Annotated in this window: 113 protein-coding genes, 1 tRNA gene and 1 pseudogene (2 of these 115 cut by a window edge); 59 read left to right on the top strand and 56 right to left on the bottom strand. The window is 65.1% G+C overall.

Translation table 11 applies throughout. From position 1 onward, the window contains the following. Positions 1-153, top strand: the final stretch of a protein-coding gene (locus MYCSM_RS26225; RefSeq protein WP_015309202.1) for an adenylate/guanylate cyclase domain-containing protein. It extends 2,988 nt beyond the left edge of the window; only the last 153 of its 3,141 coding nucleotides appear in the window; its start codon lies off the left edge, out of view; the stop codon is at positions 151-153. Here the strand turns inward: MYCSM_RS26225 and MYCSM_RS26220 are convergent. Beyond that, positions 150-1,718 carry a phytoene desaturase family protein gene (locus MYCSM_RS26220; RefSeq protein ID WP_015309201.1) on the bottom strand — a complete coding sequence of 523 codons (1,569 nt, stop codon included), beginning with the start codon at positions 1,716-1,718 and terminating at the stop codon, positions 150-152. The genes MYCSM_RS26225 and MYCSM_RS26220 overlap by 4 nt on opposite strands. After that, positions 1,715-1,963, bottom strand: coding sequence for a DUF2630 family protein (locus tag MYCSM_RS26215; protein ID WP_015309200.1), 249 nt, complete (start codon positions 1,961-1,963; stop codon positions 1,715-1,717). The genes MYCSM_RS26220 and MYCSM_RS26215 overlap by 4 nt, the downstream gene beginning before the upstream one ends. Positions 1,964-1,986: 23 nt before the next feature. Here MYCSM_RS26215 and MYCSM_RS26210 point away from each other — a divergent pair, with 23 nt between their 5' ends. Then, the gene (locus MYCSM_RS26210) at positions 1,987-2,349 is read left to right on the top strand and encodes an FKBP-type peptidyl-prolyl cis-trans isomerase (protein WP_015309199.1); all 363 of its coding nucleotides are present in this window, start codon (positions 1,987-1,989) and stop codon (positions 2,347-2,349) included. Positions 2,350-2,429: 80 nt separating this feature from the next. Here MYCSM_RS26210 and MYCSM_RS26205 read toward each other — a convergent pair whose 3' ends face one another. Both MYCSM_RS26205 and prrA read right to left on the bottom strand, forming a co-directional pair. Beyond that, positions 2,430-3,770, bottom strand: a complete 1,341-nt coding sequence (locus MYCSM_RS26205; RefSeq protein WP_015309198.1) for a sensor histidine kinase — start codon at positions 3,768-3,770, stop codon at positions 2,430-2,432. Between the two features lie 3 nt (positions 3,771-3,773). Then, positions 3,774-4,484 (bottom strand): two-component system response regulator PrrA, encoded by a 711-nt coding sequence (prrA, locus tag MYCSM_RS26200; RefSeq protein ID WP_198345124.1) that lies wholly within the window; start codon positions 4,482-4,484, stop codon positions 3,774-3,776. A 151-nt stretch (positions 4,485-4,635) separates the two neighbouring features. Between prrA and MYCSM_RS26195 the strand changes: the two genes are divergently transcribed. The 5 genes from MYCSM_RS26195 to MYCSM_RS26175 all read left to right on the top strand — a co-directional run bounded on the left by MYCSM_RS26195 (position 4,636) and on the right by MYCSM_RS26175 (position 10,692). Further along, a complete protein-coding gene (locus tag MYCSM_RS26195) occupies positions 4,636-5,625 on the top strand; it encodes a phospholipase D-like domain-containing protein (protein ID WP_015309196.1) in 990 nt (329 codons plus the stop codon). Then, a complete protein-coding gene (locus MYCSM_RS26190) occupies positions 5,618-6,181 on the top strand; it encodes a chromate transporter (protein WP_015309195.1) in 564 nt (187 codons plus the stop codon). Before MYCSM_RS26195 ends, MYCSM_RS26190 begins: the two co-directional genes overlap by 8 nt. Further along, positions 6,178-6,726: a chromate transporter gene (locus tag MYCSM_RS26185; protein WP_015309194.1), complete on the top strand. Its 549-nt coding sequence runs from the start codon at positions 6,178-6,180 to the stop codon at positions 6,724-6,726. The genes MYCSM_RS26190 and MYCSM_RS26185 overlap by 4 nt, the downstream gene beginning before the upstream one ends. 226 nt (positions 6,727-6,952) lie before the next feature. Further along, positions 6,953-8,872 carry an ABC transporter ATP-binding protein gene (locus MYCSM_RS26180; protein ID WP_015309193.1) on the top strand — a complete coding sequence of 640 codons (1,920 nt, stop codon included), beginning with the start codon at positions 6,953-6,955 and terminating at the stop codon, positions 8,870-8,872. Continuing rightward, the gene (locus MYCSM_RS26175) at positions 8,869-10,692 is read left to right on the top strand and encodes an ABC transporter ATP-binding protein (RefSeq protein WP_015309192.1); all 1,824 of its coding nucleotides are present in this window, start codon (positions 8,869-8,871) and stop codon (positions 10,690-10,692) included. The genes MYCSM_RS26180 and MYCSM_RS26175 overlap by 4 nt, the downstream gene beginning before the upstream one ends. A 129-nt stretch (positions 10,693-10,821) precedes the next feature. On the opposite strand, the gene MYCSM_RS26170 is transcribed toward MYCSM_RS26175, so the two are convergent. The 5 genes from MYCSM_RS26170 to MYCSM_RS26150 form a co-directional block, all read right to left on the bottom strand. Beyond that, positions 10,822-12,195 carry an NAD(P)-binding protein gene (locus MYCSM_RS26170; protein WP_015309191.1) on the bottom strand — a complete coding sequence of 458 codons (1,374 nt, stop codon included), beginning with the start codon at positions 12,193-12,195 and terminating at the stop codon, positions 10,822-10,824. Beyond that, positions 12,196-13,305 (bottom strand): epoxide hydrolase family protein, encoded by a 1,110-nt coding sequence (locus MYCSM_RS26165; protein ID WP_015309190.1) that lies wholly within the window; start codon positions 13,303-13,305, stop codon positions 12,196-12,198. 3 nt (positions 13,306-13,308) lie between these two features. After that, a complete protein-coding gene (locus tag MYCSM_RS26160) occupies positions 13,309-13,977 on the bottom strand; it encodes a hypothetical protein (RefSeq protein ID WP_232425660.1) in 669 nt (222 codons plus the stop codon). A 240-nt stretch (positions 13,978-14,217) separates the two neighbouring features. Then, complete coding sequence (locus MYCSM_RS26155) at positions 14,218-14,643, bottom strand: Hsp20/alpha crystallin family protein (RefSeq protein ID WP_041312702.1); 426 nt, start codon at positions 14,641-14,643, stop codon at positions 14,218-14,220. 111 nt (positions 14,644-14,754) lie between these two features. After that, positions 14,755-15,591, bottom strand: a complete 837-nt coding sequence (locus tag MYCSM_RS26150) for a LuxR C-terminal-related transcriptional regulator (protein ID WP_015309187.1) — start codon at positions 15,589-15,591, stop codon at positions 14,755-14,757. Positions 15,592-15,649: 58 nt separating this feature from the next. On the opposite strand from MYCSM_RS26150, the gene MYCSM_RS26145 reads away from it, so the two are divergent. The 3 genes from MYCSM_RS26145 (at position 15,650) to MYCSM_RS26135 (ending at position 19,925) form a co-directional block, all read left to right on the top strand. Beyond that, complete coding sequence (locus MYCSM_RS26145) at positions 15,650-17,341, top strand: AMP-binding protein (protein WP_015309186.1); 1,692 nt, start codon at positions 15,650-15,652, stop codon at positions 17,339-17,341. Further along, entirely contained in the window at positions 17,338-18,951 is a 1,614-nt protein-coding gene (locus tag MYCSM_RS26140) for an AMP-binding protein (RefSeq protein WP_015309185.1), read from the top strand. Before MYCSM_RS26145 ends, MYCSM_RS26140 begins: the two co-directional genes overlap by 4 nt. A 122-nt stretch (positions 18,952-19,073) precedes the next feature. Then, complete coding sequence (locus MYCSM_RS26135; protein ID WP_041312700.1) at positions 19,074-19,925, top strand: hypothetical protein; 852 nt, start codon at positions 19,074-19,076, stop codon at positions 19,923-19,925. Positions 19,926-19,995: 70 nt separating this feature from the next. Here MYCSM_RS26135 and MYCSM_RS26130 read toward each other — a convergent pair whose 3' ends face one another. Further along, positions 19,996-20,712: an IclR family transcriptional regulator gene (locus tag MYCSM_RS26130; protein WP_015309183.1), complete on the bottom strand. Its 717-nt coding sequence runs from the start codon at positions 20,710-20,712 to the stop codon at positions 19,996-19,998. Further along, positions 20,709-22,166, bottom strand: coding sequence for an APC family permease (locus MYCSM_RS26125; protein WP_041312698.1), 1,458 nt, complete (start codon positions 22,164-22,166; stop codon positions 20,709-20,711). The genes MYCSM_RS26130 and MYCSM_RS26125 overlap by 4 nt, the downstream gene beginning before the upstream one ends. 222 nt (positions 22,167-22,388) lie before the next feature. On the opposite strand from MYCSM_RS26125, the gene MYCSM_RS26120 reads away from it, so the two are divergent. From MYCSM_RS26120 to MYCSM_RS26105, 4 genes are all read left to right on the top strand, one after another. Further along, positions 22,389-23,891 (top strand): aldehyde dehydrogenase family protein, encoded by a 1,503-nt coding sequence (locus MYCSM_RS26120; RefSeq protein WP_015309181.1) that lies wholly within the window; start codon positions 22,389-22,391, stop codon positions 23,889-23,891. Positions 23,892-24,002: 111 nt separating this feature from the next. After that, positions 24,003-25,454: an APC family permease gene (locus MYCSM_RS26115; RefSeq protein ID WP_015309180.1), complete on the top strand. Its 1,452-nt coding sequence runs from the start codon at positions 24,003-24,005 to the stop codon at positions 25,452-25,454. Continuing rightward, on the top strand, positions 25,451-27,385 hold the full coding sequence (locus tag MYCSM_RS26110; RefSeq protein WP_015309179.1) for a primary-amine oxidase: 1,935 nt from the start codon (positions 25,451-25,453) through the stop codon (positions 27,383-27,385). The genes MYCSM_RS26115 and MYCSM_RS26110 overlap by 4 nt, the downstream gene beginning before the upstream one ends. A 127-nt stretch (positions 27,386-27,512) precedes the next feature. Then, positions 27,513-27,920 (top strand): hypothetical protein, encoded by a 408-nt coding sequence (locus MYCSM_RS26105; protein WP_015309178.1) that lies wholly within the window; start codon positions 27,513-27,515, stop codon positions 27,918-27,920. Here the strand turns inward: MYCSM_RS26105 and MYCSM_RS26100 are convergent. After that, entirely contained in the window at positions 27,898-29,037 is a 1,140-nt protein-coding gene (locus MYCSM_RS26100; RefSeq protein ID WP_015309177.1) for an FAD-dependent monooxygenase, read from the bottom strand. The genes MYCSM_RS26105 and MYCSM_RS26100 overlap by 23 nt on opposite strands. Before the next feature lie 94 nt (positions 29,038-29,131). Between MYCSM_RS26100 and MYCSM_RS26095 the strand changes: the two genes are divergently transcribed. Beyond that, complete coding sequence (locus MYCSM_RS26095) at positions 29,132-29,677, top strand: TetR/AcrR family transcriptional regulator (RefSeq protein ID WP_015309176.1); 546 nt, start codon at positions 29,132-29,134, stop codon at positions 29,675-29,677. Between the two features lie 9 nt (positions 29,678-29,686). After that, positions 29,687-30,130 carry a hypothetical protein gene (locus MYCSM_RS26090; RefSeq protein WP_041312696.1) on the top strand — a complete coding sequence of 148 codons (444 nt, stop codon included), beginning with the start codon at positions 29,687-29,689 and terminating at the stop codon, positions 30,128-30,130. Positions 30,131-30,136: 6 nt separating this feature from the next. Here the strand turns inward: MYCSM_RS26090 and MYCSM_RS26085 are convergent, their stop codons facing one another. The 5 genes from MYCSM_RS26085 to MYCSM_RS26065 all read right to left on the bottom strand — a co-directional run bounded on the left by MYCSM_RS26085 (position 30,137) and on the right by MYCSM_RS26065 (position 34,941). Next, positions 30,137-31,012, bottom strand: coding sequence for an SMP-30/gluconolactonase/LRE family protein (locus MYCSM_RS26085; RefSeq protein WP_015309174.1), 876 nt, complete (start codon positions 31,010-31,012; stop codon positions 30,137-30,139). A 56-nt stretch (positions 31,013-31,068) separates the two neighbouring features. Then, positions 31,069-31,707, bottom strand: coding sequence for a hypothetical protein (locus MYCSM_RS26080; protein ID WP_051073947.1), 639 nt, complete (start codon positions 31,705-31,707; stop codon positions 31,069-31,071). 69 nt (positions 31,708-31,776) lie between these two features. After that, positions 31,777-32,475: an alpha/beta fold hydrolase gene (locus MYCSM_RS26075; RefSeq protein WP_015309172.1), complete on the bottom strand. Its 699-nt coding sequence runs from the start codon at positions 32,473-32,475 to the stop codon at positions 31,777-31,779. Further along, a complete protein-coding gene (locus tag MYCSM_RS26070; RefSeq protein ID WP_015309171.1) occupies positions 32,472-33,941 on the bottom strand; it encodes a carboxyl transferase domain-containing protein in 1,470 nt (489 codons plus the stop codon). Before MYCSM_RS26070 ends, MYCSM_RS26075 begins: the two co-directional genes overlap by 4 nt. Positions 33,942-33,969: 28 nt before the next feature. Then, positions 33,970-34,941: an esterase family protein gene (locus MYCSM_RS26065; protein WP_015309170.1), complete on the bottom strand. Its 972-nt coding sequence runs from the start codon at positions 34,939-34,941 to the stop codon at positions 33,970-33,972. A 173-nt stretch (positions 34,942-35,114) separates the two neighbouring features. Here MYCSM_RS26065 and MYCSM_RS26060 point away from each other — a divergent pair, with 173 nt between their 5' ends. The 6 genes from MYCSM_RS26060 to MYCSM_RS26035 all read left to right on the top strand — a co-directional run bounded on the left by MYCSM_RS26060 (position 35,115) and on the right by MYCSM_RS26035 (position 41,815). Further along, positions 35,115-35,849 (top strand): enoyl-CoA hydratase, encoded by a 735-nt coding sequence (locus tag MYCSM_RS26060; protein WP_015309169.1) that lies wholly within the window; start codon positions 35,115-35,117, stop codon positions 35,847-35,849. After that, a complete protein-coding gene (locus MYCSM_RS26055) occupies positions 35,849-36,961 on the top strand; it encodes an MBL fold metallo-hydrolase (RefSeq protein WP_015309168.1) in 1,113 nt (370 codons plus the stop codon). The genes MYCSM_RS26060 and MYCSM_RS26055 overlap by 1 nt, the downstream gene beginning before the upstream one ends. Positions 36,962-37,215: 254 nt before the next feature. Continuing rightward, positions 37,216-38,793, top strand: coding sequence for a serine hydrolase (locus tag MYCSM_RS26050; RefSeq protein WP_015309167.1), 1,578 nt, complete (start codon positions 37,216-37,218; stop codon positions 38,791-38,793). Between the two features lie 5 nt (positions 38,794-38,798). Further along, positions 38,799-41,180: a cation-translocating P-type ATPase gene (locus MYCSM_RS26045; RefSeq protein WP_085976639.1), complete on the top strand. Its 2,382-nt coding sequence runs from the start codon at positions 38,799-38,801 to the stop codon at positions 41,178-41,180. Between the two features lie 9 nt (positions 41,181-41,189). Next, a complete protein-coding gene (locus tag MYCSM_RS26040) occupies positions 41,190-41,369 on the top strand; it encodes an antitoxin (protein ID WP_015309165.1) in 180 nt (59 codons plus the stop codon). A 5-nt stretch (positions 41,370-41,374) separates the two neighbouring features. Continuing rightward, entirely contained in the window at positions 41,375-41,815 is a 441-nt protein-coding gene (locus MYCSM_RS26035) for a type II toxin-antitoxin system Rv0910 family toxin (RefSeq protein WP_015309164.1), read from the top strand. Between the two features lie 26 nt (positions 41,816-41,841). On the opposite strand, the gene MYCSM_RS26030 is transcribed toward MYCSM_RS26035, so the two are convergent. The 14 genes from MYCSM_RS26030 to MYCSM_RS25965 all read right to left on the bottom strand — a co-directional run bounded on the left by MYCSM_RS26030 (position 41,842) and on the right by MYCSM_RS25965 (position 54,448). Beyond that, complete coding sequence (locus MYCSM_RS26030) at positions 41,842-42,258, bottom strand: hypothetical protein (protein WP_015309163.1); 417 nt, start codon at positions 42,256-42,258, stop codon at positions 41,842-41,844. A gap of 20 nt (positions 42,259-42,278) precedes the next feature. Further along, entirely contained in the window at positions 42,279-42,884 is a 606-nt protein-coding gene (locus MYCSM_RS26025; RefSeq protein WP_442928543.1) for a hypothetical protein, read from the bottom strand. An 86-nt stretch (positions 42,885-42,970) separates the two neighbouring features. Further along, the gene (locus MYCSM_RS38760) at positions 42,971-43,099 is read right to left on the bottom strand and encodes a hypothetical protein (protein ID WP_015309161.1); all 129 of its coding nucleotides are present in this window, start codon (positions 43,097-43,099) and stop codon (positions 42,971-42,973) included. A 14-nt stretch (positions 43,100-43,113) separates the two neighbouring features. Next, positions 43,114-43,899: a CbbQ/NirQ/NorQ/GpvN family protein gene (locus MYCSM_RS26015; protein ID WP_015309160.1), complete on the bottom strand. Its 786-nt coding sequence runs from the start codon at positions 43,897-43,899 to the stop codon at positions 43,114-43,116. Further along, positions 43,896-45,428 carry a nitric oxide reductase activation protein NorD gene (locus MYCSM_RS26010; protein WP_015309159.1) on the bottom strand — a complete coding sequence of 511 codons (1,533 nt, stop codon included), beginning with the start codon at positions 45,426-45,428 and terminating at the stop codon, positions 43,896-43,898. Before MYCSM_RS26010 ends, MYCSM_RS26015 begins: the two co-directional genes overlap by 4 nt. Before the next feature lie 135 nt (positions 45,429-45,563). Further along, a complete protein-coding gene (locus MYCSM_RS26005; protein WP_015309157.1) occupies positions 45,564-46,163 on the bottom strand; it encodes a TetR/AcrR family transcriptional regulator in 600 nt (199 codons plus the stop codon). Positions 46,164-46,210: 47 nt separating this feature from the next. Beyond that, positions 46,211-46,912 (bottom strand): hypothetical protein, encoded by a 702-nt coding sequence (locus MYCSM_RS26000; RefSeq protein ID WP_015309156.1) that lies wholly within the window; start codon positions 46,910-46,912, stop codon positions 46,211-46,213. A 27-nt stretch (positions 46,913-46,939) separates the two neighbouring features. Then, complete coding sequence (locus MYCSM_RS25995; protein WP_041312693.1) at positions 46,940-47,539, bottom strand: TetR/AcrR family transcriptional regulator; 600 nt, start codon at positions 47,537-47,539, stop codon at positions 46,940-46,942. Continuing rightward, positions 47,536-48,189 (bottom strand): NAD(P)H-binding protein, encoded by a 654-nt coding sequence (locus MYCSM_RS25990; RefSeq protein ID WP_015309154.1) that lies wholly within the window; start codon positions 48,187-48,189, stop codon positions 47,536-47,538. Before MYCSM_RS25990 ends, MYCSM_RS25995 begins: the two co-directional genes overlap by 4 nt. A 21-nt stretch (positions 48,190-48,210) precedes the next feature. Then, positions 48,211-49,686 carry an acyl-CoA synthetase gene (locus MYCSM_RS25985; protein ID WP_041314999.1) on the bottom strand — a complete coding sequence of 492 codons (1,476 nt, stop codon included), beginning with the start codon at positions 49,684-49,686 and terminating at the stop codon, positions 48,211-48,213. After that, positions 49,683-50,456, bottom strand: coding sequence for an SDR family NAD(P)-dependent oxidoreductase (locus tag MYCSM_RS25980; protein ID WP_015309152.1), 774 nt, complete (start codon positions 50,454-50,456; stop codon positions 49,683-49,685). Before MYCSM_RS25980 ends, MYCSM_RS25985 begins: the two co-directional genes overlap by 4 nt. Continuing rightward, positions 50,447-52,099: an AMP-binding protein gene (locus MYCSM_RS25975; RefSeq protein ID WP_015309151.1), complete on the bottom strand. Its 1,653-nt coding sequence runs from the start codon at positions 52,097-52,099 to the stop codon at positions 50,447-50,449. The genes MYCSM_RS25980 and MYCSM_RS25975 overlap by 10 nt, the downstream gene beginning before the upstream one ends. A 10-nt stretch (positions 52,100-52,109) precedes the next feature. Then, a complete protein-coding gene (locus MYCSM_RS25970) occupies positions 52,110-52,847 on the bottom strand; it encodes a GntR family transcriptional regulator (RefSeq protein ID WP_015309150.1) in 738 nt (245 codons plus the stop codon). After that, positions 52,844-54,448, bottom strand: a complete 1,605-nt coding sequence (locus MYCSM_RS25965) for an SMP-30/gluconolactonase/LRE family protein (RefSeq protein WP_015309149.1) — start codon at positions 54,446-54,448, stop codon at positions 52,844-52,846. The genes MYCSM_RS25970 and MYCSM_RS25965 overlap by 4 nt, the downstream gene beginning before the upstream one ends. Before the next feature lie 137 nt (positions 54,449-54,585). Here MYCSM_RS25965 and MYCSM_RS25960 point away from each other — a divergent pair, with 137 nt between their 5' ends. From MYCSM_RS25960 to MYCSM_RS25900, 13 genes are all read left to right on the top strand, one after another. After that, positions 54,586-55,440, top strand: a complete 855-nt coding sequence (locus tag MYCSM_RS25960; RefSeq protein WP_015309148.1) for an SDR family NAD(P)-dependent oxidoreductase — start codon at positions 54,586-54,588, stop codon at positions 55,438-55,440. After that, positions 55,437-56,789, top strand: coding sequence for an aromatic ring-hydroxylating oxygenase subunit alpha (locus MYCSM_RS25955; RefSeq protein WP_015309147.1), 1,353 nt, complete (start codon positions 55,437-55,439; stop codon positions 56,787-56,789). The genes MYCSM_RS25960 and MYCSM_RS25955 overlap by 4 nt, the downstream gene beginning before the upstream one ends. Then, on the top strand, positions 56,786-58,633 hold the full coding sequence (locus MYCSM_RS25950; RefSeq protein WP_015309146.1) for a flavin-containing monooxygenase: 1,848 nt from the start codon (positions 56,786-56,788) through the stop codon (positions 58,631-58,633). Before MYCSM_RS25955 ends, MYCSM_RS25950 begins: the two co-directional genes overlap by 4 nt. After that, entirely contained in the window at positions 58,634-59,557 is a 924-nt protein-coding gene (locus tag MYCSM_RS25945) for an SDR family NAD(P)-dependent oxidoreductase (RefSeq protein ID WP_015309145.1), read from the top strand. Beyond that, positions 59,550-60,794 carry a CaiB/BaiF CoA transferase family protein gene (locus MYCSM_RS25940; protein ID WP_015309144.1) on the top strand — a complete coding sequence of 415 codons (1,245 nt, stop codon included), beginning with the start codon at positions 59,550-59,552 and terminating at the stop codon, positions 60,792-60,794. The genes MYCSM_RS25945 and MYCSM_RS25940 overlap by 8 nt, the downstream gene beginning before the upstream one ends. 3 nt (positions 60,795-60,797) lie before the next feature. Then, entirely contained in the window at positions 60,798-61,949 is a 1,152-nt protein-coding gene (locus tag MYCSM_RS25935) for an acyl-CoA dehydrogenase family protein (RefSeq protein ID WP_041312691.1), read from the top strand. Next, positions 61,946-62,863: an acyl-CoA dehydrogenase family protein gene (locus MYCSM_RS25930; protein WP_015309142.1), complete on the top strand. Its 918-nt coding sequence runs from the start codon at positions 61,946-61,948 to the stop codon at positions 62,861-62,863. The genes MYCSM_RS25935 and MYCSM_RS25930 overlap by 4 nt, the downstream gene beginning before the upstream one ends. 23 nt (positions 62,864-62,886) lie before the next feature. Beyond that, entirely contained in the window at positions 62,887-64,083 is a 1,197-nt protein-coding gene (locus tag MYCSM_RS25925; protein WP_051073946.1) for an acyl-CoA dehydrogenase family protein, read from the top strand. Next, entirely contained in the window at positions 64,083-65,033 is a 951-nt protein-coding gene (locus MYCSM_RS25920; protein ID WP_015309140.1) for an acyl-CoA dehydrogenase family protein, read from the top strand. Before MYCSM_RS25925 ends, MYCSM_RS25920 begins: the two co-directional genes overlap by 1 nt. Positions 65,034-65,049: 16 nt before the next feature. Further along, on the top strand, positions 65,050-66,756 hold the full coding sequence (locus MYCSM_RS25915; protein ID WP_015309139.1) for a thiamine pyrophosphate-binding protein: 1,707 nt from the start codon (positions 65,050-65,052) through the stop codon (positions 66,754-66,756). A 14-nt stretch (positions 66,757-66,770) separates the two neighbouring features. Beyond that, positions 66,771-68,195, top strand: a complete 1,425-nt coding sequence (locus MYCSM_RS25910; RefSeq protein ID WP_015309138.1) for an aldehyde dehydrogenase family protein — start codon at positions 66,771-66,773, stop codon at positions 68,193-68,195. A gap of 18 nt (positions 68,196-68,213) precedes the next feature. Beyond that, positions 68,214-69,110, top strand: a complete 897-nt coding sequence (locus MYCSM_RS25905) for a 4-hydroxyphenyl-beta-ketoacyl-CoA hydrolase (RefSeq protein ID WP_015309137.1) — start codon at positions 68,214-68,216, stop codon at positions 69,108-69,110. A gap of 137 nt (positions 69,111-69,247) precedes the next feature. Beyond that, positions 69,248-70,033 (top strand): VOC family protein, encoded by a 786-nt coding sequence (locus tag MYCSM_RS25900; protein ID WP_015309136.1) that lies wholly within the window; start codon positions 69,248-69,250, stop codon positions 70,031-70,033. Here MYCSM_RS25900 and MYCSM_RS25895 read toward each other — a convergent pair. Further along, positions 70,005-71,726: an NAD-binding protein gene (locus MYCSM_RS25895; protein ID WP_015309135.1), complete on the bottom strand. Its 1,722-nt coding sequence runs from the start codon at positions 71,724-71,726 to the stop codon at positions 70,005-70,007. The two genes, MYCSM_RS25900 and MYCSM_RS25895, sit on opposite strands and share 29 nt — an antisense overlap. 77 nt (positions 71,727-71,803) lie before the next feature. Here MYCSM_RS25895 and MYCSM_RS25890 point away from each other — a divergent pair, with 77 nt between their 5' ends. Further along, entirely contained in the window at positions 71,804-72,526 is a 723-nt protein-coding gene (locus MYCSM_RS25890) for a 3-keto-5-aminohexanoate cleavage protein (protein ID WP_015309134.1), read from the top strand. On the opposite strand, the gene MYCSM_RS25885 is transcribed toward MYCSM_RS25890, so the two are convergent. Then, positions 72,516-72,962 (bottom strand): cupin domain-containing protein, encoded by a 447-nt coding sequence (locus MYCSM_RS25885; protein WP_015309133.1) that lies wholly within the window; start codon positions 72,960-72,962, stop codon positions 72,516-72,518. The two genes, MYCSM_RS25890 and MYCSM_RS25885, sit on opposite strands and share 11 nt — an antisense overlap. 43 nt (positions 72,963-73,005) lie before the next feature. On the opposite strand from MYCSM_RS25885, the gene MYCSM_RS25880 reads away from it, so the two are divergent. From MYCSM_RS25880 to MYCSM_RS25870, 3 genes are read left to right on the top strand one after another with little or no spacing between them, the layout of a single operon-like run. Beyond that, entirely contained in the window at positions 73,006-73,809 is an 804-nt protein-coding gene (locus MYCSM_RS25880; RefSeq protein ID WP_015309132.1) for an alpha/beta hydrolase, read from the top strand. A 9-nt stretch (positions 73,810-73,818) separates the two neighbouring features. Beyond that, positions 73,819-74,247: a hypothetical protein gene (locus tag MYCSM_RS25875; RefSeq protein ID WP_015309131.1), complete on the top strand. Its 429-nt coding sequence runs from the start codon at positions 73,819-73,821 to the stop codon at positions 74,245-74,247. Continuing rightward, complete coding sequence (locus MYCSM_RS25870; protein ID WP_015309130.1) at positions 74,244-74,840, top strand: GNAT family N-acetyltransferase; 597 nt, start codon at positions 74,244-74,246, stop codon at positions 74,838-74,840. The genes MYCSM_RS25875 and MYCSM_RS25870 overlap by 4 nt, the downstream gene beginning before the upstream one ends. Positions 74,841-74,916: 76 nt before the next feature. Here the strand turns inward: MYCSM_RS25870 and MYCSM_RS25865 are convergent, their stop codons facing one another. Next, on the bottom strand, positions 74,917-75,357 hold the full coding sequence (locus MYCSM_RS25865) for an Hsp20/alpha crystallin family protein (protein WP_015309129.1): 441 nt from the start codon (positions 75,355-75,357) through the stop codon (positions 74,917-74,919). Positions 75,358-75,490: 133 nt separating this feature from the next. Here MYCSM_RS25865 and MYCSM_RS25860 point away from each other — a divergent pair, with 133 nt between their 5' ends. Continuing rightward, the gene (locus MYCSM_RS25860; protein WP_051073818.1) at positions 75,491-75,754 is read left to right on the top strand and encodes a hypothetical protein; all 264 of its coding nucleotides are present in this window, start codon (positions 75,491-75,493) and stop codon (positions 75,752-75,754) included. Here the strand turns inward: MYCSM_RS25860 and MYCSM_RS25855 are convergent. The 3 genes from MYCSM_RS25855 to MYCSM_RS25845 are packed head-to-tail and all read right to left on the bottom strand — an operon-like array spanning position 75,726 to position 79,339. After that, positions 75,726-76,583, bottom strand: coding sequence for a winged helix-turn-helix transcriptional regulator (locus MYCSM_RS25855; RefSeq protein ID WP_041314991.1), 858 nt, complete (start codon positions 76,581-76,583; stop codon positions 75,726-75,728). The genes MYCSM_RS25860 and MYCSM_RS25855 overlap by 29 nt on opposite strands. Positions 76,584-76,615: 32 nt before the next feature. Further along, positions 76,616-78,127 carry a carotenoid oxygenase family protein gene (locus MYCSM_RS25850; RefSeq protein ID WP_015309127.1) on the bottom strand — a complete coding sequence of 504 codons (1,512 nt, stop codon included), beginning with the start codon at positions 78,125-78,127 and terminating at the stop codon, positions 76,616-76,618. Beyond that, entirely contained in the window at positions 78,128-79,339 is a 1,212-nt protein-coding gene (locus MYCSM_RS25845) for an acetyl-CoA acetyltransferase (RefSeq protein ID WP_015309126.1), read from the bottom strand. Positions 79,340-79,544: 205 nt separating this feature from the next. Here MYCSM_RS25845 and MYCSM_RS25840 point away from each other — a divergent pair, with 205 nt between their 5' ends. Beyond that, positions 79,545-80,234: a GAF and ANTAR domain-containing protein gene (locus tag MYCSM_RS25840; protein WP_015309125.1), complete on the top strand. Its 690-nt coding sequence runs from the start codon at positions 79,545-79,547 to the stop codon at positions 80,232-80,234. Between the two features lie 70 nt (positions 80,235-80,304). Continuing rightward, positions 80,305-80,739 carry a hypothetical protein gene (locus tag MYCSM_RS25835; RefSeq protein ID WP_015309124.1) on the top strand — a complete coding sequence of 145 codons (435 nt, stop codon included), beginning with the start codon at positions 80,305-80,307 and terminating at the stop codon, positions 80,737-80,739. On the opposite strand, the gene MYCSM_RS25830 is transcribed toward MYCSM_RS25835, so the two are convergent. Beyond that, positions 80,736-81,644 (bottom strand): alpha/beta hydrolase, encoded by a 909-nt coding sequence (locus MYCSM_RS25830; protein ID WP_083906431.1) that lies wholly within the window; start codon positions 81,642-81,644, stop codon positions 80,736-80,738. The two genes, MYCSM_RS25835 and MYCSM_RS25830, sit on opposite strands and share 4 nt — an antisense overlap. A 605-nt stretch (positions 81,645-82,249) precedes the next feature. Here MYCSM_RS25830 and MYCSM_RS25825 point away from each other — a divergent pair. Next, a complete protein-coding gene (locus tag MYCSM_RS25825; RefSeq protein ID WP_442928542.1) occupies positions 82,250-83,683 on the top strand; it encodes a HAMP domain-containing sensor histidine kinase in 1,434 nt (477 codons plus the stop codon). Here MYCSM_RS25825 and MYCSM_RS25820 read toward each other — a convergent pair. After that, on the bottom strand, positions 83,644-84,333 hold the full coding sequence (locus MYCSM_RS25820; protein WP_015309121.1) for a response regulator transcription factor: 690 nt from the start codon (positions 84,331-84,333) through the stop codon (positions 83,644-83,646). The genes MYCSM_RS25825 and MYCSM_RS25820 overlap by 40 nt on opposite strands. 465 nt (positions 84,334-84,798) lie before the next feature. On the opposite strand from MYCSM_RS25820, the gene MYCSM_RS25815 reads away from it, so the two are divergent. Then, positions 84,799-85,458 carry an MspA family porin gene (locus MYCSM_RS25815; RefSeq protein ID WP_015309120.1) on the top strand — a complete coding sequence of 220 codons (660 nt, stop codon included), beginning with the start codon at positions 84,799-84,801 and terminating at the stop codon, positions 85,456-85,458. A 164-nt stretch (positions 85,459-85,622) separates the two neighbouring features. On the opposite strand, the gene MYCSM_RS25810 is transcribed toward MYCSM_RS25815, so the two are convergent. Further along, the gene (locus tag MYCSM_RS25810) at positions 85,623-86,879 is read right to left on the bottom strand and encodes a COG4705 family protein (protein ID WP_015309119.1); all 1,257 of its coding nucleotides are present in this window, start codon (positions 86,877-86,879) and stop codon (positions 85,623-85,625) included. Positions 86,880-87,354: 475 nt separating this feature from the next. Here MYCSM_RS25810 and MYCSM_RS39145 point away from each other — a divergent pair, with 475 nt between their 5' ends. From MYCSM_RS39145 to MYCSM_RS25790, 5 genes and pseudogenes are all read left to right on the top strand, one after another. Further along, positions 87,355-87,765, top strand: a complete 411-nt coding sequence (locus MYCSM_RS39145; RefSeq protein WP_015309118.1) for a zinc finger domain-containing protein — start codon at positions 87,355-87,357, stop codon at positions 87,763-87,765. After that, positions 87,758-87,955 carry a hypothetical protein gene (locus MYCSM_RS25800; protein ID WP_015309117.1) on the top strand — a complete coding sequence of 66 codons (198 nt, stop codon included), beginning with the start codon at positions 87,758-87,760 and terminating at the stop codon, positions 87,953-87,955. Before MYCSM_RS39145 ends, MYCSM_RS25800 begins: the two co-directional genes overlap by 8 nt. Positions 87,956-88,740: 785 nt before the next feature. Then, complete coding sequence (locus MYCSM_RS37365) at positions 88,741-88,890, top strand: hypothetical protein (protein ID WP_015309116.1); 150 nt, start codon at positions 88,741-88,743, stop codon at positions 88,888-88,890. Between the two features lie 151 nt (positions 88,891-89,041). After that, positions 89,042-89,248: a hypothetical protein gene (locus MYCSM_RS25795; RefSeq protein ID WP_157681398.1), complete on the top strand. Its 207-nt coding sequence runs from the start codon at positions 89,042-89,044 to the stop codon at positions 89,246-89,248. 222 nt (positions 89,249-89,470) lie between these two features. Continuing rightward, positions 89,471-89,845, top strand: a pseudogene (locus MYCSM_RS25790) (site-specific integrase); the annotation flags it as partial. Positions 89,846-89,915: 70 nt separating this feature from the next. Here MYCSM_RS25790 and MYCSM_RS25785 read toward each other — a convergent pair. The 3 genes from MYCSM_RS25785 to MYCSM_RS25780 form a co-directional block, all read right to left on the bottom strand. Next, positions 89,916-89,988, bottom strand: a tRNA-Arg gene (locus MYCSM_RS25785). Further along, a complete protein-coding gene (locus MYCSM_RS35355; protein WP_051073945.1) occupies positions 89,979-90,239 on the bottom strand; it encodes an ANTAR domain-containing protein in 261 nt (86 codons plus the stop codon). The genes MYCSM_RS25785 and MYCSM_RS35355 overlap by 10 nt, the downstream gene beginning before the upstream one ends. Positions 90,240-90,283: 44 nt before the next feature. Further along, positions 90,284-91,105 carry a TIGR03621 family F420-dependent LLM class oxidoreductase gene (locus MYCSM_RS25780; RefSeq protein WP_015309114.1) on the bottom strand — a complete coding sequence of 274 codons (822 nt, stop codon included), beginning with the start codon at positions 91,103-91,105 and terminating at the stop codon, positions 90,284-90,286. A gap of 160 nt (positions 91,106-91,265) precedes the next feature. On the opposite strand from MYCSM_RS25780, the gene MYCSM_RS25775 reads away from it, so the two are divergent. Then, a complete protein-coding gene (locus MYCSM_RS25775; RefSeq protein WP_015309113.1) occupies positions 91,266-92,357 on the top strand; it encodes a glutamate--cysteine ligase 2 in 1,092 nt (363 codons plus the stop codon). On the opposite strand, the gene MYCSM_RS25770 is transcribed toward MYCSM_RS25775, so the two are convergent. Beyond that, positions 92,354-93,067, bottom strand: coding sequence for an anti-sigma factor (locus tag MYCSM_RS25770; protein WP_015309112.1), 714 nt, complete (start codon positions 93,065-93,067; stop codon positions 92,354-92,356). The genes MYCSM_RS25775 and MYCSM_RS25770 overlap by 4 nt on opposite strands. Continuing rightward, positions 93,064-93,645 (bottom strand): sigma-70 family RNA polymerase sigma factor, encoded by a 582-nt coding sequence (locus MYCSM_RS25765; protein ID WP_015309111.1) that lies wholly within the window; start codon positions 93,643-93,645, stop codon positions 93,064-93,066. The genes MYCSM_RS25770 and MYCSM_RS25765 overlap by 4 nt, the downstream gene beginning before the upstream one ends. A 204-nt stretch (positions 93,646-93,849) precedes the next feature. Between MYCSM_RS25765 and MYCSM_RS25760 the strand changes: the two genes are divergently transcribed. Further along, positions 93,850-95,448 carry an amidohydrolase gene (locus tag MYCSM_RS25760; protein ID WP_041314982.1) on the top strand — a complete coding sequence of 533 codons (1,599 nt, stop codon included), beginning with the start codon at positions 93,850-93,852 and terminating at the stop codon, positions 95,446-95,448. A gap of 11 nt (positions 95,449-95,459) precedes the next feature. Beyond that, on the top strand, positions 95,460-96,833 hold the full coding sequence (locus tag MYCSM_RS25755; protein ID WP_015309109.1) for an APC family permease: 1,374 nt from the start codon (positions 95,460-95,462) through the stop codon (positions 96,831-96,833). 9 nt (positions 96,834-96,842) lie between these two features. On the opposite strand, the gene MYCSM_RS25750 is transcribed toward MYCSM_RS25755, so the two are convergent. Beyond that, entirely contained in the window at positions 96,843-97,094 is a 252-nt protein-coding gene (locus MYCSM_RS25750) for a hypothetical protein (protein WP_041312683.1), read from the bottom strand. An 18-nt stretch (positions 97,095-97,112) separates the two neighbouring features. After that, positions 97,113-98,183 carry a poly-gamma-glutamate hydrolase family protein gene (locus MYCSM_RS25745; protein ID WP_015309108.1) on the bottom strand — a complete coding sequence of 357 codons (1,071 nt, stop codon included), beginning with the start codon at positions 98,181-98,183 and terminating at the stop codon, positions 97,113-97,115. A 218-nt stretch (positions 98,184-98,401) separates the two neighbouring features. Between MYCSM_RS25745 and MYCSM_RS36250 the strand changes: the two genes are divergently transcribed. Beyond that, positions 98,402-98,638, top strand: coding sequence for a PaaI family thioesterase (locus MYCSM_RS36250; protein ID WP_257720764.1), 237 nt, complete (start codon positions 98,402-98,404; stop codon positions 98,636-98,638). Here the strand turns inward: MYCSM_RS36250 and MYCSM_RS25740 are convergent. The 5 genes from MYCSM_RS25740 to MYCSM_RS25720 form a co-directional block, all read right to left on the bottom strand. After that, positions 98,622-99,848, bottom strand: coding sequence for an Nramp family divalent metal transporter (locus MYCSM_RS25740; protein WP_015309107.1), 1,227 nt, complete (start codon positions 99,846-99,848; stop codon positions 98,622-98,624). The genes MYCSM_RS36250 and MYCSM_RS25740 overlap by 17 nt on opposite strands. An 82-nt stretch (positions 99,849-99,930) precedes the next feature. Next, positions 99,931-100,176 (bottom strand): hypothetical protein, encoded by a 246-nt coding sequence (locus tag MYCSM_RS25735; protein ID WP_015309106.1) that lies wholly within the window; start codon positions 100,174-100,176, stop codon positions 99,931-99,933. A gap of 36 nt (positions 100,177-100,212) precedes the next feature. Next, on the bottom strand, positions 100,213-100,503 hold the full coding sequence (locus tag MYCSM_RS25730) for a hypothetical protein (protein ID WP_015309105.1): 291 nt from the start codon (positions 100,501-100,503) through the stop codon (positions 100,213-100,215). Between the two features lie 32 nt (positions 100,504-100,535). Continuing rightward, complete coding sequence (locus tag MYCSM_RS25725) at positions 100,536-101,612, bottom strand: NAD(P)H-dependent amine dehydrogenase family protein (RefSeq protein ID WP_015309104.1); 1,077 nt, start codon at positions 101,610-101,612, stop codon at positions 100,536-100,538. A 10-nt stretch (positions 101,613-101,622) separates the two neighbouring features. After that, positions 101,623-102,414, bottom strand: coding sequence for an SDR family oxidoreductase (locus MYCSM_RS25720; RefSeq protein WP_015309103.1), 792 nt, complete (start codon positions 102,412-102,414; stop codon positions 101,623-101,625). Positions 102,415-102,586: 172 nt separating this feature from the next. Between MYCSM_RS25720 and MYCSM_RS25715 the strand changes: the two genes are divergently transcribed. Beyond that, complete coding sequence (locus MYCSM_RS25715) at positions 102,587-103,054, top strand: glucose-6-phosphate 1-dehydrogenase (protein WP_015309102.1); 468 nt, start codon at positions 102,587-102,589, stop codon at positions 103,052-103,054. Here MYCSM_RS25715 and ku read toward each other — a convergent pair whose 3' ends face one another. Genes ku through MYCSM_RS25695 form a run of 4 tightly spaced genes read right to left on the bottom strand, consistent with a single transcriptional unit; the run spans position 103,055 to position 107,372 of the window. Further along, positions 103,055-103,981 carry a non-homologous end joining protein Ku gene (gene ku / locus MYCSM_RS25710; protein WP_015309101.1) on the bottom strand — a complete coding sequence of 309 codons (927 nt, stop codon included), beginning with the start codon at positions 103,979-103,981 and terminating at the stop codon, positions 103,055-103,057. 9 nt (positions 103,982-103,990) lie between these two features. Continuing rightward, a complete protein-coding gene (locus tag MYCSM_RS25705) occupies positions 103,991-104,959 on the bottom strand; it encodes a carbohydrate kinase family protein (RefSeq protein ID WP_015309100.1) in 969 nt (322 codons plus the stop codon). Continuing rightward, a complete protein-coding gene (locus MYCSM_RS25700) occupies positions 104,956-106,374 on the bottom strand; it encodes a mannitol dehydrogenase family protein (RefSeq protein WP_015309099.1) in 1,419 nt (472 codons plus the stop codon). The genes MYCSM_RS25705 and MYCSM_RS25700 overlap by 4 nt, the downstream gene beginning before the upstream one ends. Continuing rightward, complete coding sequence (locus tag MYCSM_RS25695) at positions 106,371-107,372, bottom strand: NAD(P)-dependent alcohol dehydrogenase (protein ID WP_041312679.1); 1,002 nt, start codon at positions 107,370-107,372, stop codon at positions 106,371-106,373. Before MYCSM_RS25695 ends, MYCSM_RS25700 begins: the two co-directional genes overlap by 4 nt. A 141-nt stretch (positions 107,373-107,513) precedes the next feature. Between MYCSM_RS25695 and MYCSM_RS25690 the strand changes: the two genes are divergently transcribed. The 5 genes in view from MYCSM_RS25690 to MYCSM_RS25670 are tightly spaced (at most 31 nt apart) and all read left to right on the top strand, a layout consistent with a single transcriptional unit that may run on beyond the window. Then, positions 107,514-108,515, top strand: coding sequence for a sugar-binding transcriptional regulator (locus tag MYCSM_RS25690; RefSeq protein ID WP_051073944.1), 1,002 nt, complete (start codon positions 107,514-107,516; stop codon positions 108,513-108,515). A 14-nt stretch (positions 108,516-108,529) separates the two neighbouring features. Next, complete coding sequence (locus tag MYCSM_RS25685) at positions 108,530-109,894, top strand: ABC transporter substrate-binding protein (RefSeq protein WP_015309096.1); 1,365 nt, start codon at positions 108,530-108,532, stop codon at positions 109,892-109,894. Further along, positions 109,894-110,868 carry a carbohydrate ABC transporter permease gene (locus tag MYCSM_RS25680; protein WP_015309095.1) on the top strand — a complete coding sequence of 325 codons (975 nt, stop codon included), beginning with the start codon at positions 109,894-109,896 and terminating at the stop codon, positions 110,866-110,868. The genes MYCSM_RS25685 and MYCSM_RS25680 overlap by 1 nt, the downstream gene beginning before the upstream one ends. 1 nt (position 110,869) lies before the next feature. Continuing rightward, positions 110,870-111,751 (top strand): carbohydrate ABC transporter permease, encoded by an 882-nt coding sequence (locus MYCSM_RS25675; RefSeq protein ID WP_015309094.1) that lies wholly within the window; start codon positions 110,870-110,872, stop codon positions 111,749-111,751. 31 nt (positions 111,752-111,782) lie between these two features. Next, positions 111,783-111,855: the 5' portion of an ABC transporter ATP-binding protein gene (locus MYCSM_RS25670; protein ID WP_015309093.1), read on the top strand. Its footprint extends 1,007 nt past the window's final position; only the first 73 of its 1,080 coding nucleotides appear in the window; its start codon is at positions 111,783-111,785; its stop codon lies off the right edge, out of view.

The following is a 111,855-nucleotide window of genomic DNA, read 5'->3' as shown; positions in this document are numbered from 1 at the left end:
GTCCGAGACGTCACGATGCTGCGGCTAGGCGCGCTGCTTGCCCGAGCCCGCGGTGACGATTCGACCTATCGCGACTTCAGGGACCGCTACCGCGCCATGGCCAACGACCTCGGCTTCGAGGGCCATATTGCGTTGGCCGCGCAGATGCCCTAGCTCTCGAGCACCGCCATCGCGGCGTTGTGACCGCCGATGCCCGACACCGCCCCGCCGCGACGAGATCCCGAGCCGCACAGCATGATTCGGTCGTGCGCCGTCGCCACGCCCCAGCGCTGCGCGGGTGTGTCCAACGGTTCGTCGTCCTCGGCGAACGGCCACTGCAACGCACCGTGAAAAATGTTGCCGCCGGTCATCGCCAGCGTCTGCTCCAGATCCACCGTCGTCTTCGCCTCGATGCACAGCCGACCGGCCGCATCCTCCAGCAGAACGTCTTGAATCGGCTCGGCGAGAACGGAATTCAGCGAGTTCAGCACTGCGGATGTCAACGCGTCCCGCGCGCGATCCGGGTCGCCGCCGGCGATCAGGCTGTGCGGCGTGTGCAGGCCGAAGACGGTCAACGTCTGCGCACCCGACTCCCGCAGCCGGTCCGACAGGATGCTCGGGTCCGTCAGCGAGTGGCAGTAGATCTCGCACGGCAGCGGATCGGGCACCACGCCGTGCTCGGCGCGCGTGTACGCGAGCTCGAGTTGGCTGAATGTCTCGTTGATGTGAAAGGTGCCGCCGAATGCCTGCTCGGGCGTGACGCGGTTGTCGCGCAGCCGTGGCAGCCGGCGAAGCATCAGGTTGACCTTGACCTGAGCGCCGGGCGTCAACGTCGGCTCGGGGTCGCCCAGTAGACGCGCCAGCACCGTCGGCGTCACGTTGGCCAACACGACATCGGCGTGCGCTTGATGCTCTTGGCCATCGCGGCGATAGCTCACCTCGCCGTCGGGCGTGATCGCGTAAACGTCTGCGCCCGTGAGGATTTCAGCGCCATAACCGGCGGCCGCCGCGGCCAGCGCGCCGGTGACTGCGCCCATGCCGCCGACCGGGACGTCCCAGTCGCCGGTGCCGCCGCCCAACAGGTGGTACAGGAAGCACACGTTCTGCCTCAGGGTCGGGTCGTCGGCGCGTGCGAACGTACCGATCAACGCATCGGTCGCCATCACGCCGCGTACCAGATCGTTGGATACCGCGGCGGTGATCGCCTCACCGATGGGCTCGTCGACCATGAACCGCCACGCGTCGTCGTCGCCGACATGGCGGCGCGCACTATCGCGACTGCCCAGCGGCTGCAACAACGTCGGCCACAACCGCGACGTGACACCGCGGCATCGCTGATAGAACTCGGCGAACCCGGCCTCGTCGTCGGAAGCCCCGACCGCTCCGAACGTCGATGGCGGACCGATCAACAGGCCGGTGCGGCCGGCCGTCGACGGATCGGGTGTGTAGGACGAGTAGCGCCGGCGGATCAGTCGGACGCGGGCGCCGAGCTCGTCGACTATGCGCCGCGGCAGCAGGCTGACCAGATACGAGTAGCGCGACAGCCGCGCGTCGACACCGTCGAACGCAAGCGCGGAGACCGCCGCACCGCCGACGTGGTCGAGCCTCTCGAGCACCTGCACGCTGCGGCCCGCGCGGGCCAGATACGCGGCGGCGACCAGGCCGTTGTGCCCGCCGCCGACGATGACGACATCGAATGCCGCCGGGCCGGCGGCTCCGGAGTGGTGGCGCTGGTTCAGTTGAGGTAGCCCTCGACCTCATCGGCCGGGCGCACCTGGGCTTCGCGCGGGTCGCCGCCGGTCTCGCGCAGTGCCCTGCGCTGCCGCAGCAGGTCCCAGCACTGGTCGAGCGCCACCTCTACCGAACGCAGCCGCTGATGCTCCTCGGACTCGTCGATCTCGCGGCTCTGCAGCTTGGCCCGCAGCTCTTGTTCCTCGGCGACGAGCTTGTTGACCTGAGCAAGAATGTCTTCATCTTTGGCCACGAACCCAGACTACGGTGAGTGCGATGAGTACCAAGCCAGAGATCGAGTTTCCCAACGGACCCGCGCCGACGGACCTCGTCATCAAGGACATCGTCGTCGGCGACGGCGCAGAGGCCGTTCCCGGCGGCACCGTCGAGGTGCACTACGTCGGCGTCGAGTACGACACGGGCGAAGAGTTCGACAGCTCGTGGAATCGCGGCGAGTCGATCGAGTTTCCGCTGCGCGGCCTGATCCAGGGCTGGCAGGACGGCATTCCCGGCATGAAGGTCGGCGGCCGTCGCCAGCTGACCATCCCGCCGGAGCAGGCCTACGGTCCGGACGGCGGTGGGCATCGCCTCTCCGGCAAGACGCTGATCTTCGTCATCGACCTGCTGGCCACCCGCTAGCTGCCGGCGAACGTTCCTTACCGCTCGAAATCTGCCGCCAAAATTTCGAGCGGTAAGGAACGTTCGAGCCCGGCGGGCGACTAGCTTGGGCCGGGCAGTCGCAGCAGCAGTCGCACCCCGCCAAGCGGACTGTTCTCCAATGAGGCTGTGCCACCGTGCAATTCGGCCTGTTGCGCCACCAGCGCAAGGCCGAGCCCTGAGCCTGAAACCGACGCAGTCGACCCTCGCGAGAACCGCTCGAACACCAGCTGGCGCTCTTCGGAGGGGATGCCGACGCCATCGTCGTCGATCGCGATTTCCACACCCTCGCGTGAGCTGACCGCCGACAACTGCACGCGCGTCGCGCCGCCGTGTTTGACGGCGTTGGCGATCGCGTTGTCGACGGCGAGCCGCAGCCCCGCGGGCAGCCCGACGATGATGATCGTCGGCGCCGGGACCAGGGAGACGTCCAGGTCGGGGTACACCCGCATCGCGTCGTGGGCGGCGCGGTCGAGCAGTTCGGTGATGTCGACGGGCACGTGGTCGTCGGCTGTCGACAGCTCGCCCTGCGCCAGCCGCTCCAACGCGCCGAGCGTGGCCTCGATGCGCGACTGCGTGCGGATGACGTCGTTGACCACCTCTTTGCGCTGCTCCTCCGGCAGCGCCAGGGTGGACAGCACCTCGAGGTTGGTGCGCATGGCGGTCAGCGGCGTGCGCAACTCGTGAGCGGACACCGCGGAGAAGTCGCGGGCCGACGCGAGCGCGGCCTTGGTGCGGTCCTGCTCTTCCCAGATCCGGTCGAGCATGCCCTTGACGGCGTCGGCGATCTCGACGGCCTCGGTTGCGCCGCGCACTTCGATCTTGGGCGGTTCGTCACCCGCGTCGATCTGACTGGTCTGTTGAGCCAGCCGTTTGAACGGACGCACCGCGAAGGTGGCCAGCATCCAACCGAACACCGTCGACGCGACGATGGCGAAGAAGCAGATGATGATCACCCGCCGGTGCAGATTGTTGGTGTCGGCGATGGTCGCGTCGTAGGTGTCCCCGACGGCAACCGCCATCGGCTCTGGTGCCCGGATCTCTACTGTGCGAACGCGATACCGCACGCCGTCGACATTGGTGTCTTCGTAGCCGGCGGGCAGCTCCGGCAACACCACGTCCGAGTTGGACGACACCTGTCCGTTCTTGCGCACCGTGATGACGGCGTCCTGGTCGTTCGGCGACTTGGGGATCTCGTCGAGGCCGCGGGGCAGGAACGGGATCGCGAAGCCCGCCGCCTCGTCGAGCCTGCGGTCGAGCCGCTCCTTACGGTCGTTCGTGATGCCGACCCACACCACCGTCCCGACGATGAGGACGGGAATCGCGGCGCCGATGGCTGTCGCGACCACCACCCGGGTTCGAAGCGAAGGCGTGCTGCGGAAGATCCGCGACAGCAGGTTCACGACCTATTGCGTCCTCAGGACAAACCCCACGCCGCGGACGGTGTGCAGTAGCCGTGGCGCACCTCCGGCCTCCAGCTTGCGACGCAAGTAGCCGATGAACACGTCGACGACATTGGTGTCGGCCGCGAAGTCATAACCCCACACCAGCTCCAGCAGCTGCGCGCGGGAAAGCACCGCGGTCTTGTGCTCGGCGAGCACGGCGAGCAGGTCGAACTCGCGCTTGGTCAGGTCGACGTCGGCGCCGTTGACGCGCGCACGCCTGCCGGGGATGTCGACCTCAAGGGGGCCGACCGTGATGGTCTCTGACGAGAACGTCGCCGTCGCACCGCGGCGCCGCAGCAGCGCCTTGACCCGCGCGACCAGCTCGGCCAGCACAAACGGTTTGACCAGATAGTCGTCGGCGCCCGCCTCCAGCCCGGCCACCCTGTCGTCGACAGAGCTGCGCGCCGAGAGCACGCAGACCGGCACGTCGTTGTCCATCGCTCGCAGCGCGGTCACCACGCTGACGCCGTCGAGCACCGGCATGTTGATGTCCAGCACGATCGCGTCGGGCCGGGTCTCGGTGGCGCTGCGCAGCGCCTCAGCACCGTCGACGGCCGTGGCCACATCGAATCCGGACAGCCGCAGGCCACGCTCGAGCGACGCCAACACGTCAGGGTCGTCGTCCACTACGAGCACGCGGGGCGAAGCCGCTCCACCGTCCATGCCCGCAATCTTGCCTGAAGTCGCCCCGCCGATGTGACAGGTACCCAAGCGACTCGGTATCACCGTTGCGGCGGTCTTATCACCGCCGTGTCACGGCCAGCTGAACGTTCGTTCGATAGCAAAGCGACGCTATTGCCCCGGTGCTAACATCTGCGAAATCATGCTCCCCCTGTCTCCGCGTCTCATTGTCGAGCCCGATGACGGCTTGGATCCGGTCCGCGAATTCATCAATTCCGCACAAAATTCGCTGTTGATCAAGCAATTCACGTTCACCGAGCCGAGTTTGGTCGCTGCCGTCATTGACCGGAAGAACGCCGGTGTCGATGTGCGCGTCATGCTCAACGCGGCCCGATCCGGTGGTGATCGCGCCAACGACGAGACCTTCGAGCAACTTCAGAGCGCAGGCGTCGCGGTCAAGTGGTCCAGTTCGAAGTTTTACGTGACGCACGAGAAATCGATTGTGGTCGACGAAAAAGCCGCACTGGTCGCGACGTTCAATCTGATGGAGAAGTATTTCACGCTGACCCGCGACTACGGCATCATCACCGACAATCCATACCATGTCGCGCAGATCGTCGAAGTATTCAACGCCGATTGGGACGAGCGCGATTGGGATTGCTCGGCTTATGAGGGCCTGCTGTGGAGCAACTCCAATTCGCGGTACCACATGGCGCAATTCATCGATACGGCCACCGAACGCCTCGACGTGCAGCACCCCAAATACGTCGATGCGGTCATTCTCGAGCGCCTAGCCGCGGCCGCCGATCGCGGTGTCAAAGTGCATGTGTTGTGCGGCGGTAAACACGGCATCAGTGAATGGGACATTCTGGACACCTTCGCGTCGCTGCGCACGCTGAGGCGTTTCGGCGTCAAGGTGCACAAGCAGAAGAACCTGCGCGTGCACGCCAAATTGATCATCGTCGACAACCAGCGCGCGCTGGTGGGGTCGATGAACATCGACCGCAGCGCGTTCGATCTGCGCCGCGAGCTGGGCATCATGACCGAGGACCCGGCAATCGTCGGGCGCCTGAAAGAGGTATTCGACAGCGACTGGGAGATGTCGCACCACTACGAGGCGCCGGACCCACTCGATCCGTCCCAACACCACGAGGACGACTTCCCGCACGACCATGACCTCATGCATGAGTGAGGTCGACGCGGGACCGGTCAAGGTCTCGCTCTTCGAGCTCGCCTGGACGTTCAACCACATCGCGCTCGCGTCGTTCGGCGGCGGTTTGTCCGCGTGGTCACGCGAAGTGCTCGTCGTCGAAAAAGAATGGATGGGCGAGGCGGAGTTTCTCTCCGCGATGACGATGTGCCGGATCCTGCCCGGCGCCAATCAGGTCAACATGGCGGTGTTCGCCGGATCGAAGATGCGCGGCCTGCCGGGCGCGGTCGCGGCGGTGTTCGGACTCTGCCTGGTGCCGGTCGTCTTGATCACGGTGGCGGGCTTCTTCTACTTCCGGTTCAAGGAGATACCCGCAGTCAAGGGTGTGCTGCACGGCGCCTCGGCGGCAGCGGTGGCGCTGACGCTGGCGATGGTGATCCAAACCGGCAAGAAGTGCCTCACGGGGTTGGTGCCGGTGCTGCTTTTCGCGGCGGCGTTTGTGCTGAACGGCATTCTGCGGTGGCCACTTCCGGTGGTGCTGGCCATCCTTGCGCCGATCAGTCTGTTCTGGGCGTGGCCGAGGCAGCGGCCCGCATGATTCACACCTACCTACAACTGGCGGGCTTGTTCGCATCGCTGTCGCTGCTGTCGATCGGTGGCGGCAACGCGGTGCTTCCCGAAATGCATTTGCAGGCCGTCAGGGGTCACCACTGGATGACCGACTCGCAGTTCGCCGACATCTTCTCGATCTCGCAGACGGCGCCGGGACCGAGCATTCTGATCGTGACGCTGGTCGGGTACGGGGCGGGACTGACGGTCGGGGGTGTACCGGGAGCCATCATCGGCGGGGTGATCGCCACCGCCGCGATGCTGCTGCCCGCCGCGTCGTTGATGTATGCCGTGACGCTGTTTTGGAAGAAGGCGCAGCAATCGAAGTGGCGGATCGCGGTCGAGAAGGGCTTCGCGCCGTTGACCGTCGGCCTGATCATGGCGACGTCGCTGGTGATGAGCCGGGCTGCCGACCACGACTGGCGGGCCTACACGCTGACGGCGGCCTGCACGGCGATCTTCATCTTCACCAAGGCCAACCCGCTACTCGTGGTTTTCGCCGCGGGCGTACTTGGGTACTTCGGCGTGGTCTGACGCCGTGGCCCGCGGCCCGGATGGCGATGTACAAAATGCCCAGCTCTGGGCGACTTTGTCGTTGCGCGAGGTGGGCAATTCGACTGGTGGTCCTGCCGGGAGGTGATGGTTGACGCTCCGGGAAGCAGTTGACCTCATCCATTGTTGAGGTTTTACGTTGAAACGGTGAGTTGTCACAGCGGCATGAGACTCTGGAGGCCGTTATTGATTTGCCGCTCAGCGGATAATGGGAATTGCTTTGACTGAACCTGTGGATACGTTGCGCTCGGCGCCGGCGATCGCGCGACCGCCGGCCCGCCAACGTACCGGCTCGGATCTGTGGCGCCTGATGCCGTATCTGCTGCCGTACCGCGGACGGTGGATCGCGATGGTGCTCATCGCGATCAGCAGCCTCGTTGCCACCGTGGCCATTCCGCTGATGACCAAGGCCGTCATCGACGGCCCGGTGCGCCATCAGGACCAGCACGGCCTGTGGGTGCTTGGCGCCGCCGCGATGGGCGTCGGCGTTTCGGAGGCGGTGTTGTGGTTCATCCGCCGGTGGTTGGTGGCGCGCGCCACCATGGGCGTCGAGGCCGATATTCGCAAAGACCTCTATGCGCGGCTGCAGATCCTGCCGATGTCGTTTCATGGGCGCTGGCAGTCCGGCCAGCTGCTGTCGCGAATCATGAACGACCTCAGCACCATTCGTCGCTTCATGTCATTCGGCATGCTGTTCCTGCTGCTGAACACCATCCAGATCGCGGTGGTGACCGCGATCCTGCTGGCGATGTACTGGCCGCTCGGAGTTGTCGTAGTCGTGTCGATCGTGCCAATCACGTTGACAGTGCTGCACTTTCAGCAGACATACACTCAGCTGTCGCGGCTGGCGCAGGACCAGTCCGGCCACGTCGCAACGCATGTCGAGGAGTCCGCGCTCGGGGTACGGGTGGTGAAGTCGTTCGGCCGCGAGGACTACGCGTACGACCGATTCGACCGACAGTTGACCAACCTCTACGACACTCAGGTCGGCAGGGTGGCGGTGTCCGCGAAGTTCTGGACATTGCTGGAGGTCATTCCCAACCTGACGCTCATCGTGGTGCTTGGCTTCGGCGCGTATGCCGCGGGCCACGGCTACGTGACGATGGGCACGTTGGTCGCGTTCATCACGATGATGCTGTCGCTGGTGTGGCCCATCGCGTCGCTGGGCTTCCTGCTGTCGATGACGCAGGAGTCGTTCACCGCCGCCAATCGGATCGCCGAGATCTTCGACGCGCCACGAGAAATCACCGACGGCCCGTCGAGTCAGACGCCACGCGGCGGGCGGCTGGAGCTGATCGACGTCGGCTTCCGCTTCCCCGACGCCGCACCCGACGACTGGGCGCTGCGTCATGTCAACGCCACCGTCGAGCCGGGCGAGACGCTCGCGCTGGTCGGTTCGACGGGGTCGGGCAAGTCGGTGCTCGCCTCGTTGCTGTCCCGGCTGTACGACGTCACCGAGGGTGAGATCCGCATCGACGGCCGCGACATCCGCGAGCTGAGCCTGTCCGCGCTGCGGCAGGCGGTGGCCACCGCGTTCGAGGACCCAACGCTGTTCTCGATGTCGGTGGCGGAGAACCTGCGGCTCGGCCGGCCGGATGCGACGAACGAACAGATGGCGCAGGCCATCGAGGTAGCCGCGGCAGACTTCGTGTACGACCTTCCGTACGGGCTCGACACCCGCATCGGCGAGCAGGGCATGAGCCTGTCCGGCGGCCAGCGGCAACGGCTCTCGCTGGCGCGGGCCATCCTCGCCGCGCCTAAAATCCTCGTGCTCGACGACACGCTGTCCGCGCTCGACGTGCACACCGAGGCCATCGTCGAGGAAGCACTGCGCCGGGTGCTGCACTCGGTCACCGGCATCGTGGTCGCGCACCGGGCGTCGACGGTGCTGCTCGCCGACAAGGTCGCGCTGCTGACCGACGGCACCATCACGCACATCGGCACCCACGCGCAGCTGCTGGCCACCGTGCCGCAGTACCGCTACCTGCTGGCCGCCGACGACGAACTCGACGATGGCGCTGAACGCAGTTGCGCATGGGAAGAAGACGAAGATCGCAGTCGGCTAGACCATTTCGTCGAAGAGCACGAGCCGCGCGATTACGTGTCCTCGGAGGCTGAGCGCCGATGACGACCACCGAATGGCGCGGCCGCCTCGACGAGGACCAAGACGACAACCTGCCCATCGACGAAAGCGTGCCGCGCCGCCGCGAAGCCCGTGCTCTGCTAGGGTCGCTGCTGCGCCCGTACCAGACGACGGTTGCGTTGCTTGCGCTCGTCGTCGTGGTGGAAAACCTTGCGCGCCTTTCGGTTCCGATCCTCGTGCAACGCGGTATCGACCACGGCATCCCGCCGATCCTTTCCGGCGGCTCGGCGCACACGCTGATGGTCGTCGTTGCCGTGCTGTGTGTGGTGGTGGTGGTTCAGGCGACCAGCCGGATGTTCTTCCTTCAGCGCTCCGGCCGGATCGGCCAGAAGGTGCTGCTGGAATTGCGCCGTCGGATCTACCGGCACTTCCAGCGCTTGGACATCGCTTTCCACGAGCGGTACACGTCTGGCCGCGTGGTCAGCCGCTCCACCAATGACGTCGAGGCAATCCAGGACATGCTGGAGACGGGCTTCGACAGCCTGATCACCGCGGCGCTCACGTTGATCGGCACGGCCATTCTCCTTGTCACACTGGATGTTCGGCTCGGCCTGATGTGCCTGACCGCCTTCCCGATTCTGGTGGCGTTGGTGTGGTGGTTCCGCAACGAGTCCGCCAAGACGTACCGCAGGGTCCGCGAGAGCGCAGCGCTGGTGATCGTGCAGTTCGTCGAAACGATGACCGGCATCAAGGCGGTGCAGGCCTACCGGCGTGAGCCGCGCAACCAGGAGATCTTCGAAGACATCGCCGATCGTTACAAGGCGGACAACGAGCGAACCTTCCGGTTGCTCGCAATCTTCATGCCCGGCGTGAAACTGGTCGGCAACCTGACCACCGGTGTGGTGTTGCTCTACGGCGGATACCGCGTGCTGCACGGCCAAATGACCATCGGCACGCTGGCGGCGTTCCTGCTGTATCTGCGGATGTTCTTCGAACCGATGCAAGAGATTTCGCAATTCTTCAACACGTTTCAGTCCGCATCGTCGGCGCTGGAGAAGCTGGCCGGTGTGCTCGCCGAGCGGCCCGGCATCATGGATCCAGCGCATGCCGTCCCGCTCGGCAGGGTGCGCGGCGACGTGACCTTCAACGATGTGCAGTTCTCCTACGTGCAGGGCCGGCCGGTGCTGCCCGACCTCAGTTTCTCGGTGCCCGCGGGCCAAACCGTCGCGTTGGTGGGCACCACCGGTGCGGGCAAGACCACGATCGCCAAGCTGATCGCTCGGTTCTACGACCCGACGTCGGGTGCCGTGACGCTGGACGGCATTGACCTGAGGGATATTTCGCAGAGCGAGCTGCGGCGCCACGTCGTGATGGTCACGCAGGAGAACTTCATGTTCGACGGCACGGTCGCCGATAACATTCGGTTCGGCAGGCCCGACGCCACCGACGCGGAAGTGGCGGCGGCCGCCGCAGCCGTCGGCGCGGACCGATTCATCGACGCGCTGCCTGACGGCTACGACACCGACGTCGCCAAGCGCGGCAGCCGGTTGTCTGCGGGGCAGCGGCAGCTGGTCGCGTTCGCGCGTGCTTTCCTCGCCGACCCGGCGGTGCTGATCCTCGACGAAGCCACCTCGTCGCTGGACATCCCGAGTGAGCGCATGGTGCAGCGGGCATTGGAAACCGTGCTGTCCGACCGCACCGCTTTGGTTATCGCGCACCGGTTGTCGACGGTGCAGGTCGCGGATCGGGTACTGGTGCTCGACCATGGCCGCATCGTCGAAGACGGCGCGCCCGACGAGCTGATCGGCCGCACGGGCGGTCGGTATGCCGCGCTGCATCGCGCGTGGGTGGAATCGCTGGCTTAGTCCGCGAAACTGCGGAGAGATCGCAAGTTCGCATGATTTCGCGATCTCACCGCAGTCTCGGCGATTGACTCTGCATCTATGACGCAAAAGTGCGAGAGCGTCTCGCCATCAACGGAGAATCAACAGAAGTCACGCCTGAGCCAACAGCGTTTCCAGCTTGTCGTTGATCGCGGGCATCTGCGAGGTCAACACGGAGATGATCTTCTCGCGGGCCCGCTCACTGACCCCCGCCGAAACATGGTGCAACACATTGAGCCGCGACGCGTCGACCCACGCCATCATCTCAGGGTCGGTGAACCACTGAAGCTGGTTCTTGTTGAAGGCCAGCATCATTCGCAGCCAGTCAATCGGTTCACGCGGATACGGCACCGGGCCGCAGAAGGCGTTCCTGGTCTCGTCGTCGGAATAGGTCGCTTCGACGTGGCCGATGACGGCCGCGCTGAACGCGGGCTGGCAGGTGCGCACCGCTTGTAGCGATATGTGACCGTCGCTGAACACCGGTGTGGGCTCCCGATGAGCGAAACCGTCTGCGGTGCAGTCGATGTAAAGCGCCGACTCGTCGATCTCGCGGACGCCGCCGTCGAGCATGATGCGACCCGGCTCTATCGCCTGCACATGGCCCATCCGAACGACGTCCTCGATGCGACGCAGCTCCGTGAGTTCAGCCTGCGACAAGATGGCGCAGCGGTACATCGTCGGGTCGACGGATTGGTCGATACGCGTCAAGCAACCCTTGGCCTCCAACCGGACGAACAAATCGGCAAGCGATTCCGCCTCGACCACCGCGGCGAGCTGGCTCGAGAAGTCGCGCAGCACGCGCTTGGCGAACTGCGAGCCAGGCTGAACCGTCGCACGATCCAAGATCCACGAGTCGCGTGGCTTGATCCACGTCAACCGCTCCGCGGCGACACCGTGGCGTAGCAGCCACAGACACGCGTCCATCGCCGTCTTGCCCGCGCCGACAATCACATAGCGGTCGCGCGCCTCGCGGATTCGCGGCAGCTGGTTGGGCGGCACGCAGTCCGCATCGACGGCATACGACGGCGCGCGCATCGAGGGCACCACGATCTCGACGTGGCTGGTCACGACGCGTCGGGGAGCAACGGAGATGTCCTCGCCGCCGAGCGTGCGGACTCGGCCGTCGCCGAGATATTCGCTCATCGGCAGATAGGTCACCCGGCCGGTCGGTAACAATCCCTGCCGCATCACCGCATCGAAATAAGCGCATACCTCGGCGCCGCTTGCCAGCTCGTAGTAGCCGGCGTTGAACCCATCTTCGTCGATGGTGTCGCTGCCTAGGTCCCGCGAGTTGACGCCGTAATACGCCGACGGCTGATGCAGCCGCACGAACGGATAGGCGCACGTCCAGTGCCCGCCGGGCTGGTCGTTGCGGTCGACGACGACGACCGTCGCGTCAGACTCGCTGACGAGGGTGTCGGTGAACGCCAGCCCCATCGCGCCCGCGCCGACCACAAGGTAGTCGGCCTCGATCGTCCTCCCCATCTAGCGCACCGTATCGAAGAACTTCCGCACGTCGTCCACGAACAGCTCAGGCTGCTCGAATGCGGCGAAGTGACCGCCGCGCGGCATGTTCGTCCAATGGGTGATGTTGTAGCCCGCCTCGCACCAACTGCGCGGCGCGCGAAGAATCTCCTTGGGAAACGAGGCGACACCCGTGGGCAGCTCGACACGTTGGCGTTCACCCCCGCCGAAAATCCGGAAGCTTTCCCAGTACAGCCGCGCCGACGACGCCGCCGATGCGGTCAGCCAGTACAGCATCACGTTGTCGAGCAACTCGTCTTTCGTCAACACGTTCTCGGGATGGCCGTCGCAGTCCGTCCACGCCCAGAACTTCTCGACGATCCACGCCAGCTGGCCGACGGGCGAGTCCGTTAACCCGTAGCCGAGGGTCTGCGGCCGGGTCGACTGCTGTTTGGAGTAGCCGGTGCCCCACTTACGGTGATCGCCGACGCGCTCCAGCGCCTCCTTCTCCTCGTCGGTCGGGTTCTGCAGGACGCCGGGCGGTCGGCCCATCGGCATATTGAGATGGATCCCCACGCAACGACCGGCGTTGCGGCCGATCTGCGTGGTGACGGCGGCTCCCCAATCACCGCCCTGCGCGCCGTAGCGCTCGTAGCCAAGGCGGCCCATCAACGTCTCCCACGCCTGCGCGATCTTTTCGACGCCCCAGCCCGTGCCCAGCGGCTTCCCGGAAAAGCCGTAGCCCGGCAGCGACGGACATACGACATCGAACCCCGCCGCGGTCAGCGGCTCGATCACCTTGTGGAACTCGACGATCGACCCGGGCCAGCCGTGAGTGATCAGCAGCGGAAACGCGCCATCGGCAGCCGACCGCTGGTGGATGAAATGGATGTCGAGGCCGTCGATCTCTGTGGTGAATTGGTCGAAGCGGTTCAGCGCGGCTTCGCTTGCGCGCCAGTCGTATTCGTTAGCCCAGTAGTCGGCGAGTTCACGGGTGTAGCTCAGCGGGATGCCCTGCGTCCAGTCATCGACGCACTCGGCCTCCGGCCATCGCGTGCGGGCCAGCCTCTCTTTCAGGTCAGCGAGATCGGCGTCGGGAACCGCAATGCGAAATGGATTGACTTGGGCCATGGATTACATCCTTGCGCGGTACCAGTCGACAAGGCTGCCGTACCCGCAAGATTCGGCCAGTGCCAGTTCTCCTTCGCGGTCGACTTCTTCGAGGTGGTGCATCCATTCGTCGAGCAGGCTCGCCGCCTTTTGGTGAAGCGCATCGTCACGGCGGCCGGTCAAATGCGCCAAACGGCGAATGTAGCGGTCGGCCAACGTCAGTCGATGCACCGCGGCCACCACGTCGATAGCTTCACCCGCCCACAGTCGAACCAGGCGACGGTAGGCGGTCAGTTCGTCAGCGGGTAAGCCGACGGCGTGTAGGGCCGTGCGCGCTTCGGCCAACTTACCGAGCAGGTTCGCACGCTCTGCCTTCAGAGTTTCGCGCGCCGTCAACAGCGCGGCATCGAGCGCGTCGTGCCGTGGCCCGTCCGGTGCCGCGCCAAGCACCGGGGGCTGCATGTGGTGTGCGAGATCGACCTCTGCCCAGATGCCGAAACTCTCTACCCACAGCGCTAATTCGCCGATGGCGACGTTCAGCTCGGCGCGGTGGTTGTCCAGATGTGCGGCGTATTGACCGTAACCGCCTGCGGCCATCCGCCGGGCGGTCTGTGTGACGGCTGTGGTCAATGCGCCATGCGCGGCGACCACTTCCATCAGGCGATCCCGCGGCGATGGTGTGGCGGCGGTCAAAGCGCCTCCATTTGATAACCGTTGCTGCGATCCAGTAGCGGACTCGACGTTGTGCTGTAGCGGCGCAGGGCGATCAACACTCTCTCCGCGATGTCCAGTATTCGGTCGGCACTTCGACGCGGGCTTCGACGATGCCTGATTCCTATGCACCATCTTCTACTCCCCGGTGGTCAGGATCGGGGCCGCCCTCGGACAACCTGGGCGGCCCCGGGGAAGGCCTGACCCGAACCCCTCACCGGGTCAGGCGCTGATGGCCTGCTGTGTGCCCGGCCCGACGGCGATCTTGCGGGGCTTGGCCGCCTCCGCGACGGGGATCGTGAGCCGCAGCACGCCATCGGTGAACTCAGCGCTGATTCCGTCGACGTCCACCTTGTTGCCCAGCGTCAGATGCCGGGTGAACTCGCCATGCGGACGTTCGGCCAGTAGCCAGTCGCCCTCAGTGGGTTCTGGTCGTTCGGCCGTGACGGTCAGCACGTCATGGTCCGCCGTGATATCGATCGAATCGGGAGTGACCCCCGGCAGATCCAGCTCGACGAGGACCTTGTCACCGTCGCGCCACGCGTCCATCGGCGCCATGGCTCGTCGGCCGACTTCGCCGCCCCACAGCTGTTGGGTCAGCCGATCAAAATCACGGAAGAACGGGTCGAACTTCAGCATGTTGATCACCTCCCAATGAAACCTGGATCTGTAGTTGCGGTATAGATAACCTGTCTCTGCTGCCATATATTTCCTGGCAAGAGCGCGATAAGGTATGAGTCGCCACTACGGGGGCTGCGGTTAGGGCAGCAGCCGCGCCCGGCGTGCCTTGGCTACCGCCTCGTGACGGGTGTGGGCACCGAGTTTGGCTGCCGCACTGCGCAGATAGCTCTTCACGGTCTCCGGCTTCAGCGACAGACGTTTAGCCGCTTCGGCGTTCGTGCATCCCAGTGCGACTTGAGCCAGCACGTCGAGCTCACGGGCCGACAGTGGCGTAGCGGGTCCACCCGATCTGCCTCGGGCCAGCCGTTCGGCGAGCAGCCGCAACTGCGCCCGTAACGCCGGCGGCGCCGACGGATCCGCGGCCAGGCGGCGCAGCTGTGCGTGGACTTCGCGGATTTCCTCGGTGGCCGCGCCGGCGGCCTGGTGCGCGTCACGCAACCGCAGTCGGCGGTCGACCTCATCGCGGATGCTCAGTTCGCGGCTCAGCCGTCGCGCCGACGCGATCATCAGGTCCGCGGTGCGATCCCCGATCGGCGCCGCGGCGCGGTATGCGCCGTACAGCACGGCGCGCGCGCTTCCGTCGACCACCACGGGAACGGCGAGGATCGACCTGATGCCCTCCTGCAGCACGGGGCCGTCGTAGTGGTGGGTGATCGACGAGGCCCTGCGGTAGTCAGGGACGGACAACGGCCGCCGGGACACGACGGTCGCCCCGCCGAGGCCCGCGCTTGGCAGCACGGCCAATCCGCGCATGCCTGCGGTCCGGGCGCCGACAAACTCTGTCAGCAGCAGGGTGTCGTCGTGCACCTCGCCGCCGAACGTCAGTGGCATACCCGTTTGCTCGGCGACGCGCCTCAGCTCGGCACGCAACGCGTCCGCGTCCCGCGGACGGAGCAGCGACGAGCCGGAATGCATCTGAGCACCCTCTTTCGGGGGTAGCGTTGGGCCAACTGTGACGTAGATCCTATCCGCCATGACGACCAACACCGATTTGTATCGCGCCGCGCGCGATCAGCTAGTCGACCTGATCGGCGACTATGACAAGGCCGTCGAGGCGTTCGCATGGCCTCAGCTCACCGGCACTTTCAACTGGGCCACCGATTGGTTCGACGTGATCGCCCGCGCCCCCTCGTCCGCTGACCGGCTCGCGCTGTGGATCGTCGAGGAGGGCGGCGACGAGCAGAAGGTCACCTTCGGTGAGATGGCGGACCGCTCGGACCGCGTCGCGATCTGGCTGCGGGGGCTGGGCGTCGGCAAGGGCGACCGCGTCATCCTGATGCTCGGCAACCAGGTGGAGCTCTGGGAAGCGATGCTCGCTGTGGCCAAGCTCGGTGCAGTGATCATGCCGACGACCGGGGCCCTGGGGCCGGCCGATCTGGCCGATCGCATCACCCGCGGCGGCGCCCGGTTCGTCATCGCCAACGACGTGGACACCACCAAGTTCGACGACGTCGCCGGTGAGTACACCCGCATCGTGGTCGGGGAGGCAGTCGAGGGTTGGCAGCGTTACGCCGATGCTTATGACGTCGAGTCGGCTGCGCCGTTCGCGGCTGGAACAACCGTCGACGATTCGATGCTCATCTACTTCACCTCAGGGACAACCAGTAAGCCGAAGCTGGTGGAACACTCGCAGATCAGCTACCCGGTCGGGCATTTGTCGACGATGGCGTGGATCGGCGTGCGACCCGGCGACGTGCACCTGGCGATCAGCTCACCGGGATGGGCCAAGCACGCGTGGAGTTGCTTCTTCGCCCCGTGGATCGCCGAGGCGACCATCTTCGTCTACAACTACAGCCGGTTCGACGCCGCCGCGCTGCTAAACCAGCTGCGGCGTGCGGGCGTCAACACGTTCTGCGCGCCACCGACGGTGTGGCGCATGCTGATTCAATCCGACCTTGGTGCGAAACCCGAAGGTCTGCGCGAGATTCTCGGGGCAGGCGAGCCGCTCAACCCCGACGTCATCGCCCGGGTCGAACAGGCGTGGGGGTTGACGATTCGCGACGGGTTCGGTCAGACGGAGACGACGCTGCAGGTCGGCAATACACCAGGACAACCCGTCAAGCCGGGCTCGATGGGCAGGCCGATGCCGGGTGTGCCGGTCGTTTTGATCGATCCGGTCACCGGTGAACTGGCCGACGAGGGGGAGATTTGCCTTGATCTGCAACGTAATCCGGTCAACCTGATGACGGGTTACCTCGGCGATACGCAGCGCAACGCCACCGTGATGGCTGGCGGCTACTACCACACCGGTGACGTCGCACAACGCGACGCTGAGGGCTACATCACATACATCGGTCGAACCGATGACGTCTTCAAATCGTCGGACTACAAAGTGTCGCCCTTCGAATTGGAGAGTGTGTTGATCGAGCATCCCGCGGTGGTGGAAGCGGCCGTCGTGCCGCAGCCCGACGAGACCCGGCTCTGCGTGCCGAAGGCGTACGTCTCGCTGGCCGAAGGCTGGCAGCCGACTGCCGAAACAGCAAGGCAGATCATGGAATACGCACGCGATCACTTGGCACCGTATTTGAAGGTCCGCCGCGTCGAGTTCTACGACCTGCCCAAGACGATCTCGGGTAAGATCCGCCGGGTCGAGCTACGCCGTCGCGAGGAAACAAGCCACCCGATCGAGACGGAATACCGCTACGAGGATCTGGTCGATAGATGAAGTCCTACGACGCGGGCCCGACCGACATTCCGATTCTCGAGGAGACGATCGGGGACAACTTCGAGCGCACCGTTGCCGCGCACCCCGATGTGGAGGCACTCGTCGAGGTCGCATCGGGCCGCCGGTGGACATATAGCGAGCTCAACGACGAAATCAACGTGGTAGCAAGAGCTCTCATGGCCCTGGGCATCGAGCCGGGCGAGAGGGTGGGAATCTGGTCGCCCAACTGCGCGGAGTGGACCATCGTCCAATACGCGACGGCGAAGATCGGTGCGATCTTGGTCAACATCAATCCTGCCTACCGCACGCATGAACTGGCCTATGTGCTGAATCAGTCGGGTGTGCGCACGCTGATCTCCGCGACGGCGTTCAAGACTTCGGATTACATGGCCATGGTTGACGAGGTGCGCGCCGACTCCCATGTCCTCAGAGAGGTCCTCTTTCTGGGCACCCCCGACTGGGAGAAGCTGCGCAGCGGTGCCGAGCGCGTGACCGCGACAGAGCTGCGTACCCGTTCCGCCTGCCTGGACAACCACGAGCCAATCAATATCCAGTACACTTCGGGCACAACGGGTTTCCCGAAGGGTGCGACGCTGTCGCACCGCAATATTCTGAACAATGGATACTTCACCACCGAGCTGATCGGGCTGGGGCCGGGCGATCGTCTCTGTATTCCGGTGCCGTTCTACCACTGCTTCGGCATGGTGATGGGAAACCTGGGCTGCACGAGTCACGGTGCCACCATGGTGATTCCCGCACCGGGGTTCGACCCGGCGGTAACGCTTGCGACGATCGAAAAGGAGTGCTGCACAGGCGTTTACGGGGTGCCGACGATGTTCATCGCCATGCAGAATTACCCCGACTTCGCGAACACCGATCTGTCGTCGTTGCGCACCGGAATCATGGCGGGATCGGTGTGCCCGATCGAGGTGATGAAGCACTGTGTCAACGACATGAACATGTCGGAGGTTGCCATCGCCTACGGCATGACGGAGACGTCGCCGGTGAGTTGCCAGACCCGCATCGAGGACGACCTGGAGCGGCGGACCGCATCCGTGGGCCGCGCACATCCCCATATCGAGGTCAAGGTCGTGGATCCGGACACGGGCGACATTGTCGAGCGTGGTCAGCCGGGCGAGTTCTGCACGCGGGGCTACTCGCTGATGCTGGGCTACTGGAACGACAATGAGAAGACGCGTGAGGCGATCGACGCCGAGGGCTGGATGCACACCGGCGACCTCGCGGTGATGCGAGAAGACGGCTACTGCAACATCGTTGGCCGCATCAAGGACATGGTGATCCGCGGCGGCGAGAACGTCTACCCCCGTGAAATCGAGGAGTTCCTCTACACGCACCCCGACATCGAAGATGCTCAGGTGATCGGTGTTCCCGACGAGAAGTACGGCGAGGAGCTTTGTGCGTGGATCCGGATGAAGCCGGGCCGGCCCGCACTGGACGCCGACGCCATCAAGGCCTTTGCGAACGGCAAGCTGGCTCACTACAAGATTCCGCGCTACGTACACGTCGTCGACGACTTCCCGATGACCGTCACCGGCAAGGTGCGCAAGGTCGAGATGCGCGAGGAGAGCGTTAGGATCCTCGGCCTCTAGATTCCGCCGAAACGGCATTCCAGCACGGAAAGTGCGAGAAGAGGCGTGCCGGAATGCCGTTTCGGCGGCTTGTCGGTGGCTCGCTTCTCCGGCTTGTCGGTGGCTGCGGACAGTATGCGGCCATGGGGGAGAACTTTATCGGTAGTGAGGCCGTCGCCAGCCGGGTCGTGACGCGACGTGAACTTCGTCGTTGGTACCGACCGATGTATCCGAACGTGCATCGTCAGCGGGGAAGCGAACCGTCGCTTGCGGACAGGACGGTCGGTGCGTGGTTGTGGTCGAAACGCAACGGCATTGTCACCGGTGCTGCCGCCTCCGCGTTGCATGGCGCGGAATGGGTCGACGACGATGTCCCGATTGAGCTCCTGTGGAACAACACGCACCCGCCGGGAGGGATCATCGTTCGCAATGAACGCGTCACCGATGACGAGTGGACATGGCTGGGGCAACTGCCGGTCACGACACCCGCGCGGACGGCGTTCGATTTGGGCCGCTACCTCGAGCGAGGCCAGGCCGTCGCGCGCCTTGACGCCCTCTTGCGCGCCGCGCCGTTCTCCATCGAGGACGTCCTGCTGCTCACTAAGCGCTACAAGGGCGCGCGCGGCGTCGCGAAACTCAAGGCTGTGCTGCCGCTCGTCGACGGCGGCGCGGCATCACCGCAGGAGACCCGCCTGCGGTTGATCTTCATTGATGCGGGCCTGCCCAAGCCGACGACGCAAATAGCCATCTACGACGAGTGCGGTCGATATGTGCGAATGATCGATATGGGATGGGAGGACTTTATGGTCGGCGCTGAATATGACGGTGACCAACACCGGACTGACCGGGCCCAATACGTCAAGGACATGCGGGTGTGGCCGAAGCTGGCACGACTCGGTTGGAACGTCGTGCGTGCGATCAAGGAAGACAGCGACGCCGACCTCGTCCGGCAGGCGTGGGACGCGATGGTCTCGCGCGGTTGGCAACCAAACTGAATGCGCCGAAACGGTATTCCAGCACAGAAAGTTCGAGTAGATGCGGACTGGAATGCCGTTTCGGCGGAAACTAGGCCAGCAGGGGGCTCAGGAGAGCCGCGCACTCCGTCAGCGCTGGTACTTGCTTGGTCAGCAATAGATCCTGGTCCGCCCGGCCCGACATACCCAACGCCGCGACCAGCGCGCCCGACGGCGCCCGGACCGGCACAGCGACGCACGCACAGTCCTCGCGAAGCTCGCCGGTCTGCGTCGCGAAACCCTGCTGCCGGACGGCGTCGAGCGTCGCGAGTAGTTCCTCACTGACCGGAACCAACCCGTCGAGGTGTTGCTTCTCGGCCAACAGCAGCCGGCCGACAGCGGAACGATGCAGATTCCTGTTCAGCACCGCCTCGCCGACCGGCGGCGGAAATTCGCTGTCCAGATCGGCAGCCCGCACCGCGGTGTTGGTGAAGTAAAACAGGTGCACACCGAAGCGCACCGACAACCGAACCTCCGAGAGCACCTCGCGCGCTGCCGTGCACACCGTCGGCGCGACCGCCGCGTCGATCAACACGCCCATCCGATGCCCCAGTGAGAACCCGGACAGATCGGGCAGCCGGACGATATACCCCTCGGCCACAAGCAGATTCAGCAATCGATACGCGGTCGCCGACGGCATCGACAGGTTCTCGGCGATCTCCTTGGCCGTCACACCGACGCCTGCCCGCGCCACCTCCTCGAGCACTCGCAGCGCGCTCTGCACCGCCTTCGGCTGTCGCCCCGACAGCGTCCCGTCGGCCGGGCTCATCGCCGTACCTTCCACGGGTTGTAGTCCGCCAGCAGGTCACCCTCGACGGTCTCGTCGAACACCCCGACGCGTTCGGTCAACCCTGGCACCCGCCGCAGCCGGAACGCGTACAGCGCGAAGCCCGCCGCAAGCAGCCCGGCATACACCGCAGTCGCGATCCACACCGGCGACTCCAATGTCAGTGCGGCCCAAACGATTATCGCGATCATCACCGCCGCGGTTGCCACACCGATCACCAACGGCAGCCTGGTCAATTCTCCGATCCGGCGCAGGAACACCGGTGTCGCCAGGCACACCAACAGGTACGCGCCGACATACCCATGGGCCGACACCGCGAGCAGCCCGATCAGCACTTCGCGGCTGGAACCGGTCACCCACAGGTACACCAGCGGCACCACCACGATGACCGGCATTGCGAGCAGCAGCGCGACATGTGGTGTGTGGTAGCGACGATTGGTACTTCCGACGGCCTCGGGCACCACCCCCTCGCGTCCCATCGCGAACAGGGTGCGCGACAGCGCTGTCGTGGAACCGATGATGCAGGCGAACCACGACGCCGTGATGCCGAGCTCCATCGCGATGGACAGCGCCGTCGAGCCCGCACCCGCGCTGGCGGGCAAGGTGAGCACTATCGGCACGGAACCGATGCCGGCCCTGATGGTTTGGGTCGACTGCATGGCTGCGGCGAAGACGTAGAGCACGCCGAGCGCGATCGGCGTCCACCGAATCGCGCGCGGCACGGTAACGAACGGTCTGCGGGCCTCACGTGCGACGGTCCCCGCGCTTTCGAAGCCGACGAACGACGTGATCGCGAGCAGCAGCGCGAAGCCCAGCGCCGAATGCGACTGCCCGTCGGAGACTTCGGGCGGCGCGCGGCCACCAGCGATCGAGCCGCCGAAGGCGATCACCAACACCGCGGCCGCGACCACGATCGCGAACACCTCCACAGTCAGCGAGATCCTGGCGGACAACCGGATACCTCTGATCATCAACGTCAGCGCGACCGCGCCGACGACAAGTGCAAGCACCGTGATCGTCACCGCACCGCTCGGCACTCCGAGGCGATTCAACAGTGCCGCAAGGTAATTCGCGGCACCGACCGAACTTGCCATTGCCGCCGCCGCGTACCCGATCACCAGCGACCACCCGGCGGCGATCCCGGCTCCCGGGCCGAGGCCCTTGACCGTGTAGCTGTAGAGCCCGCTGACCGCGACCATCCGAGTGGCGAACTGGCCGACGCAGTAGCCGACAGCGGCCATCAGGAGCGCCGTGACGACGAATACGCCAAGAGTCCACCGGCCCGCCGCCGGAATCACGAGTGCCGGCAGCGTCACCATCACCGCCGACGGCGCGACCGCGGACACCGACTGACCCAAGACCTGCGCGAAGGACAGCTGTCCTCGCTGCAGGCCGGAGACCGGTGAGCTGCTTCTGATCGGTCGCACGTAGCTCATCCTGCCGCTTCGACCGCCTTCACCACGTTAACTTTGCGGATCGTCAAATGAGAATCACGATCATCCCCGAGCGCCATGCCGCTGGATAATGTGCGTCAACAGGGTCAAACGCGCGGCTGAAATGAGAAACCGACTGCATTTCAAATGAGAATGCGAATACGTCGAATTCCCATTCGAAATAAGTAGTGACTTCACTCACAACACGGCGTTACTTTTGCCCGCATGACTATTGCCGCCGAAGCAACCAGGCTCGACCCGCGTGTGGTCGAATTCGTGTCGACGCCGAAGCAGATGTTCGTCGACGGACAGTGGGTCGACGCGCTCTCCGGCCGGCGCTTCGAAACCGTCGACCCCGCCACCGAAGAGGTGATCACCACGGTGCCGCACAGCGGCGTCGAGGACGTCGAAAAGGCCGTCAAAGCCGCGCGGCGCGCATTCGACGAGGGCCCGTGGCCGTCGCTCACCCCGGCCGAGCGCCAGCAGATCATCTGGCGCATCGCCGATGGCATCACCGCGCGCGCCGACCAGTTCGCGCAGCTGGAAACGCTCGACAACGGCAAGTCGGTGACCGTCGCCAAAGCCGTCGACGTGACGTGGGCCGCGGAGATCTTCTACTACTACGCCGGCTGGGCCACCAAGATCGAGGGCCGCACCATCCCGGTGTCGGTGCCGTGGGCGCCGGGCGGCCGGTTCCACGCCTTCACGCTGCGCGAGCCGGTCGGCGTGTGCGCGCAGATCATCCCCTGGAATTTCCCGCTGGTGATGGCGGCCTTCAAGGTCGCGCCAGCGCTTGCGTGCGGCAACACCGTGATCCTCAAGCCGGCCGAGCAGACACCGCTGACCGCGCTGCTGCTGGCCGAGGTCATCGCCGACGCCGGCGTACCGGACGGAGTTGTCAACGTGCTCACCGGATTCGGCGACATCGGTGCGGCGCTGTCCGCGCACTCCGACGTCGACAAGGTCGCGTTCACCGGGTCGACCGAGGTCGGCCGCAAGATCGTCAACGCCGCATCGGGCAACCTCAAGAAGGTCTCGCTGGAACTCGGCGGCAAGAGCCCGCAGGTCGTCTTCGCCGACGCCGACCTGGACGCGGCTATCCCCGGCGCTGCCAGTGGCTTCCTGTTCAACCACGGCCAGACCTGCACGGCCGGCACCCGGTTGCTCGTCGAGGACCGCATCTTCGACGAGTTCACCGAGGGCGTGGCCGATCTCGCACGGGCGCAGAAGATCGGCCCGGGACTGGACCCGACCAACGACATCGGCCCGCTGGTGTCGCGTGAACAGCTGACGAAGGTCACCGGATACCTCGATGCAGGCGTTCAACACGGCGCCCGGGCGCTGGCCGGCGGCGGCCGCCACGGCGACACGGGGTTCTACGTGCAGCCCAGCCTGCTGGTCAACGTGCGGCCCGACTTCAGCGTCTACCGCGAAGAGATCTTCGGGCCGGTCGCCGTCGCGATTCCGTTCAACCGCGACCAGGGCGTGCGCGCCGCCGCCAACGACACCCCGTACGGGCTGGCCGCCAGCGTGTGGACCCGCGACGTGTCGACGGCACATGCGGTCGCGGCGCAGATCAAGGCGGGCACGGTGTGGGTGAATTGCCATAACGCATTCGATACTGCCCTTCCATTCGGCGGCTACAAACAATCCGGCTGGGGCCGCGAACTCGGCGAGGGTGCGATCGCCGAATACACCCAAACGAAGGCCGTCAATATGGCCCTGTAACCAGAAATCGCGTCAAATGAGAATTCTCGCCCGAGCCATTCTCATTTCACTCATCGCAAGCTTCACGACGCCGCAACCCAAACCCATTCTCGAGACGAAAGCCTGATTGCCATGACAACCGATGCCCTCGCGTCCGGACCTCAGGTCCGCGACCGCGAACCCCACCGTCTCGCAGGCCGGCTCGGCCCAGCCGCGATCGTCTTCATGGTCGTAGCGGCCGCCGCACCGCTGACCGTCGTCGCAGGCACGTTCCCCATCGGGATCGCCGCGGGCAACGGCGCCGCTTATCCGGCGTCCTATCTGGTGTGCACCGTGATCCTGATCCTGTTCGCGGTCGGTTTCACCGCGATGGCCAGACACGTGCCTGGCGCAGGCGCCTTCTACACCTACGTCGGCCATGGTCTGGGTAGGCACATGGGGCTCGGCGCCGCGTTCCTCGCGCTGCTGTCCTACACCGCGGTGCAGGGCGGGGTCTACGGCTACATCGGCGCGGCGATCAATGAGCTCGTCACGTCGCACGGCGGCCCGTCGGTGCCGTGGTACGTATACGGGCTGGCGATGATGGCTGTCGTTGCGACACTGGGCTATCGGCACATCGAGCTGTCCGGCAAGGTGCTCGGTGTTCTGCTGATTTGTGAGGTCGGCATCGTGATGGTGATCAACCTCGCGGTGATCGGCCATGGCGGCGACAACGGGATCTCCACCGCCGCTTTCGATCCCGGCAAGTTCTTCACGGGTGCACCCGGCATCGCATTGATCTTCGCGCTGGCGGGTTACATCGGCTTCGAGGCCACCGCCGTCTTCCGCGACGAGGCACGCGACCCGGCGCGGACGATCCCGCGTGCGACGTATCTCGCGCTCCTCCTGATCGGCGGCTTCTATGCGCTGTCGAGTTGGGCGCTGGTCAGTGCGTGGGGAGATGACGGTGCAGTCAAGATGGCCACCGACAACCCCGAGGGCATGTTGACCGAGACCGCCACCCGCTACGTCGGATCGGTCGCCGGAGACCTGGTCCAGATCTTCTTGATCACGAGCCTCTTCGCTGCGCTGTTGTCATTCCACAATGTGCTTGCGCGCTATGTCTTTTCGCTCGGCAACACCGCCGCCCTGCCGTCGAGGTGCGGACGTAGCCACGTCAGGCACGCCTCACCACACGTTGCCTCGGCAGTGCAGACCGTCTCGGCGCTCGTCCTTGTGGTCGCGTCAGCGTTGGCCGGCCTGGATCCCGTCACGCAGGTGTTCGCCTGGTTCGTCGGGATCTCCTCGGTCGGCATCATCGCGCTGATGACACTGACCTCCGTCGCGGTCGTCGTGTACTTCCGCCGCAGCAGGGTCGACACCAGAACATGGCACACGCTCGTCGCGCCCGGCCTCGGATTGCTGGGTCTCGCGGCGCTACTCGTGCTGACCGCTGCCAATCTGCCGCTGCTCGTCGGCGGCTCGAGCACCACGGCCGCCGTGATCGGCGTGCTGTTGGTCGGCACGTTTGCAGGCGGCGCCGTACTGGCGGCGCTGCGTCCCCGCGCCGGCCGTCCTTCAATCGAAAAGGAGTACACCCGATGAGCACCGCCACCATCGAGACCGTCGACCAAACCGGCTCTGCTGCACCAGATCACCCGTTGACCCCGTTGACCGCCGACGAGATCCGCGCGGTGCGTCGCATCGTCGACGCACACGGCCTTCTTGGCGACAGCGTGCGGTTCGTCTACACCGCTCTCGACGAACCGCACAAAGGAACCGTGCTGGCCTTTACACCGGGCGACGCGATCGAGCGTCGCGCCCGAGTTCTTCTGCTGGACAGGGCAACCGGTTTCGGCACCGATCTCGTGGTGTCGATCACCGGCGACCGCGTCGTGACACAACAGTCGATCGACGCCGGAAAGGACGGTCACGTCCCGATCCTCGACCAGGAATTCGAGGACATCGAGGCGTTCCTGCTCGAGAGCTCCGAATGGCTCGAAGCCATGCGCAAGCGCAACCTGAATCCGACCGATGTGCGCGCTGTTCCGCTGTCGGCAGGCGTGTTCGGGCACGAGGACGAAGTAGGCCGCCGTGTGGTGCGTGTGCTGGCGTTCTACCAGTACGACAAGGCTGACCTGCCGTGGGCGCATCCCATCGACGGGGTGGTCGCCTACGTCGACCTCACCGCCCGCCGGGTGACGAAGGTGATCGACGAGTTCGACCTCGCGGTGCCCGCCGAACGAGGGGAGTGGGACGCCGAACCGCATGCGGTGCCAGCGCGCACCGACCTGAAGCCGATCGAGATCACCCAGCCCGACGGCCCGAGCTTCTCGGTCGACGGCAACCAGATCACTTGGGCGGATTGGACATTCAGGTTCGGTTTCGACATCCGCGAGGGCCTGACGCTGCATCAGATCGCGATCGGCGGTCGGCCGGTGGTCTACCGGGCGTCGATCGCCGAGATGGTGGTGCCCTACGCCGACCCGTCGCCGGTACGCTACTGGCAGAACTACTTCGACCAGGGCGAGTACTTGTTCGGCCGCTACACGAACTCGCTCGAGTTGGGGTGCGATTGCCTCGGCGAGATCAAATACTTCGACGTCACCATAGCCGACGAGCAGGGCGAGCCGAAGCTGCTCAAGAATGCGATCTGTCTGCACGAGGAGGACTTCGGCGTGCTGTGGAAGCACACCGACATGTTCAACGGCATGGCCGAGACCCGTCGCTCCCGGCGCCTCGTGATCTCGTTCTTCTTGACCATCGGCAACTACGACTACGGGTTCTACTGGTATCTGTACCTCGACGGCACGATCCAGCTCGAGGCGAAGGCGACCGGGATCGTGTTCACGTCGGCATACCGCGGAGCCGATGGGTTCGCCACCGAAATGGCACCCGGCCTTGGCGCACCCTTCCACCAGCATCTGTTCTCGGCGCGGCTGGATATGGCGGTCGATGGGAACGTCAATGTGGTCGAGGAGGTCGACGCCGTGCCCGTGCCGATGGGCCCGGACAACCCGTGGGGCAACGCATTCCGCGCGCAAAAGACGAAACTCCGGCGTGAGTCAGAGGCGCAGCGGGTGGCCGACAACCTCAAGGCCCGGGTATGGCACATCACCAACCCGACCAAGCAGAACCGGCTGGGGCAGGACGTCGGCTACGCGCTGTATCCCGAGGGCCAACCGGTGTTGCTCGCCGACCCGTCCAGTTCGATCGCCCAGCGTGCAGCGTTTGCCACCAAGCACCTCTGGGTCACGAAATACGATCCGGCCGAACGCTATTCGGCAGGGCAGTATGTCAACCAGCATCCGGGCGGCGCCGGCCTGCCCGCGTTCACCGCGGGTGATCGCAGCATCGACGGCGAGGACATCGTGGTGTGGCACACCTTCGGGCTGACGCACTTCCCCCGCCCGGAGGACTGGCCCGTGATGCCCGTCGACTACGCGGGCTTCAGGCTCAAGCCGCAGGGATTCTTCGACCGCAACCCGGCGCTGAACGTTCCCGCTGCTGAGACGGCCCACTGCTGCGAAGATTGAGAGTCGGACGCGCCGAAACGGCATTCCAGCTCGAGAAGTACGGGAAGAGGCGTGCCGGAATGCCGTTTCGCGGTCCAGGCGATGAGTTTCGCGCGTTCGATGTATCTACACCTGTATGAGGAGTGAGATGGTCACCGCCACGTCCGCCACCTTGGGGCGACGAGCGTGCGCGGTGCTCGCACTGAGTTCGGCGGTATTGCATGCGGCGATGCTGGGCCACGCGCCGAACGTGGTGGCAAGCGGTCTGTTGGCCGTGATGATCGCCGCGTGTGTGTACTGCGCGCGTGACCTTTGGCTGCGCGGAACGCTGCGGGCGTGGTGCGTGGTCGGATTGATGAACATCGCGATGATCGCGGTGCATCTGCCGATGCCGGCCCACCACCACGGCATGCACATGGGGCCGATGGCCCAGCAGTCGACGCTGATGGGTGCGGCAACGACGATCGCGGTGATCGAGGTGGCCGTCGCGATGGCGGTGCTCTACTACCGCACGCGTCGACACGCGCAGCTGGTCATCGGTTCACCAGCCCGCTGAGCCGCGTCGCCAGCGCATGCTGAACGGCGGGGATGCGGCCTGCGATGCCGATCGCCACGTTGCGGATCGGTCGTGCGGCCCGCGGCAGTGTGGCCAAACGCGTTAGCCGGTCGGTCATTTCGACGACCTGCTGTGCGATGGGTCGGCGTGCAGAGCTGTAGTCGTCGAGCACGCTGTCGGGAGCGCCGCCGAGGACTGCGGCCAGGGCATCGGCCAATGCGACCGCGTCCTGGATGCCGAGGTTCATGCCCTGTCCGCCTGCGGGGCTGTGCACATGTGCGGCATCGCCGGCCAGTAGGACGCGCCCGGCACGGTACGTGTCGGCGACCCGGTGGTGAATGCGGAAGCGCGAGCCCCAGATGACGTCGGTGACGACCATCCGGCCTGTGCCGAGGCCGCGGTCGTCGAGGAGCTGCTGGATGAACTCCGCCGATGGTTCGTCGGGCGCCTCGGTGACCGGAGCGACAATCCGGAAGATGTCGCCGGGCAGCGGCGCCACCACCGTCAGGCCGGCCTTCGCCCAGAACAAGATGACCTCGTCGGCCGGCGCCTCGCCGCGCAAGCGCACGTCGGCCAATGTGAACGACTCCTGATAGACGTCCCCTTCGAAGCCGATGCCTGCCTGCTCGCGCACGGTGCTGTGGATCCCGTCGGCGCCGACGACGTAGCGCGCGCTGATCACGTCGCCGTCGTCGAAGGTGGCCGTCGCGCCGTCGACGTCCTGCCGCACCGAAGCCACGGTCTTCGGCCGGATTACCGTGCCGCCCAGCTCGGTCAGCCGCTCGAGCAACAGCCGCTCGGTAGTCGCCTGCGGAACCATCAGGGAATACGGGAACTCCGTCGGCAGCACCGAGAAGTCGACCGGAATCAGCAGACGCCGCCCGTCGCGGATGGTGAAGCGGGGCGCTTGTATGCCCTCTTTGACGAGCCGCCGCGACACGTCGAGGCCATCGAGAACCTCGAGGGTTCGGGCGTTGACCACGGCGGCGCGGGACGCGTTGGCGCCCGCGGCCTGCGCGTCCACCACCGTCGTCGCCACTCCCTTGCTGACCAGCGACGCAGCCAGCGTCAGGCCGCTCGGGCCCGCGCCGACGACGAGGACATCGGTGTGGTACATGTTGTCTCCTTTTGAGCTATGCCAACGCTTGTTGGCATAGACTATGCGCCGCCGACGGCGCTTTGTCAACATTTGTTGGCCTACACTTGTTGGCATGCGCAGATCCTCAACAGAAACCAAGGCGGTGATTCTGGCCGCGGCCAAGCAGCGGTTCGCCGAGTCGGGATACGAACGAGCCACCATCCGGGCCATCGCGGCCGACGCGAACATCGATCCGTCGATGGTGATGCGCTACTTCGGCAACAAAGAGCAGTTGTTCGCCTCAGCGGCCGACTTCGACCTCGAGTTGCCGGATTTTTCCGAGGTCGATCAGCATCAGTTAGGTGTGAGTCTGGTGGCGTATTTCATGGATCGATGGGAGCGTGACGAGGCTCTCGTGGTGCTGCTGAGGTCAGCGACCACCAATCCCGAAGCGGCACAACGGATGCGAGAGATCTTCGCAAGCCAGCTGATGCCCGTGATCGCGAAGGTGAAGCCGAATGCGCCGGAACGCCGAGCGGGCTTGGTGGCGACACAGATGATCGGGCTGGCGATGTGCCGCTATGTTCTGCAGCTAGCACCTATCGCGGAGATGTCGCACGACGAGGTGATCGCCTGGCTTGGGCCGACGATTCAGCGTTACCTCGACGGGCCGCGATAATTGGAAGCGATGTGGACTCCGACTCTCGTCATGATCGCCATCACCACCCTTCTCGCCTGCGCCACGCTGGGTGGCGGACTCTACGAAGTCCTGGTCGTCGACCCGGTATGGCCCCAGCGGCCCGGCATCATCCAGGCCCGCAATGGCGGCGTCTCGCGGACGCGGTTCTGGGTGCCGGTGCACACGGCCTTCGAGGTCTTGCTGATAGTCACGCTCGCAGTGGCGTGGGGTGACGCCGACGTGCGTACCGCGCTGCTGGTGGCATTCGTCAGTCACGCGGTGATGCGGGTGTGGTCGCTGGTCGACTTCGTGCCCAAGGCCGTGGCCTTCGAGAAGGCCGACCCCGCGACCGTCGACGAGGCAGCCGCGGTCCGATGGACCCGTCGCAGCCTCTTGCGCATGCCGCTGGACTTGATCACGTGCGCAGCGATGATGGCGGCCCTCGCCGGTTAGTGCCCCCTACGGCCAGCCCACACCGGGCGCAGGCGCGTCGACGACGAGCACCTGCCCTGTTCGTGCGGCGAGGGCGCCCTCCACGCCATCGGCGCCTCGCCACTGCGCGGCCATCATGAAAAGCGTTCTGCGATCGGGTCCACCGAGCATCGCCGCGAATATCGCGCGGTCGTGTTCGATCCGCTGCAGCACCCTGCCGCCCTCTTCGACGCGGATGCACGCGCCTTCCGCGGCGTCGGCGTGGCCGGTGTGCGTGCGGGTATCGGCCGCTTGAGCCCAGACCGCCCCGTCGGCATCGAGGCAGATCCCGTCGGGTCCCACTTTGTCGGCCCACACCCGACGATTGGACAGACTGCCGTCGGCTTCGATGTCGAACGCAGTCAGGCGACCGGCGAAGGACTCGGAAATGATGAGGGTTGAGTTGTCGGGCGTGATCACCATCCCGTTCGGGAAGTCGATGTCGGTGGCGACGCGGCGTGCGGTCCCGTCGGGGGTGACGAGCGCGATGATCCCGGGCTCGGGCGGCGCACCGCCAAGGAAGTCGAAGGCGAAGCCGTTGACGTAGATGTTGCCGCGGCCGTCGACCACGATCTCATTCCAGTTTTGATCGGCGACGGCGCGAAGGTCGGCGTGCACCACCATCGCCCCGTCATGTTCCTGTCGCATCAGTTCTGGGCCGGTCACGAGAAGCCGGCCGTCCGGCAGCCAGTCGATCGACCAACCCAATCCGGGCGGCCCCTGCGCGACGACTTCGCTGCGTCCGTCCAGGTCGACCGCGACGACTTCGCCGGCGCCCCAGTGCGCGAACCAGAGCCGATCCTCGTGCCACCGCGGTGATTCCACATACGCAAGTCCGTCCAGCAGTACGCGAGGTGTGTTCATATGCCTATGACGAGTGGCGGACCGGCGAATCGACAGCGTCGCTCACCATCCCGCGGCTAGGCCTCGATCTCGCCGGCGATCCTGCGCTCGATGCTCGCCCGCGTCGCCGCCGGCAGCACGACGAGCCCGTCGAGTTCCTTCTGCGCCCGGGCGTACGCGTTCTGGCGCTCCTGCGGTGTCGCCCCGCCGTCTGACGCGAGCCGCAGCAGATGTTGCGCGCGCTCCAGCCGCTCCTGCGCCTCGACAGAGAAGTCGCTGCGCCGGCGCCGGATCGCCTCCGACTCCGCGACATCGAACGCGGCAACGTATTCGCCTACGGCGTCGCGATATTCGAGCTGAGCGTTGCGGTCGCCGAGGATGTCGTCGACGGCATCGGGGCGCAGCCAGTCAGCGCGGCTCCTGGCCTTGTGGAAGGCCATGGTCAGCGGGTCCCGCATGTCGGTCATCAGCGGGAAGTCCAACAGCTTGGCGATGTCGATTTCGTAGTCCAGCCACCGCGCGTCGGTGCGGTCATGGCGCTCGATGACCTTCGCCATCTCCCGTCGATATCCGGCTTCGTTGGTGCGGGCGCGGCCCGACGCCTCCGCGAGCGCCACCTTGGTTTCCTGCTTGATGCGATACCGCTCGAGCCGCCGCTGAGCGCGCCGTTCATTGGCCACTGCGACCGCTCGCACGGCCCCACCGATCGCACCCATGAACGGGAAGACCAGCCACCAGAAGTGGCCCGCGAACTCGAAGACAGGCGCCACAACGCCAGCATGCCATCAGCCGGAGTCGTTAGCGGAAATCGCCAGCGCAATGACTTCTGCCACCGCCTCTGGATCGCTAAGCATCCGGAGGTGATCCCAGTCGCGACGTGCAACCCACCAGCCCAGGCGCTGGGCCTTGTCAGCGGCGGCGTCGAAGGGCGCGCCCAGCCGGACGAACGCGCGCGAAACAGGTTCCGCGAACCGCGAGCGCGGCGCCGGCTCGTCGAAGTACGCAAGGGGCATTCGCGGTATCTCGGCGATCAGACGTCCACGCCGTGCCGCATCGGGCACCCAGTCCGCCAGCGCTCCCGGGGAAAACCATTCGTGGTACGGGGGTAGCACGCCGTGCACCGCGAGGCCACGCAGTTGCGCCTCCAGACCCGGCGGCGCGGTGTCGAACCAGCTGCGACCCGGTTGCGGCAGCATCGCGTCGACGAACACCGCGCCCGTCGTCCGCTCGCCGACGGCCTCGGCGATAGCCGGCAGCAGCGCGCCGCCCGCGCTGTGCCCGACGAGCACGACCGGATCGACGCCGCCGTCGACGGCTGCCGCGGCCGCCTTGGCGTACTTCGGGTAATACGGCGGCCCCGTCGTCGCCACACCCGTCAGGTCCGGCACGACGCAACCAAAGCCGTTCTGCTGCAACACTTCTGCAGCGTAGATCCACGTCGACGGTCCGGCTACCGGGCTGTGCACGAACAGCAGAGTGGTCACAGCCCGATCCGCCGGTAGCGCGCCAGCCGGGCGGCCAGCCTGTCGTCGTCGGGCATCGAGCGCAGCCCGGCTAGCTCGTTGGCGATCGTCGCAGACAACCGTCGCGTGAATTCCATGGGCTCGTCGGCCGCGTCGGGACGTTCGGGCACGATCGCGTCGACGATGCCGTGGCGCAGCAGGTCGGCAGACCGAATACCTTGCGCCGCAGCCAGTTCCGGGGCGTGGTCGACGTCCCGGAATACGATCGCGCTGGCCCCTTCCGGTGGCAGCGGCGCCAGCCAGCCGTGCAGAGCGGCCAGAACGCGGTCGGCAGGCACCATCGCCAATGCGGGCCCGCCGCTGCCCTGGCCAAGCAGCACCGACACGGTCGGCGTAGCCAAAGTGACGAGTTCAGCCACGCAGCGGGCGATTTCGCCTGCCAGTCCACCCTGCTCAGCCTCCGTAGACAGCGCGGGCCCTGCCGTGTCGATGACGAGCACCAGCGGTAGTTGCAGGCTGGCGGCCAAGGCCATGCCGCGGCGGGCCTCACGCAGCGCCGCCGGGCCGACCAACCCTCCAACCACGCGCTGTTGGCCGAGAACGACGGCGGGCTGACCTCCGAAGCGAGCCAGCGCCAGCAGCATCGTGGCGGCCTCGCCGCGTTCGGTACCCGATAGCAGCACCCGCTCAGTTGTGCCGTGCCGCAACAGATATCCGACGCCTGGCCGATCCGGACGTCGCGACGCTTCGACCGATGTCCACGCCGGCACGTCGGGCAATGGTCCAGCCTCGGGTCTGGCCGGCGGCGGCTCCGGCGCATCGGCCACCACCGTCAGAGTGCGGTCCAGCGTCGAGCGCAACGCCTCGAGCGGGACCACGCCATCGATGACGCCGTGCCGGTGCAGGTTCTCCGCGGTCTGGACGCCCGGCGGGAACGGCTCACCGTAAAGATGCTCGTAGACCCGCGGGCCGAGGAACCCGATGAGTGCACCCGGCTCGGCCGCGGTGACGTGCCCGAGCGACCCCCACGACGCGAACACCCCGCCGGTCGTCGGATGGCGCAGGTACACGAGATAGGGCAGATGTTGCTGCTTGTGCAGCTCGACGGCCGCCGCGATCTTGACCATTTGCAGGAACGCGACGGTGCCCTCCTGCATGCGGGTGCCGCCCGAACTCGGCGACGCCAGCAGCGGCAGACCCTCGGCCGTGGCCCATGCCACGGCGGCGGTGATCCGCTCGGCCGCGGCCACGCCGATCGACCCGGCCAGAAAGTCGAACTCGCAGGCCACCAGCGCGACGCGACGGCCGAACACGGTGCCCTCGCCGGTCACGACGGATTCATCGAGACCGGTCTTGGCCGATGCCTCGGCCAGCTCGCGCCGGTACGCCTCGTTCGCGTCGATCTCCAGCGGCGGGCTGTCCCAGCTGCGGAAAGAACCCTGGTCCAGCACGGCATCGCGCAGCTGCAGGGCACCGATGCGGCTCACCGCATGAGGCTAACCCGCGCGACGGGCCTCACCCGGTGCCGAGTACGCGCTGAAGGTCGGGCTTCATGGCTTGCAGTTGTGCGCCCCAGTAGCCCCAGCTGTGCGTGCCGTTGTCCGGGAAGTTGAACAAGCCGTTGTGTCCGCCAGCCGCCAGGTAGCGATCCTGAAAGGCGACGTTGCTTGCCCGGGTCAGGTTCTCCAGGAACTGGGCCGGGAAGTCCGCACCACCCAGTTCGCTCGGCGTCCCGTTGCCGCAGTAGACCCAGATGCGGGTGTTGTTGGCGACCAGCCTGCCGACGTTGACGGTTGGATCGTTGCGCGCCCACGCCTGATCTCCAGCTGGCCCCCACATCGCACCGGGGTCGAAGCCGCCGGAGTCGTGCATCGCAAAACCGACCAACGTCGGCCAGACGCCGTCGGACAGGTTCAAGAAGCCGGACAGCGAGCCGGCGTATCGGAAGTTCTCCGGATGCCACTCGGCAAGGGTCAACGCCGCATTGCCGCCCATGGAGAGGCCGACGATCGCGTTGCCGCTCGGGCTGATGCCTCGATTGGCCGCCAACCATGGCGGCAGTTCTTGCGTGAGGAAGGTCTCCCACTTGTACGTCCAGCTGCCCCCGTTGCCCACCGCCGGCCCATACCAGTCGGTGTAGAAGCTCGACATGCCGCCGACCGGCATCACAATCGACAGCCCGGATTGGTAGTACCAGTCGAATGCCTGGGTCTCGATGTCCCAGCCGTTCTGGTCATCTCGCGCACGAAGGCCGTCGAGCAGGTAGACGGCGTGGCGACCACCACCTTGGAACTCGACCTTGACATCGCGACCCATCGAAGCCGACGGCACCATCAGGTATTCGACCGGTAAGCCGGGCCTCGAGTACGCCGTGGCACTTGGCAAACCCCCGAAATAGCCGACCGGAACGGTCAACATCGCCGCGGCCGCCGCGACGATCAACATCCGTGGCGAGTACAGCCGCCGACTCCACCGTGTGCGAATCATGTTCGTGCCGCCCCTTCCCCCACCAGCCTGGTGAATAGCGACGCTGAGTACCCGGTACGAACCCGGGCAAACACGCCAGGGGCAAGTCCCTTGCGGTGTGCGCGTGCTCTGCCGCGATTGCCGGGCGTTGGTCACCCCCGTGGCCTGATCCCGGTGCCGCTAGGGTGAGCGCCATGATTGGTGTGACCCGCGACGGCCACGTGATGACCCTGGAAATGCAGCGTGCCGACCGGCGTAACGCGCTGAACAGCGCGCTCGTCGACGGTCTGCGCGAGGCGGTCGAGAAGGCCGCCGCCGAAGACATCCGGGCCATCGTGCTCACCGGCCAGGGCCATGTTTTCAGCGCGGGTGCGGATTTGTCCGACCCTTCGGGTGTGGCCGAGGAGCTGCCAGAGAAGGCCAAGGCGTTGAACCTGGCCATCGACGCAGCCCCGGTCCCGGTCATCGGCGCAATCAATGGACCCGCGATCGGGGCGGGCGTCATCCTATCCATGATCTGCGATCTGCGCGTCGTCGCGCCCGACGCCTACTTCCAGTTCCCGGTAGCGAAATATGGTCTGGCGCTGGATAACTGGAGCATTCGTCGGCTGACGTCACTGGTCGGGGCAGGCCGGGCCAGGGGCATGCTGTTCGCCGCGGAACGGCTCACCGCGGACGTCGCGCTGCAGACCGGCATGGCCAACCGCATCGGCACGCTGGCCGACGCACAGGCGTGGGCCGCCGAGATCGCGGGCTTCGCACCGCTTGCGCTGCAGCACGCCAAGCGCGTGCTCAACGACGACGGCGCCTACGAGGAACAGTGGCCCGAGCACAAAGAGCTGTTCGACAGGGCATGGGCGTCTCAGGACGTCATCGAGGCACAGGTCGCCCGCATCGAGAAGCGACCGCCGAGGTTCCAGGGGGCCTGATGGTGGTGCGCGCGGCCTTGCGTTTCGGGTTCGGCACGGCGTCCGTGCTGGCCGGAAGTTGGCTGTTGCGCGCGATGCACGGTGCGCCCGCTGCGCTAGGAGCGTCGCCCGCCGAGATCGAGACGGTGGCGCGTCGATCACCGAACTTCCGTGAGGGCGCCTTCGTCAACGTCGATCCTGCGTCGGGCATCAGCCTCGACCGGGAGGAGCAACGGCGGATCATCTGGGAACTGATCGGCTCGCGCGGCAAGTCTCGGCCGCCAGGACCGATACCGATCGTCGAGCCGGCGCCCGCCGATCCCGCCGCTGAGCTCTCGGTGTGCTGGTTCGGCCACTCGTCGGCGCTGATCGAGGTCGACGGCTACCGGGTGCTCGCGGATCCGATCTGGAGTCGCCGCTGCTCGCCCTCGCAGACCGTGGGGCCCGAGCGGTTGCACGAGGTGCCCGCGCCGCTGGAGTCGCTGTCCGCGGTCGATGCGGTGGTGATCAGCCATGACCACTACGACCACCTCGACGTGGAGACGATTCTCGGCCTTGCTCGCACTCAGCGGTCGCCGTTCGTCGTGCCGCTCGGAGTCGGCGCGCACCTGCGCAAGTGGGGGATTCCGGAGAGCCGCATCGTCGAACTCGACTGGAACGAAAGCCACACGATCGGGGACCTGACGCTGGTCTGCACGCCTGCCCGGCACTTCTCGGGGCGGCTGTTCACCCGCGACACGACGCTGTGGGCGTCGTGGGTGATCGCCGGGCCAGCGCACCGCGCGTTCTTCGGCGGTGACACCGGCTACACCAAGAGCTTCGCCGAAATCGGTTTGGACCACGGGCCTTTCGACCTGACCCTGTTGCCGATCGGCGCGTATCACCCCGCGTGGCCCGACATCCATATGAACCCCGAGGAAGCGGTCCGCGCGCATCTGGATGTCGCGGAGGCCGACAAGGGGCTGTTGGTTCCGATCCACTGGGCGACGTTCCGCTTGGCCCCGCATCCGTGGGCGGAGCCGGTCGAACGGCTGTTGCGGGCCGCGGATTCCGCCAGCGTGCATGTGGTCGTGCCAAAGCCTGGGCAGCGCGTCGATCCCGAGACGTCGGTCGACGCGTGGTGGCAGCTGTAACCGGTTGTTCTGCCGACGCCGCGACAGCGGCAGTTCCCGCACCGACGGTCGAAATCGACGTTAGCGTGCTTTGGTCTCGGGCCTGTTCGCGCGACCGTCGAACTCGACGAGGACTCTTGCACGCGGCGCAAGCAGACAGCTCTCACCCGTCACATCCCCACCGCGGCCACTGCGAAATCACTTTTGGGAACCGTCATTGCCTGGGAGTTACGTAAAACGCCGCTGTAGGGCGGCCAACCGTTACGGTGCAACCTATGAACGCACTGGCCAGAGCGACCGTTGCCGCGCTTGTGCTGGCACTCATCTCAGGCTGCGACACCAAACCGGCGGAACCTGCGCCACCGCCGACGGCACAGACGCTGTCCGACATGCCGCCTCCGTTGGTGCCCGCGATGCCGCTGCCGGACAATGCCATCGACAATGCGGTGGCCAAGCTCGACGGCATCGTCGCCGACTTGATGAAGAAGTCCGGCATACCCGGGATGGCCGTCGCGGTGGTGCATGGCGGGAAAACGGTGTACGTCAAGGGCTTCGGCGTCAAAGACGTGCGAACTGGTGACAAGATCGACCCCGACACCGTGTTCCAGCTGGCGTCGCTGTCCAAGCCGTTGAGCGGGACCGTCGTCGCTCAGCAGGTGGGCGCCAACGCGATTGGCTGGGACACGCCTGTGGCGGCGAAGCTGCCGTGGTTCGCGCTGTCGAATCCCGCCGTCACGCAGATGGCCACCGTCGGGGACATGTTCTCGCATCGCTCCGGACTACCCGACCATGCGGGCGACATGCTCGAGGACCTCGGCTATGACCGGCGATATGTACTCGAGCGCCTGCGACAGCTACCGCTCGACCCCTTCCGAATTTCCTACGCCTACACCAACTTTGGCCTGACGGCCGGGGCTGAAGCCGTCGCGGTGAGCGCGGGTAAATCCTGGGAGGATCTTGCCGACGAGGCGGTGCTGCGCCCGCTGGGGATGACGTCGACGAGCTTCCGGTTCGCAGACTATGAAGCCCGACCGGATCGCGCCATCGGCCATATTCATGTCGACGGCCGTTATGAACCGCTCTACGTTCGCAACGCCGACCCCGAATCGCCCGCAGGTGGTGCGAGTTCGTCGCTCAACGACATGACGCGGTGGCTGACAATGGTGCTGGCCAACGGCAGCCATGATGGCAAGCAGATCGTCGACCCGAAGGCGTTGTTGCCTGCGGTGACGCCGCAGATCGTGGCGAGTCCCGCAAGCGAGCCCGCGATGCGGTCGGGCTTCTACGGCTACGGATTCAACGTCGGCACGACGTCGGCCGCTCGGATGTCGCTGAGTCACTCCGGTGGTTTCGAACTCGGCGCGGCCACCAACTTCGTGATCGTGCCGTCGGCGGACGTGGCGATCGTCGCGCTGACCAACGCAACGCCATCCGGCGTACCCGAATCCGTGACCGCCGAATTCGCCGACCTGGTGCAATTCGGCGAGGTGCGCGAGGACTGGTACAAGCTCTACGGCGACATCTTCAAACAGATGGAGCGGCCGGCGGGCTCGCTGGTCGGGCAGAAGCCACCACCCAATCCTGCGCCCCCTGCGCCCTTCGCGTCTTATGTCGGCACCTACCACAACGATTACTGGGGCCCCGCGCGGGTCACCGAGAAGGATGGCAGGCTGCACCTCGCGATCGGAACCAAACTTGATGTGCCACTGGATCATTGGGACGGCGACGTCTTCACCTACGCGTGGGTCTCGGAGAACTCCCCGCCAGGATCGGTGTCCAAAGCGACGTTCGACGGTAACAAGCTCACGCTGGAGTACTACGACGATGGCAAGAACGGGACGTTTACCAAGTGACCACCCTGCCGGGTGTTGCAGCGACGGGCCTGACCGATGTCGAGGTCGCCCAGCGAGTAGCCGACGGCAAGACCAACGATGTGCCGATCCGTGCGGCGCGCAGCATGTCCGACATCGTCCGGGCCAACGTCTTCACCCGCATCAACGCGATCTTGGGGGTGCTGCTGATCATCGTGCTGTCCACGGGCTCGGTGATCAACGGCTTGTTCGGCCTGCTCATCATCGCCAACAGTGCGATCGGCATCATCCAGGAGCTGCGCGCCAAGCAGACACTCGATAGGCTCGCCATCGTCGGGCAGGCGAAACCCTTGGTGCGCAGGCAATCCGGCCCCGTGGCGCTCCTGCCCAGTGAGGTCGTCCTCGACGACGTCATCTCGATTGGACCGGGTGATCAGATCGTCGTCGACGGTGAAGTGCTCGAGGAGAACAACCTCGAGGTCGACGAATCGCTGCTGACCGGTGAGGCGGATTCGGTCGCCAAAGATGCTGGCGACACCGTGATGTCGGGCAGCTTCGTCGTCGCGGGCAGTGGCGCGTACCGGGCCACGAAGGTCGGCCGTGAGGCGTACGCCGCCAAGCTGTCCGAAGAAGCCAGCAAGTTCACGCTGGTGAATTCCGAACTGCGCAGCGGTATCAACAAAATACTGCAGTTCATCACCTATCTACTATGGCCTGCCGGCCTCCTGACCATCTACACCCAGCTGTTCACCACCGATGTCGGCTGGCGGCGGGCGGTGCTCGCGATGGTCGGCGCGCTCGTCCCGATGGTGCCCGAGGGGCTGGTGCTGATGACGTCGATCGCGTTCGCCGTCGGGGTGATCCGGCTCGGCCGTCGGCAGTGCCTCGTCAACGAGTTGCCTGCGATCGAGGGCCTGGCCCGCGTCGACGTGGTGTGTGCCGATAAGACGGGCACGCTCACCGAAAACGGTATGCGGGTATCGGATCTCAAGCCGCTGACGGAAGCGGCCGTCGGCGACATCTTGGCGCAACTCGCCTCCGACGACCCCCGGCCGAACGCCAGCGTGCAGGCCATCGCCGAGGCCTACAAGATGCCACCCGGGTGGACGGCGACGGCGACCGCGCCGTTCAAGTCGGCGACCAAATGGAGTGGCGCGTCGTACGGCGAACACGGTAACTGGGTGATCGGGGCACCCGACGTGTTGCTCGCGCCGGAGTCGACGGTGGCCGAACAGGCCGAGCAGATCGGGTCGCTGGGCCTGCGGGTGTTGCTGCTCGGTTCGAGTGACCTACCGGTCGACAGGTCCGACGCACCCGGCACCGTCACGCCGGTGGCTCTGGTGGTGCTCGAGCAGCGCGTCCGACCCGACGCCCGCGATACGCTGGATTACTTTGCCTCGCAGAATGTTTCGGTCAAGGTCATCTCTGGCGACAACGCGGTGTCGGTGGGCGCCGTCGCAGGCTCGCTCGGCCTTGCAGGTGAGACGATGGACGCCCGCCAACTGCCCCACGGGAACGACGAACTGGCCGATACTCTCGAGGAGTACACGACATTCGGCAGGGTGCGTCCGGACCAGAAGCGGGCCATGGTGCACGCGCTGCAGTCCCGGGGGCACACGGTCGCGATGACCGGTGACGGCGTCAACGACGTGCTGGCACTCAAGGATGCCGACATCGGCGTCGCGATGGGGTCCGGCAGCTCCGCGTCCCGGGCGGTCGCCCAGATTGTGTTGTTGGACAACAAGTTCGCGACGCTGCCTTACGTCGTCGGCGAGGGCCGCAGGGTGATCGGCAACATCGAGCGTGTCTCCAATCTGTTCCTCACCAAGACCGTGTACTCGGTGCTGCTCGCGATCCTGGTGGGGCTAACAGGCCTCGCGTCCAAGATCTTTGGGACCAATCCGCTGCTGTTCCCGTTCCAGCCAATCCACGTGACGATCGCGGCCTGGTTCACCATCGGCATTCCCGCGTTCGTCCTGTCGCTGGCGCCGAACACCGAACGGGCGCACACCGGCTTCGTGCGCCGGGTGATGGCGGCGGCGCTCCCGTCCGGCCTCGTGGTCGGGATCGCGACATTCGTGTCGTACCTGGTGGCATATCAGGGCCGCGAAGCCACCGCGGTTCAGCAGACGCAGGCGTCGACCGCGGCGCTGATCACGCTGTTGCTCACCGCGGTGTGGGTGCTGGCCGTGGTGGCGCGACCGTACGAGTGGTGGCGCGTCGCCCTGGTAGCAATGTCGGGCCTCGCCTACGTGGTGATCTTCGCCATTCCGGCGGCGCAGAAGACGTTCCTGCTCGACCCGTCCAACATCGCGATGACGTCGATTGCGGTGGGTATCGGCCTGATCGGCGCCGCGATTATCGAGGTCATCTGGTGGGTACAAGGTGCGATGTTGGGCGAACGACGCCGCTTGTGGCGAGCTAGTTAGGGTGGACTCATGGCATTCCTCGACAAGGTGAAGAATCTGCTGGCCCACAACGCTGACAAGGTGGACACCGCGATCGACAAGGCCGGTGACATCGTCGACAAGAAGACGCAGGGCAAGTACAGCTCCACGGTTGACAAGGTGGCCGACGCCGCCAAGAACGCCGTGGACAAGAGCAACCCGAAGACCTAGTCCATATGGCGAAACTTTCCGTCTCCGTCGACGTTCCATTACCGCCGGAGAAGGCGTGGGCGTGCGCCTCTGACCTGTCCCGGTACAAGGAATGGTTGACCATCCACCGGGTATGGCGTTCGAAACTGCCCGACACGCTGGAAAAGGGCACGCAGCTCGAATCCATCGTCGAGGTCAAGGGCATGCCGAACCGGATCCGCTGGACCATCGTCCACTACAAGCCTCCAGAGGCAATGACGCTCAACGGCGACGGCAAGGGCGGAGTGAAGGTCAAACTCATCGGCAAGGTCAAGCCGGCCGGCGACGGTTCGACGGTCACGTTCGACGTACACCTCGGTGGGCCTGCGCTGTTCGGTCCGATCGGCATGGTGGTGGCCGGTGCGCTCAAGGGCGACATCCGCGAATCGCTGAACAAGTTCAAGTCGGTATTCGCGCCGGCTTTGTAGCGCGAGCAGACGTAAAGTGCCCCTTTCTACGGCGTGTCGGGGGCATTTTGCGTCTGCTCACGGGCCAGTCGTTCGTCGTGGATGCGGACGAGTTCGCGGAAGCCGAGCCGGTGGTATTTCGGCACCGGCTGGATGCCCCACTGATCCTGCGCGGTGTCCTTGCCTTCTGCGCCCTCGGGCGGCCCCAGCGGCGGGTACGGGTACTTGCACTCCAATGCGTCATCGGAGTACCTGATCTTCAGCAGCTCACTACAGATCTGGGTGAGGCTCAGCGTCGGATAGCCGTAGTAGACCGCCATGAACGGCAGCGTCAAGGCGCCCTCGATGACGAGCGCAACCAGGCACACGAGCACGGCACGCTTGATCCATTTGTGCATCCGCGCGTAGTACGGCGTGGTACCCGGAGGCAGATCCTCGGTCGTCTGCTCTTCGGTAGTTGTCACAGCGTGCTCCTTAAAGCCGTTCAGTCGGAGAAGATTTCGCGGTTGACGGTGTGCAGGTACGGAATCGCCAGGAACGGGGTGATGTAGAAGATGTCGTAGAGCCACCACCCGATGACGGGGAACACGACGCCGGCATAACGGACGTCGGAGTACATGGTCATGTTGAAGACGTAGCCGCACCAGATCACCACGCCCATCCAGCAGGTGATGATCATCCACTGCTGGCCCCAGCGCTTCATCTGCAGGAAGCCGATGGCCGCGGCGCATCGCATCGAGAAGACGGTCAGGATCAGCCCTGCAACCCAAGCTTTTTCGCCCGGCCCGGCCGCGCCGCCGATCCACAACTCGTTGTAGTGCCAGAAGTAGCCTGCGTCGAACATGTTGCCCCAGCCGACCATCAGCACCCGGTTGATCAAGGTGTGGTTGGCCACGAGATCCAGTGCCCAGCCAAGGCTGTTGAGGCAGCCGTCGATCAGCACCAGATAGCCGATCAGCGTGACAATCATCGGCCGGACCGACAGGCCTGCGCACAGAGCCTGGCGCTGAAGCCAGACACCGCGCATGAAGATGGGGAAACCGATGAGGCCGGGCGCCCACATCCCCATCAGCGCCGCACCGACGATCATCCACCTGTCGGCGCGGCGCTGAGCCTGCCGCGACTCCTCGTGGTGGTCATCGAGGCTGACGGAATCGCCAGACTGCAACTGTAGGTTCACAATTCCCACCAGCCGCGTACGAAGGACATGTACAGCTGGATTCCGAACATCGTCAGCAGATAGCCGTAGATGGCGATCTGGAGGATGATCAGCGCCCTCTTGCGCTTGCGTTCCTTCTGATCCATGGTCGCAACCCCTCCTAAATATCAGCGGCAGCCAGGCAAGCGGCCGCGACTTCCCGTAATCCGTCGGTGATCGCTCCATCGGTGCTCAACGGCGCGAGGATGCAGGCGTCGGCAGCTTCCAATTCGGTTGCCCCAGAGGCGATTAACTGTGCGGCGGTAACCAGTACCCGGGTCGACGGCGGTTCGAAGTGAAACGCCTCGTCTGCGGTGCGGATTGCAACTGCGCATGCCACGAGCCGCCGCGCCGTGTCGGTGTCGACACCCGTTTCGGTGACAACCACATCCGCCTCACGGTCCGGCGGCAGATACTGCATCGGCAGCGTGACAAACCGTTGCCGGAAGGATGGTTTGAGCTCTTTGAGCGAGCTGCGGTACGCAGGATTATAGGAGCACACGAGCATGAACGTCTCCGGTGCCTGCACCACTTCGTCGGCTCGATCCAAGTACAACGCACGGCGGTGATCGGTGAGTGAATGCAGGATCGCCAACGAATCATGCCTAGCCTCAACGACTTCGTCGAGATAGCAGATGGCGCCGGCCTTGACTGCTCTGGTCAGTGGACCGTCCTTCCAGACCACGTCGCCGCCGGTCACCATGAAGCGGCCGACGAGGTCGGAACTGGTGAGATCGTCGTGGCAGCTGATCGTGACAACGGGTCGGCCCAGCAGCAGACCCATGTGTTCGACCAGCCGTGTCTTGCCGCATCCGGTCGGCCCGGTGAGCATGACAGGAATGCGCCGATGAAACGCTTGCTCGAACAGCTTCACCTCGTTGCCCTTCGCGAAATAGGTCTCCGTCATGCGGCCACCAACTCTCTATGGACGTGGGCCAACACCCGCGGCAGTTCCTCCACCTGCCGGATGCGTCGGGAGCGGCGGGGTCCGAACACCTCGGGGAGTGGGTCGACGCGGGTCGGTCCGACGCCGACGTAGTACACGGAGACACCTGCGTCGTTGGCCTCCTCGACGGCGTGCGCCGCGTCGGCCCAGGCGTAGCGACCCTCGTAGCCGTCGTCGGAGATCAGGCCGTCGCCGATCACGATCAACAGCCGCCGCTCCGACGGCTGTGCCAATAGGCGGCTCGTCACGTGACGAACGGGTGCACCGAGGCGGGTGTAGCCGCCGGCTTCCAAACCCAGCGTGCTGGGCGGCACGAACCGCGGGTCCTCGAAGTCCTTCAGGCAGCGCACTTCGACCCGGTGGCGCGTGTTGCCGGTGAATACGAAGACGCCGTGCCGCTCGCGGGCCAATTTCATTGCGCGGGAAAGTGCATCGGCGCAGGCCAGTTCCAGCCGGAAGATCCGGCCGCCGTGGACACCAAGCGACGAACTGCCGTCGAGCAGCAGCGCGGTGGTGACGTCGCGGCTGCTTGGCAGCAGTTCGCGGAAGATGCGGGGTTCAGTCGCCTCGCCGGTCGTCAGGTCGATGTAGTGGGAGACATATTGCTCGACGTCGATGTCGGAGCCGTCCTCGAGGCGGCTCATCATGGCCCGATGCGTGTGTTCTTCGAACCACTTCCGTAAGTCGGCCGAGATCATGCCCGGCTGACGCGTGCGGATGGGATGGGTGCGTTCGAGCACTGCGACGTGGTTGGACATGAAGGTCTTTGTCCACGTGTTCCATTCGGGGTATGGGATGCCCGGCCGGTGATCCGGGGTGACGTCGAGGTCGTTGTCCTGCGGTCGGCTCGGCGGCGGCAGGTTCGAGTTGCGCACCCCGCCGTCACCACCGACAGGGACGGAATAGGGCCGCGGTAGTCGCTTCTGCGTCGTGGTCCACGGCATCCTGCCGAATGTGCGTCGCAATCTGTCGGTCAGTCCGTCTGGCGCGGTGTAGGCCAGCGGCAAGCTGCCAAGCAGGGGATGGACATTCAACCGCTGGCTGGTTTCCGCCATCGCGATGGCACGGTTGAGCATTTCAACGGCATCCGTGTCGGCTGCGGCGATCTCGAGATCGGGCAGCATCCGGTGCATCTCGGTGAGTAGACCCGGCCACCGCTCTGCGATCCAGCCGAACGCGACACCAGCCTCGACAAGTGTGAGCGCACGAAGCTCCCTGCCCGATAACCCGGTCAACCGATACTCGGTGACGCGATCCTTCGATGGCGAACACTGAAGCGCCACACCACATGTCACCGTGCGGCGCGACCACTCCCGCGAGATCGCCGGATATGGGACATGCACGTAGCGCAGTGACGCGTTGAGGCCGAAGACCCGCCTATCGCCAGTGACCAGGCGTGCTCCTTCGCGGCGCTGGTCACTCAATGCGACCGCTGCGACGGCGCAGCTGCGTTCGAGCGCCATCGCGTGGGTATCCGACAGGTCAGCCATTGAGGCTCAGAAGGTGCCGATGTTGGAGAACATCCAGTACCAGAACGCGATGATCAGCATCGTGCCGCCCCACGCGGCGACGTATCGCAAAATCTCCCAGAGGTAGCCCATGATCCGACCTTCCTTGTTGACCGGCTAGTGGATTTCCAGCCCACGGACAGCGGACGCGACAAGATTGCGCAGCATGGTGTCGCGGTTGTCGTCGGCAGTGGTGGTGAGCACGCCGTAGATGCCGAGCAGAAAGAACGTCGCGCTGTAAAAGCCGTCGACCTCCGGGTGCACCGCGCCGTCGCTGCGTGCCCGTTCGATTTCGCGAACAAGCAGCACGATCAGGGGGTGGTCGGTCCAGTCGTCCTTGGACGGGCGCGACGGCGAAAAGTGTAGCGCGAGAAATTCTTTGAACAGTGGCGTGCCGAGTCGCCGTTCCAGGTCGGTCACCAGGCGAAGGACTTCGGCCAGAGCTGCCCTGTGACCGGGCGTGTTCTGCAGGAACCGGCCGAATTCTCTTGCCATGCGCGCCTCCTCGCGGCGTTCGAGTTCGAGGAGGACATGTTCCTTGCTGGGAAAGTGGAAGAAGAAGGTGCCGTGCGCGACACCAGCGGCCGTCGCGATCGCGTTGACGTCGGCGCCCGCCATGCCCGTGCGCTTGAACTCGGCGATGGCCGCGCCGAGAAGGCGCTCGCGCGTCTGGAGCCGTCGTGTCTCTCGCGCCGAGGGCTTGACCTGTGGCGTCATGGTGTGCCATTTGTAGCGCCTTTGCTGACTCAAGTCAATGAGCTAAGTCAATCAGAAAAGATCTCCCGGTTGACGGTGTGCAGGTATGGGATGGCGAGAAACGGGGTGATGTAGAAGATGTCGTAGAGCCACCAACCGACCACCGGGAGCACGACGCCTGCGAAACGGACGTCGGCGTACATGGTCATGTTGAAGACGTAGCCGCACCAGATCACCACGCCCATCCAGCAGGTGATGATCATCCACTGCTGCCCCCACCGCTTCATCTGCAGGAACCCGATTGCGGCCGCGATGCGCATGGTGAACACGGTGAAGATGAGGCCGATCTCCCATCCCTTCTCGCCGGGTCCGGCCGCGCCGCCGATCCACAGTTCGTTGAAGTGCCAGAAGTAGCCGGCGTCAAACATGTTGCCCCAGGCGGTAAGTAGCACACGCGCAAGCAGCGAGTGGTTCGCGACCATGTCGAGCGCCCACCCCACGGTGTTGATCGCAGCGTCGATGATCACCAGGTATCCGAGCAGTGTGACCAGCATCGGCCGCACCGACAGTCCATCGCGTTGGGCGCGGCGCAGCAACCACACTCCGCGCAGGAACAGGGGTAAGCCGAAGACGCCGAGCGCCGCGGTCCCGATCAGGATGCTGCCCGAGATCAGCCACTTGTCGGCCCGGCGCTGCGCAAGCAGGGACTGGTCCATGTGATCGTCGAGGCTGTCGCGGGTAGTGGTGATCCGTGCAGCTGGAGCGTCCATGCAAACTGACTATAGTCAGTCAGTCAACTAGTGGACCTGGATACTGCGCAGCGTTCTTGTCACGTAGTCGTCCAGCATGGCTTGTTGGCCCGGCCAGTCGTGTGTTGTCGTCAACAGCGCGTAGAGGCCAAGAAGAAAGAACACCGCGCTGTTCATCGGATTGACGTCGGGATCGACCTGGCCGTCGTCTTGGGCATCCTCGATCTGCTGTGCGACTAAGACGATTATCGGGTGTTCTTTGCTCTCGTCAACGGGGCGGGTCGGCGAAAAGTGCAGGGCAAGAAAGTCTTTGAAGAGCATAGCGCCGAGCCGTCGTTCGATGCCCACCACAAGACGGACTGACTCTTTCAGCGTCGAGGACAGGTCACGGTGGGACGCCACGAAACGATTGAGCTCCTTTGCGACCCGCTCCTCTTCGCGGTGCTCGAGTTCCAGCAGCACATGTTCCTTGGTCGGGAAGTGAAAGAAGAAGGTGCCGTGCGCGACTCCGGCGGCCGCGACGATTGCCCTGACGTCGGCCGCGGCTATCCCTGACCGCTTGAACTCGGCGATGGCGGCGCCCATCAGACGTTCCCGCGTTTGCAAGCGCTTGGATTCACGTGCCGAGGGCCTGTCTACCACCGTCAGCTCCCGACGATGGCGTCCGCTATCGGGGTATCGCCCGAAATCACGTCAAAGGTTCGGCCTGCGGTGGCGGGGGTGTCCAACGTTGCGAGCAAGACCGCTGCAACGTCCTCGCGTGGGATGTCGCCGCGTTCTGTGCGGGCGGCGGCCGTGACGAGCCCTGTCCCCGGCTCGTTGGTGAGATGACCTGGTCGGACGACGGTGGTGTCCAGCTCGCCGCGGGCTCGGACGTTGTCGTCCGCAGCACCTTTGGCGCGAAGGTAGGCCGTGAAGACTTCATCGCTGGTGTGCGGGGCGTTGGCATCGGCGTTGATCGACGAAACCATCACGTAGCGGCGGACTTTCGCCGCCTCGGCGGCGTCAGCCAGCAGAATGGCGGCATCGCGGTCGACGGTTTGCTTGCGTGCGGCGCCGCTTCCCGGACCTGCCCCTGCGGCGAAGACGACGGCGTCGGCACCCTGCAGGTGTGCGGCCACCTCGTCAACCGACGCTCGTTCCAGGTCGACGACCAATGCCTCGGCGCCGACCGCTTGCAGGTCCGCGACATGGTCCGGGTTGCGGATGAAGCCCGCGACGGAGTCGCCCCGCTGGGTGAGCAGTCGTTCCAGAATCAGGGCGATCTTGCCGTGGCCGCCGGCGATGACAACGCGCATGGCGCAATGCTACGGGGCGCGCTACTGGGCCAACCGCTCCCGCAACGCCCGCTTGAGCACCTTGCCGTAGCTGTTCTTCGGGATCTGGTCGACGAACTCGTAGCGCTTGGGCCGCTTGAACCGTGCGATGCGTTCCAACAGATACGCATCGAGTTCGGCCTCCGACGCGGAACCCACGATGAACGCGACCACGACCTCGCCCCAATCGGGATCTGGCGCGCCGACGACGCATGCCTCCACAACGCCGGGGTGCTCGATCAGCACCTCTTCCACCTCGCGCGGGTAGATGTTGCTGCCGCCGCTGATGACGACGTCCTTGGAGCGGTCGCGCAGCGTCAAGAATCCGCGACCGTCGAACGAGCCCATGTCGCCGGTGTGCAGCCAACCATCTTCCAAAGTGGCCGCCGTGGCGTCGGGGTTCTTCCAGTAACCAGACATTACAACGTCACCGCGGCAGACGATTTCACCGATCTCGCCGATCGCGGCCGGCGTCCCGTCGTCACGCAGCACCGCGACGTCCACACCCGACCGCGCATAGCCCACCGACCCGAGGATCGCGTCGTCGGCTTCGAGATGGTCCGCGCGACGAAGGCCGGTGATCGTCATCGGCGCCTCGCCTTGGCCGTACAGCTGCACGAAGATGGGGCCGAACGCCGCCATCGCCTTCTTCAGGCTGTCGACGTACATCGGGCCGCCGCCGTACACGACCGTCTTCAGATTGCTTGAACACGAGCGACCCGTCGCCACCAGACGCTGAACCATGGTCGGCGCCAGAAAGGCACTGCAGCCTGGGTGGTATTCGCAGAGGTCGAGGAACTCCTCGGGTTCGAACGCGCCCGATGCGGGAACCACCTGCCGTGCACCGCGCAGCACGTACGGCGGGACGTACAGGCCGGACCCGTGTGACATCGGCGCGCCGTGGATGAGGCTGCAGTTCTCGTCGGGGTCATCGAAATCCGCGAGATGCGCGACTGTCATCGCCATCAGGTTGCGGTGCGACAGCATCGCGCCCTTCGACCTGCCCGTGGTACCGCTGGTGTAGAACAGCCACGCCAACGTCTGCGGGTCGGTGTTTGCAGGAGGCGTCAACGGTGTTGCGCCGACCCAGCTTTCGTATTGACTGGTCCCGAAGATCTCGACAGGAACGTCGGTCAATGGCGCCAGACCCTCGGCGATTTTCGCCGAGGCGAACACTCGGGTCACGCCGGCGTCGTCGAGGACCTGCTCCATCTCGCGGGGGTGCAGCTTGTAGTTGATCGGGACGAACACCCGCTCGGCCGCCCAGATCGCGAACATCAGCTCAACGATCTCCGGACAGTTCTCGCTTGCGACGGCGATGCGCGCGCCTGCTGATCCAAGTCCACGGAACGACGACGCGAGCCGCAGCACCCGATCCCGTAGCTCACTCCATGTACAGCGTTGCTGCTCACCGTGATACAGCGCACCACGATCACCGAAACGCGCGGCAGCCTGATCCAGCAGCGCGAACAGATTCAACGCGCAACCCATTCGGAGTTCAGCGCGAAATCCGATAAATATTTGGTGGACGTCCAGCCCCCGTCGACGACGATGGTCTGGCCGTTGATGAAACTGGCGCCCTCTGAACAAAGAAACGCCACGGTGCTCGCTATGTCGTCGACCTTGCCCAGACGCGGATACGGCGTCATCTCGGTGTTCATTTTGCGGAACCGCTCATCCTCCAGCCGGGTCGCCACCATCGGGGTCAGCGTTACGCCGGGGGCCACCGCATTGCAGCGAATACCCTGCGGGCCGTATTGGCAGGCGATGTGCGTGGTCAGCGCCGTCAGCCCGCCCTTCGCCGCGGAGTATGCGCCGCCGCGCAGGCCACCGACGACCGCGAACGTCGACGTCACGTTGATGATCGCCGAACCCGACTGCATGTGCGGGATGACATCACGCGCCAACCGGAACGGGGCCCGCAACATCAAACCCAGGAAATGGTCCAGACTTTCGTCATCGGTCTCGTGCAGCGGCTTGGGGCTGCCGACACCCGCGTTGTTGACCAGGAAGTCGATGCGCCCCCACCGCTGCATTGCAACATCGACGATCCGTTGCGGGGCGTCATCGGCGGTCAGATCGACGGCGATCGTCGCCACTAGGTCGGGGTTCCCGATCGCCCTCTCCAAGTCGGCCAGTCTGGTCTCGTCGCGACCCGTGCCGAGGACCGCCATGCCCGTCTCCGCGAGCTTGGTCGCGCACCCGAACCCGATGCCGCTGCTCGCCCCGGTCACGATCGCTACTTGCATCGCACATCTACTTCCGCTCGTCCCGTCGCTTCGCTCGCCCCGGTCGTCAGCTTCGCCCGGATCTGATGCTTCAACACCTTGCCCGCGTCGTTTTTCGGCAGTGAATCCCAGATCTCCACCTGCTCAGGCACTTTGAACTTGGCCACGCCTTCCCGCATCAGCATCTCGCGCAGGTCGGAAAGCTCGGGTGCTGCCGGCTGATCGCAGGCCACGATGACTGCGCAAGCGCGCTCGCCGGTGCGCTCATCGGGAATGCCGACGACGGCTATCTCCGCGACGCCCGCATGTCCGATCAGGATGTCCTCGATCTCCTTGGGCGAGATGTTTTCTCCATTACGGATTATGATGTCCTTCGCCCTGCCCGTAACCACCAGATAGTCGTCGTCGATCCAACAGCCGAGATCGCCTGTGCGGAAGTAGCCTTCGTCGTCGAAAGCATCGGTTTCATCGTCGGGATGGAGATAGCCGACCAGCATCTGTGGGCCACGGGCACGGATCTCGCCCTCGACGAGTTTGATGTCGGCGATCCCCGCACGGCCGTCGGTCTCCGCCGCATGCTCGACGTCGCCCAGTGCGCCGACAGTCGTGACCGGAACCTCGGTCGATCCGTACACCCGACTGACAGCGGCCCGCTCGAAATAGGCTGTGGTGTCGCGGATCAGCGACGGCGGGACCGAGGCGCCGCCGCAGATGAACACCTTTAGATCCGGTAACCGCGTCTCGGCCTGTTCGGCGGCGGTCAGCAGGCCGACGAGAAACGGCGTGGCCCCTGCCATGTGCGTGCAGCGCTCGACGAGCATCAGTTGCACGGCGGCCTCGGGGTTCCACCGCTGCATCAGGACCGCCGTGGTGCCCAGCAGCAGGGGGCATTCGAATGCGTAGATCGAGCCGCCGATGTGCGCGATCGGCGACGCGACGAGGAACACGTCTCCTTCGTCCACCAGCCAGCGATCGCCGATCTGAGAAATCAACGCGTGAATCGAATTGTGCGTGTGCAGAACGCCCTTCGGCAGTCCCGTGGTGCCCGAGGTGTAGAGGATCATGCGGACGGCGTCGGGATTGAGCACGGGCAGACCTGCCGCCGCACCGTCCGTGAACAGCGACTCGTACGTCGTATGCCCGCGAACGTTCCTTACCGCTCGATCTTTTGGCGATTTTTCGAGCGGTAAGGAACGTTCGCCGTCACCGCGCAGCACCACGACCTCCGGCGGCGACGCCATCTCGGAGACGACCCGGTCCAACATCGCGACGTAGTCGTGGTTGCCGAACTCGGCGGGAATGAAGATCGCGCGGCTGTCCGCGTCGGAGAGGATGAACCGCAACTCGTGATCGCGAAGGGACGGCAGGACGGGGTTCACCACCATCCCCGCTAGCGTCGCGCCCAGGTAGATGACCGCCGCCTCATGCCAGTTCGGCAGCATGAACGACACCACGCTGCCCGGCGGCATCCGCCTCATCAGGCTGTACGCCAGCGCGCTCGCCCGCTCATGCAGCGCCTGGCAGTCGAGCCGAATGTCGCCGTCGACCAGGACCGTTCGCTCCGGCGTGCGGCGCGCGGCATCGCGCAGCGCATCGGCGAGCGTGGCGCGCACCCACAGCCCGCTGCGGTACGCCTCGGCCGCACGAACTTCGTCGACCCTCACGGACCCGAACCTAACCCTTGACCCTGCGCATCGTCATGGAATGGCGATACCGTGCCGACGGATGAGTATTCACGGTGACCTGGGCGATCTCCCCGTCCGATGTCGTGTACGTGCGCTGCATTTCGAGTGCGGCACTGCCTGTTTCGATCTTGAGTAGCGCGGCCATCTCCGGCGTGACAACCACCGCCGCGATTTCTTGGCGTACTTCGACGATGCTGACCCCGAACAGGTCTTCGATGAGCGGGAAGATCGGGCCGGAGTGCCGTTGCAAGAGTCTGCCGATCGCGGCGAAGGCCCGGTTGATGTAGTAGTCCGTCTTACAGACTGGCGTCTCGCTGCCGTCGGCACGCCGATAGCCGCGTACCGCCAGCCATTCTGAGCCGACCTTCAGCCCGGTGCTGGCGGCCCGCTCGTCGTCGATCGTCACCATCGCGTTCGACTCGATCGTGAACGGCGCGCCGGTTGCGAAGGCGAGCAAGTCGTTGATCGACATCACGTCCTGCGCATAGGAATTTGTCGCAGGACGGGGCACGACGAGGGTACCTGCCCTTGGCCGCGACTGGACCAGGTTGTCGTCGCGCAGTCGCCGCAATGCTTCGCGAATCGTGTAGCGGCTGACCGCAAACCGCTCGCACAGCTCGTGCTCGGTGGGCAGTTGTGAACCTACGGGGTACACCCCGTCGACGATCTCCTTGCGCAGAGTGCGTGCGACCTGAAGGTAGCGGTGGTCGGCTGGAGTGACAGTCATGTGTCCACCCGCCGCAGGGTAAGTACGCTGCCATCACCGTCCGCCGAGACGTAGAGGGTACCGTCCGGTCCAGCAGTGATGCCCGCGAACGGTCCCTGCGGACCCGAAAACGGCGGCATTCCCTTGAGAGGCTTGGGTTCCACACCCGGTGGCGGACCCACCGGCAAGCCGGACGCGATCGTGCGGCGCTCCTGCCCGTCGAGGTCGAACGCGACGATCTCCTTGGCACCGGCGTCGACGATATAGAGCACGCCACCTGCGACGAGGATGCCCTGCGGCCGCTGCAGTCCGTCGACCACCGTCGTCGCACCCGATCCCGAGAGACGCACCACGCGCCCCGCCCCCGATTCCGCAACCAGGGGAGTGCCGTCGGGACCGAACGCAATGCCGACCGGATCGACCAGCCCGGACGCCAGCGTCTCAACGCTTCCCGATCGCAGGCAGTGCACCCGCCCGGTGCCGAGTTCGGCGAAGACCACAGTACCGCCCGGGCCGACGGCCACTCCGTACAGCTGGTCGAAATCGGTTGCCAGGTAATCGGTTTCGCCAATGGCAGGGCGATACCTTGCCACCTGGCCGCCAGACGTCGTCACCACGAACTCGCCATGGCCCGCCGACGCTAGCCCGCGCAGGAATCCCGGATAGCCTGGTGAGAACAGCATCCCTACCGTTTTCAACGACCCGTCGTTGCACACCGCATAGAAGTACGTGCCGTCGGCGACATAGAGATTGCCGTCATCGCCCACCGTGAGGTCCAGCGGCCAGTTCAGGCCGCCGGGCAGCACCGTGCTGGTTTCACCGCCGGGCAGAATTTCGGTGATCTCGCCGGTGAAGTTCGAGACGAGCAAGCGGTCGTCGGCGAAGGTCAGGTTGTCCAGTCCCGGCGTCAGTTGCGCGAGCACGGTCTGCGAGCCGTTGCGCGGATCGATTCGCAACACCTGTCCGGTTGCCACTTGGGTCGAAATGATATAACCGCCGGAGTCGAACTTCACCGCGTCGGGCACGCCGAGGTCACCAGTAACCCGTTGCGGCTCACCGCCGTTGGGGTCGATGCGCCAGATCTCGTTCGCCGTCATCAGCGGGTAGTACAGCATCCCGTCTGGGCCGACCTCCATCGCGTTTGGCGACGGTAGATCCTCGGCAAGGACGCGCACGATCGACCCGTCGCCGTCGAGTTCCATCAGCCGGCCGCCATCGCGGCACTCGTTGATGAACAGTCGGCCCTGGTGCACGGTGATTCCGTTGGCACATGGGAGATCGTCGCGCAGCACACGCGTCTTGCCGCCGGCCTCGCGCACGCTGACGCGGCCGTCCATCACCTCGGTCGCGTAGAGGTTTCCGGTGGGGTCGAACGCGACGTCGTCGGGCGCGATGATGTCGCCGCCCTTGGCGCTGACGGTATCCAGCCGCCCGCTGTCGAGATCCAGCGCGCTGATCTGGCTGCCAGTCACCTGTGCGACGTAGACCCGCCCGTCGGGTCCGGTGCGCAAACCGTTGGCGCCGAACAGCCGACTCGGCGCGGTCAACCGGTCCAGCCGCCACCCCTCGGCTGTCGTGGGGTTCGCGGCAGAGTAGCGGGTCTGCAGCACGGGCGAGCTCATGACCAGGGACGCTACCAAGCCTGCTTAGTCCAGACAATAGCGCGATTCATCGGTCAGACGCCCTTGACGGCGGTATTCCCGCTGCGGAATAGTGTTCTTCGATATGCAGAGCATCGTATGTTGTCCGGACAAATGAGATGACCGCGACCGATCTCCTGAGGCTCGACGGCCGCATCGTGGTGGTATCGGGCGCCGGCGGAGGCGGTATCGGCACCACTGTCACGCGCCTGGCCGCCGAGGCAGGCGCCACCGTTGTTGCGGTCAGTCGGTCGAAGGAGAACCTGGACGAGCACGTGACGCCGCTCGCGAAGCAGGGCTTGTCTGTCGTCCCGGTAGCCGCCGACGCATCCACCGACGACGGCATCGCCGCCGTCATCGAACAGGTGCGACGCGTCGACGGCGCGCTGTACGGGCTCGTCAACGTCGCCGGCGGCGCGGAACCGGCCACCTGGATGCCGGCCACGCGGGTAACCCGCGACGACTGGCGGGACCTGTTCACCCGAAACTTGGAGACGGCGTTCTTCATGAGCCAGGCGGTGGCCCGCGAAATACGGGAGCACGGCAACCCCGGGTCGATCGTCTCAATTTCTTCGATCAGCGGCATGAACACCGCGCCGTTCCACATCGCGTACGGAACGGCCAAGGCCGCGGTCGTGGCCATGACCCGCACGATGGCCGTCGAGCTGGCGACGGACAACATCCGCGTCAACGCCGTCGCGCCGGGGGTGACCGAGACAGCGGCGTCGCGCACATACACCGACGCCGATCCCGATCGCGATCGCCAGGCCATCGCGATGGGACGACGAGGACGGCCCGAGGAGCAGGCCGGAGCCATTCTGTTCCTGCTATCGGATCTGTCGAGCTACATCACCGGCCAGACCCTGCTCGTCGACGGGGGCCTGAATCTCAAATGGACTCACCTCGGCGCCGACAACACCTCCCTGTTCCTCAAGGACGAGAACTTCCGGGCAGCTATTAGGAGAGAGCGGTGACCAGCGACGCTGAGGCACTTTCGGAACCGGTGACCATACCGGTAGATGCATACATCTCGGAGGACTACGCCCGCGCCGAACGCGACAAGCTGTGGCGCAAGGTCTGGCAGCAGGTCGGCCGCGTCGAAGAAATCCCCGAAGTCGGCAACTACCTCACCTACGACATTCTCGACGACTCGATCCTCGTGGTGCGCACGGGCGCAAATGAATTCGCTGCACACCACAACGTGTGCATGCACCGCGGCCGTCGACTGATCGACACCCCCGACGATGCGAAAAATACCTGCGGTCGCACGCGCAAGTCGTTCGTCTGCGGCTTCCACGGCTGGACCTACGGCCTCGACGGGGCGTGCACCCACATTCGTGAACAGGACGACTGGAAGGGCGTGCTGACGCCCGAAAACACCCACCTGGCAAGGGTCAACGTCGATAACTGGGGCGGCTGGCTGTTCATCAACATGGACCCTGACTGTGAGCCGCTGGCCGACTATCTGTTCCCGGCGGCCAAGATCCTCGACCCGTTCGGGCTGGAGAACATGCGCTACAAGTGGCGCAAATGGCTGGAGTTCGACTGCAACTGGAAGGTCGCGATGGAGGCCTTCAACGAGACTTACCACGTCTTCACGACCCATCCCGAGTTCAACAAGTTCGGTGAGTTCAAGGGCTGGGCCAAGGCGCAAGGCAGACACAGCAATATCGGCTACGACGCGCCAGCCGATCTCGAGGAGACCAAGTCCAAGATTCGGCTCGGCACCGGCGACCCGCGGATCTCGACCGCCGAAATGCAGGTCTACACAATGGAAGAGACCAATGCGACTACCACGCAGACGCTGGTCAACGCCGCGATGCGGTTGGTCGACGAATTACCAGAAGGAACCCCGGCTGACAAGGTGCTCGAACACTGGCTGTCCTCGGCGCGCCGCGACGACGAAGCACGCGGGGTGATCTGGCCGACGATCCCCGCCGACATCCTCGGCCAGAGCGGCACCGCGTGGCAGCTCTTCCCGAACTTCCAGATCGGCCAGGGGTTGACCAGTGCGCTCTGTTACAGCGCGCGTCCGCACCCGAGCTATGACCCGAATAAATGCATCTTCGAGGTCGCGACCTACGAGCTCTATCCGAAAGGCCAAGAGCCGCAGACTGAATGGGAGTACACCCCGGTGGGCGACCCGCGCTGGTTGTCGGTGCTGCCGCAGGACTTCTCGAACATGGCCGCGGTACAGCAGGGCATGAAATCGGCCGGCTTCCCCGGCACCAAACCCAATCCGTACCGCGAACGCAGCACCGTCAACCTTCACTACCAGCTGTCCAAGTACATGGGCACCGGCGAGCCAAGAGAGATTCAATGACGACCTTCGACACGTGCGGCCCGACGCAGACGCCCGATGACATCGACATCGATGCGCTGCGGGAAAAGTATCTGCATGAGCGCGACAAGCGGCTGCGCGCAGAGGGATCCACCCAGTATCTGGAGCTGAAAGACGATTTCGCAGAGTTCGCCGAGGTCGATCCGCACACGCCGATGACACCGCGCACCCGGATCTCAGAGGACATCGAGGTGGCAGTCCTCGGCGGGGGTATCGCCGGTCTGCTGGCGGGTGCATACCTGAAGAAGGCAGGTGTCGACGACGTCCACGTCATCGAGATGGGTGGCGACTTCGGCGGCGTCTGGTACTGGAACCGATTTCCGGGCATCCAGTGCGACAACGACGCGTACTGCTACATCCCGATGCTGGAGGAACTAAACTTCATCCCGTCCAAGAAGTTCGCCGACGGCGCCGAGATCTATGAGCATTGTCGGCGCATCGCAAAACATTTCGGGCTGTACGACGGGGCGATCTTCTCCACCCAGGTACGCACCGTGCGCTGGGACGAGTCGATCAACCGATGGCGGTTGACCACCAATCGCGGCGACGATATCCGCGCGCGCTTCGTCGTCATGACGCAGGGCTCATACAACCGACCGAAGCTACCGGGGATCCCGGGCATCAAGGACTACAAGGGACACGTATTCCATTCGGCGCGTTGGGACTACGAGTACACCGGCGGCGACGCAAACGGGGGACTGCACAAGCTCGCCGATAAGCGCGTCGCGCTCGTCGGCACCGGGGCCACCGGTGTGCAACTGGTTCCGCACCTCGGTAGGGACGCTCAGCACCTCTATGTGTTTCAACGCACCCCGTCGTCGGTCGACGAACGAGGCAACGAGCCGACCGATCCCGACTGGGTGAAGACGCTGCAGCCCGGATGGCAGGAGGAGCGCAAGCGCAACTTCCATCGATGGTCGCCGTTCGAGGGTGTCGTCTTCGACGCGAAAGATTTGGTCTGCGACTTCTGGACCGAACTGGGCCGCAACATGACCGCGCGGATCGCGGCAAGCCCGGATCCCGCGTCACTCGGCATCGAGCAGATCATGGCGATCCGGGAACAGGAAGACTACAAGATCATGGAGCGGCTCCGTCGCCGCATCGGTGTCATTGTCGACGACCCCGACTCCGCCGAGGCGCTCAAGCCGTACTACCGATTCCTGTGCAAGCGGCCGTGCTCCAGCGACGAATATCTGCCGACGTTCAATCGCCCCAACGTCACGCTGGTAGATGTGTCCGAGTCCAAGGGTGTGGACAGGCTGACAGAGAACGGCATCGTCGCCAACGGCGTTGAGTACGAGGTCGATTGCGTGATCTTCGCGAGTGGCTTTGAGATCTCGACCGAGATCAGCAGGCGCTACGCGATGGAAGCCATCGAAGGCCGTGACGGTGTCTCACTCTTCGACCACTGGCGCGACAGCTATCAGACTCTGCATGGGATCACCAGCAGAGGGTTCCCCAATCAGTTCCACACGGGTTTCATCCAGGGTGGCGTCTCGGCCAACACCACGGCCATGTTCGAGCAGCAGGCCAAGCACATCGCCTACATCATCTCCGAGGCGGCGAAGCGCAACGCAACGACCGTCGAGCCGAGCCAAGAGGCGCAGGACGCCTGGGTCAGCACCATTCGGGAATTCGCCATCGACAACTCCCAGTTCGAAATGACCTGTACTCCTGGGTATTACAACAACGAGGGCGGCGGTGGCGGAGAGGGAATCCGCTCGTTCCTCGGTGAGCCCTACTCGCCGGGTTTCTACGCGTTCGACGAGCTGCTGGCTCAGTGGCGCGACAAGGGCGATATGGACGGCATGGTGCTCGGAACGTAAATGGGCGATTTGAGATTCGACGGCCGGGTCGCGGTCGTCACCGGAGGCGGCCGAGGGTTGGGCCGCTCTTACGCCCTGCTGCTCGCCGCGCAGGGGGCGAAGGTCGTCGTCAACGATTCCGGCGGAGGTATGGCCGGCGACGGCACCGACGCGGCGCCCGCCGCCGAGGTGGTTCGTGAAATCACCACTGCGGGCGGTGAGGCCGTGGCCGCTGTCGACTCGGTGGCCACCCCCGGGGGAGGCAAGGCGATCATCGACACCGCCTTGGATCGCTACGGGCGCATCGACATCGTTGTGCACAACGCCGGAAACGTTCGTCGCGCGTCTCTGCGCGAAATGTCGTACGACGACTTCGAAGCCGTCGTCGACGTCCACCTGCGCGGTGCCTTCCATGTCGTGCGCCCGGCGTTTCCGCATATGTGCGATTCCGGATATGGCCGGATCGTGCTGACCTCGTCGATCGGCGGGCTGTACGGCAACCGCGAGGTAGCGAACTACGCGGTGGCGAAGGCCGGCGTGATCGGACTGTCGAACGTCGTAGCGATTGAAGGCGCAGACCATGGCGTCAAGTGCAACGTGATCGTTCCCGCCGCGGTTACCCGGATGGCCGAAGGCATCGACACCTCGACCTACCCGCCGATGGGAGCCGACTTGGTCGCACCGGTCGTCGCGTGGCTGACACACGAATCCTGTTCTGTCACTGGCGAAATGCTGGTCGCGCTGGCCGGCCGGGTGGCCAGGGCCGTCATCGCTGAGACGCCTGGGCTGTATCGGCCGTCGTGGTCGATCGCGGACGTGGGGGACCACATCACGGCGATCCGAGACGCGTCTGCACCCGTCGTGTTTCCCGTCGTTCCCGACGGCCACGGCGATCACATCCGCTACAGCTTCGCGATGACCAAACAGGAGGCGCAGCATGCCTAGCGGCCCGCTTGCCGGCGTCCTTGTGGTCGACCTCACCGCGATGGTGATGGGCCCGTATTGCACGCAGATCATGGCGGACATGGGTGCCGACGTCATCAAAGTCGAACCACCAGAAGGGGACAACACTCGTTTCATCTCAGTGGGACCGGCGCCAGGGATGAGCGGCGTTTTTGTGAACGTCAACCGCGGCAAGCGCAGTGTCGTGCTGGACTTGCGCTCCGAGGAGGGCAAGACCGCGCTTCGGGCGCTCGTACTGGAGGCCGACGTCTTCATCCACTCGATGCGGTCCAAGGCGATCGCCAAACTCGGTTTTGGCTACGAACAAGTCGCCGCGCTCAACCCCCGCGTCGTCTACACGAACTGCTACGGCTACGGCAGGCGCGGACCGGAACGCGATCTGCCCGCGTACGACGACACCATCCAGGCCGAGTGCGGGATCCCCGCCGTGCAGGAACAGCTGACCGGCGAAGCCAATTACGTCGGCACGATCATGGCCGACAAGGTCGCCGGGCTGACCGCGCTCTACGCCACGATGATGGCGCTCTTCCACCGGGAACGCACCGGAGAGGGCCAAGAAGTCGAGGTCAGCATGTTCGAAACGATGGCGTCGTTCATGCTGGTCGAGCATGCTAATGGGGCGATGTTCGATCCACCGCTCGGCCCCGCCGTCTATCCGCGGACGGTCGCGCCGAACCGCAAGCCGTACCGCACCAGGGACGGCTACATCGCCGCGCTGATCTACAACGACAAGCACTGGAACGCGTTCGTCGACGCCGTGCGGCCCGCGTGGGTCACCGACAGTCATGCCACTCTCGAACTACGGGCGCGCGACATCGACGCGGTGTACGGACTGCTGGCCGAGACGATGACGGAACGCACCACCGAGGAGTGGCTGACGCTGTTCCGCGAACTACAGATCCCCGCCGCGCCGCTCAACACGCCGGATGCCCTCTTCGACCATCCTCACCTCAACGCCGTCGGATTGTTCGAAACGGTGGACACTCCGCACGGTCCTGTGCGGTTTCCGGGTGTGCCCACGTGGTTTTCGCGAACTCCCGGGAAAGTCGCCGGACCCGCTCCGCTGTTGGGGGCGGACACAGCTCAGGTGCTCGCCGAAATCGGTCTGGCCGATGCCGAATGCGCCGAGACCACGGTTTATGACGGAAATCAGCCGCATCTCATCAGAAACCGTGGTGTCGGCGCGGCTTCCTCGGAGTCTGTTGTGGAATCGGGGTAGGCGATGGACTTCGAGATGGGCCAACAGGCGACCGACCTTCGCCGCGAGCTCCGCGACTTGGTGAAAACGCATGTGTCCGAGCACTATCTGGGCGCCTTCACTGACAACCCCGCCGACCTCGAGACCGCTCAGCAGTTCTGTCGGACGCTCGCCGACCGAAACCTGCTGTGCCTGGCATGGCCCGAGGAATTCGGCGGCGGCGGGGCGTCGGTGTGGGAGCAGACCGTGGTGCGCGAGGAGATGTGGGCGCACCACGAGCCCCGCGGCGCTCAGTACATGGGCGTGAACTGGGTCGGGCCCATCATCATGCGGCACGGCACAGAAGAGCAACAGCGCAAACACCTACCGCCCATCGCGCGTGGCGAAGTGATTTGGTGCCAGGGCTTTTCCGAACCGGAGGCGGGCTCTGACCTCGCGTCGCTGCGGACGGCGGCACGGCGTGATGGTGACGGCTGGTTGGTCAGCGGGCAGAAGATCTGGACGTCGTACGCCACGATGGCGCAGTGGTGCTTCCTGCTGGCCCGCACCAGCAAGGGTGAGAAGAAGCAGCAGGGCCTGACGATATTCCTTGTCCCGATGGATGATCCGGCGATCCAGGTAAGGCCCATCCGCGCCATGTTGGGCCCGCACCACCTCAACGAGGTGTTCTTCGACGACCTGCGGGTCACCGAGGCCGACGTGCTTGGCACCGTCGATGCGGGTTGGTCGATCGTGCAGGACGTGATGTCCTTCGAGCGAGTCGGCATTGCACGCTACGCGCGCTGCGAGCGGTTGTTGTCGGCTGCCCCTGCGGTGCTCGGCGACCGGTGGGACGACCTGCCCGCCGAGCTGCGGGCACGCTGGGTGCGCATGCTGACGCACTGCCGGCGGGCCCGGTTGATGGCGTATCGCATCGTCGATCTGCAGAGCAGCGGGCGCATTCAGCCCGCAGATGCGGCGGCATATCGGATCGCAGTCACCAAGCTCGACCAGGACAGCGCCGAAGTGCTGATGGACATCGCGGCAGAAGTCGCGCACGACGATCCGCGAGCGAAATGGTTCCTCGGCGAAGTGGAGGACCACTGGCGCTATTCGCAGGCATCGACGGTGTCGTCCGGCAGCATCGAGATGCAGCGGATCCTGCTGTCGCGAGCGTTGTTGGCAGGTGCGAAATGATCCTTGACCTCGGCGGCGACGCCAAAGAATATGGCAGAGAAGCCCTTCGAGCCTTCCAAGCCGCCGGCGGCGACCAGTTGGTGCAGCAGGCCGAAGCCAAACCGGATCTGCGCGAGTCACTTGCCGGCCCGATCTTGACCGAACTAGGGGCGTGGGAACTCGACCCCCGCACCGACGTCGACGGGCTGGAGGCCGCCGCAGCCCTGTGCCGCAGCGCAGGGTACTGGGCGTTGCCGTATCCGGTCGCCGAGCGCCTGGCCAAACCAACCGACCTGGACGTCGACGGCTTGATCGTCGTGGCCGACAATCGGCCGTCCGGTGTGGTGGCCGGACTGGAATCAACCTGGGCTGCAATCTCTTTAGCAGGTGCGCGCAGCCGGGTGATCGGGCACGGCGCTGCGAGCCCAGGCTTCGTGGCTGAACTCGAGTTGTCCGCCATCGACGAGATCGGTGCGGGCGACGTCGCGCTCGGCCTAGTGCTGCCATGCTGGACGCTGCTCGGCATGCTCGACCGTGCCCTGGAGCTGACGATCTCACATGTCAGCCTGCGCAAGCAGTTCGGCCAAACGCTGTCGGCGTTCCAGGGTGTCCAGTTCCAGCTGACCGATGCCGAGGTGGAACGCAGCGGCTTGGAGATCCTCGCCAAGTACGCGTTGTGGAGCATTGCCACCGATCGGCCGGAAGCGACCGATGATGCTCTCGCGCTGCGAATGTCGGCGATCGAGGCCGCAGAGGTGGTGTTCCGGGTCTGCCATCAACTGCACGGCGCGGTCGGGTTCTGCGATGAGACCACGTTGTCATGGCTGTCGCGCTACAGCCAGCCGCTGCGGCGGCTGCCCCTGGGGCTGTCGGCGACGCGCGACGCGTTGACGAACCGCGTCGGTGGCGCGGGGCTGACGGGGTTGTTCTCGTGAAGAACCCCGCCGAATCTGAAGATATGTCCGAAAATTCGCCTGAATCTCGCGCACAAGCTCAGTTTCGGCAGACGGTGCGGGCATGGTGCGCCGACCACATCCCGCGCGATTGGCGACAGGGGCAGACTAGCGTCAGCGACGAGGAGTTCGTCCGCTTCCAGAAGTCATGGTTCGCCGAACTGCACAGCGCCGGCTACGCAGTGCCGCACTGGCCGCGTGAATGGGGCGGCGGAATGTCGGTGTCCGAGCAGATCGTGCTGTACCAGGAATTGGCCGCCCACGACGCACCGCGGCTCGTGTTGGCGTTCGTCGGCATCCACCACGCCGCCGCGACGTTGCTCGCGGCGGGCACCGACGAGCAGCGCCGACGTCACCTGCCGGCGATCCTTGACGGCGAGATCTGGGTACAGGGGTTTTCCGAACCGGAGGCCGGGTCCGACCTTGCCAGCCTGCGGACGTCGGCCCGGCGCGTGGGCGACTCCTACATCGTCAACGGCCAGAAGCTGTGGGCCAGCGGCGGCAAGCACGCCAACTGGTGCCTGCTGCTGGCCCGCACCGATCCGGATGCCCCCAAACGCAAAGGCATTTCGTACTTCCTGCTCGACATGACCACGCCGGGTGTCGACGTGCGACCCATCCGCAACGCCATCGGCGACGCACACTTCTGCGAGATCTTCCTCAACGACGTAGAAATCCCTGCCGCGAACCTCGTCGGCGCGGAGAACGCCGGATGGCAGGTGGCCCAGGCGACCTTGGGGGCCGAACGCGGCCTGACCATGCTGGAGCTGGCCGAGCGTCTCGGCAACGCCGGCTTCCGCTGGCTGGTGCAGGCGGCTCCGGTCGACGACCCGATCGTGGCCGACCGGCTGGCGCAGTTCGAGACCGAGATCACCGGGCTGCGGGGATTGTGCCGAAAAGTGGTCGAGGACAGTCAAGATGGAGCGGCATCAGGCTCGACAAATTCAGCCGACGCGTCGATCGTCAAGTTGTTCTACAGCGAGCTTCTGCAACGGCTCACCGACTTCGGCGCCGAGGTCGGCGGGCTTGCCGCGCACACCCGGCTGACGAAACCGATGTCCAGCGGTTGGGAATCCGGTTCGTGGATGCTTGACTTCATCGGCTCATGGGAGTGGACGATCCCGGGCGGGTCGAGCGAGATCCAGCGCACGATCATCGGTGAACGCGGACTGGGCCTGCCCAGAGAACCGAGTGCGGTGTGATGGCACACGAATTCGCGGAGTTTCACGATGAGCTGCGCTCAGTGGCTGGTGATCTGCTCGCCAAGGACCGCGCCGTGGACTGGTCGGCGCTCGTCGACGCGGGCTGGGTCGGCCTCGCGGTGCCCGAAGAGTTCGGCGGAGCGGGCGCCACCTTTGCCGAGGTTGCGGTCATATGTGAGGAGATGGGTCGCGCGGCCAGCGCCAACAGCTATCTAGGCAGCGCTGTGCTGGCTGTTGGCACGTTAAAGGCTTTGCAGCCTAGCGAGACTCGCGACCGCCTGCTGGCCGACGTGGCGTCCGGCGCGAAGCGAGTTGCCGTCGCGCTCGAGTCCGAGTTCGTGCCCGACGCTGAGGGCGCCGACCGAATCCTGGTGGTCACTCCCGACGGGGTCGACGTGGGCGCCGCGACGGTCACGCCGCAACCGGTCCTCGATGAGACGCGTCGTCTGGCTTCGCTCGACGATGTGGAGGTCGCGGAGCGGCTCCGGTTCGAGAGCGACCCCGACACCCAGGTGCAGCGGCTCAAGGACCGCGCCGCCGTCGCCATCACGTGCGACAGCCTGGGGCTTTGTGAGGCAATGCTTTCCGCGACGGTTGGCTACGCGAAAGCACGCCAGCAGTTCGGCAGGCCCATCGGCTCCTTCCAAGCCGTCAAGCACGCCTGCGCCGACATGGCAGTCAGCATCGCAGTCTCACGCCAGCTCGTGGAAGCCGCCGTTGCGGCCATCGTGGAAGACAGGGCAGATGCCCGCGTGGCGGCCGCGATGGCGAAGTCCTACGTGTGCAGCGCGGCCGTCGACGTCGCCGGTAAGGCCATGCAGCTGCACGGTGGCATCGGCTACACATGGGAGAGCGGCATCCACGTGTACCTCAAACGCGCCGCACTGAATCGCTCGCTGTTCGGCTCACCGGCGGATCACCGCAGACAACTAGCTAAACGCTACTTATAACAAGGAGTTTCAATCAATGGGTGTACCCGTATACAAACGCATTCTCGACCTGTTCGAGGCCGAGGGCGTCAACACGCTGTTCGGAATACCCGACCCGAACTTCGTGCACATGTTCGCCGAAGCCGATGCGCGGGGCTGGTCGGTCGTCGCGCCCCATCACGAACTGAGCGCGGGCTTCATGGCCGAGGCTGTCTCTCGCATGACCGGCGGACCAGGCCTGTGCATCGGCACGCTCGGCCCGGGTATGGCCAACATCGCTGGCGCGATGATGTGCGCCAAGGTGGAAAACTCCCCAGTGATCTTCATAGGCGGCCAGCGGGCGCGTATCACCGAACGACGCGTCCGGCGCGGTCGTATCCAATTCGTTAGACAGGAGCCGCTTTTCGCGGCGTCGGTGAAGTACAGCGCGTCGATCGAGTACGCCGACCAGACCGACGAGATCGTCCACGAGGCGATCCGCCGCGCAATGTCCGGCACCCCTGGCCCGTCCTACATCGAGTACCCGTCGCATGTGCTGCTGGAAGAGCTCGACGTCGCCGACGCCCCGCCGCCGAACCGGTACCGATTGGTCAACCAGGGCGCGGGTGCGCCGGAAATAGCCGCGGCCGCGAAGCTGATCCGGGAGGCCGAGAGCCCAATCCTGCTGGTAGGTCACGGCGTTCACACGTCGCGTACCCAAGCGCCCGTCAAGCAGCTCGCAGACTTGATGGGCTGCCCCGTCATCCAAACGTCGGGCGGCACGTCGTTCATCCCCGGGCTCGAAGACCGGACGTTCGCCTACGGCTTTTCACCGTCGGCCGTCGAAGCCGTCGTCAACTCTGACCTCTGCGTTGCACTGGGCACCGAACTGGGTGAGCCGGTCCACTACGGCAGGACCCGGCATTGGGCGCCGCGCAACGACATTCGCAAGTGGATCTATGTCGAGCAGGACCCGACGGCGATCGGCGTGAACAGGCCGGTGGACGTGCCGCTGGTGGGTGATCTGCGCGGCGTCGTCCCGCAGCTGGTCGACGCGCTCAAGGACGCCCCGCGACAGCCGTCCCGCGACCTGGACGTGCTGATCAAGAAGGACGCTGACGAGTTGGCCCAGCTCGCCGAGAACGCGCCGACAGGCAGTACCCCGGTGCATCCCGCCCGCTTCGTCGTCGAAGCCACCAAGGCCTTCCCGAACGACGGCATCCTGGTCCGCGATGGCGGCGCCACGGTCATCTTCCAGTGGACCTACTCGCAGGCCAAGCCCCGCGACGTGATCTGGAACCAGAACTTCGGCCACCTCGGCACCGGGCTGCCCTATGCGGTCGGGGCCTCGGTCGCCGAGGGCGGCAAGCGGCCGGTCATGCTACTCACCAGCGATTCGGCATTCCTGTTCCACATCGCCGAACTCGAGACTGCCGCGCGGCAGAACCTGCCGCTGGTCTGTGTGGTGGGCGTCGACCACCAGTGGGGCCTCGAGGTCGGGGTCTACAAGCGCACGTTCGAGCAGCCGTCGCCGCAGCCCGGTGTGCACTGGAGCAAGGATGTGCGATTCGACAAGATCGCCGAGGGCTTCGACTGCCACGGCGAGTATGTCGAAAAGGACGACGAGATCGGCCCGGCCATCGAGCGGGCGTACGCCAGCGGCAAGACCGCTGTCGTGCACGTCTGCATCGACCCGAAGGCCAACTCGGAGGAAATGCCGAAGTACGACGAATTCAGAACTTGGTACGCCGAGGGCACGCAATAAGGAAGGCTGGAAACATGCGCGAATATCTGAAGTTCTACATCGACGGTCAATGGGTCGACCCGGTCGAGCCGAAGTCGCTGGACGTCGACAATCCGACAACCGAGAAGGTGTCCGGCAGGATCGCACTGGGCGCGAAGGACGATGTCGACAAGGCGGTCCAAGCTGCACGTAAGGCCTTCGCCACCTGGTCGCAGACCAGCCGCGAGGAGCGCCTCGATGTGCTGCAGGCAATCCTGGCTGAATACCAAAAGCGGACAGGCGACCTTGCCGACGCGGTGACCGAGGAGATGGGTGCGCCGCCTTCACTGGCCGCGGGCCCGCAGGTGAATCTCGGCCTCGGCCATCTGATGACGGCCATCGATGTGCTCAAGAACTTCGAGTTCGAACAGCAGCACGGCAGCACCCTGGTGGTGAAGGAGCCGATCGGCGTGTGCGGCTTGATCACGCCGTGGAACTGGCCGATCAACCAGATCGCGGTCAAGGTCTATCCGGCGCTGGCGACCGGCTGCACAATGGTGCTCAAGCCGTCGGAGGTGGCGCCCTATTCGGCGCAGATATTCACCGAAATCATCGATGCCGCGGGCGTTCCCGCGGGCGTGTACAACCTTGTCTACGGCGACGGCCCTGGCGTCGGCGCTGCGCTGTCGACTCACCCCGACATCGACATGGTGTCCTTCACCGGGTCGACCCGTGCGGGCATCGACGTCGCGCGCAATGCGGCAGCGACGGTGAAGCGGGTCAGCCAGGAGCTTGGCGGGAAGAGCCCGAACATTGTGCTGGACGACGACGACTTCGCCAAGAGTGTGGCCGCGGGCGTCTCGGTGATGATGATGAACAGCGGGCAGAGCTGTAACGCGCCGTCGCGCATGCTGGTGCCGAACTCCCGCAGGGACGAGGCAGTCGCCGTCGCGAAGGCCACGGCCGAGCAGGTCAAGGTTGGCGATCCCGGCGAAAGGTCCGCGATCGGACCGGTGGCGTCGAAGGCTCAGTTCGACAAGATCCAGGGCTTGATCCAGAAGGGCATCGACGAGGGCGCGACGGTCGTTGTCGGCGGCCCCGGCCGGCCGGAGGGAATCGACACCGGCTACTACGTCAAGCCAACGGTGTTCGCGGACGTCCGCAACGACATGACCATTGCGCGCGAGGAGATCTTCGGGCCGGTGCTGTGCATCCTCGGTTACGACGACCTGGATCAGGCACTGGAGATCGCCAACGACACGGAATACGGTCTGGCGGGCTATGTTTCGGGCGCCGATCTTGATCAGGCCCGCGCGATCGCGCGGCAAATCCGCGCCGGATCCGTCGCGATCAACCACGGCTTCGACATGAATGCTCCGTTTGGGGGCTACAAGCGCAGCGGCAATGGGCGCGAGTGGGGCCAGTTCGCGTTCGACGAGTATTTGGAGACGAAGGCGGCGTTGGGTTACGCACCGGAGTAATCGCAATACACTGCGGCCATGCCCAGTGAAAAGTACGAGTACGGTATCGATTTCGACCGCATCGCGGCCATCGACATCCACACCCACGTGGAGGTCGACGGTCAGGGGCACAAGGCGTACGACGACGAACTGGTTGACGCTGTCGGAAAGTACTTCAGGCGTGGGCCCGGCGCGCTGTCGAGCGTCGACGCGCTGGCCGACGAGTACCGGCGGCACAACACCGCCGCGGTGGTGTTCACCATCGACGCGCGCACGGCCATGCGTCATGTTCCGAACTCCGTCGAGGACCTCATTGCGGGCGCGATCCGCAACAACGACGTGTTGATCCCGTTCGGCAGCGTGGACCCGTGGCATGAGCGGCGCGCGGTGCACCGGGTACACGAGTTGGTTCGCGACTACGGCGTCAAGGGCTTCAAGTTTCACCCCAGTGTGCAAGGCTTCGAGCCCAACGACCGTCGGTTCTACCCGATCTACGAGGCGATCGCCGAGGCGAAGGTGCCGGCGTTGTTCCACACCGGGCAGACCGGCCTCGGATCGGGACTGCCCGGCGGGCATCGCATCAAGCTGCGTTACTCCGATCCGATGCTGCTCGACGACGTGGCCGCTGACTTCCCGGAGCTGACCATCGTGATGGCGCACCCGGCCGTGCCGTGGGTGGACTCGCAGATCGCGATCGCCAGCCACAAGACCAACGTCTACATCGACTTGAGCGGCTGGTCGCCGAAGTACTTCCCGCCGCAACTGGTGCACGCCGCCAGCCGCCAGCTGCGCACCAAGGTGCTGTTCGGCACCGACTACCCGTACATCAAGATGGACCGCTGGCGCCGCGACTTCGAGGAGCTGAACATCGACCCGGCCGTGGTGCCGCTGGTCTACAAGGACAACGCGCTGCGGGTCCTGGGGGTCACCCAGTAGCGCGAGCAGACGCAAAGTGTCCCGACACGCCGCGAAAATGGAGCACTTTGCGTCTGCTCGCGAGAGAAAGGCGATGAGTTTCTAGCGCGTCGGCGGTCTGCACTGAGGACCGACCCCACCACTTGAAGGAGACCACCGTGCCCACTCGTGAAGGCGCACCATTGGGTGCCCCGTGCTGGATCGACCTGGCGACATCGGACCTCGAGCGCGCCAAACACTTCTACGGCGCCGTGTTCGGCTGGACGTTTGAAGACGCGGGCCCCGAATACGGCGGCTACGTCAACGCGTCCAAGGATGGCCAGCCGGTGGCCGGGCTGATGTACAACGACCCGCAGTTCAACAGCCCGGACGGGTGGACCACCTACCTGCACACCCCTGACATCGCCGCGACGCTCGGCGCGGCCACTGCAGCGGGAGCGACGACGTGTGTGCCGCCGATGGAGATCAAGGACAAGGGCCACATGGCGCTGTTCACCGATCCCACCGGGGCGTTCATCGGGCTGTGGCAGCCAATCGGGCACCAGGGCTTCAATCCCGCTAATGTCGTCAACGAGGCCGGTGCACCGGTCTATCACCAGCTGACCACCCGCGACTACGCCAAGGCGCTGGACTTTTACCGCGAGGTGTTCGGCTGGCAGACCGAGACGGTCTCCGACACCGACGAATTCCGGTACAGCACAGCTATTTTCGACGGTCAAGCGCTTCTCGGCGTGATGGACGGCACCCGCGACCTGCCCGAAGGCGCACCGTCGAACTGGTTCTTCTTCCTCGGTGCCGACGACGTCGACAAGGCCGTGCAGTTGGTGAAGGACAACGGCGGCAGCGTGATCCGCGCCGCGGAGGACACGCCGTACGGCCGACTGGCCGCCGTCGCCGATCCGACGGGCGCGGGTTTCAACCTGTCGTCGCTGAATCAGTATTGACATCGGGCCGCTGGACACCCTGGCCCTTGCCTAGGGTGTCCAGCAGTTCACGGTAGGGCCCGACCAGGTACGCGGTGTCGCCCCCGGTGAGCTTCGCGTCGCGCCGGGGATGCAGCTGCACCGGGGCGTCGGCCCTGGTGATCGCGATGACGCGGGTTTGGGTGGACATCTCAAACATCCGCATTCCGTCCAGTTCGCTGCCGGGTGCCACGTACATGCCGCCGACCATGAACGAGCGCTGGCCCACCGAGAATGTGCCGAGCACTTGCAGGCCCAGCGCCGCGCCGATGAACCACGGCGCCGCCAATTCCACTGTGGAGAGCACGTTTTCGAAGCCGAAGCGCTGGGCGACCGCCGCGCCGAGGGTGCGGTCGTAGATACGCAGCACGATCGGCACGCCGGGCCGGTAGAGGTCGGGCAGGGTGCGCGGTCCCAGCATCTCGTCCAGCACGATGCCGGTCTCGATGTTGACGATGTCGTCCTGCGTCAGCACCGCGATCGCACGCGCTTCGTCGAGGCGTGCGGACTCCAACGTCTCACGCAAGGTCGCGTCACCGAACAGCACGGGGACGTCGAGGCGGGCGGCGGTGGACAGGAAGCGGTTGTCGGGGTCGCGCTCGATGACGGCCACGTCGTAGCCGGCTGCGGTCAGATCGCTGACCACTCGAATGCCGAACGAGCCGAGCCCGACCACAATGATGTGGTGGCGCAGGTGCCGCACCTTCCTGCGGCCTGCCGACTGCGCGAGGCGTCGCGACAGCAGCACATCGGCGATGAACGCGACGAGGATCGCGGTGGTGGTCACGCCCGCGAACATCAGCCCGATACCCCAGATCCGCAACCACAGCGGTTGGTGCATGAAGCTGAAGTCGCCGTAGCCGACGGTGGCGATGGTCTCGGTGCTGAAGTACAGCGCATCGATCCAACTCATCCCCGGCGGATGCTGGTAGGCGAAGCGCAACAGCACGGTCGAACCGATGAGCAGGGACAGGGATGCGGCCAGCGCCCGGTAGAACATCGGGTTGATGTCGTCGCGAATCAACCGCACCGCGTCGACCACCCTGCGCAGCGGTGGCCGACGCGCGCGCGAGTGCGACAGTGGTCGGGGAATGGCGATGCCCTGCTGGGCGAGTTCGTCGGCGGTGCCGATCATCGCGGTCCAGTCACCGGCGCTCACCCGATAGTCGCGGCCGGGGCATGCGACCACCTCATCGCGGCTGTCCGAGTCCTCGGCGTGGATCACCGCCACCGGCGCCAGGTCACCGAAGATGTCGCGCAATGTCGCGTCGCGGGGCGCGTCCGCACCGGAGACGACGAAATCGATGCCCGCCACCGAAATGGTGTGCGCGGTGCGGCCAAGGCAGGCCTCGACGACCGATGCCGCCGCCAGATCGGCCACGTCGAGGATTGCGCCGGGGCCATTGTCCTGTGACATGGCTTCGCGCAGCACGCTATTCGCCAACCGGGCCACTACGCGCACATCGGGGTTGGCTTGCCGTGCCAGCAAGGCGATTTCGAGGTTCAACGCATCATCGTCGTCGGCGCAGATGACGGCTTGCGCAGTCGCGACGCCCGCCTTGGCCAGACCTTCGGGAGCCTGCAGCGTCACCACCCGCGTGCCGGCGGTGTTCAGCTCCTCGACGATCCGCATGCCGAGCGCATCGTCGCCGCAAACGATGATGTGCCCACCCATTTGCAGAACGCTACTGCGGAACAGCCCGTCGTGAAGGGCGACTCGCGCGAACAGCGAACGGCGCAGAAGATGGTCAGATGTCCACCAAGATCTACGTGAAGGCCTGCATCAACGGTGCCCGCACGCCGGAGGCGCATCCGAACCTACCGGTGACACCCGAGGAGCTGGCCGCCGAGGCGCTCGCGGCCCACGGGGCAGGCGCCAAGGCCGTGCACATGCACCCCAAAAACGCCGACGGCACCGATTCCCTGCTTCCCGAGCAGGTGGACGCGGCCGTATCCGCGGTGCGGCACTCGGTACCGGGTCTGCCACTCGGGGTGACGACCGGGTTCTGGGCGTTGCCCGACGCCGAGGCGCGGCTGCGCGCGGTGGACGGCTGGTCCGTGCTGCCCGACTTCGCTTCGGTGAACTGGCACGAACCCGGATCAATGGACCTCGCCCGGCTGTTGTTGGGCAAGGGGATCGGCGTCGAGGCCGGCATTTTCAACGCCGAGGCTGCCGAATCATGGGCGGCATCGGAGGTCGCCGAGCACTGCATGCGGGTCATGATCGAACTGCAAGGGGACGGTGACATCGCGACCGCCGACGATCTGCTCAGCCAGGTGATGGCCGCGCAGTCACCGGCGCCGGTGTTGCTGCACGGGTTGGACGAAAGTTGTTGGCCGCTATTGGAACACGCAGGGAGACGGGGCGTACAGACCCGCATCGGAATGGAGGACACGCTGCGGCTGCCGGACGGTTCGAGGGCGCCAGACAACGCGGCGCTGGTGTCCGCAGCGATGCGTTTGCTCAGTCGGTAGGGGCAGCCAGTGCGAAATCGGCGTAGTCGAAACCCGGGATCACCACACAGCTGACCAGGCAGGGCTGGTCATCACGGGGACGAGCCCGCTGCCAATATCCCGGTGGCACAACAAACTGCGGCTGTTCCCCGCCGATAATGTCGGCACCGAGCAAATGCGTTGTGGCGCTGTCCTGTTCGGCCCCGACTTGCAGCAGCAGCGGACCACCGAAGTGGTACAGCCACAGTTCTGCGCTGCGCACCGTATGCCACGCCGACTGCTGACCTGGCATGAGCAGGAACAGGATTGCGGTGCCGGCGCTGCGCGGGCCGGTGTAGTCGGGCGGCAATGCGGACTGGGGCATCGACAGCCCACTGCGCCAGGTTTCCTTGAACCAGCCGCCCTCTGGATGAGGCGACAGGTCAAGCCGACGCGCCCACTCCGGAAGGTCGCTCATCAATTCCCCCATTATTCGGTTCGGCGACTCCACAATAGAGACGATGGCTATCGACAAGGCACCTATTGTGCTGATCCACGGATTGTGGATGTCGCCGCACAGTTGGCGCGGCTGGATCGAGCAGTACAGCGACGCCGGGCATACGGTCTATGCACCCGCATGGCCAGGGGTGTCCGAACTCGACGAAGAACTCGACCACACCAAGGCGCCCGCCGAGATCGGTGTCGGTGAGGTGGTGGATCACTACGCCGCGTTCGTACGGGCGCTGCCCGAGCGGCCGATCCTGATGGGCCATTCCTTCGGCGGGCTGATCACCCAGCTGCTGCTCAGCCGCGGATTCGGCCGGGTCGGCGTCGCCATTCATCCCGCCGCACCGCGGGGCGTGTACCGGCTGCCGTTGTCGGTGTTGCGGTCGACGTTCCCGGTGTTCCGCAATCCGTCGAACCGGCACCGTGCGGTGCCGCTCTCGCCGGCCGAGTTCCACTACGTGTTCGCCAACACCGTCTCGCGGGAAGAGTCGGACTCCTGGCACACCAAGCTGGCGATCCCCGGGCCGGGCCGGCCGCTGTTCCAGGTGGCCCTGGCCAACTTCAGCCGCAAGTCCAATGCGCCGACGGCGGTCGACTTCACCAAACCCGACCGGGCGCCACTGCTGTTGATCGCGGGCGGCCGCGACCACATCGTGCCGCCGTCGGTGGTGTACGAGAACTTCAACCGCTACCGGCGCTCGCCCGCCGCGACGGACTTCAAACTGTTCGACGACCGGCCCCATTTGACGGCCGCGTTGGACGGCTGGAGCGACGTGGCCGACTACGCGTTGACGTGGACGGCGGGGCACAGCGGATAGTCTGAGCGCATGGCTCGCCTGCGTCCCGGTTGGCTGGTCGTGCTGTGTGCGGCGGTGCTTGCGGTCAGTGTGTGGCTGCCATGGCTGACCAGCAGAGCCGACGGCGGGGGGCGAGCCAACGCGATCGGCGGGATCGTCGGCAGTATGCCGGTACCGCCGCCCGGGTTCGGCGTCGGGCAACTGATCGTCCTGCTGGCGTCGACGTTGATCGTGGCAGGCGCGATGTCCGCGCGCGACCTGTTCGGCCGGCTGGCATCGAGTTCGGCCCTTGCCATTTCGGTGCTGCTGGTGGTGTTGACCATGTGGTACTACCGGCTCTATGTGTATTCGCCGGTGTCGGCGGGCTACGGGCTCTTTCTCGGTGCAGCCGCCGCAGTGTGTGCGGTGGTGCTGTCGGTGTGGGCGATGTTCGCCGCCTGGTCCGCGGTGCGCCGATGAGCGGTTTCGTCGAACCCATCGCATTGGCCGGCCAACGCTGGGTGACGCTGGAACCCCTTACCCGCGAACATCTTCCGGAGATCGCCGAGGCCGCGGCCGACGGTGAACTTGGCCGGCTGTGGTTTACCCACGCCCCGAAGGCGGGCATCGTCGAACAGTGGGTCGACACGCGGTTGGCGGCACAGAAACCCGACGAGGGCCTGACGTTCGTGGTGCGCAGTCTCGACGGAGCCTTCCTCGGTTCGTCGAGCTATCTGAACGTCGACGCGCCCAATCGGCGGCTGGAGATCGGGAACACGTGGTACGTGTCGGCGGCGCGACGCAGCGGCGTCAACTCCGAGGCGAAGCTGCTGATGCTCGGTCACGCGTTCGACGAGTTAGGTTGTGTCGCAGTCGAATTCCGCACCCACTTCTTCAACTCCACCAGCCGGGCCGCCATCGAACGACTGGGTGCCAAATTGGACGGGGTGCTGCGCAGCCACCAGGTGCTGCCCGACGGGTCGCGACGCGACACTGTCGTGTATTCGATACTCGACATTGAATGGCCGGCGGTGCGCAACAACCTGCGCTACCGACTGGAGCGCAACGACTGACAATCGCCGAGACTGCGGTCAGATCGCAGTTTCGTGCAAGTTCGCGATCTGACCGCAGTTTCGAGGCGGCGCTTGGCTATTCGGCGTCGACAGTGATCGACTTTTGGTCACCACCGTGGGCGACGTCGATCTTGCGCGGTTTGGCACGTTCGGCCAGTGGGATGGTCACGGTCAGCACACCGTTCTCATACGTCGCCGAGATGGCCGAGGCGTCGATGCCCTCGCCAAGCGAGAGTTGCCTGCGGTAGGAGCCGAAGAATCTCTCGTTGGCCAGCCACTGAACCGCATCCTCGGACCGGGCGGTGCGATGCGCTGCGATGGTCAGAGTGCCGTTGTCGACGTTGACGTCGACCGAGCCCGGGTCAACGCCGGGTAGGTCGGCCGTCAGCACGTAGTGGTCGTCGATCTTGCAGAGATCCATCGGCATGAACCGAGGGGTCCGGTTTGATCCGGTCTGGCTGCTCAGCAAGCCCCGGGTCAAGGCATCAAGGTCACTGAACGGATCAAAGCGAAGCACAGCAATCCACCTCCTATGTCGCCTCAAGGCCCGCCACCCTGGCGGGCAGCCAATCACTGTGCAACCCCGAGATTAGCACTCTGACTCCGAGAGTGCCAACAACTTTTTGCCCCTGGAGTGCGACGATGGGCGCATGTCAGCCGCGACGCCAGACCTACTGACCGGCGTGCGACGGCTGTGCCTGGCACTGCCCGAGGTGACCGAAGGGCTGACTCACGGCGGCGAAACATGGTTCGTGCGCAGGCGCTCTTTCGCCAAGTTCGTCGACCCGCAGAAGCATCGGCTCGACGAACGCCACGTCGCGTTCTGGGCTGCTGCGCCCCCTGGCGCGCGCAAGTTGCGCCGAAGTTCCTCATCGCCCGGCTCAACTAGACGGCGGCGACCTGCGCGCCCGTGAGCGGCTCCGCGCACTGATCGCAGACCAGGACTGGGCCGAACCCCTTGCCGCAGCTCGCGTGAGTCAGCTTCACGGCCGGGCCCTCGGGCGCAGGAAACCACCGCTGTGCCCACTGCAGCGCCACCACGAGCACGGTGAACAACGCGCGGCCCTTCTCGGTTAGCCGGTATCTGTTGTCAGCGCACACCAGTACTCCGTTGGCGGTGAAGATCGACAGCCGATCGGCGATCGATCCCGGTGGGGCACCGAGCTGACTTTGAAAATCGGTGAAGCGACTCATGCCGACGAAGGCCGCGACCAGCAGTGCGAAGCCCCAGCGGTTGCCGAGCACGCTCATGGTCTGCGGGAACAGCCCAGCCGCGCCGTCGCGCTGATCGGCTTCCGACCGGCGCCGCGTCGACGTGACTGGGATCGACCGCGGCCATGAGCCGCTCGGTCCCCATTGCGCCACAACGTCTTTGTCAGTCGCGCTCTCACCGCACGCACGGCAGATGAGCAGGGGAGCGAAGTCGGCGCCGCAGGCCCGATGCCGCATGCCGGGCAACCGCTCGGCATGGTCGGGCACCCACCGGCGCTCCCATTCCCAGATCGACACCAGCACCGGCCACAGCGACCGGCTGCGTGCGGTCACCAGGTATTCGGATCTGGTCGGATTCGTTTGGTACACCCGGCGGTCCAGCAGGCCGTCACGCGTCAGCGATTGCAAGCGGCGAGTCAGCACGGAATTCGAGATCGGCAGCCGCGTCTTGAATTCCGCGAACCGCGTGGCGCCGAGAAGCGCCTGTTGAATCACCAGCAGTGTCCACTCGTCACCGAGCAGCCCGAGCATGCGGGCCACAGCATTAGGCTCCGGTTGTGCCACTACAGCCCGATCGCGGCCGCGGCGGTGTCAGCCTCGCGCCACCGCCGCAGCTCGCAACCGGGCGCCCATGTCGAGTGCGTGCCACTCGAGATCCGTTCCGGCAGAAGCAGTTTGCACACCGGCCCGTCGCTGACCCTGGCAGCGTCGAATACCAGGCAGTACGAGGCGTCGGCGTTCATGTCGGTGGTCAATGTGACGAGGTACCCGTCGTCCTCACGGGTGCTGCCAACCCTGGGCGCCATCGCCGTCTCGCTGCCATACACACCGTCGTCGAATGCGAACCGCTGCTCGCCGCCGGTGTCCAGGTCGTGTTTGACCAGTCCATCGAACAAGAACCACGACGGCTTACCGGTTGCGGCATAGGTGTAGCGATAAGGGGCTCCGGCATAACCGGAGTTGATCATCCCGAACTCGGTGATGCTGTCCGAAAGTTGTTCTTCGACAACGTGGCCCGTCACCATGTTGAAACGCCAGCGGTGCAGTCTGGCCTGCATCCGGTCGAGCGCGAGGAAACGAAACGCCCGCTCCCACTTGTTGCCCATGCCGTTGTCGGCCGGCTCCGGGTCGCCCTCGAAGAACCCGTCGAGCACGACCTCGTCGCCGTCCTCGTAGGCGTTGGTGAAGTGCAGCACAAAGGTCGGTTCGGCTTCGAACCACTGGATGCTGTTGCCGCGGCGGGGCATGATCGCGAACCGCGACGGCATGTCGCGGTGGAAGCGTGCTACATGTGCGTTGCGCTCGAGCATCTCGGGGTCCCAGAACAACGGAAAGTCGTTGAGGATAACGTAATTCGCGGTGAACGCCATATCATGCGGGAGCCGCGGACCCGGCAGCGGTACGTCGACGTAGTGCACGAGGTCGTTGTTGGCGTCGACCACGCCGTAATGCATGTACGGCGCCTGCTTGCTGTAGTTGAAGAACAACAGTTCGCCGGTTTTGTCGTCGACCTTCGGGTGCGCGGAGACACCCCAATCGAAAGGGAACGCCCCGTTCCACTCCGCCTTGCCCAGGTTGGCGCCGGAGTACGGATCGAGGCGGTACAAGTCGCCGCATTGGTAGAAACTGGTCAGTGCGGTACCGCGATGCACGATCACGTCGGTGCTCGACGCGTCCTTCATCAGGCCGCGCGCGCCCCAGCCGTGGTCGCGCTTGGCCAGTGAAACCGGCTCGGCCAGCCCCGGCCACAGCGGCCCACCCGCCTCGTTCTCGGCCAAAAAACCATCCGTCTGCACAAACCTGTTGCGGTAGAACGCTTTTCCGTCACGGAACCCGACCACGTGCAGCATCCCGTCGCCGTCGAACGGGTGGTAGGCCTTCAGCGCCGGGTGCAGCGGGTTTTCGGTGTTGCGCAGATACACCCCGTCGAGATCGGCGGGAATCTCGCCCTCGACCGCAGTCAGGTCGTCGGCATCCCACTCGGTGGTCTGTGGACGCCACGGCCCGGTCCGGTAGGGATGATCGTCGTCCTCGGGCAGGGTCGACAGAAACTTGCCAACGATGTCGACATCCATTCAGGCTCCCCTCACGATAAAGCTCACAGTGGTGGCCGTGCTGCCACCGAAGTTGAGTGTTCCGAACGTCTTTGCGCCGTCGACCTGGTAATCACCGGCCGTCCCGCTGACCTGTTTGGCAGCGTCGACGAGCATGCGGACACCGGAGGCGCCGACGGGATGACCGCCACCGATCAGGCCGCCGCTGGGGTTGATCGGCAATCGTCCACCCAGCTCAATCTCGTTGTTTTCGATCGCCTTCCACGATTCACCGGGTCCCGTCAGCCCGATGTGATCGATCGCGAGGTACTCGCTGGGCGTGAAGCAGTCGTGCACCTCGAACCCGTCGACGTCGTCGAGTGTCACGCCGGCGCGGTCGAACGCGTCGAGCACTGCACCGCGCACGTGGGGCAGCACATAGGGTTGCCCGGCCGCGCGGTCGAGCTTCTGGTGCAGGCCGAGCCCGACGGTGCGGTGGCCCCAGCCGTCGATGCGGCCGATCGGGCGAGCATCCGGGTGGTCACGCAGGTAGTCGTCGGTGACGAGCACGACGCCCGCGCCGCCGTCGGTCATCTGGCTGCAATCGAAGCGGCGCAACCGTCCTTCGATCACGGGATTGGCGTCGTCGGCGGCCAGCGGTTCCGGCACCGTCCAATCTCGGGTCTGCGCATTGGGATTGGCGCGCGCGTTCGCGAAGTTCAGTTGGGCGATCGCGCGCAAGTATGCGTCGTCGAGGCCATAGCGGCAGTCGTATGCGTCGGCCACTGAGGCGAACATGTACGGCCACATGAACTTTGCTTCGCTGCCTTCGTGGTCCGTCCACGCCGCGGCGCCGAGGTGTCGGGCGGCGGTGTCGCCCGGCACGGTCTTCTCCAGTTCGACACCGACAACCAGCGCGGTGCGGTACGCACCGGAGCGCAGATCCGCGATCGCGGCGAGCGTCGCCACACTGCCCGATGCGCACGCAGCCTCGTGGCGGGTCGCGGGCGTGTCCCACAACCCTTCGTTGACGGTGGCGGGCATCGCCCCGAGATGGCCCTGCCTTGCGAACAACTCACCGAACGCGTTGGCCACGTGAACCACGTCGATGTTGGAGGCCTCGACCTTGGCCGCGCTCAATGTGCTGTCAACGACTTCGGCGGTCAGCCCGGCGAAATCGTGGCCTTCGCGGGTGAGGTTGCGTGCGAAGTCGCTTTGATACCCGCCGAGGATCCAGACGTTGGCAGTGGCCATGGCCAGACGCTACTACAACTAAGAGAGTGACTCGGCCGAATTCCGCCGAACATCGAGGCGGCCCCGCCGGCTCCGGTCTGAACCGACGAGACCTCAGCAGACACCATGGTCGACCATCGCGCCCGCCTGTAGTGGGGCATTGCCCAGTGCGGCGAATGACAAACGTCCGCGTATAGCTTGGCTCGACAAAGGGAAACCCCTGGGGATGACGAAGCTGCGAAATTACGACCTTGCACAGCGCATGGCCGAACTCGCGCGTGCGTCTGCAGCGCCGCGAAGCGTCGATGCCGTCCTCTCGGACGTGACCGCGGCAGCGATGGAGCTGATTCCCGGGACCGACTCCGCCGGCGTCCTGCTAGTCGGTAGGGGTGGCAAGTTCGAATCCCTCGCAGGCACCTCTGACCTGCCGCATCAGCTCGATGAATTGCAGATGACATTCAACGAGGGGCCGTGCGTGGACGCGGCGCTTGACGAGGTGATCGTGCGGACGGATGACTTTCGTTCCGAGCAGCGCTGGCCGAAGTATTCGCCGGCGGTGGTCGAAATCGGTGTGCTCAGCGGGCTGTCCATCAAGTTGTATACCGCCGAGCGCACCGCAGGCGCATTGAACCTGTTCGCGTTCAAGCCGCACGCGTTTGATGCCGACGACGAAACCACGGGCGTGGTGCTCGCCGCGCACGCGGCGGCGGCGATCCTGGCCAGTCGTCACGGCGAGCAGTTGGAGTCGGCGCTATCGACACGGGATCGAATCGGCCAGGCCAAGGGCATCATCATGGAGCGCTTCGGCGTCGACGATGTGCAGGCCTTCGACATGCTGCGCAGGCTCTCCCAAGACGGCAACACTCGACTGGTAGACGTCGCGCAACGGGTCATCGATACCCGCGGCGAAAAGTAGCCTTGGGACTGATTGACGCGCACGTAAGCGGGTAGTCGACTCGTATCGGGGACGGATGCGAGGGGGCCCTGTGCACGTCGGAGTGTTTGTGATCGTGGCCGGTGCGGCCGCCGCGACGGTCGCATGCGGCGCGAGGCCCGAGGCGGAGCCGGCCCCGCCGATGCGCACCGTCGAGCCCACGCCCGCTGCCTCCGCGGTCCGCGCAGCCGTCGCGCTACCGCCCAACGCTGACGGCGACCCGTCGTGTCCCGTTGCCGATGCATGGGGAAAGGACCCCTTCGGCGAAGGCATTCTCGTCACGCATTTGAGCCATGACACCGCGCCCGTCACGGTCTTGGTGCGGACGAATACCGGAACAGATGTGGCGCAACGCGCAATGCTCGGCCCCGGCGAGTTGCGGTTGTTCGAGTTTCCCGACGTCGACCAGTCCGCCGTTTCCGAGGTGCTGATCATGACGAACACCCTGCGCTGCTACGTCAGTGCAGATCCGGCGGCGATGGGCTAGGTGGCGGCCGCGCCGAGTACGCGCTGAAGGTCTGGCTTCATTGCTTGCAGCTGGGCACCCCAATACGGCCAGTCGTGCGTGCCATTGTCGGGAAAGTTGAAGGTTCCGTTGTTGCCGGCCGCCGCCAGATAGTCGTTCATGAAGTCGACGTTGCTCCGGCGCAGCATGTTCTCGAGGAACTCCGCGGGCACATTGGCACCGCCGAGATCGGACGGTGTTCCGTTTCCGGCGTAAATCCAAATGCGAGTGTGGTTCGCGACGAGCTTGCCGACCTGAACCGTCGGGTCGTTGCGGGCCCACGCGGGGTCGTTGGACGGGCCCCACATGGCGCCCGCGCTGAAGCCTCCCGCGTCGTTCATCGCGAAACCGACCAGCGTCGGCCAGATTCCGTTGGACAGGTTGAGGAAGCCCGACAGCGATGCCGCGTAGCTGAAGTTCTGGGGGTGATACGCCGCCATGATCAATGCCGCTGATCCGGACATCGAAAGGCCAACTGCGGCATTGCCATTGGAGCTGACGCCCTTGTTTGCCGACAGCCACGCCGGCAGTTCCTGCGTCAGGAACGTCTCCCACTTGTACGTCCATGATCCGCCGTTGCCGACCGCCGGCTGATACCAGTCCGAATAGAAGCTGGACTCTCCGCCCACCGGCATCACGACCGACAGCCCGGACTGGTCGAACCACTCGAACGCAGGGGTGTTGATATCCCAGCCGTTGTAATCGTCTTGTGCACGTAGGCCGTCAAGCAAGTAGACCGCGTGCTTGCCGCCACCTTGGAACTGCACCTTGATGTCGCGCCCCATGGACGGCGACGGCACCATCAGATACTCGACCGGAAGGCCGGGACGAGAGAAGGCCGAAGCGACCCCGACGGTCCCCGCGACACTGACTGCCGCCCAAATCATCGACGCGGCCAGTGCGGCAATCGTCAGCCGCTTTCGAATGATCTTCACACCAACGCCGAACGTTTTGGAGCCGACGGCTTATTCGAAGCGCGGAGAGTTCTGCGAGAACCCGAAGTTGGCGGTCAGCCGGCTCACAGCCAATACCGAGCCCAACAGGCGGCCGCGCCGAGCATCGTGATTTGCCAGAAATCTCGTTCTCTTAATTGCCCGGTGGCGCGTCGGCGGCCGTGCCCATTCTCAAGTTGCCGAGTTGCTGTTCCGCGCCGGGGTATCAACCGATCAAGGCGAAGCGTAGCGTCGAAGATAGGTTTCGCGAGGTGGTCGGCCATCCCGCCGACTCAGGTCTCGCCGGTTCATGCAGCAGCCGGCGAGATCGTACTTTCGGGGCGGCATGAACGATGCGGGCCGCCCCAAAAATGGGACAAGGTGTGGAGGTCCGAACCGACGTTCGTACCGTCGGAGCAGCGTTCGGACATGCAACAATGCGGGCTAAGCTCAACGTCGTCGCGCCATCCGGGCACGCTTCGATTTTTTCGCACCGCAAGGGGATGTCAACGCATACCGGTAGCCGCAATGCCAGCGGGGTTGAGACGAGCCCTCGTCCCATTGCGACGGCGCGATCAACGACGTCCCAGACCTCTTCGGGGCGCCGGAGTTTCTCATGGTTGAGTCCGCTGCGATGGAGCATTGCGGCCCGCTCTGCGTTCATCGCGGGTGCGGTGGTGTTCATCGCGCTGGCACTGGCCGGCGCCGCGTTGACGGCCGCGTTGTATCAGGCGCTGCTCTCGGGCGTGGATGATGCTGCTTCGCGTCGTGTCGGTGACGTTGTGGCTGGACTGGGTGTTGATTCGGCCGCGGATTTGGACGCCGCGCTGTTGGACACCGATCAGCGGATCGTCGCAGTGCAGGTACTCGACGACCACGGAAACGTCGTCACGCGTTCCGGCGGTGCGCCGGCTTTTCCGTTGGTGGCCCCGAGCAAGGTCGGGTCCACGATGCGCGTGGGTCTCACCGATGATGAACCGCCCGACAATGATCAGCGCGTCAGCGGGCGGATCGTGGATACCAAGTTTGGCCGGTACACCGTGTTGGTCGCCGGTGACACCGAGGCTGCGGAGTCAACGGTGCGCAGCGCACTTGTGTTGCTGGCGGGAGCATGTCCTGTCGTCGTCGCGGTCGCGGCGATCTCGACCTATCGGTTGATGCGCCGCTCGTTGCGATCGGTTGACGCCATCCGCGGCCGGGTTGCCGACATCAGCACCTCTGATTTGACCGAGCGAGTGCCGGTGCCGCCGGGACGCGACGAGATCTCCGCGCTGGCTACCACGATGAACGATATGTTGGCCCGTATCGAAAGCGGCCACGCGGCGCAGCGCCAATTCGTCGGGGATGCCTCCCATGAGCTGCGCAGCCCGCTGACGGCGATCATCTCAGCCCTCGATGTCGCCGTCGCCCACCCAGAAGTATTTGACCTCAAGCTGACAACGAGCACCCTGGTCCCTGAAGCCGAGCGGATGCGGGTGCTCGTGGAGGATCTGCTGCTGCTCGCCCGCGCTGACGAGGGCAGACTGGCGGTGCACCGTGAGCCGGTGCGCCTGGATGACATTGCCACTGGCGAAGTTGCGCGCCAGCGTCGCATCGGACACCGCGACATCGATATCAGTGCCGAGCCGACCGAGCTAGGTGGGGACAGCGCAGGATTGTCGCGACTGGTGCGCAATCTGCTGGAAAACGCTGCGCGGCATGCCCGTTCCCGCGTCGAGCTGACGGTACGTATTCGTGGTGAGAATGCGATTGTGACGGTCGCCGACGACGGCCCGGGTATCCCCGAGTGCGACCGCACGAGGGTCTTCGACCGGTTCGTCCGTCTGGACAGGGACCGGGCCCGTAGCAGCGGCGGTACGGGCCTCGGGCTGGCCATTGTCGCTGAGATCACAACCGCGCACGGCGGCACTGTCACCATCGATGACCGCCCCGGCGGGGGCACGGTGGTGACAGTTCAGCTGCCGCTAACCAAGTTGCCTGACTCCAAGCGGTAGCCCACCCCGCGCACCGTCTCGATGGTATTGGTGCCGAACGGCACATCGATCTTGCGCCGCAGATAACCGATGTAAACCTCGACGACGTTGTCGGCGCCGCTGAAGTGCTCATCCCAAACGCTTTGCAGGATTTGGGTTTTGGTGCACACGGCGTCGGTGTTGCGCATCAGGTATTCCAGCAGACCGAACTCGCGCGGACTCAGATCGATGGGCACACCGCCGCGAGCAACCAAGTGCCGCGCCGGATCAAGCACCAGGTCGCCGACGGTCATGACGGCCGGCCGTTGCGGTGCGCCGCGGCGCACCAACGCCCGTAACCGGGCGACGAGCACCACAAACGAAAACGGCTTGACCAGATAGTCGTCGGCGCCGAGATCGAACGCGTCAGCCTGGTCGTATTCGCCCTCCTTGGCGGTCAACATCAGCACCGGCGTCCAGATCTGGCGCTCCCGGATCCGCCGCAGAATCTCATAGCCGCTTGGACCGGGCAGCATGATGTCCAAGATGATGACATCGAAGTGGCGCTCAGTGGCCTGCCATAACCCCTCGGTGCCGGTGTCGGCGTGCACCACGACGAACCCTTCAGCGCGCAGGCCCACCTTCAGACTGGCAGCGACATGGGCCTCGTCTTCGACCAACAACACCTTCACTGCACCGAGCTCCCCTGTTGTCTAGGCGACATCTCCACGCCTGCATGTGCCGGGAGCCAGCGCACCCGCCCGGGTGGGAGAACTCCCCGGCTCTGCGGTGTCAACGATGAGCAGCGATGGACTCGGATGAGCATCTCTGTGCGCCGGCCGGTCGTCACTTTGAGCCGACACCGCCACCATGACAGAGCGGCACTGAGAAAACGCTGAGGGCAGGTGGGCAGCAAGGCGTATCGCGCTCCTACTTATCGCGGGCCTCTCGCGGAATAACACATCGAATGCGGTTACGCAGCCGAATGCTCTGGGAGTTTTCTCAGCGCTCATCTGCCACACTCCCAGCCTTGTTGAAACAACGACGCATCAGATGCTGCGCCGCGGATTTCAGCCGCGCGGGCATCGTTTCGAGCAGCAAAGGGCCGGGGACAACGAGCTGGCGTAACAGAGCCAGGCAGAAGGGTGGGCAACTATATGAAGGCATTCAGTCGGGTGCTGGTCGCGATGGTGGCGGCGTTGGCCGCTTTGTTCGTGAGCACGGGCACCTCTCACGCAGGTCTGGACAACGAGCTGAGCCTGGTTGATGGCCAGGATCGGACGCTGACGATCCAGCAGTGGGACACCTTCCTCAATGGTGTGTTCCCCCTGGACCGCAACCGGCTGACCCGTGAGTGGTTCCACTCCGGTAGCGCGGTGTACAACGTGGCCGGCCCGGGCGCCGATGCGTTTGCAGGCACGCTGGAGTTGGGTTACCAGATCGGTTTCCCGTGGTCGTTGGGTGTGGGTATCAACTTCTCCTACACCACGCCGAACATCCTGCTCGACGACACGAATATCGGTCCGACAGCGTTCACCGGCGGCGGCCGCGGGGTTCCGCAGACATTTCAGGTGATCACGCCGAACCTGTTCCCGGGGGTGTCGATCAGCGCTGACCTGGGTAACGGCCCGGGTATTCAGGAGGTGGCGACGTTCTCGGTGGATGTGTCGGGTCCGCACGGCAAGGTGGCGGTGTCCAACGCGCACGGCACGGTGACCGGTGCGGCCGGTGGTGTGCTGCTGCGTCCGTTCGCCCGGCTGATCTCCAAGGCCGGCGACAGCGTCACCACCTACGGCGAACCCTGGAACATGAACTAACACTGGGGGCAGCCTGATAAGACGACCGCTCAGGCCGGCCAGGCACCGTCGACCAATTTCAGCGATTTACATTGTGCGGCAAGTCAACACTGGACGGGCCCAGTGAATCTGGATGTCGTCAATGAACCCGGTTCCCAGTGGTTTAGCCACTCGCGCCGGACGCCTCACTGCAGCGCGGTCAATAGCGCGGTGAGAGTCTGCTTCTCCGTCTCGCGGTCTGGATTGCTGGCCCGCAACGCCTTCAGGACACTATCGATTCGCCCGTCGAGGACGGTCCAGGTGGTTTCATCCACAGGCCGCAGGGTCGCTTCGTCGTCGTCCCACGCCGTTTCGAGGTCCTTGATCCGGGCCGTCGCGTCCGTTTGGTCGCCGACCTGCACCTTCGCGAGCGTGTCCGCAGCGATGGTGCGGAACTTCGCTATCTCTGCCGGCGGGAACTTCGCGGTCGCCTGGCCTGGGGTCAGTGTCGTGGTGGCGGGTGCGGTAGGGGTTTCCTCCTCACTGGCCGCGGTTGCGTGCGGCTGCCCGGCCGCCCACACAAGCAGGGCTCCGGTAGCGACGGCGATTACGGCGTAGTACCCGAGCATGATCCGCTCGCGAACCGGATTGGTGGTGACGATCGGGGTGTGGGTCGCGTCGTACTCTTCGATGACGTCACTGCGGGTGCGTGTGAGGTACACGACCGTAGCGAGGATCGCGGTCAGGAAGATCACGCTGGTCAGCGCGGTACCCAAGCCGAGGCCACGTTCGGCTGACGGGGTCGCGAACCAGTCGCCGAGATTGGCACCCAGCGGGCGAGTCAAAATGTAAGCGAGCCAGAAGGACAGCACCGAGTTCGCGCCCAGCCGCCAACCGATCACGATCGCGACAATCAGTCCAGCCGGCAGCAGCACCGAAATGCCAGGTGCCCAGCCGGTAAGTTCCAGTATCCAGTCACCAGCCGCTGTACCAAGAGCGAAGGTGACCAGAACCGCGAGCCAGTAGAACAACTCTCTGGGCAAAGTGACGATGCTGTGAATCGACAGCGTCCGCTCGCGCGCGAACCACACACCGAAGACTATGGCCAGGGCCGCCGCGAAGACGCTCGTGCTCACTGCCAACGGAACGCCCAGATTATCCGTGAGAATGTCGGTGTAGAGCGTGCCGGTCACGCTGATCACTACGACCGTCAGCCAGTAGACGAACGGTACGTAGCGGTCCAGGCGCAACTGCCATCCCAGCACCGCGACAAGCAAGACAGTGAAAATGATGGCGGTCGCGTTCAAACCGACACCCAACGTCACGTTGATCCAGTCGGCGAAACTCTCACCTACCGTCGTGCACAGGATCTTGATGACCCAAAACCACACCGTGACCTCGGGCACCTTGCTCAGCAGTAGGCGCTGGGTCTTGACTGCCTCGGATCTCGTTGCTTCAGTCACAACGCCCGACCTTAGAGCCGGGTTGCTGAGCAAACGCTGAGAACGCGGTTATCGCCGCGTTGCGAATACCGCAGGCAGTGTGAACACATGCGACCCGGTCAGAAGGGGACTAGGGCAGTCGCCCGGAAACCTCGCTGACCTGCAAGAACGTGAGTGCCCCCGGCAGGATTCGAACCTGCGACACCGGCAAATATGGCGCCCGTACGCCAGCGACCGGCACAGTCCGCAGAAGTCTTGTGGCACAACAAATTACGACAAACAGCGTCCGTCTTAGTCCGTGTGAATCCGGGGCGATTTACGGGCGTTTGTATCAGGAAAGTGGAGACTGGGCCCGTTTGCGCGGACCGCCCGCCCGAGATTCGAGTAAACGCGCGAACAACCGCAAGATCACTGACTATTTTCGCAAACAAGTAAGGCCCCGGCGGCTGCAGCAACAGCCCCGGGGAACGGCCGAACCTAGCAAGGGGATTCGACAATGTCTGAGAATACGCGCATCCCGCACCCCTCAGAGTCCTACAAGTGCCCGACCTGCGCGGCCGAGCCCAATCAACGGTGCCGCACCCGCAACAATCGCGAGGCGGCATGGCCGCACGTACAACGAATGCGCAGCGGTGAAACGCGCGAGCAGACGCCCACCGCGACAGCCGCGAATGTCTCAGCGATGGCCGCAACCCGGCAGGAAGTCGACCATCTGCTCCCGCTTGTGCGGGACGCAGCGTGGGATGAGGTCACGTACCTAATGGAGGCCCTCGGGGGGAAACGTGCTCTGACCACGTGCGAAATTGTCGCGCTATTGGCTGTACTGCGGCCCGCGTGGGAACGCGTCTACGCCCAGCAGCGAGAACCGGCACCGGTTCTGAAACTAATGAGGCGGGTCCATGACTGATCACATCTTCGATCCCCGTCCGGGCTGGCTGCGGCGGCGCACGTTCGAGCTGCAGGAGACCGGGATGCGCTACGCCGACGCCCGCGAGCAGGCCGAGGCCGAGGCCGACGACAAGTTCGCTGCGCTTCGGCAACTAGAGCAGCTCACCGAGCGTGCAGAGATGGTCATGGAGAATCAGAACGATGAGTGACGCCAGATGTCCACGGTGGCGGGCCGATGGTCATCGGGAGGGCAGCCTCACCGATATCTCCAAGGGTGCTCAAGTGAACCAAACGATGGGGATACTACGTCCTCGTAGTATCGGCCCGTCTCCCTGGATCATCCCCCGAGCAGGTGGCGGGCCACCTACTGTGCCGGATGCGGGGTGGCAAGCGCCGATGGCGCTGGTCGTTGTTAGGACTCATGCGAAGACAGCGGCAGCAGCGAACCGATCCACGTTAGCAACCGCTATCCCCGTGGGTAGGGATTGCCGAGGACGGCAAGCACCGGTGCTGAAGCTGGTGCGGCCGCGTCGATGACGACAAGCTGGTAATCCGCAGGTTCAGATACTAGGCATCTAATACTGGGTATCTGGTTTAGCCGTCCCTTCTGCGGGAACGGGTTCATCGGCGTCGTTTTGAGGTTGGTCACGTCTTGGTTCGGCGTTAGGCGATCGACGGGGTGACCCTGAGCGTTCAGCAGCGAGCCTGGCCCGCCGACCGCCGTACCCGCCCCCGCCAGGCGCCGTGGGGGGATACGTGCCTGGCGGGGGTCCCCAAGCGCCCTCTGAGCGGTGAGCGCTAGACCGGGAGGGGTCCGAATTAATTGGCCCAGGAGTAAATAGATACCCCTCAAGATCGCTGCGTTTGCGCACACAGCTAATTCGACGGCGGCCAGTCTGATGCTGGCTGCTTAACACCACAGTTGCACCAACGGCCATCTAGCGACAAAAATACGGACGCAACCCGCCCTAATTTCATTGCTGCCCTCCAGGCTATGCCTGTCGCGGTACAGATGGAACAGGTGCGTTCGCATGAATCCCTGGTCGCGGTGTTGGCATTGTCGCTCGGCTTGGTGATGAGCGCGTTCGCCGGACCCGAATTCGAGTCGGCAAGCGCAGTGGAGCGCATGTACGAAACGGGGTGAACCAAACCAGACGCTTCACCGTCTAACTAGACGTATCGGCCCGCCACCCCTGACCTCGCTGGCGGGCCGATTCCATGTCTGCTAGCCGTGTTGGCGTATAGCTAAGGCTGTGGTGGCGGATCGTGTCGGTGCCCACCGCTACGTTCTCCAGATGTCGGTCAGGCGCGTCGCGCGGGTGACACTGAGTGCGGTTGGTCACGAATGGCGGGTGGACTGGACCGAAGTGCGCAACGGTAAAGCCGATCACCTGACTAAGACGCACTACACCGAAGCCGCCGCACGACGACACGTCCAGGGCCTTTTAGAGATGCGGATATCCGGACTGACCGTTGACAGCGTGTACACCGAACAGACCTGAGACCTGATGAGGTGCGCCCTCTCCTGGTGGCGGGCCGAGTCAACTTGGGAGGTGTATCAATCTGACACACCCCGCCGGACGCGCTGGACGTTCCGATTTCAAATCGACCGAACGTACGGCTGTACCTTTCGTCTGCGTCTAGCGTCATCACGATGACGGACTGGGGGGCTGTTTCTTCGTGGGTCGCGGCAGGTATCTCGGTCACAGCGTTCGGCGCCGGCACGCAAGCACGGCGCACCCGCGCATACGGTTGTGCTCCCGCGGTTCGGAGTGGAGGCTCTGACCGAGCTGGTCGGCCAGTCCGGGGTGGACGGACCGGTGTTCGCCACTCGCGATGGGGGATGGGTGAGCCTCGCGAACTTGCGGCGCTGCTTACGTGAGGCTTTACCCACCGAGCTGTCCTGGTGCACGCCGCATTCGTTCAGGCGCACCGTGGGCACCGTCGTCCGGGACGCGCACGGGTCGGCGGCGGCGCAACAGCAACTTTCACACTCCGAGCTGTCGACGACCGAACGGCACTATCTGCAGCGCCAGACAACCGGCCCTGACGTGCGGGCGGCACTCGACAAGTTCGCTGGTCAGGAGAGTGGAGTGTGAAAGTAACAGGAAAGTGTCAGCTGCGGGCGTGTCGCGGGCGGCGCGTACCTGTATTTCCGCTGGTAGAGGGTGCCCCCGGCAGGATTCGAACCTGCGACACCGGCTTTAGGAGAGCCGTGCTCTATCCCCTGAGCTACGAGGGCGTGACCCGCTCGGAGCTTACCGGTAGGGATTCGAGCAGCGTGCCCCACTCGTATCGTGCGGCGGCCGTGGCGTCGTCGTCCGGCGGCGCGCCCTGAACCAGTGCGACGAGCGCCGAGGCGATGCGCAACGTCGGGATCCGATGACGCTTCGACGCGGCGACGATCTCCCCGAAGGCGGCCTCGATCGTGCAGCGCCGCAGCGCGATCAACACGCCTTCCGCGCGGTCGAGCATCCTGGCATCGCCGTCCATGACGGACTGCGATTTCCCCGTCAGAACAAGATCAAACTTGCGATTCAGCGCAGCTCCGCGATCACCTTTGCGAACACTTCCGCGTGCGGCTGCTGGACGGTGATGTAGGTGACGCCGTAGGTGTCGCGGTAGCCGCGGATGGTGTCCGCCATGTCCTTGATCGAGCCGGACAGCACGGAGGGTGCCCGTAACAACTCCTCGTCGGACAGATCGGGCAGGAAGCGTCGGGGGATCGTCAGGTCCGGCATCCCGGAATCGTCGGTCGGCATTGCCGTGACGGAAATGTTGAGTTCGAGTTCGTCGAAGCGATCGCCCGCCCTGTCGCGCACGAAGGCGACGCGGTTGGCAAGCGGATCGTGGTCCGCCGCGGCTGGTGCGCCACCCTGCAGACCGATGATGTGGGCGCGCTGTGCAGCGAGGGTGAGGACCCTGTCGCCGTCGCCGGCGATGAGAATTGGCACATCAGGGACGTTCTCGTTCATGTGCTTGGTCACGTGACGTAGCCAGTCGACGCGCTTACCCGCACTCGGGTAAGGCAGCTCGGCCTGCTCGAACTCGACCTCGTTGTATCCCGTGCCGAGGCCGAGCTCGAAGCGGCCACCGGAAAGGTCACGAAGCGATGTGACGTCGCGGGCGAGCAGTGCGGGCCGGTAGAAGCCCGCGTTGAGCACGAAGGTGCCGATATGCAACCGCTCGGTCGCCATCGCGACCGCGGTCAACATCGGAAAGGGGGCGGTTGTATAGAGGTGATCGGCCATATGCAGGGCGTCGTAGCCCATGTCCTCGGCGCGGCGTGCGGTGTCCTCCAGCGTGCCTCGACTACGTGCAGCCGTCAGACCCACACCGAACCGAAAGTCCTTGACCATTACACGATCCTAGGCAGTGGGCGCAGATGTTTGGCGGCCACCACGAGTGGGCAAACATGATCCGCCGACTTCGAATCCCGAGGTCCGAGAGCAGAAGGACTTACCGCCAGATCCGGCCCGTCGTGAGAGATCTCCGACGGGCCGGATCAATATCGTCATCATGGCCAGCCACCCCACCTTTGGCGTCGAGGAAGAGTTTCTTCTCGTCGACCCGGCGACCGGTGAACCCGTCGCCGTGAACAAGGCCGTCGCCGGTCATGCCGCCGAGCATGGCGTCAAGTTGCAGCTCGAGCTCACGAGCTGTCAGATCGAGACCACCAGCGAGGTCGTCAGTGGCAGCGGCGATCTGCTGGCGGAGCTGACCCGGCTGCGGCGCATCGCCGCCGAAGCCGCCCAAGCCAGCGGCGCACAGTTGCTTGCGGCCGCGCTGCCCCCGACGCGACCGCACGAATTCCCGATCACCGACAACCCGCGTTATCGCCAAATCGCCGACAAGTTCGGCAGGATCGCCGAGGAAGGCATCTGCGGGGCGCACGTTCATGTCGCGGTGCCGAGCCGCGAAGTCGCTATCCGGGTGAGCAATCGGCTCCGGCCATGGCTGCCGCTGTTTCTCGCGCTGACCGCCAACTCGGCGGTGTATCGCGGCGCCGACACCGGCTACGCGAGCTGGCGCAGCATTGTGTGGGCGCGGTGGCCAAGTGCCGGTCCGCCACCGCATTTCGACTCCGTCGACGAGTACGACGGAATGGTGCGGATGCTGCGTCGTGCTGGAGCAGTGCTCGACGATGGGATGGTTTATTGGGATGTCCGCCCGTCAGCCAAGTTCCCGACTGTCGAGGTGCGCGTCGCCGACGTGCCCGTGACGGTCGGCGAAACTGTGCTACTGGCCATGCTGATTCGGGCCAGCGTGATGACCGCACTCGAGGATGACCGCCGCGGTGAGCCGAGCCCGCCGCTGGCGCCGCACGCCCTCAAAGCGGCCTACTGGAAGTCGGCGCGTGACGGTCTCGTCGGTGAGGCCATCGACCTGCTTGACAGCCACGCACCGGTTCCTGCGCGAAAGTTGTTGCAGCGCATGGTTGATCATGTCAGGCCCGCGCTCGAAGACGTTGGCGACTACCAGACGGTGATGTTTGAGCTGGCCCGTCTTGATCACGACGGTAACGGCGCGATGCGGCAACGCCGTGCATGGAACCGCAGGCATGACGTGAAGGATGTCATCACCGAGTTGGCGGCCGCGACGCTGTCTTAGACCAACGACAGCTTGGCGAACGGTGCGCTGGTTGGCTGCGTGGAACCCCCCGGCGGTTCGACGGTGAACGCCAGCGTCCGCGAGTCGCCGAGGTCGGACAGCACTGCGGTGGTCGACGGCGCAACATTCTTTGCATCCATCGTCCCTGCCGACTTCGGCCCTTTGTCGTCGATCAGCCACATCTGATAGACCGTGCCCACCGCGGGCGGTGCGACGTTGTTCATCACGAGCACACCGGCGTTCTTCTCGCGGGAGAACACGACTGTCGCCGTTCCGCCGCTGGGAATCTGGCCCGACACCGTCCGCACATCGGGCGCGGCGAACACCTGCTCGGCGGTCGATGGCTTCGGTGTCGGCTGCAGTGCGATCCCCAGCCCCAACGCGCCAAGGCCGATGATCACTGCCGCGGCCGCGGCCAGTCCAATCGCCTGCCATCGGTTGATCCGCCGATTCAGGGTGCGCACCGGATCGTCGGTCACTTCGGCCAGCAGGCTCGCCCGCAGCTGGTCGGGCGGCTCGACGGCGGTGGCCGCAGACATCACGGCCATCGTCTCCCGCACGGCGCGGACCTCGTCGGCGAACGCCCGCGCGACGTCCGGGGGAGCCGCCGCGACGCGTCGCTCGATCTCGGCCAGCTCTGTTTCGGGCACCGCGTGCAATGCGTACGGCGTCGCGAAGGCGATCAGATCGGGATCATTCGGCTCGGTCATGTCATCCCCAGACACCTGCGCAGGCCGCGGATCCCGTCGCGCATCCGCGACTTGATCGTCGCAAGATTTGCCGACAACCGTTCCGACACTTGGGCATACGTCAGACCGTCGTAGTAGGCGAGCCGAATACACTCGCGCTGAGCGTCCGTCAGCGAGTTCAGACAGTCGGCCACCTGCTGCCGCTCGTCGCTCAGGATCACCGATTCGGCCACCTGATCTGCGGGCGGTTCGACGTTGGCGGCACCGTAGCGGGACTCGCGTTGGCTGGCCGCCTGCTCCGAGCGCACTCGATCGACCGCACGTCGGTGCGCGAGCGTCATCAGCCACGACAGCGGTGAGCCCGCGGCCGGATCATATTTGTCGGCGGTCCGCCACACCTGCAGGTAGATGTCCTGCGTGGTCTCTTCGCTGTAGCCGGGGTCGCGCAGCACGCGGGTGACCAGACCGAACACCCTGGCTCGGGTGCGGTCGTAGAACGCGGCAAACGCATCGACGTCCCGGTGGGCCACCCCGCGCAACAGCCCGTCGAGTTCGGCGGTCACGAGCGGTAGCCTAGCTACGGGTGTCAATAACGTCACGATAATTGCGATCTCGGTGCATGCGCCACGAAAAGGGTTGAGGTACACAAGCTTTCGTTGTGCCCGTTCATGGCCCTCGCTAGCGGCACCCGCGCCCGGCGCGAATGCGTGATCCTGATTCGGTACAGCGCAGGGGTCGAGGTGCGTTCCACGCCAGGTATTCGGAACCGCACGGCGTGCGGATTGGTGCGGTACGTTCCCCGAGTGTCTTCGACGTTCTTCCATGGCGGAACGATCTGGACCGGCGTCAACGGGACGATAACCGACGCCTTGTTGGTGGTCGACGGAACCGTGCAGGCGCTCGGCGAAACCGCGCGTGCCCAGGCCCACAAAGCCGATGAGATCGACCTCGACGGCGGCTTCTTGATGCCGTCCTTCGGCGACGGACATGCCCACCCATTGCCCGGTGGTCTCGAGGCGATCGGGCCGCAGGTGCGCCAGTGCAAGTCGGTCGACGAGATCGTCACCGAGGTGAAGCGATTCGCGGCCGAGTATCCCGATGACGAATGGATTGTCGGCGCCTCCTACGAAAGCAGCATGGCGCCTGGCGGCCTGTTCGACGCGCGTTGGCTCGACGCCGCCGTGGCCGACCGGCCGGTCGTGCTGCGGGCGTGGGATTACCACACGGTGTGGTGCAACAGCGTCGCGCTGCAGCGGGCGGGCATCACCGCCGATACCCCGGATCCGGAGCTCGGCGAGATTCCGCGCCGCGAGGACGGCGCGCCGCTCGGCACTTTGCGAGAGTGGGGCGCCGTCGACCTGGTCTTCAAGGTGCTGCCGGAACGGGCCGCCGACGTCCGCGTCGGGGCGTTGCGCACGGCCGCGCAGTACTACCTGGCCGCCGGGGTGACATGGGTGCAGGACGCCTGGGTCGAGCCCGCCGACGTCGACACCTATCTGGCCGCGGCGCAGCAAGACGCGCTCGACATTCGGTTCAACCTCGGCCTCTACGCCGATCCGCGGTACTTCGACTCGCAACTCGAGCAGTTCGTCGACGCCCGTCGCCGGGTGCAAGCGGCGGCGTCACCGCTGCTGACCGCGAACACCGTCAAGTTCTTCGCCGACGGCGTGATCGAGAACGAAACGGGCGCGCTGCTGGCGCCGTATTGCGGCGGCCTGCACGACCACGGCGGAAGCAACAGGGGCATGCAGGTGTGGGACAACCTCGCCGATGCCGCACGCGCCGTCGACGAGCTCGGGTTCCAGATCCACATCCACGCCATCGGGGACGCGGCCGCGCGCCAGGCCCTGGACGCGATTGAGCATGTGATCAACACCAACGGTCCGCGCGACAGGCGGCCCGTGATCGCCCACGCGCAGTTGGTTGATAACGCCGACCTGGACCGGTTCGCAGCGCTGGGCGTGATACCCAACATGCAACCGCTGTGGGCGCAACTGGATCCGTTGATGGTCGAGCTGACCATCCCTCGACTCGGTCCCGATCGCAGCGAGAAGCAGTACCGCATGCGCAGTCTCGTCGAGTCGGGCGCGCCACTGGCGTTCGGCTCGGACTGGCCGGTGTCCTCGGGCGCGCCGTTGGACGGCATCGCGATCGCGGTGTCCCGCGGCGGCTGGACACCGCAGGAGCTCATCACGGTCGAGCACGCCTTGACCGCCTACACCGCGGGTGTTGCGAAACAGGCCTTTGCCGAAGGGCATTGGGGCACAATTGCCCCCGGTGCGAGCGCCGACCTGGTGTGGTTGGCTTTCGATCCGCGTACGACGCCACCGGACGAGCTTGCCGATATCGACATTCGCGCCACGTATCTGTCAGGACGGCCGGCTTACTCGGCCACCGTTTGAAAGGGATTGCCATGACAGCGCCGTCGGATATCCCCGCTGCCACCCCGCCGAAGCCGGGTCCGGGCGAAGGCCACCTTCAGCGAGTTCTCGGTGTGCCATCGCTAGTCCTGTTCGGGCTTGTCTACATCGTGCCGCTGACGGTGTTCACGACGTACGGGATCGTGGTGCAGACCAGCGGCGGTCGGTTGGCCGTGTCATACCTGGTGACGTTGGCGGCCATGCTCTTCACCGCTCGGTCGTATGCGCGGATGGCCGCGGTGTATCCAGTTGCGGGGTCGACGTACGCGTATACGCAGCGAACCTTCGGCGCACCGGTCGGCTTCCTGGCCGGTTGGTCGCTATTGCTCGATTACCTACTTCTGCCGATGCTGAATTACCTCGTCATCGGTATCTACCTCAATGCCGCGATCCCCGCGGTGCCTGCATGGGTGTTCGTCCTCGTCACGATCGTCATCGTGACGGTGCTCAACATCGTCGGAATAGTCTCGGTGGCGCGCGCCAATCTGCTGATCATCGTGATGCAGGCGGTGTTCATCGTGGTGTTCCTCGTCCTGTCCTTTGTGACCTTGTCACATAGCGGCACAGTCGATTTGATGGCTCCGCTTGCTGGTGACGGCAGCGCGACAGGGTTGTCCCCGGTGCTGGCAGGGGCGGCGATCCTGTGCCTGTCATTCCTCGGCTTCGACGCGGTGTCGACGCTGTCGGAAGAGGCCAATGACCCGACCCGAAGTGTGCCGCGGGCGATCATGATCGCCACGGTCACGGCCGGTGTGTTGTTCGTCGTGCTCTCGTATGTGTCGCAATTGGTCTTCCCATCCAACCAATTCGCCGATGTCGACTCGGGCTCTCTCGACGTGATGAAAACTGCTGGTGGACAATTCTTGTCGACGTTCTTCACCGCCGCCTACGTCGCTGGCGCACTCGGTTCGGCGATCACATCCCAGGCGTCGGTCGCTCGCATTCTGTACGCGATGGGCCGCGACGGCATCCTGTCGCGGCGGGTGTTCGGGCACATCCCGGCGCGGTTCACCACGCCAACCTATGCGATCCTGGTCGTCTCGGTGATCTCGCTGGCCGCGATCTGGGCTCCTCTGGACATACTGGCCTCCATCGTCAGTTTCGGTGCGCTAGTGGCTTTTTCGGCGGTCAACCTGACCGTCATCAAGCACTATTACTTCGATGCGGGCGACCGTGGCGGCGGTGGACTCTTCAACAACTTCGTGCTGCCGTTTATCGGCTTCCTCCTGACCGCCTGGTTGTGGACTAGCCTGTCTGGTTTGGCACTGCTGTTGGGATTGGGCTGGTTCGCCGCCGGGTTCGTGTGGCTGTTGGTGGTGACGCGTGGATTCCAGCGGCCGACGCCGGTGTTGGCGATGGAGGAGTAGCCGAGTTTACTACGGGCAGTACACCGCGTTCAGCACCGCGGCCCTCGGGTCGTTGGCCGACGGCTCCGTCTCCTTGGCGGACTCGGTAAAGGTGATCGAAACTGCCGGTCCGGCAAAGGCTTTCGCCATCAGGCTGTGAAAGCCCTCGATGTCGCCGCCATGACCCCATACCTTGACGCCGCAGTCCAGGTCGATGCCCAGGCTCGGTGTCGGCTGGGCGCATGCGGCAGTCAGTGTGACGGACGAGAAGGAGAACGGCACCGAGAGTCGGGATGCGCACTACGCCGACGTTAGTGGCCACGACCGGGCGGTCGCGACGAGGCCCTGCACCAGCTTGGATGTCGCGGGGGTCAGGCCGTCGTCGCCGGGCAGCCCGCTTCGGGGGCTGATCCCGCGCACCCGCGGGGTGAGCTCGAGCTGAGTGCCGCCGCCGCGGACCCGGTTGACCGGGTTGTCGGGATGCATGCCGCGCAGTTCGCGCGGGATCGCATCGAGATCCGTGATCACCTGGTAGCCCGGCACGTCGACGTGGCGTGCGAGGTGCTGCGCCAGCTCGCGATTCCCTCCGCCGGCCAGCAGGTGGGTGCTGCGGCCGATGCGGCCGTATCCGTGCAGAGAAACCACGACCTCGACATGGTCGAGGAATTCGGCCAGCCGCGCGGATTGCTCGGCGTCGTAGCGGGCCGACGACAGATGGTGCGGGTAGTGGTCGGGATGGCGAAGCAAGTACACCGACGCGCCTGCAGCGTCGGCGGCCCGTTCGGCGATGACGTCGGTCATCTGCTCAAGGCCGCCGCCATGAATGGCCATGAACCCGAAGCGCGACCGCAGCGTGCTGTCCTCGATGACGCCGGTTTCGGCGAGCAGTTCCGAAAGTGAGCGCGGCGCAGCCGAATTCGACTTGTTGATGCGCATAGGCCAATTCGCGGGATCCCAGCGTCGCAGGAATTCGATCCAGCGGAAGGGCAGGTCGTGGTGCTCGGCGCCGTCCAGGATGCGCTCCAGGTAGCCCGGTCGGGGCGGGCCGGGATCGACCCGGTGGTCGATGTACACCCATGCCTCCGCGGGGCCATCGTCGGTGTGCACGACCAACCGGTCGCGGCGGTATCGCACAGGAACACCCTCGGCGCTGTCCAGGGTAGCCAGGTCATGGTCGGTCACCTGCCACACGACGCCGTGGACCTCGGATCCGTCGAACGGTTCGACGGTGGCGACACCGCGCTGGTTGATCAGCCAGTCATGGTCGGCCAGCAGCGCCGGGCGGGGATTGACCGCCCCTGGGCATCGTCGTGCCATCTGCTGCACGCACAGGTTTGACCCGTACGCGAAGTAGCTGTGATTCGCCCGCATCACGTCCATTCTCCCAGATGCCCGACCTGCGCCTTTGCGGCAACCCCGAACTCCGGGGCCAGCGGTCGTGCACCAACCCCTTGGGGGGTTCGCCATGTTTGATGATTCGCATTGCACAAGTCGCCCCGGTCACAGGCAGATGGGGATGACGGTCGTCGAGCAGAAGCCGGGCTTCGTCGTGCTGTTGATGCTTCGCGGGTACCGCGTGCGCCTGCTGCCTGGTCGGCTGTTATCACCTTTCCTCGGAGTTCACCGTGACAACCGACATGCATGTCCGCTACTACCGGCAACCGCGAGGCGGTCCGCTTCGGGCCGAGGCCACCATGGTGCACAACGGTCGCACGCTTCTGAGCGCCGAGTGCTCGGTGTTTGACGTAGAGAACCGCGTACTGATTCGATCGACGGCGACGTACACCCGAATATCGGTGCAGGGCAGGGCTATCCCCGCACCATGAGATAGATCAGCACCACGTTCAGCAGGCTGATCACTCCGGCGACAGTCCAGCCGAGTGCGGTCGTCGCGCGGTGATTCGTGTCGTCGCCCATCAGGTCGCGGTTGCTGGTCAGCCGCACCAACGGAATCAGGGCGAAGGGGATGCCGAACGACAGCACGACTTGCGACAGCACCAGCGCGCGGCTCGGGTCGATGCCGATCGCCAGAATCACCAGCGCCGGGATGAGGGTGACCAGCCGCCGCAGCAGCAGCGGGTATGACCGCCGCAGCAGGCCCTGCATGATCATCGCGCCCGCGTAGGCGCCCACCGACGTCGACGCCAGGCCGGAGGCCAGCAGGCCGATCGCGAAGAACAGCGCGACCGTCGGGCCGAGCGTGTCGCGAACCGCGGCATGCGCGCCCTCGATCGAGTCGGTGTTGTCGCGGCCCTGCAGGTTCGTGGCGGCCACCAGCAGCATCGACAGGTTCACGGCTCCGGCGACGAGCATCGCCAGCCCGACGTCCAGCCGCGTCACCCTCAGCAACATGCGGCGCCGCCTGCCGGCCTCGGGGTGGCCGTGTCGGTCGCGGGCCAGACCGGAGTGCAGGTACACCGCATGCGGCATGACCGTGGCACCCAGCATCGCGGTGGCCAGCAGCACGCTCTCGGCGCCATGGAACCGCGGTAGCAGGCCCGCCGCCACATCTGCTGCGGCGGGCGGCTCGACGAACAGGCTCGTGAGGAATCCGATCGCGATGATCAGCAGCAGTCCGCTGATCACCCGCTCGAACATGCGTTGGCCGCGCCGGTTCTGGATGGTCAACAGCAGCAATGACACGAACCCGGTGATGACACCGCCCACCAGAAGCGGCAGATCGAATAGGAGGTGCAAGGCGATCGCGCCGCCGACGACCTCGGCGAGATCCGTTGCCATGGCGACCAATTCGGCCTGCAGCCAGTACACGATGCGGGTCGGGGTGCGGGTGTGGTCCGCGACGGCCTCGGGCAGGCTGCGGCCGGTGACGAGGCCCACCTTGGCCGACAGGTACTGCACCAGCCCGGCCATCACGTTGGCGACGATGATGACCCAGACGAGTAGGAAGCCGTACTGCGCGCCTGCGCTGACGTTGGCCGCGACATTGCCGGGGTCGACGTAAGCGATGGCGGCGACGAACGCAGGCCCAAGCAACAGCCAGCTGGGCCGTAGCCGCGGCGCGGTGTCCTGGATCAACTAGCCCACTCTCTATCCGGGAATGCGAATAGAAAAGTTAGGTTAGCCGAAACCCTCGCAGAGGGCTAGCGGCGGGTCGGCCTTACCAGCCCCAACCGCCGAAGCCGATCACGATTCCCCCGCCACCCCACCACGGCCAGCCGCCGTTCCAGTTGTTTTGCTGTGGCGAGGTGACGATCTGTGTGCTGCCGTTGGTCTGGCACTGCGTGGTGTTCGGCGCGGTGGTGGTGCATTGCGGTGTCGCCGACGCGACTGGAGCCAGCGCTATCGCCGCGCTGGCACCTGCTATCGCCAAAAGCGTTGCGAGGGAGCAAATCTTGGTCCGCATGGTTGGCCTCCTTAATGGGCCGCGGAAAAACCTTGGCTAGCGACGGCCTCCGCCGCCGCCACCGATAATCAACGCTGGACCCCAGAACTCGTCATCCCACGGATACGGGTAATCGGGTTCGGGCGGGGTCGCGTCCAGCTGAACGTTGCCGGGTGTGGCGCATTCGGTCGTCCCGGCGCCCATATCGGTCACGCCGCCGACGCTGGTACACGACGGCAGGGTGGATGAATCGCCGGGATCGGCCGGTGCGGTGGGCGCGGAGATGAGGGCCGCTGCGGCGCCTGCCGCGACAATCAACGGGGTGAAGTAGCGCCTGGTCCTCCGCATAGGCAAGTCCTTCTTTTCAATTAACCCCCGAGTTAGCTGCCAGCGTACAGCGCTTTTCCGGTAATCAGGGGCAAGTCCAACGTGGTCGTGATGCCCGGCTCGGCATCGATCACGGCGGGAATCGCGTTGACCACGCGCGCGGCGGTCGCGACCAAGCCTGCGTGGTTGTGATCGCCCTTGCGGCTGCTCAGGCAGAGGTCCAACGCGTAGGACGGTTCGCCGGTGATTTCGATGCGGTAAGAACCGCCCTCCTGCGCGGGCTGCGGCCAGTCAGGCCGTAGATCGTCGCGCAACCGGGTGACGTGTTCGAGCACGACGGCGACCTTGCCGTCCTTGATGCCCTGCACTTCGAAGCGCAGTGCGGCGGCGCTGCCTTCAGGAATGTGGCCGGAGGCGATATCGAAATCCTCTGGTGCGGGTTCGCGGACGTAGGTTTCCTTGACCTCGTCGAGTTCGATGCCGAGGCCCGCGGCCAGTTGACGGACGACCGAGCCCCACGCCAGACTCAGCACGCCGGGCTGCAACAGCATCGGCAGCTCGTCGAGCGGCCTGCCGAAGCCCATCACGTCGAACATGACGGTGGCACTGTCGTAGGTGTCGTAGTTGATGATCTCCATGCAACGGATCTGTTCGACGCTCTGACACGTGCCCGCCAGCGCGAGCGGAACCAGGTCGTTGGCGAAGCCCGGGTCGATGCCGTTGATGAAAATGCTTGCGTTGCCTGCCTTTGCGGCGTCTTCGATCGGCGTGATGAGCTCGTCGGGCAGCGTCTGCCACGGATACTGCAGGAAGACTGCGGCGCTGCCGACGACGTTGATGCCGGCGGCGAGGATCTTGCGGTAATCCTCGAGTGCGTCCGGCAGGCGGTTGTCGGCCATCGCGGTGTAAACGGCACACTGCGGGTTGGTCGCCAGCACTGCGTCGAGATCGGTGGTCGCTTTTATGCCGGTCGAATTGTCAAGTCCCGCAAGCTCAGCGGCGTCCTTGCCCGCTTTGGCATCGCTGGACACCCACACGCCGGTGAGCTCGAAGCGCGGATCGGTGATGAGTTGGGCGAGCGCGTGCCGGCCGACGTTGCCCGTGCCGATCTGCGCGACTTTGATGGCCATGGCTAGCTCCTCACAGATCCGGGATGGGCAGGTCGAGGTTCGGGATGGTGAGCCCGCCGTCGATCTCGAGCATCTTGCCGGTCAGGAAGCTGCCCGCTGGCGATGAGAGATACACCGCGGCCGCAGCGATATCAGCCGGATCGCCGAGTCTCCGCATGGGCGTTGCCTTTTCCATCGGCTCGCGCAGTTCGTCGTTGGACGCGACGATGTCGAGTGCGGAGGTGAGGATCGATCCCGGCGCGATCGCGTTGACCCGGATCTTCGGGCACAGATCCAGCGCGGCCTGCCGGGTGTAGTGCGCAAGCGCGCCCTTGGCCGTGGCGTATGCGGCGAAACCGCGGCCCGCCAACCGGCCCATGGTCGAGGTGATGTTGATGATGCTGCCGCCGCCGGAGTGCTCCAGCATGAGCGGAACCGCGGCGATCGTCAGCGCGTGAGCGGTGAGCACGTTGAAGGTGAAGGCGTCTTTCATGTCCTTGACCGACGTCGTCAGCAACGTGTTGGGCATGGTGCCGCCGACGTTGTTCACGACGATGTCTAGTTTCCCGAACGCCTCGACAGCTTCACCGGCCAGCTTGGCGGTGTCGTCGGGGTGCGCGAGGTCGGCGACGACGATATGCGCCTTGCGACCGGCCGCTTGGACCTGCTCGGCGACCTCCTCGAGTTGTGACTGCGTTCGGGCGGCAATCACCACGTCCGCACCGACTTCCGCGAATGCCACGGCCATCGCCGCGCCCAAACCGCGGCCCGCTCCGGTCACCACGGCGACCTGGTCGTCCAGCCTGAATTTGTCAAGAATCACGTGAGCCTCTTTTCCTCTGCCGGGCAGACGCTAGCAGGGGTTGGCGCCGCACGGGAGGGGTTTTTGAAACACGTTCTAGTTTCTCAGGAACGCGGACTTCTCTTGGACGCCTTCTTCGCTGACGGTTTCAGGCGCACAATAGGGATGCACGTCCGAAATCTGGGGAGCCGCCATGAGCGAGCAACGCTACGACTTCTTCGGTGAGATTTTCCAGCGGTATTTCAGGCCGGCGATCGACAAGTGTCCGCGGACGGGCGACGCGCTCGTCGAGAGGTTGTTCACGCTCAGCGACGACGTCCCGGATCGATTGGCGCAATTGCGGCGTGCCGCGATGGCATGGGGCAAGGTCGAGACTCCGAACGCCGGCATTTCTTCTGAACTCTTCGTGATCACCCAACATGGTCTGATGTATGCCGCCGTGTTGGCTCAATCGGCCCGGGCACTCTATTACCTGGCCACACCGCCCGGATTATTCGACCCGTTCGTCGATCAGATCGACACCACCGAACTGCGCCAGGGCGCGGTTGCGGTGGTGGACAGCGGGTTCCGCCGTGACCTCGCGTCGGCTCATCCGATGGACGCCGCGCTGCGCCGGATACTCGATGAGCATGATGCGCTGCGGGTGGACCTGCGCGCGTAGCTACTTCTTGGCCGCTGCCTTCTTTGCGGTCTTCTTCGCAGGAGCTTTCTTCGCGGCCTTCTTGGCCGGCGCCTTTTTCGCTGCTGCCTTCTTGGCAGGCGCCTTCTTGGCCTGCCCGTCGCCGTCCGAACCGCCGCTACGGCGAGCCTTCACGCTGGCCTCCAACTTGGCCAGCAGATCAGACACGTCCTCGGTCTCGTCGAGCTCCTTCGGCTGCTCTTCGGTGGTAAACGCTTCGCCGCCTTCGAGTTTCGCCTGCACCAGCTCGTGCAGTTGCTCCTGATAATCGTCGTGGTAACGGTCCGGGTTGAAGTCGTCGGTCATCGACTCGACCACTTGGCTGGCCATCTTCAACTCGGCCGGCTTTACCTCTACCTTCTTGTCCAGCACCGGGAAATCGGGATCGCGAATCTCGTCGGGCCACAACAGGGTCTGGACGATCATCACGTCACGCTTGGAAAAGTCCTGCACCCGCAGCGCGGCGAGTCGAGTCTTGTTGCGCAACGCGAAGTGCACGATCGCGACTCGGTCGGTCTCCTTGAGCGTCTTCGTCAGCAGCACATAGGACTTCGACGACTTGCCGTCGGGCTCGAGGAAGTAACTCTTGTCGTACATCATCGGATCGATGTCACTGGCGGGAACGAACTCCAGCACCTCGATCTCGCGGCTGCGCTCCTCAGGCAGCGTCGCGATGTCCTCGTCGGTGATCACGACCGTCTGGCCGTCTTCGGATTCGTATGCCTTGGCGATGTCTCGATACTCGACGACTTCGCCGCACACCTCGCAGACGCGCTTGTAGCGAATGCGTCCGTTGTCCTTCGCGTGCACCTGGTGGAACTTGATGTCGTGGTCTTCGGTCGCGCTATAGACCTTGACCGGCACGTTCACCAGGCCAAAGGCGATTGAACCTTTCCATATGGAACGCATAAGCCCAGGCTAGCCCGGCTGAGGCAACAACGGGCCCGACCCGGCCGCCGCCGCGTCCCTGGTCGCGCGATCGGGCAGGTCAGCGCCGGCGCGAGCCACTGTCAATGCCGCGGACAGCGCGGCTGTCTGCACCACCCCGGTCAGCGCGTCGACATCGATGCGGGCCAAGTGCGGCCGTCGCTCGGCCCCGAGCAGGCCAAGTGACCACAACGCGTCGATCAGGCCCGACATGAACGCGTCGCCCGCGCCGACGGTGTCCACGACGTTCACCTGCAGCGCGGGCACTCGCACCATTCCCGCCGCGCACATCGCAAACGCACCCGCCTCGCCCGTCGTCACCGCGACGATCGACGGGCCCAGCGCCAGCCACGTCTTGGCAATCTGCTCGGGGGAGCGGTTGGGGTCGATCCAGCGCATGTCCTCGTCGCTGGCCTTGACCACGTCGCAGCGTTCGATCCAGCGATCGATGCGGCCGCGGGCGATGTCGTCGTCCTCGATGAGCGCAGGCCGCACATTGGGATCGAACGTCACTGTCGCCGACGGCCGATACGTGTCGATCAGCGCGGCGGTGGCGCGGCAACCCGGCTCGAGCACCGTCGCGATCGATCCGGTGTGCGCGACGAGCGGCGGCGCGACCTCTGGCGTTCCTGTCAATTGCCAGTCGATGTCGAAGACATACTGCGCCGAACCGTTGGCGTCCAGTGTCGCCAAGGCGGTTGGTGTACGCGCGGCAGTCGTGCTGCCCGAGACCAATTGCACGCCAGACTGTTTGAGGTGGTCGACGATGCGGCGACCGCGTTGGTCGTCGCCGATGTGAGTCAGGAAGTCTGCGCCGCGACCCAGCCGCGCGAGTCCCACGGCGACATTCAGCGGGCTGCCGCCGACGTGTTCGCCTGCGGCCCCGCCTTCTCGCTTCACGATGTCGATCAGCGCCTCGCCGATCACCAGCGCCCGTTGCGGCGCGCCAGGTACGGTCATGTCGTCTCCTTCAGCAGCGTCTCCAGCGTCGCGCGCGACCCTTCGCGGTGCAGCGAATCCAGCGCCCACAGGTATGCCTCGACAAATCGTGGCTGCGCCGCGAGATCGCCGAATACGTCGGTGTTTTCGATGAACGCCGTCGGATGCGTGTGCTGTGACTGCGCCAACGGCACCAGTGTGTCGGCGAGCTGGTCCTGGACGTCGATGGGTTGACCGTCTTCGTCGACGCCCTCCGCATACCGTGCCCAGCTGGCCACCGTCGCCGCCGACAGCCGCACCGGACCGCCCGACGCGAGGTTCGCCCGGATGACCGGAAGCAGCCACTTCGGAATGCGGTCCGACGAACCGAAGCAGAGCCGCGCGATGGTGTCCTTGACGCCGGGGTTGGCGAACCGCTCGATCAGCGTGCGTTTGTAATCGGGCAGGTCGATGCCCGGCACCGGCTTGAGTGTCGGTGTGGCCTCGGAATCCATGTACTGAAGCAGGAATTCGGCGAACAGTGGATCAGCAGCCGCGTCATGCACCAACCGGTAGCCGGCCAGGTACGCGAAATAGCAGAGGCTTTGGTGGCTGGCGTTGAGCAGTCGCAGCTTCATCAACTCATACGGCGTCACGTCGTCGACCAACAACACGTCGGCCTTCTCCAGCGGCGGTCTGCCGTCAGAGAAGTCATCCTCGAGCACCCACGACGTGAACGGTTCGGCGGCCACTGGCCACTGGTCTTCGGTGCCGAATTCGTCTGCCAGCACAGCGATCACGTCGGGCGTGGTGACCGGGGTAATGCGGTCCACCATCGAATTGGGGAAGCGGGTGTTGGTTTCCATCCACTCGCCGAGGCCGGGGTGCACTCGCTCGGCGTAGGTGGTGAACGCGTGCCGCGCGACGTGACCATTGCCTTCGATGTTGTCGCACGACACGATCGTCGGGGAGGGGACGCCGCGGTCGCGCCGTCGCGCCATGGCATCGGCGACGAGACCGAAGACGTTGACCTCCTCGCCGAGACTGTCGATGTTGTAGCCGCCTTCGGTGATAGTCAGCGAGATGATCCGGGTGCTGGGCGCGGCGAGCAGTTCGACGACCGCGTCCGGATCGTCGGGCGCGTAGCGGTAGTCGACGATCGATCCAATCACTCGGGCGGCGCGGCTGCCGTCCGGGTTCTCGAGCAGCAGCGTGTACAGGCCGTCCTGCGCGGTCAGCACGTCGGCCATTTTGCGGTCGGCGGGCAGCACGCCGACGCCGCAGATGCCCCAATCCTTGGCGAGACCCATCTCCAGCAGTCGGTCGACATACATCGCCTGATGCGCGCGGTGAAAGCCGCCGACCCCGAAATGCACTATGCCGATACCGATCTCGTCGCGATCGTAGGTCGGCTTGTCGATCGAGAGCTGCGCCAGTGTCGACTTGGTCAGCTTCATGACACCGTCACCACACTCTTGACGCTACCCGGCGTTCGGTCGGAGTCGAGGGCCTCAGCAGCCTTCTCCAACGGGAAGTGTGCAGTCACCATCGCGTCGAGGTCCACCCGGCCGGACTCGACGAGTGCGATCGCCGTCGGCCACGTGTTGGCGTAGCGGAACACCCCGGTGAGGACCAACTCCCGGTTCTGGATCAACTGCGTCGGCAGCTCCATCGATTCGGCGCCCGACCCGACGAGGACGACCGTGCCGGCCGGCCGCACCGCGTGGATGCCATCGAAGACGGCCGAGGGCGCCCCCGAGGCGTCGATGAACGCGTCGACGCCCAACTCGCCTATCGGTTCGGCCGTCGGGTCGAGAACGTGGGTGGCCCCGAATTGCTTAGCCTGCGCGCGACGATCGCCATCGGGATCGCTGACCACGATGTCGGTGGCGCCGTAGGCCCGTGCGACTTGAGTGAGCACGATGCCGATCGGGCCCGCGCCGGTGATCAGCACCCGTGAACCGCCGTCGAGACCCGCCTTGCGGACCGCGGCGATGCCGACCGACAGCGGCTCACACAGAGCCGCGGCATCATCGGACACCGAGTCGGGCACCCGATGGGCGTACCCCGCGCCGATGGTGACGTAATCGCAGAACGCCCCGTCGATCGGCGGTGTGCCATAGAAGCGCATATGCGGGCAGAGGTTGTAGTGGCCGCGGCGCGTTTCGTCGCTGTCGGGGTCGGGCCGCTGCGGTTCGATGGACACGCGCTCGCCGATGCGCGAGCCGTCGACGCCGGCACCGACGTCGACGATCGTGCCCGCGGCCTCGTGGCCGAGCACCAAGGGCGCGTCGACGACGAAGTTCCCGATCCGGCCGTGCCGGTAGTAGTGCGTATCGGACCCACACACGCCGACGGACGACACCCGCACCAGCACGTCGCCAGGAACCGGTTTCGGTATCGGCCGCTCCTCCATCTCGATCCGACCTGGCTCGACGAGTACGGCCGACCGCATCCGGGTATCTGGCGGAGGTGTTGTGTGCGTCACAATTCCCATGCTAACGTGATGAGCATCTACTCGCATCCCTGAGCAAAAGATCATTCCTCGGACAGGAGGGGCGTGGCCACACCCGCGTCGAATGGCAAGGTCGCCGAGATCGGCGGCCAGGTCGTGTCGAACGCGCGGGATCGCGGAGCCACCCCCGAAGACCTGCGGCTGGCGTTGCGGGCGGCCACGCTCTACTACCTCGACGGCCTCACCCAGGCCGAGATCGCCTCTCGACTCGGCGTCTCGCGCCCCACAGCCGGCCGGCTCGTTGCGCGGGCCAAGGCCAGGGGCCTCGTCCGCATCGACGTCGTCGTCCCGCCGGATATGCGCGACAACCTGCACGCCGATGAGGAACGCGAACTCGAACAGCGCTACGGGCTGACCGAAGTCGTGGTCGCGGGCCACGGTGTCGACGTCGGTGCACACGGTCGGCCGGCCGCATACGCCAGCGTGGGCCGCGCCGCCGCCGCGCTGTTGATGCGTCGGCTGTCTCCCGATGACGTCCTCGGATTCACCTGGGGCCCTGAGCAAGTCGCGGTGGCTGACGCGCTCGCACCGGGCGTTGCGAGCTGCCGTGCCGTGGTCCAACTCGACGGTGCGATGTCGACAGCCGCCTATCAGACCGGCACCGAGTTCATCCTCGGTCGATGCGCGGACATGCTGCGGGCCACCACGATTCGGCTACCGGCACCGCTGTACGCCGACCCCTCGACCGTCGTCTCGATGCGCAGCGACTCGCTGATCTCGCGCACCCTTGAGGCCGGCAGGCAGGCCGACGTGATGCTGTTCGGAGTCGGCGCGGTGTCGACGTCGACGACGTTGTTCGAGGGCAGCTTCGTGGACACCAAGATGCTCGACGAGCTGGACTCCCTGGGTGCGGTCGGCGAGATCGGCGGGCGGTTCTTCGACGTCGACGGCACACCTGTCGACACCGAACTGCAGCAGCGCGCGGTATCCGTTCCGCTCGAAGACGTCCGCGCCTGCGAGAAGACCATCCTGATCTCCAGCGGAGCGACCAAGCACCACGCCACGCTCGGGGCGTTGCGCGGCAAACTCGCCCGACTTCTGGTGTGTGACATCGATTGTGCCCGTTGGCTATTGGCACAGTGAAAGGTGAGGTAAAGGTGAGAGCGCTACAAAAATTAGGAGCGTGTGTCGCGGCCCTCGGGCTGCTGGTTACCTCCGGCTGTGCGGGCGCGGGCAGCCTCGGGGCCTCCAAGAACGAAGTGACGATCGCCCTGGTGTCCAACTCGCAGATGACCGATGCACAGAAGTTGTCGTCTGAGTTCGAGGCCGCCAATCCGGGCACGAAGCTGAAGTTCATCACGCTTTCGGAGAACCAGGCGCGCGCCAAGATCACGATGTCGACCGCGATGGGCGGCAGTGAGTTCGACGTGGTGATGATCAGCAACTTCGAAACCCCGCAGTGGGCGAAAGACGGCTGGCTGCTGAATCTTTCGGACTACGCGAAGAAGACTCCCGGCTACGACGCGAACGATTTCATCCCGTCGCTGCGGGATTCGCTGTCCTATCAGGGCAACATGTACTCGGTTCCGTTCTACGGTGAGTCGTCGTTCCTGATGTACCGCAAGGACATGTTCGAAAAGGCCGGCATCAAAGTCGACCAGTCGCCGAACTACCAGCCCCAGTGGCAGGAGGTCGCGCAGTGGGCGGAGACCATCAAGGCGAAAGGCGTTTCCGATGCCGGCATCTGCCTGCGCGGCAAGCCGGGTTGGGGCGAGGTGCTGGCCCCGCTGGACACGGTCATCAACACCTTCGGCGGGCGCTGGTTCGACGAGAAGTGGAACGCGCAGCTCAACAGCCCCGAGGTCAGCAAGGCCGTCAACTTCTACGTCGATCTGATCAACAAGGCAGGCGAACTCGGGGCGTCGTCAACGGGATTCCAGGAGTGCGCCAACCTCTTCGGTCAGGGCCAGACGGCCATGTGGTACGACGCGACGTCGGCGGTCTCGGTGCTCGAAGACCCGAAGACCTACCCCGACTTGGTCGGCAAGATCGGCTATCTGCCCGCCCCGATCGTCGAGAAGCCGAATTCCGGCTGGCTCTACACCTGGTCGCTCGGCATTCCCAAGGGCGCCAAGAATCCCGATGGCGCATGGAAGTTCATCTCGTGGATGACCAGCAAGGACTACATGAAGCTGGTCGGCGAGAAGCTCGGCTGGGCCCGCGTCCCACCGGGCAGCCGGACCTCGACCTACACACAGCTGCCGCAGTACCAGGCGATCTCGAAGTCGTACGGGCCGTTGACGTTGAAGTCGATCGAAGGTGCGACGCCGAACAAGCCGACGGTGCAGCCCGTTCCGTACACCGGTATCCAGTTCGTCGGGATCCCCGAATTCCAGGATCTCGGGACGCGGGTCAGCCAACAGATCAGCGCAGCGATCGCCGGACAGAAGTCCGTGGATGACGCGCTCGCACAAGCACAGGAATATGCCGATGTTGTCGGCCGGACCTATCAGGAGAAGTGATGACTGTTACAGCTGATACCGAAGCTGACGCCGGCCAGCTTGCAACCGCCGAACGGGTCCGCAAGATCCGTGAGGCTCAGGATGCAGGGGTCAGCCGCGCCGAAGGGTGGCGCAGGCGCGGGCCGTTGCTTCCCGCACTGATCTTCATGATCGTGGTCACCCAGATTCCATTCGTGTTCACGCTGTACTACTCGACGCTGTCATGGAACCTGGTTCGACCCGGGTCACGCCAGTTCGTCGGACTGAACAACTATATCGCGGTCGTCAAGGACAGCCAGTTCTGGACGGTGGCACTCAACACTGTTGTCCTGATCGTCGTCGTGGTGTTGGTGTCGGCGTTGCTCGGCCTGCTGCTCGCCCTGTTGCTCGATCGCGCTTTCCTGGGCCGCGGCGTCGTACGTACACTGCTGATCACCCCATTTCTCGTGACACCCGTTGCGGCAGCGCTGATCTGGAAGACCACGATCCTCGACCCGACGAACGGCATCTTGAACTGGGTGCTCTCGCTGGTTGGCATCGACAAGGTCGACTGGATCGGCCAGTTCCCGCTGACCATGGTGATGGTCGTGCTGATCTGGCAGTGGACGCCGTTCATGATGTTGCTGATCCTCGCCGGCCTCCAGTCGATGCCTCGCGACATCCTGGAGGCCGGTCGAGTCGACGGTGCGGGCGCGTTCCAACTCTTCCGCGAGTTGACGCTGCCCCACCTTCGGCGGTTCATCGAGTTGGGCGTCGTGCTCGGTGCGATCTATCTGGTCAACACCTTCGACGCCATCTACATGATGACCCAGGGCGGCCCTGGTATCGCCAGCGCGAACCTGCCGTTCTACATCTACCAGCGCGCGTTCCTCGGCTTCGACATGGGCCAGGCCGCGGCCTACGCCGTGGTGGTGGTGATCTTCACGATGATCATCGCGAGCTTCGCACTTCGGTTGATCTTCAAATCGTTCTCCGGCAAGGAAGAGGCGGCCTAGGATGACAACTCCACTTGTGAGAAACAACGAAAAGACGACGGCGACAACGGATTCAGCCGCGGCGTCGAAGAAGAAGGGCCGCACGTTCAGCCCGTGGGGAGTGGTGGCCTGGCTCGTCGGCCTCGGCTTCTTCTTCCCGGTGTTCTGGATGGTGCTGACGGCCTTCAAGCAGGAGGGCGACGCGGCGACCAGTCCGCCGAAACTGTTCTTCACGCCGACGCTCGATCAGTTCAAGGCGGTTTTCGATCAGGGCATCGGGCCCGCGATGCTGAACTCGGTCTGGGCCACCGGTGTTTCGACGCTACTGGTGCTCGCGCTCGGCACGCCTGCCGCGTTCGCGCTGTCGCTGCGGCCCGTCCGCAAGACGCAGGATGCGTTGTTTTTCTTCATGAGCACGAAGATGCTGCCGATCGTCGCGGCAATCCTGCCGCTCTACGTGATCGTGTCCAATATCGGTCTGCTGGACAACATCTGGGCTCTGGTCATTCTCTACACCTCGATGAACCTGCCGATCGCGGTGTGGATGATGCGGTCGTTCTTCCTCGAAGTGCCCGGCGAATTGCTCGAGGCGGCCAGCCTCGACGGCGCCAGCTTGTGGCGGTCCGTGCGTGAGGTGATCTTGCCGCTTGTGTCGCCGGGTATCGCGGCCACCGCGCTGATCTGTGTCATCTTCGCGTGGAACGAGTTCTTCTTCGCGGTGAACCTCACCGCGGTGAACGCTCAGACCATGCCGGTGTACCTCGTCGGATTCATCGCCGGTGAAGGTCAGTACTGGGCCGTGCTGTCGGCGGCCGCAACCATGGCTGCGCTGCCCGTGATCCTCTGCGGGTGGTTCGCCCAAAACAAGCTGGTGCGCGGACTTTCGTTCGGCGCGATCAAGTAAACGGCTCACGAAGGAACCGGGAGAAAGACCAATGGCCGCAATCACTTACAAGAACGCCTCCTGCATCTACGAAGGCTCGGACAAGCTCGCGGTTGACTCGCTCA

Source organism: Mycobacterium sp. JS623, assembly GCF_000328565.1.
In the GTDB taxonomy this organism is placed as follows: domain Bacteria; phylum Actinomycetota; class Actinomycetes; order Mycobacteriales; family Mycobacteriaceae; genus Mycobacterium.
This window is presented reverse-complemented; position numbering and strand designations above follow the sequence as displayed.

Excerpts from the sequence above, each read along its gene's own strand:
- MYCSM_RS37365 (WP_015309116.1), top strand. The coding sequence starts at position 88,741 with ATGCCTGTCGCGGTACAGATGGAACAGGTGCGTTCGCATGAATCCCTG.
- MYCSM_RS35355 (WP_051073945.1), bottom strand. The coding sequence starts at position 90,239 with ATGGACGGCGATGCCAGGATGCTCGACCGCGCGGAAGGCGTGTTGATC.
- MYCSM_RS25910 (WP_015309138.1), top strand. The coding sequence starts at position 66,771 with ATGCGCGAATATCTGAAGTTCTACATCGACGGTCAATGGGTCGACCCG.
- MYCSM_RS26015 (WP_015309160.1), bottom strand. The coding sequence starts at position 43,899 with ATGACGGAGACCTATTTCGCGAAGGGCAACGAGGTGAAGCTGTTCGAG.
- MYCSM_RS26125 (WP_041312698.1), bottom strand. The coding sequence starts at position 22,166 with ATGAGCTACGTGCGACCGATCAGAAGCAGCTCACCGGTCTCCGGCCTG.
- MYCSM_RS25840 (WP_015309125.1), top strand. The coding sequence starts at position 79,545 with ATGACGAAGCTGCGAAATTACGACCTTGCACAGCGCATGGCCGAACTC.
- MYCSM_RS26195 (WP_015309196.1), top strand. The coding sequence starts at position 4,636 with ATGCTCCCCCTGTCTCCGCGTCTCATTGTCGAGCCCGATGACGGCTTG.
- MYCSM_RS25695 (WP_041312679.1), bottom strand. The coding sequence starts at position 107,372 with ATGCGGTCGGCCGTACTCGTCGAGCCAGGTCGGATCGAGATGGAGGAG.
- MYCSM_RS25780 (WP_015309114.1), bottom strand. The coding sequence starts at position 91,105 with ATGGTCAAGGACTTTCGGTTCGGTGTGGGTCTGACGGCTGCACGTAGT.
- MYCSM_RS26050 (WP_015309167.1), top strand. The coding sequence starts at position 37,216 with ATGAACGCACTGGCCAGAGCGACCGTTGCCGCGCTTGTGCTGGCACTC.
- MYCSM_RS25920 (WP_015309140.1), top strand. The coding sequence starts at position 64,083 with ATGGCACACGAATTCGCGGAGTTTCACGATGAGCTGCGCTCAGTGGCT.
- MYCSM_RS25725 (WP_015309104.1), bottom strand. The coding sequence starts at position 101,612 with ATGGCCATCAAAGTCGCGCAGATCGGCACGGGCAACGTCGGCCGGCAC.
- MYCSM_RS25745 (WP_015309108.1), bottom strand. The coding sequence starts at position 98,183 with ATGCGGGCGAATCACAGCTACTTCGCGTACGGGTCAAACCTGTGCGTG.
- MYCSM_RS26150 (WP_015309187.1), bottom strand. The coding sequence starts at position 15,591 with ATGCATTCCGGCTCGTCGCTGCTCCGTCCGCGGGACGCGGACGCGTTG.
- MYCSM_RS26055 (WP_015309168.1), top strand. The coding sequence starts at position 35,849 with ATGGTGGTGCGCGCGGCCTTGCGTTTCGGGTTCGGCACGGCGTCCGTG.
- MYCSM_RS25800 (WP_015309117.1), top strand. The coding sequence starts at position 87,758 with ATGACTGATCACATCTTCGATCCCCGTCCGGGCTGGCTGCGGCGGCGC.
- MYCSM_RS25770 (WP_015309112.1), bottom strand. The coding sequence starts at position 93,067 with ATGACCGAGCCGAATGATCCCGATCTGATCGCCTTCGCGACGCCGTAC.
- MYCSM_RS25850 (WP_015309127.1), bottom strand. The coding sequence starts at position 78,127 with ATGGATGTCGACATCGTTGGCAAGTTTCTGTCGACCCTGCCCGAGGAC.
- MYCSM_RS25855 (WP_041314991.1), bottom strand. The coding sequence starts at position 76,583 with ATGCTCGGGCTGCTCGGTGACGAGTGGACACTGCTGGTGATTCAACAG.
- MYCSM_RS26065 (WP_015309170.1), bottom strand. The coding sequence starts at position 34,941 with ATGATTCGCACACGGTGGAGTCGGCGGCTGTACTCGCCACGGATGTTG.
- MYCSM_RS25970 (WP_015309150.1), bottom strand. The coding sequence starts at position 52,847 with ATGACTGTCACTCCAGCCGACCACCGCTACCTTCAGGTCGCACGCACT.
- MYCSM_RS25935 (WP_041312691.1), top strand. The coding sequence starts at position 60,798 with ATGGACTTCGAGATGGGCCAACAGGCGACCGACCTTCGCCGCGAGCTC.
- MYCSM_RS25680 (WP_015309095.1), top strand. The coding sequence starts at position 109,894 with ATGACTGTTACAGCTGATACCGAAGCTGACGCCGGCCAGCTTGCAACC.
- MYCSM_RS26085 (WP_015309174.1), bottom strand. The coding sequence starts at position 31,012 with ATGAACACACCTCGCGTACTGCTGGACGGACTTGCGTATGTGGAATCA.
- MYCSM_RS26130 (WP_015309183.1), bottom strand. The coding sequence starts at position 20,712 with ATGAGCCCGGCCGACGGGACGCTGTCGGGGCGACAGCCGAAGGCGGTG.
- MYCSM_RS25905 (WP_015309137.1), top strand. The coding sequence starts at position 68,214 with ATGCCCAGTGAAAAGTACGAGTACGGTATCGATTTCGACCGCATCGCG.
- MYCSM_RS25860 (WP_051073818.1), top strand. The coding sequence starts at position 75,491 with ATGTCAGCCGCGACGCCAGACCTACTGACCGGCGTGCGACGGCTGTGC.
- MYCSM_RS25870 (WP_015309130.1), top strand. The coding sequence starts at position 74,244 with ATGAGCGGTTTCGTCGAACCCATCGCATTGGCCGGCCAACGCTGGGTG.
- MYCSM_RS25700 (WP_015309099.1), bottom strand. The coding sequence starts at position 106,374 with ATGAAGCTGACCAAGTCGACACTGGCGCAGCTCTCGATCGACAAGCCG.
- MYCSM_RS26165 (WP_015309190.1), bottom strand. The coding sequence starts at position 13,305 with ATGGCCCAAGTCAATCCATTTCGCATTGCGGTTCCCGACGCCGATCTC.
- MYCSM_RS38760 (WP_015309161.1), bottom strand. The coding sequence starts at position 43,099 with ATGGATCAGAAGGAACGCAAGCGCAAGAGGGCGCTGATCATCCTCCAG.
- MYCSM_RS25815 (WP_015309120.1), top strand. The coding sequence starts at position 84,799 with ATGAAGGCATTCAGTCGGGTGCTGGTCGCGATGGTGGCGGCGTTGGCC.
- MYCSM_RS25945 (WP_015309145.1), top strand. The coding sequence starts at position 58,634 with ATGGGCGATTTGAGATTCGACGGCCGGGTCGCGGTCGTCACCGGAGGC.
- MYCSM_RS26005 (WP_015309157.1), bottom strand. The coding sequence starts at position 46,163 with ATGACGCCACAGGTCAAGCCCTCGGCGCGAGAGACACGACGGCTCCAG.
- MYCSM_RS25980 (WP_015309152.1), bottom strand. The coding sequence starts at position 50,456 with ATGCAAGTAGCGATCGTGACCGGGGCGAGCAGCGGCATCGGGTTCGGG.
- MYCSM_RS26090 (WP_041312696.1), top strand. The coding sequence starts at position 29,687 with ATGTGGACTCCGACTCTCGTCATGATCGCCATCACCACCCTTCTCGCC.
- MYCSM_RS25885 (WP_015309133.1), bottom strand. The coding sequence starts at position 72,962 with ATGAGCGACCTTCCGGAGTGGGCGCGTCGGCTTGACCTGTCGCCTCAT.
- MYCSM_RS25940 (WP_015309144.1), top strand. The coding sequence starts at position 59,550 with ATGCCTAGCGGCCCGCTTGCCGGCGTCCTTGTGGTCGACCTCACCGCG.
- MYCSM_RS26080 (WP_051073947.1), bottom strand. The coding sequence starts at position 31,707 with ATGGGTGCGATCGGTGGGGCCGTGCGAGCGGTCGCAGTGGCCAATGAA.
- MYCSM_RS25875 (WP_015309131.1), top strand. The coding sequence starts at position 73,819 with ATGGCTCGCCTGCGTCCCGGTTGGCTGGTCGTGCTGTGTGCGGCGGTG.
- MYCSM_RS26035 (WP_015309164.1), top strand. The coding sequence starts at position 41,375 with ATGGCGAAACTTTCCGTCTCCGTCGACGTTCCATTACCGCCGGAGAAG.
- MYCSM_RS39145 (WP_015309118.1), top strand. The coding sequence starts at position 87,355 with ATGTCTGAGAATACGCGCATCCCGCACCCCTCAGAGTCCTACAAGTGC.
- MYCSM_RS26175 (WP_015309192.1), top strand. The coding sequence starts at position 8,869 with ATGACGACCACCGAATGGCGCGGCCGCCTCGACGAGGACCAAGACGAC.
- MYCSM_RS26105 (WP_015309178.1), top strand. The coding sequence starts at position 27,513 with ATGGTCACCGCCACGTCCGCCACCTTGGGGCGACGAGCGTGCGCGGTG.
- MYCSM_RS26060 (WP_015309169.1), top strand. The coding sequence starts at position 35,115 with ATGATTGGTGTGACCCGCGACGGCCACGTGATGACCCTGGAAATGCAG.
- MYCSM_RS25775 (WP_015309113.1), top strand. The coding sequence starts at position 91,266 with ATGGCCAGCCACCCCACCTTTGGCGTCGAGGAAGAGTTTCTTCTCGTC.
- MYCSM_RS26145 (WP_015309186.1), top strand. The coding sequence starts at position 15,650 with ATGACGACCAACACCGATTTGTATCGCGCCGCGCGCGATCAGCTAGTC.
- MYCSM_RS25730 (WP_015309105.1), bottom strand. The coding sequence starts at position 100,503 with ATGCGGAGGACCAGGCGCTACTTCACCCCGTTGATTGTCGCGGCAGGC.
- MYCSM_RS26185 (WP_015309194.1), top strand. The coding sequence starts at position 6,178 with ATGATTCACACCTACCTACAACTGGCGGGCTTGTTCGCATCGCTGTCG.
- MYCSM_RS26140 (WP_015309185.1), top strand. The coding sequence starts at position 17,338 with ATGAAGTCCTACGACGCGGGCCCGACCGACATTCCGATTCTCGAGGAG.
- MYCSM_RS26025 (WP_442928543.1), bottom strand. The coding sequence starts at position 42,884 with ATGATCGTCGGTGCGGCGCTGATGGGGATGTGGGCGCCCGGCCTCATC.
- MYCSM_RS25830 (WP_083906431.1), bottom strand. The coding sequence starts at position 81,644 with ATGATTTGGGCGGCAGTCAGTGTCGCGGGGACCGTCGGGGTCGCTTCG.
- MYCSM_RS26170 (WP_015309191.1), bottom strand. The coding sequence starts at position 12,195 with ATGGGGAGGACGATCGAGGCCGACTACCTTGTGGTCGGCGCGGGCGCG.
- MYCSM_RS25990 (WP_015309154.1), bottom strand. The coding sequence starts at position 48,189 with ATGCGCGTTGTCATCGCCGGCGGCCACGGCAAGATCGCCCTGATTCTG.
- MYCSM_RS26135 (WP_041312700.1), top strand. The coding sequence starts at position 19,074 with ATGGGGGAGAACTTTATCGGTAGTGAGGCCGTCGCCAGCCGGGTCGTG.
- MYCSM_RS26010 (WP_015309159.1), bottom strand. The coding sequence starts at position 45,428 with ATGGCTGACCTGTCGGATACCCACGCGATGGCGCTCGAACGCAGCTGC.
- MYCSM_RS25715 (WP_015309102.1), top strand. The coding sequence starts at position 102,587 with ATGAGCGAGCAACGCTACGACTTCTTCGGTGAGATTTTCCAGCGGTAT.
- MYCSM_RS25965 (WP_015309149.1), bottom strand. The coding sequence starts at position 54,448 with ATGAGCTCGCCCGTGCTGCAGACCCGCTACTCTGCCGCGAACCCCACG.
- MYCSM_RS26190 (WP_015309195.1), top strand. The coding sequence starts at position 5,618 with ATGAGTGAGGTCGACGCGGGACCGGTCAAGGTCTCGCTCTTCGAGCTC.
- MYCSM_RS25880 (WP_015309132.1), top strand. The coding sequence starts at position 73,006 with ATGGCTATCGACAAGGCACCTATTGTGCTGATCCACGGATTGTGGATG.
- MYCSM_RS25890 (WP_015309134.1), top strand. The coding sequence starts at position 71,804 with ATGTCCACCAAGATCTACGTGAAGGCCTGCATCAACGGTGCCCGCACG.
- MYCSM_RS25705 (WP_015309100.1), bottom strand. The coding sequence starts at position 104,959 with ATGACCGTACCTGGCGCGCCGCAACGGGCGCTGGTGATCGGCGAGGCG.
- MYCSM_RS25795 (WP_157681398.1), top strand. The coding sequence starts at position 89,042 with ATGTCGGTCAGGCGCGTCGCGCGGGTGACACTGAGTGCGGTTGGTCAC.
- MYCSM_RS25950 (WP_015309146.1), top strand. The coding sequence starts at position 56,786 with ATGACGACCTTCGACACGTGCGGCCCGACGCAGACGCCCGATGACATC.
- MYCSM_RS26000 (WP_015309156.1), bottom strand. The coding sequence starts at position 46,912 with ATGGACGCTCCAGCTGCACGGATCACCACTACCCGCGACAGCCTCGAC.
- MYCSM_RS25925 (WP_051073946.1), top strand. The coding sequence starts at position 62,887 with ATGTCCGAAAATTCGCCTGAATCTCGCGCACAAGCTCAGTTTCGGCAG.
- MYCSM_RS26100 (WP_015309177.1), bottom strand. The coding sequence starts at position 29,037 with ATGTACCACACCGATGTCCTCGTCGTCGGCGCGGGCCCGAGCGGCCTG.
- MYCSM_RS26095 (WP_015309176.1), top strand. The coding sequence starts at position 29,132 with ATGCGCAGATCCTCAACAGAAACCAAGGCGGTGATTCTGGCCGCGGCC.
- MYCSM_RS25755 (WP_015309109.1), top strand. The coding sequence starts at position 95,460 with ATGACAGCGCCGTCGGATATCCCCGCTGCCACCCCGCCGAAGCCGGGT.
- MYCSM_RS26210 (WP_015309199.1), top strand. The coding sequence starts at position 1,987 with ATGAGTACCAAGCCAGAGATCGAGTTTCCCAACGGACCCGCGCCGACG.
- MYCSM_RS25930 (WP_015309142.1), top strand. The coding sequence starts at position 61,946 with ATGATCCTTGACCTCGGCGGCGACGCCAAAGAATATGGCAGAGAAGCC.
- MYCSM_RS25675 (WP_015309094.1), top strand. The coding sequence starts at position 110,870 with ATGACAACTCCACTTGTGAGAAACAACGAAAAGACGACGGCGACAACG.
- MYCSM_RS26040 (WP_015309165.1), top strand. The coding sequence starts at position 41,190 with ATGGCATTCCTCGACAAGGTGAAGAATCTGCTGGCCCACAACGCTGAC.
- MYCSM_RS26180 (WP_015309193.1), top strand. The coding sequence starts at position 6,953 with ATGGGAATTGCTTTGACTGAACCTGTGGATACGTTGCGCTCGGCGCCG.
- MYCSM_RS26120 (WP_015309181.1), top strand. The coding sequence starts at position 22,389 with ATGACTATTGCCGCCGAAGCAACCAGGCTCGACCCGCGTGTGGTCGAA.
- ku (WP_015309101.1), bottom strand. The coding sequence starts at position 103,981 with ATGCGTTCCATATGGAAAGGTTCAATCGCCTTTGGCCTGGTGAACGTG.
- MYCSM_RS25735 (WP_015309106.1), bottom strand. The coding sequence starts at position 100,176 with ATGCGGACCAAGATTTGCTCCCTCGCAACGCTTTTGGCGATAGCAGGT.
- MYCSM_RS25845 (WP_015309126.1), bottom strand. The coding sequence starts at position 79,339 with ATGGCCACTGCCAACGTCTGGATCCTCGGCGGGTATCAAAGCGACTTC.
- MYCSM_RS26115 (WP_015309180.1), top strand. The coding sequence starts at position 24,003 with ATGACAACCGATGCCCTCGCGTCCGGACCTCAGGTCCGCGACCGCGAA.
- MYCSM_RS26110 (WP_015309179.1), top strand. The coding sequence starts at position 25,451 with ATGAGCACCGCCACCATCGAGACCGTCGACCAAACCGGCTCTGCTGCA.
- MYCSM_RS25895 (WP_015309135.1), bottom strand. The coding sequence starts at position 71,726 with ATGGGTGGGCACATCATCGTTTGCGGCGACGATGCGCTCGGCATGCGG.
- MYCSM_RS25960 (WP_015309148.1), top strand. The coding sequence starts at position 54,586 with ATGACCGCGACCGATCTCCTGAGGCTCGACGGCCGCATCGTGGTGGTA.
- MYCSM_RS25915 (WP_015309139.1), top strand. The coding sequence starts at position 65,050 with ATGGGTGTACCCGTATACAAACGCATTCTCGACCTGTTCGAGGCCGAG.